Origin of the sequence: Herbidospora solisilvae (assembly GCF_009901565.1) — a bacterium.
GTDB classification, from domain to species: Bacteria; Actinomycetota; Actinomycetes; order Streptosporangiales; family Streptosporangiaceae; genus Herbidospora; species Herbidospora solisilvae.
Map to the genome: position 1 here is coordinate 1 of NZ_WXEW01000001.1, position 115,343 is coordinate 115,343.

At 69.3% G+C, this 115,343-nt stretch carries 91 protein-coding genes, 1 tRNA gene, 5 pseudogenes and 1 riboswitch (1 of these 98 running past the window's edge); of the genes and pseudogenes, 48 read left to right on the plus strand and 49 right to left on the minus strand.

Annotation, left to right across the window (positions count from 1 at the left end):
* Window positions 1–103 precede the first annotated feature (103 nt).
* Window positions 104–2,533 carry a tetratricopeptide repeat protein gene (locus GT755_RS38325; protein WP_202609489.1) on the minus strand — a complete coding sequence of 810 codons (2,430 nt, stop codon included), beginning with the start codon at window positions 2,531–2,533 and terminating at the stop codon, window positions 104–106.
* A 74-nt stretch (window positions 2,534–2,607) separates the two neighbouring features.
* Window positions 2,608–3,180 carry a hypothetical protein gene (locus GT755_RS38330; protein ID WP_202609490.1) on the minus strand — a complete coding sequence of 191 codons (573 nt, stop codon included), beginning with the start codon at window positions 3,178–3,180 and terminating at the stop codon, window positions 2,608–2,610.
* Between the two features lie 522 nt (window positions 3,181–3,702).
* Between GT755_RS38330 and GT755_RS00015 the strand changes: the two genes are divergently transcribed.
* Both GT755_RS00015 and GT755_RS00020 read left to right on the plus strand, forming a co-directional pair.
* Window positions 3,703–4,155 carry a hypothetical protein gene (locus GT755_RS00015; protein WP_161477622.1) on the plus strand — a complete coding sequence of 151 codons (453 nt, stop codon included), beginning with the start codon at window positions 3,703–3,705 and terminating at the stop codon, window positions 4,153–4,155.
* A 423-nt stretch (window positions 4,156–4,578) separates the two neighbouring features.
* Window positions 4,579–6,597, plus strand: a complete 2,019-nt coding sequence (locus GT755_RS00020) for a hypothetical protein (protein ID WP_161477623.1) — start codon at window positions 4,579–4,581, stop codon at window positions 6,595–6,597.
* Window positions 6,598–6,901: 304 nt separating this feature from the next.
* On the opposite strand, the gene GT755_RS00025 is transcribed toward GT755_RS00020, so the two are convergent.
* Complete coding sequence (locus tag GT755_RS00025; RefSeq protein ID WP_161477624.1) at window positions 6,902–8,764, minus strand: hypothetical protein; 1,863 nt, start codon at window positions 8,762–8,764, stop codon at window positions 6,902–6,904.
* A 253-nt stretch (window positions 8,765–9,017) separates the two neighbouring features.
* Between GT755_RS00025 and GT755_RS00030 the strand changes: the two genes are divergently transcribed.
* On the plus strand, window positions 9,018–9,611 hold the full coding sequence (locus GT755_RS00030; RefSeq protein WP_161477625.1) for a recombinase family protein: 594 nt from the start codon (window positions 9,018–9,020) through the stop codon (window positions 9,609–9,611).
* Window positions 9,612–9,953: 342 nt separating this feature from the next.
* Here GT755_RS00030 and GT755_RS38335 read toward each other — a convergent pair whose 3' ends face one another.
* Window positions 9,954–12,248 (minus strand): nSTAND1 domain-containing NTPase, encoded by a 2,295-nt coding sequence (locus GT755_RS38335; protein ID WP_202609491.1) that lies wholly within the window; start codon window positions 12,246–12,248, stop codon window positions 9,954–9,956.
* Window positions 12,236–13,675, minus strand: a complete 1,440-nt coding sequence (locus GT755_RS00040; RefSeq protein ID WP_161477626.1) for an nSTAND1 domain-containing NTPase — start codon at window positions 13,673–13,675, stop codon at window positions 12,236–12,238. Before GT755_RS00040 ends, GT755_RS38335 begins: the two co-directional genes overlap by 13 nt.
* A 596-nt stretch (window positions 13,676–14,271) precedes the next feature.
* On the opposite strand from GT755_RS00040, the gene GT755_RS00045 reads away from it, so the two are divergent.
* From GT755_RS00045 to GT755_RS40855, 8 genes are all read left to right on the plus strand, one after another.
* On the plus strand, window positions 14,272–14,736 hold the full coding sequence (locus GT755_RS00045) for a hypothetical protein (protein WP_161477627.1): 465 nt from the start codon (window positions 14,272–14,274) through the stop codon (window positions 14,734–14,736).
* Window positions 14,737–14,858: 122 nt separating this feature from the next.
* Window positions 14,859–17,156: a tetratricopeptide repeat protein gene (locus GT755_RS00050; protein WP_161477628.1), complete on the plus strand. Its 2,298-nt coding sequence runs from the start codon at window positions 14,859–14,861 to the stop codon at window positions 17,154–17,156.
* Window positions 17,157–17,322: 166 nt separating this feature from the next.
* Window positions 17,323–18,441, plus strand: coding sequence for a TolB-like translocation protein (locus GT755_RS00055; RefSeq protein WP_161477629.1), 1,119 nt, complete (start codon window positions 17,323–17,325; stop codon window positions 18,439–18,441).
* Between the two features lie 244 nt (window positions 18,442–18,685).
* On the plus strand, window positions 18,686–21,487 hold the full coding sequence (locus GT755_RS00060; protein WP_161477630.1) for a tetratricopeptide repeat protein: 2,802 nt from the start codon (window positions 18,686–18,688) through the stop codon (window positions 21,485–21,487).
* Between the two features lie 209 nt (window positions 21,488–21,696).
* Complete coding sequence (locus tag GT755_RS00065) at window positions 21,697–24,513, plus strand: tetratricopeptide repeat protein (RefSeq protein ID WP_161477631.1); 2,817 nt, start codon at window positions 21,697–21,699, stop codon at window positions 24,511–24,513.
* A gap of 288 nt (window positions 24,514–24,801) precedes the next feature.
* On the plus strand, window positions 24,802–25,179 hold the full coding sequence (locus GT755_RS38340; RefSeq protein ID WP_202609492.1) for a hypothetical protein: 378 nt from the start codon (window positions 24,802–24,804) through the stop codon (window positions 25,177–25,179).
* The gene (locus GT755_RS00070; RefSeq protein ID WP_202609493.1) at window positions 25,176–27,800 is read left to right on the plus strand and encodes a tetratricopeptide repeat protein; all 2,625 of its coding nucleotides are present in this window, start codon (window positions 25,176–25,178) and stop codon (window positions 27,798–27,800) included. The genes GT755_RS38340 and GT755_RS00070 overlap by 4 nt, the downstream gene beginning before the upstream one ends.
* A gap of 265 nt (window positions 27,801–28,065) precedes the next feature.
* A complete protein-coding gene (locus GT755_RS40855; RefSeq protein ID WP_161477632.1) occupies window positions 28,066–30,582 on the plus strand; it encodes a tetratricopeptide repeat protein in 2,517 nt (838 codons plus the stop codon).
* A 251-nt stretch (window positions 30,583–30,833) separates the two neighbouring features.
* Here the strand turns inward: GT755_RS40855 and GT755_RS00080 are convergent, their stop codons facing one another.
* Complete coding sequence (locus GT755_RS00080) at window positions 30,834–32,039, minus strand: hypothetical protein (RefSeq protein ID WP_161477633.1); 1,206 nt, start codon at window positions 32,037–32,039, stop codon at window positions 30,834–30,836.
* Window positions 32,040–32,489: 450 nt separating this feature from the next.
* On the opposite strand from GT755_RS00080, the gene GT755_RS00085 reads away from it, so the two are divergent.
* The 3 genes from GT755_RS00085 to GT755_RS00090 all read left to right on the plus strand — a co-directional run bounded on the left by GT755_RS00085 (window position 32,490) and on the right by GT755_RS00090 (window position 36,112).
* Complete coding sequence (locus tag GT755_RS00085) at window positions 32,490–32,627, plus strand: hypothetical protein (RefSeq protein WP_161477634.1); 138 nt, start codon at window positions 32,490–32,492, stop codon at window positions 32,625–32,627.
* A gap of 501 nt (window positions 32,628–33,128) precedes the next feature.
* On the plus strand, window positions 33,129–33,497 hold the full coding sequence (locus GT755_RS38345) for a hypothetical protein (RefSeq protein ID WP_202609494.1): 369 nt from the start codon (window positions 33,129–33,131) through the stop codon (window positions 33,495–33,497).
* Window positions 33,498–33,568: 71 nt separating this feature from the next.
* Window positions 33,569–36,112, plus strand: coding sequence for a tetratricopeptide repeat protein (locus tag GT755_RS00090; protein WP_161477635.1), 2,544 nt, complete (start codon window positions 33,569–33,571; stop codon window positions 36,110–36,112).
* A 986-nt stretch (window positions 36,113–37,098) separates the two neighbouring features.
* Here the strand turns inward: GT755_RS00090 and GT755_RS40355 are convergent.
* Complete coding sequence (locus GT755_RS40355) at window positions 37,099–37,224, minus strand: hypothetical protein (RefSeq protein ID WP_268903062.1); 126 nt, start codon at window positions 37,222–37,224, stop codon at window positions 37,099–37,101.
* A gap of 229 nt (window positions 37,225–37,453) precedes the next feature.
* Between GT755_RS40355 and fxsT the strand changes: the two genes are divergently transcribed.
* On the plus strand, window positions 37,454–40,240 hold the full coding sequence (fxsT, locus tag GT755_RS00095) for an FxSxx-COOH system tetratricopeptide repeat protein (RefSeq protein WP_202609495.1): 2,787 nt from the start codon (window positions 37,454–37,456) through the stop codon (window positions 40,238–40,240).
* A 458-nt stretch (window positions 40,241–40,698) separates the two neighbouring features.
* On the opposite strand, the gene GT755_RS00100 is transcribed toward fxsT, so the two are convergent.
* The 3 genes from GT755_RS00100 to GT755_RS00110 form a co-directional block, all read right to left on the minus strand.
* Window positions 40,699–42,348 carry a hypothetical protein gene (locus GT755_RS00100; protein WP_161477636.1) on the minus strand — a complete coding sequence of 550 codons (1,650 nt, stop codon included), beginning with the start codon at window positions 42,346–42,348 and terminating at the stop codon, window positions 40,699–40,701.
* A gap of 275 nt (window positions 42,349–42,623) precedes the next feature.
* The gene (locus GT755_RS00105) at window positions 42,624–44,435 is read right to left on the minus strand and encodes a hypothetical protein (protein ID WP_161477637.1); all 1,812 of its coding nucleotides are present in this window, start codon (window positions 44,433–44,435) and stop codon (window positions 42,624–42,626) included.
* Between the two features lie 105 nt (window positions 44,436–44,540).
* A complete protein-coding gene (locus GT755_RS00110; RefSeq protein WP_161477638.1) occupies window positions 44,541–44,963 on the minus strand; it encodes a hypothetical protein in 423 nt (140 codons plus the stop codon).
* A 109-nt stretch (window positions 44,964–45,072) separates the two neighbouring features.
* On the opposite strand from GT755_RS00110, the gene GT755_RS40860 reads away from it, so the two are divergent.
* Window positions 45,073–47,694, plus strand: coding sequence for a tetratricopeptide repeat protein (locus GT755_RS40860; RefSeq protein WP_161477639.1), 2,622 nt, complete (start codon window positions 45,073–45,075; stop codon window positions 47,692–47,694).
* Window positions 47,695–47,776: 82 nt separating this feature from the next.
* Here GT755_RS40860 and GT755_RS00120 read toward each other — a convergent pair whose 3' ends face one another.
* The gene (locus tag GT755_RS00120; RefSeq protein ID WP_161477640.1) at window positions 47,777–48,169 is read right to left on the minus strand and encodes a winged helix-turn-helix transcriptional regulator; all 393 of its coding nucleotides are present in this window, start codon (window positions 48,167–48,169) and stop codon (window positions 47,777–47,779) included.
* 101 nt (window positions 48,170–48,270) lie between these two features.
* Here GT755_RS00120 and GT755_RS00125 point away from each other — a divergent pair, with 101 nt between their 5' ends.
* Window positions 48,271–49,026, plus strand: coding sequence for an SDR family oxidoreductase (locus GT755_RS00125; RefSeq protein ID WP_161477641.1), 756 nt, complete (start codon window positions 48,271–48,273; stop codon window positions 49,024–49,026).
* A 62-nt stretch (window positions 49,027–49,088) separates the two neighbouring features.
* On the opposite strand, the gene GT755_RS00130 is transcribed toward GT755_RS00125, so the two are convergent.
* Complete coding sequence (locus GT755_RS00130) at window positions 49,089–49,499, minus strand: HNH endonuclease family protein (RefSeq protein WP_202609496.1); 411 nt, start codon at window positions 49,497–49,499, stop codon at window positions 49,089–49,091.
* 358 nt (window positions 49,500–49,857) lie between these two features.
* On the opposite strand from GT755_RS00130, the gene GT755_RS00135 reads away from it, so the two are divergent.
* Window positions 49,858–50,253, plus strand: coding sequence for a hypothetical protein (locus GT755_RS00135; protein WP_161477642.1), 396 nt, complete (start codon window positions 49,858–49,860; stop codon window positions 50,251–50,253).
* Window positions 50,254–50,402: 149 nt separating this feature from the next.
* Here GT755_RS00135 and GT755_RS00140 read toward each other — a convergent pair whose 3' ends face one another.
* From GT755_RS00140 to GT755_RS00150, 4 genes and pseudogenes are all read right to left on the minus strand, one after another.
* Window positions 50,403–50,789, minus strand: a complete 387-nt coding sequence (locus GT755_RS00140; protein WP_161477643.1) for a VOC family protein — start codon at window positions 50,787–50,789, stop codon at window positions 50,403–50,405.
* Between the two features lie 256 nt (window positions 50,790–51,045).
* Window positions 51,046–51,381, minus strand: a pseudogene (locus GT755_RS41495) (DUF6461 domain-containing protein); the annotation flags it as partial.
* Entirely contained in the window at window positions 51,297–51,587 is a 291-nt protein-coding gene (locus tag GT755_RS41715) for an Lsr2 family DNA-binding protein (RefSeq protein WP_161477644.1), read from the minus strand. The pseudogene GT755_RS41495 and the gene GT755_RS41715, both read right to left, overlap by 85 nt.
* Before the next feature lie 79 nt (window positions 51,588–51,666).
* The gene (locus GT755_RS00150; protein WP_161477645.1) at window positions 51,667–52,227 is read right to left on the minus strand and encodes a TetR/AcrR family transcriptional regulator; all 561 of its coding nucleotides are present in this window, start codon (window positions 52,225–52,227) and stop codon (window positions 51,667–51,669) included.
* A 78-nt stretch (window positions 52,228–52,305) separates the two neighbouring features.
* Here GT755_RS00150 and GT755_RS00155 point away from each other — a divergent pair, with 78 nt between their 5' ends.
* On the plus strand, window positions 52,306–53,187 hold the full coding sequence (locus tag GT755_RS00155; RefSeq protein WP_161477646.1) for an SDR family oxidoreductase: 882 nt from the start codon (window positions 52,306–52,308) through the stop codon (window positions 53,185–53,187).
* On the opposite strand, the gene GT755_RS40865 is transcribed toward GT755_RS00155, so the two are convergent.
* The 3 genes and pseudogenes from GT755_RS40865 to GT755_RS41505 form a co-directional block, all read right to left on the minus strand.
* The gene (locus GT755_RS40865) at window positions 53,175–53,528 is read right to left on the minus strand and encodes a zinc-binding dehydrogenase (RefSeq protein ID WP_202609497.1); all 354 of its coding nucleotides are present in this window, start codon (window positions 53,526–53,528) and stop codon (window positions 53,175–53,177) included. The two genes, GT755_RS00155 and GT755_RS40865, sit on opposite strands and share 13 nt — an antisense overlap.
* Window positions 53,529–53,571: 43 nt before the next feature.
* A pseudogene (locus GT755_RS41500) lies at window positions 53,572–53,676 on the minus strand (diguanylate cyclase); the annotation flags it as partial.
* 736 nt (window positions 53,677–54,412) lie between these two features.
* Window positions 54,413–54,757: pseudogene (locus tag GT755_RS41505) on the minus strand (NAD(P)H-binding protein); the annotation flags it as partial.
* Between the two features lie 101 nt (window positions 54,758–54,858).
* Here GT755_RS41505 and GT755_RS00170 point away from each other — a divergent pair.
* The 3 genes from GT755_RS00170 (at window position 54,859) to GT755_RS00180 (ending at window position 57,217) form a co-directional block, all read left to right on the plus strand.
* Window positions 54,859–55,806 (plus strand): helix-turn-helix domain-containing protein, encoded by a 948-nt coding sequence (locus GT755_RS00170; RefSeq protein WP_161477647.1) that lies wholly within the window; start codon window positions 54,859–54,861, stop codon window positions 55,804–55,806.
* A 24-nt stretch (window positions 55,807–55,830) separates the two neighbouring features.
* Window positions 55,831–56,586, plus strand: coding sequence for a hypothetical protein (locus tag GT755_RS00175; protein WP_161477648.1), 756 nt, complete (start codon window positions 55,831–55,833; stop codon window positions 56,584–56,586).
* Window positions 56,587–57,067: 481 nt separating this feature from the next.
* Window positions 57,068–57,217: a hypothetical protein gene (locus tag GT755_RS00180; protein ID WP_161477649.1), complete on the plus strand. Its 150-nt coding sequence runs from the start codon at window positions 57,068–57,070 to the stop codon at window positions 57,215–57,217.
* Here GT755_RS00180 and GT755_RS00185 read toward each other — a convergent pair.
* From GT755_RS00185 to GT755_RS41515, 4 genes and pseudogenes are all read right to left on the minus strand, one after another.
* Window positions 57,214–57,684 carry a hypothetical protein gene (locus GT755_RS00185; protein WP_161477650.1) on the minus strand — a complete coding sequence of 157 codons (471 nt, stop codon included), beginning with the start codon at window positions 57,682–57,684 and terminating at the stop codon, window positions 57,214–57,216. The two genes, GT755_RS00180 and GT755_RS00185, sit on opposite strands and share 4 nt — an antisense overlap.
* A 591-nt stretch (window positions 57,685–58,275) precedes the next feature.
* Entirely contained in the window at window positions 58,276–58,458 is a 183-nt protein-coding gene (locus tag GT755_RS41510) for an IS3 family transposase (protein WP_407929394.1), read from the minus strand.
* A 34-nt stretch (window positions 58,459–58,492) separates the two neighbouring features.
* Window positions 58,493–58,912 (minus strand): annotated as a pseudogene (locus tag GT755_RS39065) (DDE-type integrase/transposase/recombinase); the annotation flags it as partial.
* Window positions 58,795–59,181, minus strand: coding sequence for an IS3 family transposase (locus GT755_RS41515; RefSeq protein ID WP_407929395.1), 387 nt, complete (start codon window positions 59,179–59,181; stop codon window positions 58,795–58,797). The gene GT755_RS41515 and the pseudogene GT755_RS39065, both read right to left, overlap by 118 nt.
* On the opposite strand from GT755_RS41515, the gene GT755_RS00200 reads away from it, so the two are divergent.
* From GT755_RS00200 to GT755_RS00210, 3 genes are all read left to right on the plus strand, one after another.
* A complete protein-coding gene (locus tag GT755_RS00200) occupies window positions 59,117–60,193 on the plus strand; it encodes a serine hydrolase domain-containing protein (protein WP_161477653.1) in 1,077 nt (358 codons plus the stop codon). The genes GT755_RS41515 and GT755_RS00200 overlap by 65 nt on opposite strands.
* A gap of 141 nt (window positions 60,194–60,334) precedes the next feature.
* Entirely contained in the window at window positions 60,335–61,162 is an 828-nt protein-coding gene (locus tag GT755_RS00205; protein ID WP_161477654.1) for a hypothetical protein, read from the plus strand.
* 4 nt (window positions 61,163–61,166) lie between these two features.
* A complete protein-coding gene (locus GT755_RS00210) occupies window positions 61,167–61,514 on the plus strand; it encodes a hypothetical protein (protein ID WP_161477655.1) in 348 nt (115 codons plus the stop codon).
* A gap of 554 nt (window positions 61,515–62,068) precedes the next feature.
* On the opposite strand, the gene GT755_RS00215 is transcribed toward GT755_RS00210, so the two are convergent.
* On the minus strand, window positions 62,069–62,266 hold the full coding sequence (locus tag GT755_RS00215) for a hypothetical protein (RefSeq protein ID WP_161477656.1): 198 nt from the start codon (window positions 62,264–62,266) through the stop codon (window positions 62,069–62,071).
* Between the two features lie 21 nt (window positions 62,267–62,287).
* Here GT755_RS00215 and GT755_RS40870 point away from each other — a divergent pair, with 21 nt between their 5' ends.
* Genes GT755_RS40870 through GT755_RS00230 form a run of 3 tightly spaced genes read left to right on the plus strand, consistent with a single transcriptional unit; the run spans window position 62,288 to window position 72,177 of the window.
* The gene (locus GT755_RS40870) at window positions 62,288–65,266 is read left to right on the plus strand and encodes a LamG domain-containing protein (RefSeq protein ID WP_161477657.1); all 2,979 of its coding nucleotides are present in this window, start codon (window positions 62,288–62,290) and stop codon (window positions 65,264–65,266) included.
* A gap of 16 nt (window positions 65,267–65,282) precedes the next feature.
* Window positions 65,283–71,855 (plus strand): polymorphic toxin-type HINT domain-containing protein, encoded by a 6,573-nt coding sequence (locus GT755_RS00225; protein WP_161477658.1) that lies wholly within the window; start codon window positions 65,283–65,285, stop codon window positions 71,853–71,855.
* Window positions 71,856–71,862: 7 nt separating this feature from the next.
* The gene (locus GT755_RS00230) at window positions 71,863–72,177 is read left to right on the plus strand and encodes a hypothetical protein (RefSeq protein ID WP_161477659.1); all 315 of its coding nucleotides are present in this window, start codon (window positions 71,863–71,865) and stop codon (window positions 72,175–72,177) included.
* A 127-nt stretch (window positions 72,178–72,304) separates the two neighbouring features.
* Here the strand turns inward: GT755_RS00230 and GT755_RS00235 are convergent, their stop codons facing one another.
* From GT755_RS00235 to GT755_RS00250, 4 genes are all read right to left on the minus strand, one after another.
* Window positions 72,305–72,520 (minus strand): hypothetical protein, encoded by a 216-nt coding sequence (locus tag GT755_RS00235; protein WP_161477660.1) that lies wholly within the window; start codon window positions 72,518–72,520, stop codon window positions 72,305–72,307.
* Window positions 72,521–72,722: 202 nt separating this feature from the next.
* Window positions 72,723–74,189 carry an MFS transporter gene (locus GT755_RS00240; RefSeq protein ID WP_202609499.1) on the minus strand — a complete coding sequence of 489 codons (1,467 nt, stop codon included), beginning with the start codon at window positions 74,187–74,189 and terminating at the stop codon, window positions 72,723–72,725.
* A 112-nt stretch (window positions 74,190–74,301) separates the two neighbouring features.
* A complete protein-coding gene (locus tag GT755_RS00245; RefSeq protein ID WP_161477661.1) occupies window positions 74,302–75,756 on the minus strand; it encodes an aldehyde dehydrogenase in 1,455 nt (484 codons plus the stop codon).
* Between the two features lie 178 nt (window positions 75,757–75,934).
* Window positions 75,935–76,774 carry an oxidoreductase gene (locus GT755_RS00250; protein ID WP_161477662.1) on the minus strand — a complete coding sequence of 280 codons (840 nt, stop codon included), beginning with the start codon at window positions 76,772–76,774 and terminating at the stop codon, window positions 75,935–75,937.
* Window positions 76,775–76,937: 163 nt separating this feature from the next.
* Here GT755_RS00250 and GT755_RS00255 point away from each other — a divergent pair, with 163 nt between their 5' ends.
* Both GT755_RS00255 and GT755_RS00260 read left to right on the plus strand, forming a co-directional pair.
* Window positions 76,938–77,483, plus strand: coding sequence for a TetR/AcrR family transcriptional regulator (locus tag GT755_RS00255; RefSeq protein ID WP_161477663.1), 546 nt, complete (start codon window positions 76,938–76,940; stop codon window positions 77,481–77,483).
* A 668-nt stretch (window positions 77,484–78,151) separates the two neighbouring features.
* Complete coding sequence (locus tag GT755_RS00260) at window positions 78,152–79,327, plus strand: coiled-coil domain-containing protein (protein WP_161477664.1); 1,176 nt, start codon at window positions 78,152–78,154, stop codon at window positions 79,325–79,327.
* 473 nt (window positions 79,328–79,800) lie between these two features.
* Here GT755_RS00260 and GT755_RS00265 read toward each other — a convergent pair whose 3' ends face one another.
* From GT755_RS00265 to GT755_RS00280, 4 genes and pseudogenes are all read right to left on the minus strand, one after another.
* Entirely contained in the window at window positions 79,801–80,295 is a 495-nt protein-coding gene (locus GT755_RS00265; RefSeq protein WP_161477665.1) for an NUDIX hydrolase, read from the minus strand.
* A gap of 251 nt (window positions 80,296–80,546) precedes the next feature.
* Window positions 80,547–80,892: pseudogene (locus GT755_RS39075) on the minus strand (IS5/IS1182 family transposase); the annotation flags it as partial.
* Between the two features lie 261 nt (window positions 80,893–81,153).
* Complete coding sequence (locus tag GT755_RS00275) at window positions 81,154–81,693, minus strand: DUF1062 domain-containing protein (RefSeq protein WP_328794094.1); 540 nt, start codon at window positions 81,691–81,693, stop codon at window positions 81,154–81,156.
* A 246-nt stretch (window positions 81,694–81,939) separates the two neighbouring features.
* Window positions 81,940–82,677 carry a VOC family protein gene (locus GT755_RS00280; RefSeq protein WP_161477668.1) on the minus strand — a complete coding sequence of 246 codons (738 nt, stop codon included), beginning with the start codon at window positions 82,675–82,677 and terminating at the stop codon, window positions 81,940–81,942.
* A 33-nt stretch (window positions 82,678–82,710) separates the two neighbouring features.
* Here GT755_RS00280 and GT755_RS00285 point away from each other — a divergent pair, with 33 nt between their 5' ends.
* A complete protein-coding gene (locus GT755_RS00285; RefSeq protein WP_161477669.1) occupies window positions 82,711–83,352 on the plus strand; it encodes a class I SAM-dependent methyltransferase in 642 nt (213 codons plus the stop codon).
* On the opposite strand, the gene GT755_RS00290 is transcribed toward GT755_RS00285, so the two are convergent.
* The gene (locus tag GT755_RS00290; RefSeq protein WP_328794095.1) at window positions 83,321–84,025 is read right to left on the minus strand and encodes a sulfite exporter TauE/SafE family protein; all 705 of its coding nucleotides are present in this window, start codon (window positions 84,023–84,025) and stop codon (window positions 83,321–83,323) included. The two genes, GT755_RS00285 and GT755_RS00290, sit on opposite strands and share 32 nt — an antisense overlap.
* 86 nt (window positions 84,026–84,111) lie before the next feature.
* Between GT755_RS00290 and tmpA the strand changes: the two genes are divergently transcribed.
* A complete protein-coding gene (tmpA, locus tag GT755_RS00295) occupies window positions 84,112–85,758 on the plus strand; it encodes a 2-trimethylaminoethylphosphonate dioxygenase (RefSeq protein ID WP_202609501.1) in 1,647 nt (548 codons plus the stop codon).
* Here tmpA and GT755_RS00300 read toward each other — a convergent pair.
* Window positions 85,662–86,426: a GntR family transcriptional regulator gene (locus tag GT755_RS00300; protein ID WP_161477670.1), complete on the minus strand. Its 765-nt coding sequence runs from the start codon at window positions 86,424–86,426 to the stop codon at window positions 85,662–85,664. The genes tmpA and GT755_RS00300 overlap by 97 nt on opposite strands.
* An 18-nt stretch (window positions 86,427–86,444) precedes the next feature.
* On the opposite strand from GT755_RS00300, the gene GT755_RS00305 reads away from it, so the two are divergent.
* Window positions 86,445–86,915: a DUF5946 family protein gene (locus GT755_RS00305; RefSeq protein ID WP_161477671.1), complete on the plus strand. Its 471-nt coding sequence runs from the start codon at window positions 86,445–86,447 to the stop codon at window positions 86,913–86,915.
* Here the strand turns inward: GT755_RS00305 and GT755_RS00310 are convergent.
* Both GT755_RS00310 and GT755_RS00315 read right to left on the minus strand, forming a co-directional pair.
* Entirely contained in the window at window positions 86,899–87,429 is a 531-nt protein-coding gene (locus GT755_RS00310) for an ATP-binding protein (RefSeq protein WP_328794096.1), read from the minus strand. The genes GT755_RS00305 and GT755_RS00310 overlap by 17 nt on opposite strands.
* 118 nt (window positions 87,430–87,547) lie before the next feature.
* Window positions 87,548–87,994, minus strand: coding sequence for a MarR family winged helix-turn-helix transcriptional regulator (locus GT755_RS00315; RefSeq protein WP_161477672.1), 447 nt, complete (start codon window positions 87,992–87,994; stop codon window positions 87,548–87,550).
* A 75-nt stretch (window positions 87,995–88,069) separates the two neighbouring features.
* Here GT755_RS00315 and GT755_RS00320 point away from each other — a divergent pair, with 75 nt between their 5' ends.
* From GT755_RS00320 to GT755_RS00330, 3 genes are all read left to right on the plus strand, one after another.
* Window positions 88,070–88,834, plus strand: a complete 765-nt coding sequence (locus GT755_RS00320; RefSeq protein WP_161477673.1) for an SDR family NAD(P)-dependent oxidoreductase — start codon at window positions 88,070–88,072, stop codon at window positions 88,832–88,834.
* Between the two features lie 262 nt (window positions 88,835–89,096).
* Complete coding sequence (locus tag GT755_RS00325) at window positions 89,097–90,068, plus strand: SPFH domain-containing protein (RefSeq protein ID WP_161477674.1); 972 nt, start codon at window positions 89,097–89,099, stop codon at window positions 90,066–90,068.
* A 17-nt stretch (window positions 90,069–90,085) separates the two neighbouring features.
* Complete coding sequence (locus tag GT755_RS00330; RefSeq protein ID WP_161477675.1) at window positions 90,086–90,760, plus strand: GntR family transcriptional regulator; 675 nt, start codon at window positions 90,086–90,088, stop codon at window positions 90,758–90,760.
* A gap of 131 nt (window positions 90,761–90,891) precedes the next feature.
* Here GT755_RS00330 and GT755_RS00335 read toward each other — a convergent pair whose 3' ends face one another.
* From GT755_RS00335 to GT755_RS00345, 3 genes are read right to left on the minus strand one after another with little or no spacing between them, the layout of a single operon-like run.
* Window positions 90,892–91,581, minus strand: coding sequence for an NADPH-dependent F420 reductase (locus GT755_RS00335; protein ID WP_161477676.1), 690 nt, complete (start codon window positions 91,579–91,581; stop codon window positions 90,892–90,894).
* Window positions 91,578–92,615: an LLM class flavin-dependent oxidoreductase gene (locus tag GT755_RS00340; RefSeq protein ID WP_161477677.1), complete on the minus strand. Its 1,038-nt coding sequence runs from the start codon at window positions 92,613–92,615 to the stop codon at window positions 91,578–91,580. The genes GT755_RS00335 and GT755_RS00340 overlap by 4 nt, the downstream gene beginning before the upstream one ends.
* A complete protein-coding gene (locus GT755_RS00345) occupies window positions 92,612–93,652 on the minus strand; it encodes an LLM class flavin-dependent oxidoreductase (protein WP_202609502.1) in 1,041 nt (346 codons plus the stop codon). The genes GT755_RS00340 and GT755_RS00345 overlap by 4 nt, the downstream gene beginning before the upstream one ends.
* A 72-nt stretch (window positions 93,653–93,724) precedes the next feature.
* Between GT755_RS00345 and GT755_RS00350 the strand changes: the two genes are divergently transcribed.
* Together GT755_RS00350 and GT755_RS00355 are read left to right on the plus strand one after the other, a co-directional pair.
* On the plus strand, window positions 93,725–94,210 hold the full coding sequence (locus tag GT755_RS00350) for a MarR family winged helix-turn-helix transcriptional regulator (protein WP_161477679.1): 486 nt from the start codon (window positions 93,725–93,727) through the stop codon (window positions 94,208–94,210).
* 538 nt (window positions 94,211–94,748) lie between these two features.
* Window positions 94,749–95,003 carry a MerR family transcriptional regulator gene (locus GT755_RS00355; RefSeq protein ID WP_161478599.1) on the plus strand — a complete coding sequence of 85 codons (255 nt, stop codon included), beginning with the start codon at window positions 94,749–94,751 and terminating at the stop codon, window positions 95,001–95,003.
* A 290-nt stretch (window positions 95,004–95,293) separates the two neighbouring features.
* Here GT755_RS00355 and GT755_RS00360 read toward each other — a convergent pair.
* Both GT755_RS00360 and GT755_RS00365 read right to left on the minus strand, forming a co-directional pair.
* Window positions 95,294–95,361, minus strand: a tRNA-OTHER gene (locus GT755_RS00360).
* 42 nt (window positions 95,362–95,403) lie between these two features.
* Window positions 95,404–96,135, minus strand: coding sequence for a DUF7873 family protein (locus GT755_RS00365; RefSeq protein WP_030453828.1), 732 nt, complete (start codon window positions 96,133–96,135; stop codon window positions 95,404–95,406).
* 411 nt (window positions 96,136–96,546) lie between these two features.
* On the opposite strand from GT755_RS00365, the gene GT755_RS00370 reads away from it, so the two are divergent.
* Genes GT755_RS00370 through GT755_RS00380 form a run of 3 tightly spaced genes read left to right on the plus strand, consistent with a single transcriptional unit; the run spans window position 96,547 to window position 102,231 of the window.
* Window positions 96,547–97,644, plus strand: coding sequence for a nucleotidyltransferase family protein (locus GT755_RS00370; protein ID WP_161477680.1), 1,098 nt, complete (start codon window positions 96,547–96,549; stop codon window positions 97,642–97,644).
* Window positions 97,641–98,912, plus strand: a complete 1,272-nt coding sequence (locus GT755_RS00375; RefSeq protein ID WP_161477681.1) for a hypothetical protein — start codon at window positions 97,641–97,643, stop codon at window positions 98,910–98,912. The genes GT755_RS00370 and GT755_RS00375 overlap by 4 nt, the downstream gene beginning before the upstream one ends.
* 13 nt (window positions 98,913–98,925) lie before the next feature.
* Window positions 98,926–102,231: a hypothetical protein gene (locus GT755_RS00380; RefSeq protein ID WP_161477682.1), complete on the plus strand. Its 3,306-nt coding sequence runs from the start codon at window positions 98,926–98,928 to the stop codon at window positions 102,229–102,231.
* A gap of 63 nt (window positions 102,232–102,294) precedes the next feature.
* Here GT755_RS00380 and GT755_RS00385 read toward each other — a convergent pair whose 3' ends face one another.
* Window positions 102,295–103,116, minus strand: coding sequence for an alpha/beta fold hydrolase (locus GT755_RS00385; RefSeq protein ID WP_161477683.1), 822 nt, complete (start codon window positions 103,114–103,116; stop codon window positions 102,295–102,297).
* Between the two features lie 32 nt (window positions 103,117–103,148).
* Window positions 103,149–103,586, minus strand: a complete 438-nt coding sequence (locus tag GT755_RS00390) for a MarR family winged helix-turn-helix transcriptional regulator (RefSeq protein WP_161477684.1) — start codon at window positions 103,584–103,586, stop codon at window positions 103,149–103,151.
* 40 nt (window positions 103,587–103,626) lie between these two features.
* Here GT755_RS00390 and GT755_RS00395 point away from each other — a divergent pair, with 40 nt between their 5' ends.
* From GT755_RS00395 to GT755_RS00405, 3 genes are read left to right on the plus strand one after another with little or no spacing between them, the layout of a single operon-like run.
* Window positions 103,627–104,301 carry an NAD(P)-dependent oxidoreductase gene (locus tag GT755_RS00395; protein ID WP_161477685.1) on the plus strand — a complete coding sequence of 225 codons (675 nt, stop codon included), beginning with the start codon at window positions 103,627–103,629 and terminating at the stop codon, window positions 104,299–104,301.
* A gap of 53 nt (window positions 104,302–104,354) precedes the next feature.
* Window positions 104,355–105,653: a PP2C family protein-serine/threonine phosphatase gene (locus GT755_RS00400; protein WP_161477686.1), complete on the plus strand. Its 1,299-nt coding sequence runs from the start codon at window positions 104,355–104,357 to the stop codon at window positions 105,651–105,653.
* Window positions 105,654–105,708: 55 nt separating this feature from the next.
* Window positions 105,709–106,392, plus strand: a complete 684-nt coding sequence (locus tag GT755_RS00405; RefSeq protein ID WP_161477687.1) for a DUF3592 domain-containing protein — start codon at window positions 105,709–105,711, stop codon at window positions 106,390–106,392.
* A gap of 25 nt (window positions 106,393–106,417) precedes the next feature.
* Here GT755_RS00405 and GT755_RS00410 read toward each other — a convergent pair whose 3' ends face one another.
* From GT755_RS00410 to GT755_RS00425, 4 genes are all read right to left on the minus strand, one after another.
* On the minus strand, window positions 106,418–106,972 hold the full coding sequence (locus GT755_RS00410; RefSeq protein WP_161477688.1) for a hypothetical protein: 555 nt from the start codon (window positions 106,970–106,972) through the stop codon (window positions 106,418–106,420).
* A gap of 100 nt (window positions 106,973–107,072) precedes the next feature.
* Window positions 107,073–108,206, minus strand: coding sequence for an NAD(P)/FAD-dependent oxidoreductase (locus tag GT755_RS00415; RefSeq protein ID WP_161477689.1), 1,134 nt, complete (start codon window positions 108,204–108,206; stop codon window positions 107,073–107,075).
* 52 nt (window positions 108,207–108,258) lie between these two features.
* Complete coding sequence (sigJ, locus tag GT755_RS00420) at window positions 108,259–109,128, minus strand: RNA polymerase sigma factor SigJ (protein ID WP_161477690.1); 870 nt, start codon at window positions 109,126–109,128, stop codon at window positions 108,259–108,261.
* A gap of 23 nt (window positions 109,129–109,151) precedes the next feature.
* The gene (locus GT755_RS00425; protein WP_161477691.1) at window positions 109,152–109,922 is read right to left on the minus strand and encodes a TetR/AcrR family transcriptional regulator; all 771 of its coding nucleotides are present in this window, start codon (window positions 109,920–109,922) and stop codon (window positions 109,152–109,154) included.
* Window positions 109,923–109,980: 58 nt separating this feature from the next.
* Here GT755_RS00425 and GT755_RS00430 point away from each other — a divergent pair, with 58 nt between their 5' ends.
* The 3 genes from GT755_RS00430 (at window position 109,981) to GT755_RS00440 (ending at window position 112,544) form a co-directional block, all read left to right on the plus strand.
* A complete protein-coding gene (locus GT755_RS00430) occupies window positions 109,981–110,907 on the plus strand; it encodes an ATP-binding cassette domain-containing protein (RefSeq protein WP_161477692.1) in 927 nt (308 codons plus the stop codon).
* 103 nt (window positions 110,908–111,010) lie between these two features.
* On the plus strand, window positions 111,011–111,799 hold the full coding sequence (locus GT755_RS00435; RefSeq protein ID WP_161477693.1) for an ABC transporter permease: 789 nt from the start codon (window positions 111,011–111,013) through the stop codon (window positions 111,797–111,799).
* Between the two features lie 10 nt (window positions 111,800–111,809).
* The gene (locus GT755_RS00440) at window positions 111,810–112,544 is read left to right on the plus strand and encodes an SRPBCC family protein (protein ID WP_161477694.1); all 735 of its coding nucleotides are present in this window, start codon (window positions 111,810–111,812) and stop codon (window positions 112,542–112,544) included.
* A gap of 9 nt (window positions 112,545–112,553) precedes the next feature.
* On the opposite strand, the gene GT755_RS00445 is transcribed toward GT755_RS00440, so the two are convergent.
* Both GT755_RS00445 and GT755_RS00450 read right to left on the minus strand, forming a co-directional pair.
* Complete coding sequence (locus GT755_RS00445; RefSeq protein ID WP_235965750.1) at window positions 112,554–113,252, minus strand: CHAP domain-containing protein; 699 nt, start codon at window positions 113,250–113,252, stop codon at window positions 112,554–112,556.
* A gap of 12 nt (window positions 113,253–113,264) precedes the next feature.
* Window positions 113,265–113,469: riboswitch (cyclic di-AMP (ydaO/yuaA leader) on the minus strand.
* Between the two features lie 119 nt (window positions 113,470–113,588).
* Window positions 113,589–114,932, minus strand: a complete 1,344-nt coding sequence (locus tag GT755_RS00450) for a serine hydrolase domain-containing protein (protein WP_161477695.1) — start codon at window positions 114,930–114,932, stop codon at window positions 113,589–113,591.
* Window positions 114,933–114,962: 30 nt separating this feature from the next.
* On the opposite strand from GT755_RS00450, the gene recD2 reads away from it, so the two are divergent.
* On the plus strand, window positions 114,963–115,343 hold the beginning of the coding sequence (gene recD2 / locus GT755_RS00455; protein ID WP_161477696.1) for an SF1B family DNA helicase RecD2. It continues 1,809 nt past the right edge of the window; 381 of the gene's 2,190 nt are visible here — the first part of the coding sequence; its start codon is at window positions 114,963–114,965; its stop codon lies beyond the right edge, outside the window.

Genomic DNA, 115,343 nt, shown 5'->3' on the forward strand with positions numbered 1-115,343 from the left:
CGGGATCAACCGGCTCAAACGCCACCGCGCCATCGCCACTCGCTACGACAAACTCGCCGTCCGCTACGAAGCCGCCGTCCAGATCGCCGCCATCAACGACTGGTTAACCCGACTTCGAAACACGACCTAGCCGGCGTCCCCTGCGGATGAACGTGATAGCCAGGTTCTGCTGAACGGCCAGGGTGTCGGGGTGGTCGCCGCCCAGCACCCGCTCCCGATCGGCCAGGGTCTGCTCGTACAGCGGGATGGCCCGGCCCAGATCCCCCGCCGCCCGGTAGGCGTAGGCGAGGTTGTTGCGGGAAGCCAAGGTGTCAGGGTGGTCACCGCCCAGCACCCGCTCCCGATCGGCCAGGGTCTGCTCGTACAGCGGGATGGCCCGGCCCAGATCCCCCGCCGCCCGGTAGGCGCCGGCAAGGTTGTTGCGGGAAGCCAAGGTGTCAGGGTGGTCACCGCCCAGCACCCGTTCGCAGTCGGCCAGGGTCTGCTCGTATAGCGGGATGGCTCGGCCCAGGTCCCCCGCCGCGTAATAGGCTCCGGCGAGGTTGTTGCGGGAGGTCAGGGTGTGAGGGTGGTCGCCGCCCAGCACCCGCACCTGATCGGTCAGGGTCTGCTCGTATAGCGGGATGGCCCGGCCCAGATCCCCTCCCGTCCGGTAGGCGTACGCGAGGTCGTTGCGGGAGGTCAGGGTGTCGGGGTGGTCGCCGCCCAGCACCCGCTCCCGATCGGTCAGGGTCTGCTCGTACAGCGGGATGGCCCTGCCCAGATCCCCCGCCGCCCGGTAGGCGCCGGCAAGGTTGTTGCGGGATGACAGGGTGGAGGGGTGGTCGCCGCCCAGCACCCGCACCTGATCGGCCAGGGTCTGCTCATGCAGCGGGATGGCCCGGCCCAGATCCCCCGCCGCCCGGTAGGCGTAGGCGAGGTTGTTGCGGGATGACAGGGTGGAGGGGTGGTCGCCGCCCAGCACCCGCTCCCGGTCGGCCAGGGTCTGCTCGTACAGCGGGATGGCCCGGCCCAGATCCCCCGCCGCCCGATAGGCACCGGCGAGATTGCTGCGAGCGGCCAGGGTGTGGAGGTGGTCGTCGCCGAGCACCCGCACCTGATCGGCCGCAGTCTGTTCGAGCAGGGGGATGGCGCGGGCCAAGTCGGCCAGGTCCTGAAGGTAGACCCCGCACCAGGCGCGTAAGGACAGCAGACTTTCGGAAGGGTCACCGAGACTCGCGGCCAAGGTGTGCAGGGCGGTGGTCTGTTCAACCAGCATCTCCACGGCCGGGCGGGCGGTCCAGGTGGCCGCGTCGTCGGGGATGTGGTTGTTAAAGCTGTGCAGCAGCTCGACGGCGTTGTCGAGCACCTGGACCAGACGGTTTACCTCCTCGCTTTTGTCGCCGTCCTCGCCGTTATCGCCGCCGGTGGTGTGGTCGTCGCCTGCGGTGTGGTGGTGGGCGCGTTCACGCAGGACCCGGCTGGTCAGGCGGTGCATCAGCACCGTGGTGCCGTCCTCGCTGAAGGTGATCAGTGAGGTGTCGGCCAGGTCGGCCAGCAACTGGTCGATGTCTTCGGTGGCAGCGGGGTCGGGGTCGGTGGTGCCGTGAAGGATCGCCCGGGGGACGCCGGCCTCGGCCAGCACCGCCAGCAGCTCCAGCATGTCCCGCGCGTAGGGGATGGTCTGTTCGGCTTGGTCGATGGACAGCAGGATGGCTTGGGCGGTCCCGTCGGGGTAGCCGTCTGCGGCGTGCGGCAGATACCGGTACAGCGGGTAGCCGCGCAGCAGGGTGAGGTAGGCGGGGTAGGTCAAGCGGCGGCGGTGGATGTAGGCGCCGGCTTGGCCGACGGCCAGCGGCAGATGCCCCAGCTCGTCGGCGACCTGTTCGGCGCCTGCGCTGGTCAGGCCGGTCCGCTGGTGCAGGAAGGTCGTCGCCTGTGATGAGCTGAAGACGCCGACGTCGACCGCCTCGTACAAGGCGTGGAAGGTGCGGTTGCGGGTGGTGATCAGGATGCGGGTGGATCCGGTGGCCGGGCACCACCACCTCACCTGCTCCACATGGGCGGCGTTGTCGAACACCAGCAGCGCCGACTTGCGGGTAGCCGCCAGCCAGTCCCGCGCCTTCACCGCCCCGGTGTACGCGTCATCCTCCGCGGTGAACAGGCCCAGGCGGCGGGCCAGACCGGCCAGACCGGTGATGACCTGGTCTTCGCTCTCGGCGGTGACCCAGGCGATGACCGGCCACCCGGCCCGCTGGCATGCCCACGCGTAGGAGGCGGCCAGCAGGCTCTTTCCCACCCCCGGCGTCCCGGTGACCGCGTCGACCACCGCCGCACCCTGACCATCCACCCGCTCATGCAACCGCACCAGCAGGTCGGCCCGTTCCTGGAAAGCACGCGGCTGCTGAGGGATGTCACCCTCGACGATCTGTCTAGGCGGTGGGGGCAGCGGCGGCAGTTGGAAGGTCAGCGCCGTCTGTTGGTTGATCTCGTTGATGGTCTGGCCGCCCCCAGATTGGTAGATGCGGGCGCGCCCGGAGGCGGTAGCGTCCATCCGAGTCGACTCATCGGAACCTTCGCCAACAGGACCTTGATCTGGTTCTTCCGGCCCGGCCGGGGTCGGATAGTTCATCGTTCGTTGATGGTTTGGTCGCGGCCGGCTTGGTACACCTGCCCCGAGCCTGACGCTTCCGCGTTCATCTGCACGTTCCGCGCCCCGTCACCGGTGGAGACGATGCCGCGGTTGCCGCCGTGGACGGTGGTCGAGCGATCCTCGCCGATCCGCACGTCCCAGGCCGACCCGATCTGGTTGACGTTCCCGCCGATGTGGCTATTGGAGATGACCTGGCTGCCCGCCCCCGCCGTGATCGGCGCGTCCTTGACCAGGGCGGCGATGTCGGCGGCCAGCTGCCCATCGGCGCTCAGCGCCTTCTTCACCTGCAACCGTAACGCCGCCACCGCGTCGTCGCTGGCGTCCTCGATGACATCGGCCACCGCCTCCCGCAGCGCTGGCCGCGACAGCTCACTGCGGACCAGCAGGTCCAGCATCCGCAGCCCGAAAAGCGCCATGGCCTGCTCGGCCCGGACAACCGGCGCCGTCTCTGCAGGCGTGTCCCACACCTGGGCGCCGTATTCATCAGCCGCGGCCGTGATGTACGGAACCACCCGGCCGGTCAGCTCAGCGACCTCACCCATCGCCATTCCCCTCCCCTTCGCCATTTTTCATCCCCCGAAGGTGGATGCGATCGTAACGCGCCCGCCACCCACAACCACGCGCCAATGACGCGAACAGTCCCCGACCGGACACCATTCACCAATTCGCACCCCTCCCACCCCGGGGACAAAGATCCATACCCCGGAGTTCAGTTGCGGCTATTTCTGATCACCAAGGCGTGCGGAACGCGACGCGCCCGGCGCATCGGAGTGTCTGACCTGCCAGAAGAGAGCAGGGTCCCGGCTGGGGAGGGTGGCGCGACACCGGAGGCCAGCCCGTCGGCGACGCCTGTACCTTGAGCCGCGAATAATCGAAAGCCGACATATGCGGCATTCCAGGAATGTGGTCGAAACAGTGGGGGCGGGAGTTTCTCTCGTTCCGTTCCTGTGACGGTTTCGGGCCGGGACGGGGTGTATCGCGTCAGAGATTCCGGTGTCGGCGATGGGGCGGGATACGATCGCGCGAACCTGTACACAAAAGACGGACAAAAAGGGGATGAGGGGGCGGGGATGGATGTCGCGGAAGTGGCCGCGCAGGTGGTCCCGTACGTGACCGCGGCGATCGGCGCTCTAGGCGGCGCGGTGTGGACCAAGACCCAGGACGCCGTGGTCGACGCGGCCGCCGGCTCGGTGGCTGATGGGGTAGTCGGCTGGGGGCGGCGTCTGCTGGGCCGGGTAGCTGAGCGGGAGGAGGGGCGGCCGGCGTTGGAGAGCGCGGTCGCCGACGTGGCCGCCGACCCCGCCGATCAGGACGCGGTGGCGGTGCTACGGGTGCGGATCCGCAAAGCGCTGGCCGCCGACCCGGCCCTGGCCGCCGACATCCAGCAGATGCTGGCCGCGGCCGCGCCCATCACCGCTGGGCCGGGCAGTCAGGTGATCTCCGGCAGCTACATCGGCGGGGACGCCTTCCAGATCGGCTCGGCGGGCAGCGTGTCGATCGACCGCCGTCCACCCTCTCGGTGACCACCTCCCGGGCGGGACTGGGCGGACAGGTCCGTGAGCGCCTCCCGAGCCGCCTGAAGCGCCGAAGGCGCCGCCGGCGGGTGAGACCGCCTCATCACGTCCCTTTCATCCAGGCCGGTCAGCTCCGGCAGCCATCAGCGCAGACTTCCTCCAGATCGGCCGCACGTCATGTCACCCGACACCCCTGAACCCGACCCCGCACTCACCCCCGCCTCTGATCTCGCCGATCCCCCGGCCTCCGCGCAGGAGCCCAGGCCGGGTGCGGCTGCTCATGGTGGGGTGTCGATGGCGGGGTCCCACATCGGCGGGGACGCCGTCCAGATCGGGTCGGCACGGGATGTGTACATCGGCACGCCACCGGCTGAGGGACCAGCGGGGGCGGGTGGGCCGGCGCGCCCGGTGCCGGGCCGGTTGCTGGCCGAGGTGACCGATCCGTTCGAGCACCAGCTGGAGATTCACCGCGCCATCGACACCAGCACCGGTGCCGCAGGCCCAGCCGCGCCGACGGACCTAGCGGCGCTTCCGGCGTATGTGCCGCGAGCGCATGACCAGGCGCTGGCGCAGGTGGTCGCCCAGGCCGCTGACGGGCACAGCCGGATCGCGGTGCTGGTGGGCGGGTCCTCCACCGGTAAGACCCGCGCCTGCTGGGAAGCCCTCCACCCCCTGCGTGCTCGAGCAGAGGAATGGCGGTTGTGGCATCCCATCGACCCCACCCGCCCGGACGCGGCGCTGGCGGATCTGGAACGGATCGGGCCGTACACGGTGGTGTGGCTGAACGAGGCCCAGTTCTACCTGGCCGACCCCGCCCTGGGTGAACGCGTCGCCGCCGGGCTGAGGGAACTGCTGCGCGACCCCGCCCGGGCTCCGGTGCTGGTGCTGGCCACTTTATGGCCGGCCTACTGGGACGCCCTGACCACCCGTTCAGGCTTTGACGCCCACGCGCAAGCCCGTGAACTGCTGGACGGGCACGCCATCACCGTCCCCGGAGCCTTCACCGACGCCGACCTGAACGCACTGGCCGGGCTGGCCGATGCTGACCCGCGCTTGGAAGAGGCCGCCGGGCAGGCCGGTGACGGGCAGGTCACACAGTACCTTGCCGGGGTTCCGGTCCTGATGGATCGCTACCGGCAAGCCTTACCGGCTACCCGGGCGTTCATCCACGCGGCGATGGACGCCCGGCGTCTGGGGTGCGGACCGCATCTGCCGCTGGCGCTGCTGGCCGCGGCCGCTCCTGGTTATCTCACCGACGCCGAGTGGGAACAGAGCGGCCAGGACTGGCTTCAAGACGCCCTCGAGTATGTCACTGCTCCGTGCAATGGCATTCCTGGCATTCTGACGGCGGCCAGATCCGGAATCGCCCGAAATCAGCGGGGCAGCCGCACTGTCGCCCCCAACCCTCAGCCAGGTTCGGGGCTGCTCTACCGGCTGGCCGACTACCTCGATCAGCACGGCCGCCGTTACCGCACCGAACAGATCCCGCCCATCGACTTCTGGACCGCCATCGCAGCCCATGCGGACCCTGGCGACCTCAACGCGCTGGGGAACGCCGCGTGGGCTCGGGGCTTGTACCGCGACGCTGTCCAACTCCACAAACATGCCACCGCCCACGGCAATCCGCAGGCCGCTTTTCCCCTGGTCGCTCACCTGCATACCCTGCACCCCGGCGACCAACGCCCAGCCCACTGGGCCGCCGCCCACGCCGCTCTCGATGACCCGTCCGCAGTGACCGGGTTGTTGAGCGGGTTGGCGGAGGTGGGGGCGCTTGAGCAGGTCGCGGTTTTGGCCGAGCGGGCCGCCGCTCACGTTGTTCTTGATGATCCGTCTGCGGTGGCCGTGCTGTTGCACGGGTTGGGGGAGGTGGGGGCGTTTGAGCAGGTCGCGGTTTTGGCCGAGCGGGCCGCCGCTCACATTGTTCTTGATGATCCGTCTGCGGTGGCTTGGCTGCTGAGCGGGTTGCAGGAGGTGGGGGCATACGACCGGGTTGCCATGCTGCTGGCTCGTGAGCCTGCCGTCTGCGTCAACCTCGATGACCTTTTTGCCGTGGAAAGGCTGCTGCGTGTGTTGGGGGAGGTGGGGGCGTTTGAGCAGGTCGCGGTTTTGGCCGAGCGGGCCGCCGCTCACGTTGTTCTCGACGACCCGAACGATGTGGCCATGCTCCTGAGCGTGTTGGGAGAGATAGGAGCGTTTGAGCCGGTCGCGGTTTTGGCCGGGCGGGCTGCCGCTCACATCGTCCTCGATGAGCCTTATGGCGTGGCCGTGCTGCTGCGCGGATTGCAGGAGGTTGGGGCGCACAGGCAGGTGGACGTCCTGACTGCGCGGCTTCCCGCTGCAGAACAGTTCTGGCTGTTCCTGGAAATCAGCGGGAACGCGGAGCGGTTCAGATTCGGGCGGGAACCGAACGGCGACGCGGTCGCTTACTGGACATGGGATGACCTTGAGTGACTAGAGCGCTGGCCATCAAACAGAGCGCAGGATGATCTTGCGTATATCGAATTTATCGTCCTGGCCCAAGAAGGGTTTCATGTGTCCGTTCAAACCGCCTGACTGTTTGCAACAACACATGAAACACGGTTCGCCCTGGTGGGACGTCTCGGCTAGCTCTGCTTCATAGGTGGACGCTGTCGATGTCCGAAGTCGACTGGGCGGATCCGAACTCCCCGCACTTTGCACCGTTGGCTGGTTCACCAGCCGTGCGGCCTCAAACCCCCCGGGTTTTGCCCGGGGGGTTGATGTCGTCGGGGTGGGTTCAGGTGGTGGTGTGGTTCTTGTCGGCGCGTGCCCAGAGTTTGAGCTGGGGCCAGGACAAGCGCAGGGGGCCTTTGGTTGTGGAGATCGCGGTCCACAGTTGGCTGGCGGGGGTGTCGTCCGAGCCGCGGCGGCCGTGCAGGATGACGGACCAGGGCAGTTCGGTGGTGTCGCCGAGGGCGCAGCGCAGCAGGGCCCGGTAGGTGGTCGAGGGAGTGCCGCCGCCGTAGCCGTAGGCGAAGGCGTCACTGCCCATGTGCGGCAGCATCGGCACGGGGTCGATCCGCATCCGGCCCTCGCTGGTCGGTGTGAGCGCGAGCAATGTCGTGGTCGACCCGAGTTCGTCGTCGCCGGCGATCACGGTCTTGTCGGTCCAGTGCGCGGTCACCTGCAGGCCGGCCGGCCATTCGGCGAGACTGTGATCCTGGCCGGAGCTGAGGCGGGTCACCAGGATGTAGCGGCCTTCGCTGTCGCGGTAGATGTTCTGGAGGCCGTCGGCGGGGTAGTCGGCGATCAGGCGCTGGACGCGCCGTAGCCGCAGCGCCGCGGCCGGGTCCGGTACCGGGGTCAGGGTTTTGCGCCAGGCCTCGACCACGGGGCCCTGCCAGGGGCCGGTGAAGCGCAGCAGCCCGTCATCGGCGACCGGAACGTAGGCATGCGAATCACGGATCCGGCCGGCTTGCTTGGCCATCGTGCGCAGTTGCCAGGCCAGCAGGGTGATGGCTTCTTCGTAGACCTCACCGCGGGGATCATCGAGGTCCAGTTCGCCCTCGATCGCGCGTAGCCGGGTCAGCTCTGCGCTGACCTGGTCGGGGTCGGTCACGGGCTGCGCTGCGGTGATGAGCTGCTCTACCTCGAACGACGGTGCGGGCCGGGCGGGGCGGCACACCAGGTACCAGCCGGGGCCGGTGTCGGCGAGGTGTTCGTGGGCCGCGCGGATCTCCCTCAGGCCTTCGGCGGCGTCGGCGGCCAGCGCGGCGAAGGCGGCCGGGAACTCCTCGGCCATGCCCACCTGGAGCGCGCGGGCGAGCCGCTCTTGTGCGGCGGGCCATTGGGTCACGGTGTCGGGGGTGATGAAGGTGCGGTCATAGGAGAGGGTCTGCTGGGCGTTGTCGGTGGTGGCGGTGTCGTTGACCCATAGCGGGATCGGGCGGCCGACCACGGCGGCGATCGCGGTCAGGTCCATCTGTCCCTTCCACTTCGTGTCCGCGTCGGCGGGGCTGATGGGGCGGGGGCCGGCCAGGCTGGGGCCGGTGCGGGAGATCCAGCGGCGCAGCCCGCCGAAGACGCCGGGCGCCTCGTCGGGGTCGGGGTCGGTCTGGTGGTAGCGGTCGAACAGCCGGTAGACGGAGGCGGTCTCAGGCAGGTCGTGGATGCTGGAGAGGTAGCTGAGGGACTTCTCCTGCGGCATGACGACCACAGCGTCGGCCCACCAGCGGGGGTGGATGAGCTCTGCGGCGGCTTTGGCCAGCCAGTCCTTGTGCGCGCCGCCGGTGTCGTCCAGGGGCTGCAGGTAGATGAGGTGCCCGTGCTCGGTGTCCCACACGATCACGTAGAAGGCCTGGTCGCGGTAGGAGCCGGGCAGCGTGACGATTCTTCGCTGCAGTTCCGGCGCCGGGCCGGCGGCGGGAGGGGCCCGGAACAGCCACAGGGAATCCTCGCTGACTTTCCGGCCGGTACGGGCGCACCAGGCGTCGATGGTCGCCGCGGACCACAGCGGCCGGCCATCGGCGTCGGCGCCGTCCGGGCGCGGAAGCCCGGAGGGTGTCGCGGTGGCCAGCGCCCGGGCGCGGCCCTCGGAGATGCCGGCACGACGAGCCAGTTGGGCCAGGGTATGCGGCGAGCGGTCAAGTGACTGTTCCATACGTTTCCCTTCGCCATGCCGAGCACTTCCGCTCGTGCAAGGGAAATGGTATCCCATGCCGAGCGGTTCCGCTCGGTATGGGATTTGGTCTCGCTTGGTCGTCGCACTGATGGCGCGCCCGCGATGGGCGTCTCGTAAACGTAGGTTTTCGTTACACCCGCGCCGTGTCGGCGTCGCCGCAGCTCACATCTGTAACGAAACCCGTGTACGCGCCTATGTAACGCTGTCGGATGTTCGCGTTACAGTGGCGGGTGTGAGGATCGGTTATGGACGGGTCTCGACCCGGGATCAGAACCCCGACGCCCAGCGCGACGCCCTGATCGCGGCCGGCTGCCAGCAGGTGTTCGTTGACAAGGCCTCGGGCAAGCTGGCCCGCCGGCCCGAGCTGGACAAGGCGCTGCTGTCGGCCAGCCGGCCCGGCGACCAGCTGGTGGTGACGAAGCTGGACCGGCTCGGCCGGTCGCTGGAACACCTGATCGCCTTGTCCAAGGACCTGCAGGAGCATCAGGTCGATCTGGTCGTGCTCGACCAGGGCATCGACACCTCCACCGCGCTGGGGCGGATGTTCTTCCAGATCCTCGGCTCGATCGCCGAGTTCGAGCACGCGTTGATGTCGGAACGGACGATGGACGGCCTGGCCGCGGCCCGCGCCCGCGGCCGCACCGGCGGGCAGAAGCCCAAGCTCGGGCCCCGGCAGGTGAGCCTGGCCCGGGCGATGTATGAGGAGACCGGGGACGACGGGCGGCGCCGGTACACCGTCGCGCAGATCGCGGCCGAGTTCGGCGTCACCCGCCCGACGATCTACCGCCACCTCAGCAAACCCACCCCCGGACCACCGGCCGCATAACCGCGGTCCATCCCAGACGCGGCGGTGGCGGCCCCGTTCATGTACTACGACGGCAATCGCATCCGTCGCTTGTGTTTCATAGGTGTTTGCCTATGAACACAGCCCCCATGCCACTGCGTTAAGGGGTCGCCGTAGAACTCGCCGAAAGACAGCCAATAAGCTCCTGAGCTGAGGATCTTCGTGCTCTGGCAGGAAGTGGCCGGGTGGCGACCGGACGGATCATCTTCGGCTGGTGGTACGGAGTCTGGGCTGGCGTGCGCCGACCACGCTGGAGCTGACGGAACTGGACGAGTTCCTGCTGGTCATAGCTCAGGTGCGAGGGCGGGCGAGGACAGTCCGGCTTTACCGGGAGGCCGGGCAAGTGGGCTGGTACGGCGCTTCGCGGATGTACTGCCGCCATTCCTCCGGTGTGAATCCACGGCCTGCGATAGCGCACACAGCACCAAGAAGATCACGCGGAAGCGCGACATCCCAGATCCGCACCGTCCCGTCGTAGCTGCCGCTGGCCAGGCGCGTCCCGTCCGGGGAGAACGCCACCGAGGAAACCCAGCCGGTGTGGCCGGTCAGGGGCTTGCCGATCGGGGCACCGGTGCGCGCATCCCAGATCCGCACCGTCCCGTCGTAGCTGCCGCTGGCCAGCCGCGTCCCGTCCGGGGAGAACGCCACCGAGGAAACCCAGCCGGTGTGGCCGGTCAGGGGCTTGCCGATCGGGGCACCGGTGCGCGCATCCCAGATCCGCACCGTCCCGTCGCCGCCGCCGCTGGCCAGCCGCGTCCCGTCCGGGGAGAACGCCACCGAGGAAACCCAGCCGGTGTGGCCGGTCAGAGGCTTGCCGATCGGGGCACCGGTGCGCGCATCCCAGATCCGCACCGTCCCGTCGCCGCCGCCGCTGGCCAGCCGCGTCCCGTCCGGGGAGAACGCCACCGAGGACACCCTGCCGGTGTGGCCGGTCAGAATGGCGCGTTGGGGTCGGCTGAGCAAGGAGATCATGCTCGCCGAGGCTTCGTCGGTGTTGTAGATCGCCCAGGCGGCGGCGGCCAGTCGTGCCGAGACCGCAGGGTCATCGGCGACGGATTGGCTGTCGCTGTAGGCGGCGGCCTGCCGGGACAGGAACTGGGCGTTCTGGCCGAGTACCAACGTGCGTTGCTGGTCGGCGTCGCGGCCGAAGCGGACCGCGGTGACCGCGGTGATGACCGCGATCAGCAGCAGCACGGCCAGCACCCCGGCCGCTGCTTGCCAGCGGCGCCGGGTCCGGGTCGCGGCGCGGCCGCTGACGGTCAGGAAGGCTTGGACAGCATCGGATGCACTCAGAGCGGGGTAGCGGCTGGGATCGGCTCGCCAGCGTGCGGTCGCGCTCCGCGCGTCCTCCAGGCGAGACCCCCGGTACAGGAAGGAGGGATCGTGGCCGCGCCGATCCCACTCGGCGGCGTCCTGGTGGATCTGGCCGTGCATGATCCGGTCCGCCTGATCCTCGGCAAGCCAGGTCCGCAGCCGCGGCCAGGCGGTCAGGAGCACGTCATGGGCGAGTTCGACCGTCCCCACCGTCCCGGCCGGACCGGCCGCCGGGAAACCGTCCGCTGGCCTCGGCGACCTTGCCGTCGGGCCGGGCGAGCTGGTCCCCGGGTGAGAGTCCGGCTCGTCCGCTCCCGACCGCGCCCCCGATGCCGATTCCACTGCTGGTCCTGGTGCTGGTCTCGGTGCTGATCCCGGTGCTGATCCCGGTGCGGGGTCTGACGCCGGTTCCGATGACGGATCGGTGGCGCCGGCCGATGACATGACGGTCATGAGACGGGCGCGGGTGAAGGCCTCCACAACCTGGCGGACCTGACGGACCTCAACGTCCTGACGGTCCCGGGGGTTGTGGTCGCCGTTGGCCGATGGGCCCAGCCCAGTCAGTTCGGTCAGTGAGGCGCGCCGCCGGCTGATCTGCCCGCCGGTCCCGGTGATCGTCAAGGACAGCAGGACCCGCTGGGCGATCTGCCGCTGCGGGGGATCCAGGCGGGTGTAGGTGTCCTCGGCGGTGTCGGTAACGGCCGAGGCGACCCCGCCCGCGAGATCGTAGGCGGCGTGGGTCAGCCGGTTGCCTTCGCGTTTGTCCCAGGTGCGGGCCATGGCCATCGACAGCAGCGGCAACGCGCCCACCGCCGCCGATCCGCCGGGCCGGCCTGGTTCGATGGCCGCGGCGTGCAGGTGGCTGACCAGGTCATCGACGATGTGCTCGGCCAGGCCGTCCTCCACCCGCAGCCCGGCGGCGGCGGCCGGTCCGGTGATGGCACGGCGCAACTCCTGCTCACTCATCGGGCCCAGCACGAACGCCCGCTCCTCCAGCGCGCGAGCCAGGACCGGGTAGGCGGCACAGCGGTCGACGAAATCGCCGCGGACCGCCAGCACCACAGTCGCCGCCGCAGGCCCGTCCACGCCTGCGCGCCATCCTCGCCCGCCCTGGCCGTCACCACCTTCATCTTGTGATCCCTCACCCGAGTCGGTGGGGGGTTGGGGGCGGGCGGTCAGCGCCTGCAGCGCGACCAGGAACCTCTCAGTCTCGGCGAGCTCCCCGGGCCGGTCGCTGGGGGGCGTGGCGGAGGCCAGGGTGAACAGTTCCTCGAACTGGTCGACGACCACGATCAGCCGCTGCACGCCCTCCCAAGCACTCCCGCCGCCCGAGGACTCCCGCCCGCCCGAGGACTCCCGCCGGCCCGAGGACTCCCGCCCGCCCGAGGACTCACGCCCGCCCCGTTGCCGGGGGTGCGCCGGATCCGCTCGGCGGCCAGGACCTGCTGGGCCCGCCGGACCACGGCCTGGGCGGGGTCGGTGCGCAGCTCGGCCAGCACCTGGTCGGGGTCGGCGCCGCACCGCACCGCCAGCTGCACCGCCAGCTCCTGCAACGGCCGGACGCCCGGGGTGAAAGTGATGTGCAGCCAGCCGGCTGTGCCGAAGGCCGCGGCCGGCGAACCGGGCGCCGTCGCGTGCAGCTGGGGCAGCAGCCCGGCATGCAGCAGGGAGGACTTCCCCGCGCCGGAAGCGCCGGTGAGGATGATCGGACCGCCGCCGGTGTGGGCGGCCACCATGCTCACCAGCCGGGCGGTGGCCTGGCCCCGGCCGTAGAAGACCGTCGCCTGGGCGGGCCCGAATGGGGCCAGCCCCTGATACGGGCAACGCCCCGCCCAGACAGCCGACGGCTTCGCCGGGTCCATCCCGCCGGGGCCCGCCGTCGTGGCCGCGTCGGGCAGGCGGACGGCCAGCTCGGCCATCTGCTCGTGGAACTCCAGGAGCAGCGCGATCATCCACTGCTGCTGGGAGCGGTCGAACCGGTGCTCGGCCTCCTGCCGCGACAGGCTCCGCTGAATCTGCACCACCGCGCCGTCCAGGCCCCTCAGCAACGGACCGAACCCGGCTACCTGCCCGCCCAGACCGGCGAAGCCGTCCATCAGCTCCCGCAACAGTTGTTCCTGGCCGCTGGCGACCGCCTCGCCGACCACGACAGCGGTCGCGTCGACCCGCTCCAGCACCAGCGCCAGCGTCCCGGCCAGCGCCTCAGCCTGCTGGTCCTGGGCCGCCAGTACCTGCTCGATCCGGGCGGCGATCTCCTCCCGTACCAGCTCCGCGAACACCGCCGCATCATCGGCCTCCGCCACGCCGACCGCATCGGCGCCATCCTCAGCGCCGTCCCCAGCGCCGTCCTCAGTGTCCGGATCGGGCGTCCGCCTGGCGGATCTCGCGCGGGTGCGGGCGCGGGCGGAGTCCAGGGACTCGCTGATGAGGGTGGCCAGCACGTTGGCCCCGACCGAGCCCACCACATTCAACCCGGCCGCCACCGCCAGCAGGCCCGGCTCGGCCAGCGCGATCGGGACCAGCGCGCTGGCACACAGACCGGCCAGCATCGCCCGCGGGCTGGCCCAGGCGACACCCCGCACGGAAAAGGCAGCGGCCTGCCGATAGGTCCAGCGCCGCGCGCCGTCCTGGGCGGCGCTGATCGACCCGTCCGCGCCCACACCGGGTTCCCCGCCGGATTCCCCACCGTCATGTGGCGGCGGCGACGGCTGGACCTCCTCCGGTCCGCTCACCTGCGACTCCCCGACCATCTGGCTACCACGGCATCCACAATCCCGCGCCCAACCCGCGCGATCGGCTGAAGTGCCAGGAGCACATCTACGGGCTTATCGGTCTCAGAACGGCGATCGCTACGACCTGTACCCGGGTGGTCTCGCAGGAGTCACTCATCACGCCCGCTGGGAACGCGGAAAAGAGGGTGGGTGGTCGCCTGCCGCAAGGGGAGTGTGAGGTCAGCCCTATGGCCAGCCACTGCTCACGCGACCGGACTGCATGAGGAGTCTGCCCTGGTCGGACGTGGAGAGATTCCGCTGATGGTCCCGTAGATCATCGGTAACGCCGGATGCGCCCAGCTGGAAAGCGCTCAGCGGGGCGATCCGGACGACCTCGCCGGTGTGCGGGGCGGGGACCACCTGCTCGCACCCGATGTAGACGATGCGTGGCTGATGCCCCTGGGTGTCGTGGTGGTCGACATCGATGACGGTGTTTCATAGGTGAACGCCTATGAAACACTGGAGTTCGAGGCGCCACTTCCCGACGCCTAACTCCGCTAGATGATAATCATCTAATCGAAATAGACGAATAGTGGGCGACGGCCTAAGGTCACGACATGACCTCCTTCGAAGCGATCTTCGACGAACCGGCAGCCCAAGACTCCGACGAGTCCGCTCACATCACGTGCACCACCTATAGGGCCACCGCAACTCGCGCGGGAAAGCAGTGGATCGTCAACGTCCACGGACTTCCTGATGGGTATGTCGTCCGCGTCCAAGGCGCGACCTGGCGCGAAGCCGAAAGCAACACGATCACGGGCATCACCGACGCCCTGCACGTCGAACCTCCCGCCGCCGTCATCGTCCACATGCGTCCTGACGACGATGAGATCGTGGAAGCGCTGGAGGCCGTCACCGACGCCCGCGCAGCCCGGCTCCACGCCGAACTGGCCGAGAAAGAAGCAGTCCGCGCTGCCGCCCAGACCCTCGTGGACAAAGGATGGACCACCCGCGACGCCGGCGGTGTGCTGCGCCTGTCCGCCCAGCGCATCTCCCAGCTCGCCCCCCGCACCACCGCCTGACACGCCAGGCGGGAGCGGGCCAACCATCAGCCCAGCCGGGCCTGGTGATCGGTGCGGGATCGAGATCGTCGGGTTGGCGCGTTCGGCTGGGCCGGGTGCGGGTTTGTGGTGATGATGACGCTATGGAAGGAATCGGTTCCGGTGAGCCGAAGGCCGGGCAGTCGGCCGTCTCCAGCCGGATCCACGGCGATCTCACCCAGATCGGGAACGTGACCGGTGACGTCGTCATCAACAACCATCCGCCTGCCTCGGTGGCGGAGCAGATCGTCGAGGGGGACATCCCGCAACAGCCGCGTGCTTTCCAGGAACGCGCCGATCTGCTGGCGCGGTTGCATGAACGGGTCCGGGGGCGGGGCGCCGCGGTGATCGATGCGGTCACCGGCACTCCGGGGGTGGGCAAGAGCCTGCTGGCCGCTTCCTACGCGTGGGCGTGTCAGCAGGCCGGGTGGCCGGTCATCGCCTGGATCGCCGCCGAGAGCGAAGAGCAGATCATCACCGGCTTGGCGGGACTGACTCGGCGGCTGGGCCTGTTCGCCGCTGATGATGAGGCGTATGCCGCTGCGGCGAAAGCGCGGGATTGGCTGGCGGCCACCCGGCAGGCGGCGTTGGTGGTGTTCGACAACGCCGCCGATGTGGAGCAGGTGCGGCGGTGGTGCCCGGCCACCGGATCGGCCCGGATTCTGATCACCACCCGCAACCGTGCCTTCCACGCCCTGTATGAGGGCGTTGACGTCGGCGTTTTCACTCCCGGCCAGGCCACGACGTTCCTGCACCACCGCACCGGCCATACCGGCCCAGGCGCCGAGGAGGTCGCCGCCGAGTTGGGGTGGCTGCCGCTGGCGGTCGGGCAAGCCGGCGCCTACATCGCCCGCCGCCGCCTGACCTACCCCGCCTACCTGGCCCTGCTGCGCGGCTTCCCGCTGGCTGAGTACCTGCCGCAATCCGTCGGCGGCTACCCCCATGGGGGCGCGCAGGCGATCCTGCTGTCCATTACCCAGGCCGAACAGAGCATCCCCGGCGCGCGGGACATGCTCGAGCTGCTGGCGGTGCTGGCCGAGGCGGGCGTTCCCCGGGCGGTTCTGTACGGCAGCACCAACCCTGACGACCTCGACCAAGCCGCTGTCGCAGAGGTCGACCGGGTGCTGGCCGATCTGGCCGACACCTCGCTGGTCAGCTTCAGCGAGGACGGGACCACGGTGCTGATGCACCGGTTGACCAGCCGGGTGCTGCGCGAACGCGCCCACCACACCACCGCAGCCGACGACGGCGACGGCAGTGAAGGCGGCAGGGGTGGCCAAAGCCGTTTGACCCAGGCGCTCGACAACGCCATCGACCTGTTGCACCGCTTCAACACGCATATCCCCGGCGGTGCCGCCACGTGGGCCGCGCGTGCCGCGGTCGAGATGCTCCTCGAGCAGACCGCCGCCCTCTACGCCCTGACCGCAACTCTTGGCGAATTGCCTGAACGCCTGCTTTTCTTACGCGCCCGGTGCGCGGACTACCTCGAGGACCTGGCCGATCTGGCACGCGCCATCCCGTTGTACGAGCAGACCCTGGCCGACCAGCAGCGGGTGCTGGGCGGCGACCATCCCGACACCCTGACCTCCCGCAACAACCTCGCCTACACCTACCAGGAGGCGGGGGATCTGGGCCGGGCCATCCCGCTGTTCGAGCAGACCCTGGCCGACCGGGTGCGAGGGCTGGGTGGCGACCATCCCGACACCTTGACCTCCCGCAACAACCTCGCCCGCGCCTATCAGGAGGCGGGGGATCTGGGCCGGGCCATCCCGCTGTTCGAGCAGAACCTGGCCGACAGTGAGCGGGTGATGGGCGGCGACCACCCCACCACCCTGTCCTCCCGCAACAACCTCGCCAGCGCCTATCAGGCGGCGCGGGATCTGGGCCGGGCCCTCCCACTGCACGAACAGAACCTGGCCGACCGGGTGAGAGTGCTGGGCGGCGACCACCCCGACACCTTGCAATCCCGCAACAACCTCGCCTACGCCTACCACGATGCGGGGGATCTGGGCCGGGCACTCCCGCTGTTTGAACAAAATCTGGCCGACAGTGAGCGGGTGCTGGGCGGCGACCATCCCCACACCCTGACCTCGCGTCACAACCTCGCCCACGCCCACCAGGTTGCGGGGGATCTGGGCCGGGCCATCCCGCTGTTCGAGCAGACGCTGGCCGATCGGGTGCGGGTGCTGGGCGTCGACCACCCCGACACCCTGACCTACCGCAACAACCTCGCCCGCGCCTATCAGGAGGCGGGGGATCTGGGCCGTGCCCTCCCGCTGTACGAGCAGACCGTGGCCGACTGCGAACGCGTCCTAGGAGCCGAGCATCCTACGACAAGGGCAGTGCGCGGCAACGTATTGGCCGCCCGCCAACAGGCCAATGCCGAACCCGCGAGCGATTGAACACGGCGCGGCCAATCGCCGTGTTGCATAGGCGACCGTCTATGTAACACGACGGTAGGGATAGGGCGGCAGCGATGTGTTCCGGCAGTGATTACCCGCCGGTACGGTCATTTCGCAATCTAGTCCCGGTGGTCTGCGACGACGGCGAAGATCCAAAATACGTGACATGTTCACGGCGCCCAAGCGCAGATTCCTCTCGCCGGCAGTGGTCACCGCCGGCATCGCACTGGTGGTGCTGGTGGCGGTCGGCGGCGTGGGGACGCCCGAACAATCGGCGACTCCGGATCCGGCGCCGGATCCGGGTCCGGGTCCGTCGACGTTCACGCTCGTGGGCACCGACGTCGTGGTGCACGAACGGGCTGCGGACCCGATGTCCTTGGCGACCTTCTCCTTTTACAGCGACCGCTGGGACCTTCATTACCGCCCTCCCGGTATGGCCACCTTTCTCAGCGTCGCCTACTTCCGCGTCGCGCCCAACCCCGCCCACGACCAGGTTGCCAAGATCCCGTTCGTGTACGAGGGCGACAAGGTCCACTCTGTGGAGATCACCCGGCTCTCCGACGGCGTCACCGTGACCGTGCCGACGATTCCCGCCACGCTCACTCCGATCTTTCTGGATTGGTCGCCCAGCGGCGGGAAACTCCTGTTCACGTCCATGAAGATTTCCGAAAGTGGTAAGAGGCAGGCCCAGGGCTTCGTGGTCGTCGATGTGGCGACCCGGACCGCCCAGACGGTCGAGGTGCCCGATCTGAACAGCGAGGACGCGTTCGGCTGGGCCGGCACCGACGACCAGATCGCCTTCGTCATCGGCGAAGACAAGGGCCCGACCCCCTACATCTACGACCTGCGGGGCAAGGTCCTGCGCACCCTGCCCCACACCGGCACCGGGCTGGACGACCCTCGTGACCTCTTCTCCGCCGGAGGCCGCGCCTTCGTGGCCCGGTGTCCGGCCCACCAACTGGCCCACTGCGTCTGGGACACCGCGACGGGCACGGTGCTGCACGAGTTCGAGTCCGCCTGCGACAAGATGCTGGGCTGGTGGGACGCCACCCACCTCTACTGCACGGCCATGCCTGTCGACGGGAAGAGCGGCGTGGTCGTCATCGACCTCACCGGCGCCACGACCCAGACGCTGATCACGGCCTCCTACGAGGAGACAGAGGATCTCTACCTGAAAGGCGCCTACCAGCCCCGGGCCGCTACGGGTCCCCGTCCGTCGCAGGGGGACGATCACCGCGATTCGCCAGACAGGCACCAGGCGAATGCCAACCTGCCCAGCGGCTGAGGGTGGCGCCACAGTTGCTGCGTTTCATAGATGGCACTTTTGAAACACGGTAACCGGGATGAGACGCGGGTGAGCGATCACCCTGTTTCTTGAGCGAACGCCTATGAAACGGCAGCATCGAAGTCGGGCCTGTCGGCCTTCTTGTTCGCGGCATCGAGACCGCCGGGTGATCGATGTGGGATCGAGATCGGCGGCTTGGCGTGTTCGTGTGGGCTGGTTGCGGGTTTGTGGTGATGATGACGCTATGGAAGGAATCGGTTCTAATGAGCCGAAGGGCGGGCAGTCGGCCGTCTCCAGCCGGATCCACGGCGATCTCACGCAGATCGGGCACGTGGCCGGTGACGTCGTCATCAACAACCCCGTGCCCCACTCAGTCCCGGAACAGATCGTCGAGGGTGACATCCCGCAGCAGCCGCGGGCCTTCCAGGAACGCGCCGACCTGCTAGCCCGCTTGCATGAACGGGTTCTGGGGCAGGGCGCAGCCATAGTCGACGCGGTCACAGGAACGCCGGGAGTGGGCAAGAGCCTGCTGGCCGCCTCCTACGCGTGGGCCTGTCACCGGGCCGGGTGGCTGGTCATCGCCTGGATCACTGCCGAGACCGAAGAGCAGATCGTCACCGGTCTGGCGGGCCTGGCTCGCCGGCTAGACCTGGTCGCTCCAGGAGATGAGGCGCATGCCGCTGCGGTGAAGGCGCGGAATTGGCTGGCGGGTACCCGGCAGGCGGCGTTGCTGGTGTTCGACAATGCCGCCCAGGTGGAGCAGGTGCGGCGCTGGTGCCCGGCCACCGGGTCCGCACGGATCCTGATCACCACCCGCAACCGCGCCTTCCACGCCCTCTACGAGGCGGTCGATGTCGGCGTCTTCACTCCCCGCCAGGCCACGGCGTTCCTGCATCAGCGCACCGGTCGCACGGGCCCGGGCGCAGAGGAGGTGGCTGCAGAGCTGGGGTGTCTGCCGCTGGCGGTCGGGCAGGCTGGCGCGCTGATCGCTCGCCGTCGCCTGACCTACCCCGCCTACCTGGCCCTGCTACGCGGCTTCCCCCTGGCCGAATATCTGCCGCAGGCAGCTGGCGGGTATCCGCACGGGGCCGCTCAGGCGATTTTGCTGTCCATCACCCAAGCCGAACAGAGCATCCCCGGGGCGCGGGACATGCTGGAACTGCTGGCGGTGCTGTCGGAGGCCGGCGTTCCCCGGGCGATCCTGTACGGCAGTACCAACCCCGACGACCTCGACCAAGCCGCTGTCGAAAACGTCGACCGGGTGCTGGCCGATCTGGTCGACACCTCGCTGATCAGCTTCAGCGAGGACGGGACCACGGTGCTGATGCACCGGCTGACCAGCCGGGTGCTACGTGAGGGCGCCCACCACACGACAACCAGCAACGACAGCGAAACCAGCGGCAACGAGCTCAAGGGTGGCGGTGACGGCGCGGTGAGCCGAGTTGCCCATGGGCTCGACAACGCCATCAGCCTGCTGCATCGCTTCAACGACCACATCCCTGACGACGTGGCGACCTGGACCGCCGTCGAAGCGCTGGTTGAACAGACCAACGCCCTGTACAGCTTGGCCGCCACTTTCGGTGACCCTCCTGAACCCCTGCTCGTCTTACGCGCCTGGTGTGGGCGGTACCTCATGGACCTGGCCGACCTGGCGCGCGCCACTTCCCTGCTCCAGCAGACCCTGACCGATCGGGTGCGGGTGCTGGGCGGTGACCACCCCCACACGCTGGCCTCCCGCAACGACCTCGCCTATGCCTACCGGGAGGCTGGGGATCTGGGTCAGGCCATCTCGGTGTTCGAGCAGACGTTGGCCGTTCGGGTGCGGGTGCTGGGCGGTGATCACCCCCACACGCTGGCCTCCCGCAACGACCTCGCCGGCGCATATCAGGCGGCGGGGGACCTGGGCCGGGCCATCGCGCTGTATGAGCAGACCCTGGCCGATTATGAGCGGGTGCTGGGCAGCGACCACCGCTACACCTTGATGTCCCGCAACAATCTCGCTGGCGCCTACCAGGCGGTGGGGGACCTGGGCCGGGCTATCCCGGTGTTCGAGCAGACGTTGGCCGTTCGGGTGCGGGTGCTAGGCGGTGATCACCCCCACACGCTGGCCTCCCGCAACAATCTCGCTGGCGCCTACCAGGCGGTGGGGGACCTGGGCCGGGCTATCCCGGTGTTCGAGCAGACGTTGGCCGTTCGGGTGCGGGTGCTGGGCGGTGATCACCCCCACACGCTGGCCTCCCGCAACGACCTCGCCTATGCCTACCGGGAGGCGGGGGACCTGGGCCGGGCCATTCCGCTGCATGAGCGGACCCTGGCCGACTATGAGCGGGTGCTGGGCGGCGACCATCCAGATACCCTGACCTGTCGCAATAGCCTCGCTGGCGCCTATCGGGCGGCGGGGGACCTGGGCCGGGCCGTCCCGCTGCACGAGCAGACGTTGGCTGATCGGGTGCGGGTGCTGGGCGGTGATCACCCCCACACGCTGGCCTCCCGCAACGACCTCGCCTATGCCTACCGGGAGGCGGGGGACCTGGGCCGGGCCATTCCGCTGCACGAGCGGACCCTGGCCGACTGTGAGCGGGTGCTGGGCGGCGACCACCCTCACACTGTGACCGCCCGCAACAGTCTGGCCTACGCCTACCGGGCGGCCGGGGACCTGGGCCGGGCCATCCCGCTGCATGAACAAGCCCTAGCCGACTGTGAGCGAGTGCTGGGCGGCGACCACCCCCACACGCTGGCCTCCCGCAACAACCTCGCTCTCGCCTACTACGCGGCGGAGGATCTGGGCCGGGCCATTCCGCTGCACGAGCAGACGCTGACTGATCGGATGCGGGTGCTGGGCGCCGACCACCCCGCCACCTTGGCCTCCCGCAACGACCTCGCCAGCGCCTACCGGGCGGCAGGGGACCTGGGTCGGGCTCTCCCGCTGTATGAGCAGGCCTTAGCCGACTGTCAACGTGTCTTGGGAGCCGATCACCCCACAACAAGGGCGGTACGTGGCAACATGCTGGCCGTCCGTCAACAGGCCGATGCCGACCCCACCTAGCGATTGCAACAAGGCCAGTGAATAGTCGTGTTTCAAAGGCGACCGCTTATGAAACAGCGACCTCGCAGCGCAAGAGAGGAACTGGGCACCACTTGCTCCCATGGACTCTTCTCACGGGGCCGGGGCGGTCGATGGTCAGTGCGGGATTGAGATCGTCGGGTTGGCGCGTTTGGCTGGGTCGACTGCGGGTTTGTGGCGATGATGACGCTATGGAGGGGATCGGTTCCGATCAGGACCCAGGCCGAGATCTTGGCGAGGGTTCCAGTGCGTCGATTCAGATGGAGGCCACCGCCTCCGGCCATGGCGAGGTCAATCAGGCTGGCCACAATCTGACCGTCAACAAGACGGTGAACACGGTGAACACGGTGAACGTCCACCTTCCGCCACCGGCTCCGCCGGTCGGCCAGATCGTGGAGGGGGACATCCCGCGGCGTCCGCCGGCCTTCCAACCGCGGTCCGGCCTGCTGGATGCGTTGAAAGCGCAGGTCCGCCAGGAGGGGGCGGCGGTCATCGACGCGGTGACCGGCACCCCGGGCGTCGGCAAAAGCATGCTGGCCGCCTCCTACGCCTGGACGTGCCAGCAGGTCGGCTGGCCGCTGATCGTCTGGATCAACGCCCAGCACCCCGACCAGATCCTGACCGGACTGGCCGGCCTGGCCCGCCGCCTGAACCTGCACGACCCCGACGACGACGCACAGGCTGCGGCGCTCAAGGCACGTAACTGGCTGGCCGCCGCCGACCGGCCAGGCTTGCTGGTGTTCGACAACGCCACCGCCGTGGATGATGTCCGGCCGTGGTGTCCGGCCACCGGCGAGGTGCAGATTCTCATCACCACCCGCAACCGGGCCTTCCACACCCTGTTCACCGCCATCGACGTGGGCGTCTTCCCGCCCGAGCAGTCAGTGGCACTGCTGCACCAGCGCACCGGCGACACCACACCGGGCGCCGAGCAGGTCGCCGCCGAGCTGGGGCACCTGCCGCTGGCGCTGGGCCAGGCCGGCGCCTACATCCACCGCCGCCGCATGACCTACTCCACTTACCTCACCCTGCTGCGCGACTACCCCTTGCATAGGCAGCTGCCGCCCCAGGCCCACGACGACTACCCCGATGGGACCGCGGCGGCGATCCTGCTGTCCATCGACCAGGCCGAACAGACCATCCCTCATGCACAAGACATGCTGGAGCTGCTGGCAGTGCTGTCGGAAGCCGGTGTTCCCCGGGCGGTCCTGTACGGCACCATCGACCCTGACCCCGCCGGCACCGAGGGCATCGACCAGTTGCTGGCCGATCTGGCCGACACTTCACTGGTCACCTTCAGCGAGGATGGCGCCACGGTGCTGATGCACCGGCTGACCAGCCGGATCCTGCGTGAACGCGCCCACCACACCACCGCCGATGCCGTTGGAAGCCGCCTGGCGGAGATGCTCGACAGGGGTGTCTACCTGTTGCACCGCTTCAACGCCCACATCCCGACAAGCTCCGCCGCCTGGGCCGCTCGCACCGCAGTCGACATGCTGATGGAACAGACCGCCACGCTCTACGCCCTTGCCGCCGACCTCGACGAACCCTTCGAATCCATCCTTTTCTTACGCGCCAGGTGCGGGCAATACCTCCACGACATAGCCGACCTGACACGCGCCATCCCGCTGCTGGAGCAGACGCTGGCCGACTTCGAGCGAGTACTGGGCGCCGACCACCCGTCCACCCTGGCCTCCCGCAACAACCTCGCCAGCGCTTACCGCGAGGCAGGAGATCTTGGCAGGGCCATCTCGCTGCAGGAGCAGACCTTGGCTGACTGTGAGCGGGTGCTGGGCGGCGACCACCCCGACACCCTGGCCTCCCGCAACAATCTTGCGGGTTCCTGCCGGGCGGCGGGAGATCTGACAAGGGCCATTGCGTTGTTGGAGCGGACCCTGGCCGACAGGGAGCGGGTGCTAGGCGGCGATCACCCCGACACCCTGGTCTCCCGCAACAACCTCGCCGGCGCCTATGAGGCGACAGGAGATCTAGGGCGGAGCATCCCGCTGCACAAGCAGACCCTGGCCGACTTCGAACGAGTCCTGGGCGGCGATCACCCCTCCACTCTGAGCTCTCGCAACAACCTCGCCACCGCCTACCAGACAGCGGGGAACCTCAGCCAGGCCATCCCACTACTCGAGCAGACCCTGGCCGATCGGGAGCGGGTGCTGGGCGTCGACCACCCCGACACCCTGACCTCTCGCAACAACCTCGCCTTCGCCTACCAGGAGGCGGGAGACCTGGGCCGGGCCATCCCCCTGCACCGGCAGACCCTGGCCGATCGGGAGCGGGTGCTGAGCGGCGACCATCCTGACATCCTGCAATCCCGCAACAACCTGGCACTCGCCTACGTGTCGGCGGGAGACATCAGCAGGGCCATTCCTCTGTATGAGCAGGTCCTGACTGAACGGGAGCGGGTGCTGGGCGTCGACCACCCCGACACCCTGAACTCACGCAACAACCTTGGCGGCGCCTACCAGGTCGCGGGAGACCTGAGCAGGGCTATTCCGCTGCTGGAGCAAGCCCTGGCCCACAGGGAGCGGATATTGGGAGACGACCACCCTGACACGCTGTTCGCCCGCAACAACCTTGGCGGCGCCTACCAGGCTGCGGGAGACCTGAGCAGGGCTATTCCGTTGCTGCAGCAGACCCTGGCCGACAGGGAGCGAGTGCTGGGCGGCGACCATCCCCATACCTTGCAGTCCCGTACCAATTTCGCCCATGCCCACTACATGGTCGGCAACTTAAGCCAGGCCCTCACCCTGTTCGCGCAGACGCTGGCCGACTGCGAGCGCGTGCTGGGACCCGATCATCCCCACACCGTGATCTCCCGCGCCAACCTTGCTGGCGTTTACCAGGCAGCGGGAGACTTGGGCCGGGCTGTCCCGCTGTTCGAGCAGAGCCTGGCCCAAGCGGAGCGAGTGCTGGGAGCTGACCACCCGACAACGAGGGTTGTGCGGGGCCACATGCGGACCGCCCTTCGACAGTCCGATTCCGACCTTGATTAGTAGTTGAACGTAGGACGGCACATGCGGCGTTTCACAGGCGACCGTCTGTGCAGCACAGCGGCTGGAACGGGAAGCAGGAGAGCTATCACCTGTTTCTTAAGCGGACGCCTATGAAACAGCCGCGCCGACAGATCGCCACTCGGGGTCCCCAAGAGAAACCGAACTCCGCTCGCTTCCGATGGGCCGGCTTGCGGCGTGAGGTCGGTGGAAGCGGCCGGGTGGGGAGCGGATCGGCGGCGTTCGCGGGTTCGGTGAAACGGCGCGTTGGTTTGTGGCGATGATGACGCTATGGCGGGAAACGGTTCCGGCGCGCTCCGGATGTGGCTGCTGGCGGGGTGCGCGGTGTTGCCGGTCGGGGTCGGTGTGGCGGTCAACCAGATCCTCAACGACGGGAAGTGGAACTGGTGGTGGATTCTTGCCGCGGTGGCGTTGTCGGTCGTGCTGACGTGGGTGACACATCTGCTCACCCGCACCGCGCCGCTCGCGCCGGCCGCTGACCGCAGCGGCGGCGAAGACGCCGGTGAACGGTCGGTCACCGTTAGCGGGGACAACAGCGGGATCGTCTCCACCAGTGATGGTGCCCGCAATGTGCAGATGAACGCGAAGACGTCTGGGTCGGGCCGGGTGTATCAGGCTGGCGGCGACCAGACCATCAACGAGCGATGAACATCCCCCCAGCCGATCAGGGCGGCCAGGGCCCGGACGGCGGCCGGCCGCTGTGGATGCGGGCCATCGCTTCTTCGGGTGGCCGGGTGTATCAGGCCGGCGGCGACCAGACCATCAACGAGAACCAGACGGTGTTGCCGGGTGAGACGTTGCGGCTGGTCGATCAGGTGGCGGCGCCGTCGCATCTGGTGAACATCCCCGCGGGGCATGCTCAGGTGTTCGTGGGCCGGGGTGAGGAACTGGCCGTGCTGGGGGAGGCACTGCCGTCTCCGCGGCCAGGGGCGGAACCGACGGGGGCGGTGGTGGTGGCCGCGCTGCATGGGCTGGGCGGGATCGGCAAGTCCACCCTGGCCGCCCGGTACGCGGCCGCTCATGCGGGGGTGTTCAACCCGGTGTGGTGGATCACCGCCGACACCCCGGCATCGATCGAGGCGGGGCTAGCTGGGTTGGCGACGGCGTTGCAGCCGGAGTTGGCGCGGGTGGTGCCCTCGCCGGTGCTGGCGGCGCGGGCGGCCGGCTGGCTGGCCTGCCACACCGGCTGGCTGTTGATTTTGGACAACGTCACCGACCCCGCGCACATTGCCGCGCTGCTGGACCGGACGCTGACCGGGCGGGTGCTGGTGACCAGCCGGCTGGGCCAGGGCTGGCATCGGTTCGGGGCCAAGGTGCTGCGCCTGGAGGTCCTCGATCCCGATGCTGCGATCAGGCTGTTGTCCACGATCGCCACTGGCGAGGGGCTCAACCCTGTGACCGATACAGCCGGCACCACTGGCGATCCCGATATCGCTGTCGATACCGGTGCTGGTGCCGGTCTGGCGGTACTTGACGGCGCGGCCGAGCTGGTGGAGGCGCTGGGGTTCCTGCCGCTGGCGATCGAACAAGCCGCCGCCTACCTGCACCAAAACCAGCTCACCCCCCGCGCCTACCTGGACCTTCTGGCCACCCACCCCGCGGTCATGTTCGGCCAGGCCGCCGAAGGCGGCGACGCCGGGCGGACCATCGCCCGCATCTGGCGCATCACCCTGGACCAGCTGACCGCGGCCACGCCGCTGGCCGGGGAGCTGCTGCGCATCCTGGCCTGGTACGCCCCCGAACGCATCCCCCGCACCCTGCTGGACGGACTGGCGGAAGCGCCGGTGCTGCAGCAGGCGTTAGGACGGCTGGCCGCCTACAACATGATCACCCTCTACCAGGAGGGGATCACCGTGCACCGCCTGGTCCAGGCTGTCGCCCGCACCCCCCACCCCGACGACCCCCACCGCCGGCCCGCCGATGTCACCACCGCCCGCCAAAACACCACCACCTTGCTGAACCAGGCCCTGCCCGATGTGGACGACCCGGCCCGATGGCCTGACTGGCGCCGGCTGCTGCCCCACATCGACGCCCTCACCGGCCACGCTCCCGCCGCCCTGGACAACGACGACATCAGCTACCTGATGGACCGCGCCGGTACCTTCCTGCGCGGTCAGGGCGCTCTGGCCCGGGCGATCGGCTACCTGCAGCGTGCGCATCAGGCAGACCAGCGCCTTCATGGCCCCGATCACCTCGACACGATGACCTCTCGCAACAACCTCGCCTACGCCTACCTGGCGGCCGGGGATCTGGGCCGGGCCATCCCACTGTTCGAGCAGACGCTGGCTGATCGGGTGAGGGTGCTGGGCGGCGACCACCCTGACACCCTGATCTCCCGAAGCAACCTCGCCAACGCCTACCGGGAGGCAGGGGATCTGGGCCGGGCCATCCCGCTGTTCGAGCAGACACTGGCCGACAGCGTGCGGGTGCTGGGCGGTGACCACCCACACACCCTGGCCTTCCGTATCAGCCTCGCCTACGCCTATCGGGCGGCGGGGCAGCTGAGCCGGGCCATCCTGCTGTTTGAGCAGAACCTGGCCGATCAGGTGCGGGTGCTGGGCGGCGACCACCCCCACACCCTGATCTCCCGAAGCAACCTCGCCGGCGCCTATCGGGCGGCGGGGGAGCTGAGCCGGGCCATCCTGCTGTTTGAGCAGACACTGGCCGATCAGGTGCGGGTGCTGGGCGGCGACCACCCACACACTCTGGCCTCCCGAAGCAACCTCGCCGGCGCCTACCGGGCGGCGGGGGAGCTGAGCCGGGCCATCCCACTGTACGAGCAGACCCTGGCCGACTGTGTGCGGGTGCTGGGCGGCGACCACCCCCACACCCTCACCACCCGTAACAACCTCGCCTCCGCCTACCAGGAGGCGGGGGAGCTGAGCCGGGCCATCCCGCTGCACGAGCAGGCCCTGGCCGACTGTGTGCGGGTGCTGGGCGGCGACCACCCCGACACCCTGCAATCCCGCAACAACCTCGCCGGCGCCTACCAGGCGGCGGGGGACCTGGGCCGGGCCATCCCGCTGCACGAGCAGACACTGGCCGACCGGGGGCGAGTGCTGGGCGGCGACCACCCCGACACCCTGCAATCCCGCAACAACCTCGCCGGCGCCTACCAGGCGGCGGGGGAGCTGAGCCGGGCCATCCCGCTGTTCGAGCAGACGCTGGCTAGATGTGAGCGCGTCCTGGGAACCGACCACCCGACAACGAAGATCGTGCGCGACAACGTGCTGGCCGCTCGCCGACAGGCCAATGCCGACCCCATATAGCGATCGGACACGGTATGGCGATCAGCTGTTTCATAGGCGGACATCTATGAAACACGGCGGTCGTAGCGATGGAACGAAAGCCGCGAGGGTCGAGATTGACCAGCAGCCATCGGACAAGGTGATCCGGTTCACCTGAGAGATCATGGGGCGATATTTAGTCTTGATTTCGGGTGTTTTGCGCGCCTGTGGCAGGCGGGGTTTGCGCCTTTGTGAGTTAGCTTCAGGTGTGGTGATGCGGCGGGCGTGGCGCTGGTGTCTTGCCGGAGTGAGTGCGGTGCTGCCGGTCGCGGTGGGGGTCGCGATCAATCGGGTGGAAGGCGCATGGTGGGTTCAGGCCATCGCATTCGGATCTGCGGTGGTCTTGTTCGGCATCAGTCAGTGGGTGCTGCGCGTTCTTGGCCCGCAGGAGGTGGCGGAGGTTCGGTCTGACTCGGTGGTGGTGGGAGAGGTTCCGCGCGAGCCGCATGCCTTCCAGCCACGAGCCGCGCTGATGACGGCGCTGGAGCAGGGTGCGCGGGCGGAGCGGGTGGTGGTATGCGCGGTCACTGGTACTCGGGGGGTCGGTAAGACTCAGCTCGCCGCGGCGTACGCCCGGCGGCGGGCGAGCGAAGGCTGGCCGCTCGTGGCCTGGGTGAATGCGGAGAACAAGGACCTATTTCTGGCTGGGCTCGACGCGGTCGCGCAAGCTGTGGATGTCGCGGTGGCCGGGGAGGACGCTGAGCAGGGGGCTCGCCGTTTACGCCAATGGCTGGCCGGTCATCCAGGTCCGTGCCTGCTGGTGGTGGACAATCTGACGGACGCCGACGCGGCCGACACTTGGCTGCCGGCGGTTGGCCGTACCCAGATCGTGATCACCAGCAACCGGCGCGAGGTGCACGCGCTCGGACGGGCGGTCCAGGTGGATGTCTTCACCCCGGCCGAAGCGGTGTCCTTTCTTCAGCAGAGGTCTGGCCTGGCCGATGAGAAGGGCGCGCTATCCCTGGCTGAGCAGGTCGGGCGGCTGCCACTGGCGCTGGCTCAGGCCGCTTGGGTGATCCGGCGTCAGCGACTCGACTACGCCACCTATAGGGAGCGGTTGAGTTCGGTTAATCTGGATGAGGTGTTGCCAGCTGTGCCCGGTGAGTCATACCGGCAGGGTGCCGCGCAAGCCGTCGGCGTATCGCTGGCTCAGCTGGAAACCAGTCCGTCCGTCGCCCTGGAACGCGGATTGTTGCAGTTGCTGGCGGTGTTGTCTCCGGCGGGAGTCCCCCGCTCCTGGCTTTATCGCGCTGGCGCTCTGCGGCTGGTGCCCGGTGTGTCGGCGAAGCACTCCATGGTGCGGATCGATGAGGCGATTGGGGCGCTGTCTGACGCGTCATTGGTTGTTATGAGCGTGGATGACCAGGCCGTGCTGATGCACCGCTTCATCCAGCAGGTGATCCGCCACAACACCCGCGGCAAAGGCAAAGCCCGGTGGTCGGGGCTGATACGGAACGCCAGCGAGCTGGTCTGGGAGTGTGGCCCTCAGCTGGCGCGGGTGGTGCTCGACCGCGAAGAACGGGAGACCTTCATCGAGCAGGCCGCCGTCTTGCGGGAACACGCGGCCGGCGATCTCCCGATGGATGTCATCAACCGGATCCTGCTGCTCAGCACCTGGGCGGGCCGATACCTGGAGGGGTGCGGGGACCTGAAACGGGCAATCCCGCTGTTGGAACAGAATCTTGATGACCGCATCCAAGCGCTCGGAGCCGACCACCCCGACACCTTGAACAGCCGCAACAACCTCGCCAGCGCCTGCCAGACGTCGGGAAACCTGGGCCGGGCCATCCCCTTGTATGAGCAAAATTTCGATGACCGTCTCCGGGTCCTCGGTCCGGATCATCCCGACACTTTGAACAGCCGCAACAACCTCGCCAGCGCCTGCCAGATGGCGGGAGACCTGACCCGGACAGTCTCTCTTTTCGAGTTCAACCTCAGCGAGCGGACGCGGCTTCTGGGCCCCGACCATCCAGATACCCTGAGCAGCCGCAACAACCTGGCGACGGCTTACCAGTCAGCCCGTGACCTCGGCAGGCCCATACCTCTGCACGAGAAAACTCTCAGCGACCGTATCCGGGTTCTTGGCCCGGACCATCCGTCGGTCCTGGCCAGCCGCAACAACCTCGCCAGCGCCTACCAGGCGGCAGGAGATCTCGTCCGGGCCGTGCCGATGTTCGAGCAAACCTTTCGCGACTACGTCCGCGTCGTGGGCGCTGAACACCCCGGCACGCTCTCCTGCCGCAATAACCTCGCCAGCGCGTACCAGGCGGCAGGGGATCTGGCGAAGGCCGTGGCTATGTTCGAGCAGAACCTCGACGATCGAGTACGCCTCCTGCGGGCCGAACACCCCGACACGCTCCAGAGCCGCAACAACCTCGCGGTCGCCTACCGCGCGGCCGGTGACCTGAAGAAGGCCATTCTCCTGTTCGAGCGCAACCTCGCCGATCGGCTCCGTGTCCTCGGCGGTGAACACCCCGAGACCCTCCAGAGCTGCAACAACCTCGCCGTCGCCTACCGCGTGGCTGGCGACCTTAAGCGGGCGATTCCTGCCTTCGAGCAGGCCATCGCAAACTACGCTCGGGCGCTCGGCCCCCTGCACCCCGACAGCCTGCAATGCCGCAATAACCTTGCCGTTGCCTACCGTGCAGCGGGCCAGCGGGACAGAGCAAAGGAAATGTTCGAGCAGATCCTGGCCGACTGTGCGGAGACCTTGGGCGCGCAGCATCCGATCACGCTGGCCGTACAGAAGAACCAAGAGGCTTAGAACGGCATTCGGGCGTGGTTCCGAACACCCTGTTTCATAAGTGACCGCTTATGAAACACCCAGTCGCATCTAGCGGCGGCTTCCCCCTTCATCTTGATGGATCACGGGGGACGTCGCAGAGACGTCTTGGTTCTGCAGGACGTCTTGGCAACGTCCTGGGACGTCCCGCAGACACGGCCGTTGGGGGGTGCCGCTCAGCTCTCAAAACCTGCCGGGCTTACCCCTGTTCTGGCACATGTCGGCTTGGCGCGTCACGCGCCGGTGATCCGGTAAAGACCGTCGTCGATGGGGACCGACCGGCTGTGGATGGTGTTCTCCAGGGATGAGGGCCAGCGGGTTGTCGGCGACCACAGCAGGTTGATCAGTAGATCGAGGTCAGCGGGCTGGACCCACGTCATCTTGATGCCGCTGACGTCCACGGCGATGTTCAGCAGGTCGCCCGCGACCGCATGAGCGCTGCGTTCTGCCGACTCCAGTGCCTTGATGAGGGCCTTCAGATTGCGTCTCATGTCGGGCACGTCCCTGCCCAGAGAGTTGTCGATGGAGACGCTGCGGCCCTTGCGGTTGAACAGTTCGCCATCGTTGACCAGGTCGTCCAAATCGCAGAAGTCATCGATGGCCTCCTCCAGCTTCTTGTGTCTGCGCTTGAGCGTGCGGAGCGTGTTCTTGTCGTAGGGCAGACCGAGTTTGCCCCGCTTGCCCAGCTGATCGAAGAGGACTTGCAGCCGCACCTCGGCCAGCTTCAGCGCCGAGCCGATTCCGCGTAGCCGCATTTCGCCATCGTCGTCGTCATTGTCGAAGTCACTGTCCAGCAGCTCGCGGGCGAGACTGAGCGCGTAGTGGAATGTCAGATGAGCGTTGACCGCCTCACGGCGAAGCCGGATGATCTTCCGCTGCCAGCCCGAGTTCAGCCGCTGCCGCGCGGCTCGCCGAACCGGGCCATCCTGCCGGGCCCGCTCATCACCCAGACCATCACCCAGCTCATCGCCCCGCTCATCGCCCGGGTCTTCGCCCGGGTCTTCGTCCGGCCCGGCGGAGGCGGCGTCGGGGGCGGCAGCTTCGATCCGGCCTTCGGCCAGCGCCACCCGGCTCCAGGCCGCTTGCCAGGCCATGATCCGCGCTTTATCGCGTACCCCGCACTCACGCACGAACGCCAGCAGCAGCGACCGCGGCGGCACGCGCTTGCCCTCCAGCATCTGCCCGGTCACGGTACGGGAGAGCCGGATCTGGCTGTGCTTGGTCTTGTCATCCAGCGTGCGCAAGGACACATCAGCCAGCCGGTAGATCTCTTTGAGCTTGACCGCCAGATCGTGAAGAGTGGCCACTCCACTGGGATCCACGCGCGAGGCCAATTCAGGGTCGGGGCCTGAAAACGGCACGGCCTTCTCGGCCGGCGCGGTATCGGCGCCGTCCTCGCCTAAGCCGTCTACGAGCTCATCGGACGGGTCTTGCTCCATGGGGGCCCTTCCTGTCGTCGCACCGCTCGCCCGACTATCGGTGCGCAGCCCCTCATCGCAACATCGCCCGACGCGACCTGCTCACCCACTCCCCCTCGCCCTTCGGCGAAAGGCCATCCGCCGGCGCCGGCCCCGGCGGGCGGCCCCGGACGGCTCCTCAATGGCGCCGGCTGGAGCTGTGCCGACCCATCAGATGGCCGGCACTGGCTGCGGATGACCGCCGGTGGGCGCCGGGTGGGCGCCGGGTGGGCGCCGGGTGGGCGCCGGGTGGTCATCGGGTGGTCATCGGGTGGAGGTGAGTGGCCAGCCGATGGCCGCTGATGGACCGGCATGGCCGTTGAGGTGGGCGGACACCGCCCCGGCCGCTTACCTGAAGCCACCACCCCGTGCGGCGGGACTCAGCCGATCACGACGTGCGGGGCCGCTGGATCTTCCAGGAAGGAACAGCCGATGATGCCCCACCTGGCCCTCGCAGCCATAACCATGATGATCTCCCTGGCCTTGCCGATCTGGCTCTACCTGTATTCCGCCGACCCTGGCAAGCGATCTCGGGCCCTGCGCCTGTTGCGCCTGCTGCTGCGCCGCTGAGGAAGCAACGCCACTCCCGACAGCACGCCGCGGCGGCCACCGGCCGGTTGGCTGGCCAGCGGCCGCCGCGGTGGCGAGACATCCCGGTAGTCAGAAAACGCGATCCTCTGAGAATCACGGAACCTGTTATGGAGGAACTCCCGGGGTGATTGGTCGAGCTCGATCCGTCCCGCCCGGCGCGTAACGTCACCGCGCGGTTCCCGAACACTGGAAGGACGACCCTGGCCGAAGACCGTTCTGTTTCATGGGTGGATCCCGCTGAAACACGACGTCGGATTGCGGCTCGGACGAGCAATCACCTGTTTCTTGAGCGAACGCCTATGAAACGCGGCGAATCGACAGCGACGGCAGCGAGTTCACGGCAAAAGCCCGAACTTAGCGCACTTTCGGAGGGCGCCCGCTTACCTCTGGGCGAGGCCGACTGCCCAGGTGTGGGATCGAGTTCAGACTGTTGCTGGGCTCCGGTGAAACGGGGCGCCGGTTTGTGGCGATGATGACGCTATGGCGGGAAACGGTTCCGGTGCGTTCCGGATGGTGTTGCTGGCGGGTACGGCGGTATTGCCGATCGGGGTCGGCGTGGCCGTCAACCAGATCCTCAACGACGGGAAGTGGAACTGGTGGTGGATCCTAGTCGCGGTGGCGATCTCGGCCGTGCTGACGTGGGTGACCCATCTGCTCACCCGCCCCACGCCGGCCGCTGACGGGAACGGCGGCAAAGACGCGGGTGAGCGATCGGCCACCATCGGCGGTGCCAACAGCGGGATCGTCTCCACCGGCGATGACGCGCGCAATGTGCAGATGAACGCGGAGGCGTCGGGGTCGGGGCGGGTGTATCAGGCCGGCGGCGACCAGACCATCAACGAGCGATGAGCAGTTCAAGGTCGGCCGGCCAGGAAGAACCTGGCCAGGGACCTGACGCGGGTGCCGGTGATTCAATCTGGATGAAGGCCGAAGCCTCCGGGCACGGCAAGACGTATCAGGCCGCTCGCGACCAGAACTTTATCGAGATGAACTTCCACCTGCCGCCGTTGCCTCCACCGGCCCGGCAGATCGTCGAGGGCGACATCCCCCAGCAGCCGCGCGCATTTCAGGAGCGTGGCGATCTGCTGGAGCGGCTGCACCGGCGGGTGGTACAGCGGGGTGGTGCGGTGGTCGATGCGGTCACCGGCACGCCGGGGGTGGGTAAGAGTCTGCTGGCCGCCTCCTACGCCTGGGCGTGCCAGCGCGCTCAGTGGCCGGTCATCGCCTGGATCAGCGCCGAGACCGAGGAGCAGGTTGTCACCGGGCTGGCGGGCTTGGCCCGCCGTCTGGAGCTGTGGTCGGCCGATGATGACGCGCACACCGCGGCGGTCAAGGCGCGTGACTGGCTGGCCGCCGCTGATGAGCCGGCACTGCTGGTGTTCGACAACGCCGCCGACGTGCGGCAGGTGAAGAGGTGGTGCCCGGCCACCGGGACGACCCGGATCCTGATCACCACCCGCAACCGCGCCTTCCACGCCTTGTACGAGGCGGTCGACGTCGGTGTCTTCACCCCCGGCCAGGCGACGGCCTTCCTGCACCAGCGCACCGGCTCCACCGGCTCGGGCGCTGAGGAGGTGGCGGCGGAGTTGGGGTTGCTGCCGCTGGCGGTCGGGCAGGCCGGCGCCTACATCCACCGCCGCCGCCTGACCTACCCCGCCTACCTGACCCTGCTACGCGGCTATCGGCTGGACCGGTATCTGCCGAACACCGCTGAGGGGTATCCGCACGGGACCGCGGCGGCGATCCTGCTGTCGGTCGACCAGGCCGAACAGACCATCCCCGGCGCGCGGGACATGCTAGAGCTGCTGGCGGTGCTGGCCGAGGCCGGCGTCCCCAGAGCGGTCCTGTACGGGACCCCCGACCCGCACCTCGACCCCGCCGACACCGAAGACGTCGATCAGGTGCTGGCTGATCTGGTCGACACCTCGCTGATCAGTTTCAGCGAGGACGGGACGACGGTGCTGATGCACCGGCTGACCAGCCGGGTGCTGCGTGAACGCGCTCACCACACCACGACAACGACAACGACAACGACAACGACCAGCAATAACAACGACAGCGAAACCAGCGGCACCGCCAGCGATGGCAAAAGCGGGCAGAGCGGGGAGAGCCGCCTTGCCCGAGCGCTTGCCAACGCCATCGCTCTGCTGCACCGCTTCAACACCGACATCCCCGACGACGCGGCGACATGGAGCGCCCGATCGGCCGTCGAAGCGCTGGTCGAGCAGACCACCGCCCTCTACAGCCTGGCCACCGCCTTCGGGGACCCTTTTGAACACCTGCTCGTCTTACGCGCTTGGTGCGGCATGTACCTCAAGAACCTGGCCGACTTGGCTCGTGCCACTCCCCTGCTCCAGCAGACCCTGGCCGACCAGGTGCGGGTGCTGGGCGGCGATCACCCCGACACCCTGGCCTCACGCAAGAACCTCGCCGGCACTTATTACGCGGCGGGGGATTTGGGCCGGGCCGTCGCGCTGTTCGAGCAGACCTTGGCTGGTCGGGTGCGGGTGCTGGGCGGCGATCACCCCGACACCCTGGCCTCCCGTAACAACCTCGCCAGCGCCTATGAGTCGGCGGGGGATCTGGCCCAAGCCATTGCGCTGTACGAGCAGACCCTGGCCGACTTCGAGCGGGTGCTGGGCGGCGACCACTCCAACACCCTGACCTCCCGCAACAACCTCGCCAGCGCTTATTACGCGGCGGGGGATTTGGGCCGGGCCATCCCGCTGTTCGAGCAGACCTTGGCCGATCAGGTGCGGCTGCTGGGCGGCGATCACCCCGACACCCTGGCCTCCCGCAACAACCTCGCCAGCGCCTATGAGTCGGCGGGGGATCTGGCCCAAGCCATCGCGCTGCATGAGCAGACCCTGGCCGATCGGGTGCGGGTGCTGGGCAGCGACCACCCCTCCACCTTGAACTCCCGTAATAACCTCGCTCACACTTACCAGTCAGCGGGGGACTTAGGCCAGGCCATCCCGTTGCACGAGCAGACCCTGGCCGATCAGGAGCGAGTGCTGGGCAGCGACCACCCCAACACCCTGATCTCCCGCAACAACCTCGCCTACGCCTTCAGGGAGGCGGGGGACCTGGGCCGGGCCATCCCGCTGTACGAGCAGACCCTGGCCGATCAGGAGCGAGTGCTAGGCGGCGATCACCCCGACACCCTGCTCTCCCGCAACAACCTCGCCGGCACTTATTACGCGGCGGGGGATTCGGGCCGGGCCATCCCGCTGTACGAGCAGACCCTGGCCGACTGCGAACGCATCCTGGGAACCACTCATCCCACAACCAAAACCGTGCGCAGCAACCTGTCCGCCGCCCGCCGGACAGGACAACCAGCAAGTACGGGTACGGCTGCCGGGCAACGGACACAGGGATACGGGAACTTGGACCGCAACGCACCCTGCGCGTGCGGATCAGGCAAGAAGTACAAACGCTGCCACGGCGCGCCACCGACCAAGTGAATCGGCTAAGACATCCCCATCGCACGGCAAGCCCGACATCATTTCTCTCGCACAGATACGCGGATTGAGCCGAGCGGTGTTCAAAAGCGACCGTTTTTGAAACAGCTACGCGGGACACATTGGGACGTCTGGGGCGATGTCATTGGACTCTCAGGACGTCTCACGGACGTCTCAGGGACGTCCTGGTAAGCGGTGCCGGATCCTCATCACGACCAGGCCTTCTGTCACATTGGGTGATCGTCTCAGGGTTTGTCTACGTCTTCGTGTCACCGCCTATGTGCAGGCGCGCGCGAGGACGTAGACGAAGACAACCGCTGAGACAATCACGAAGCGTTACCCGAAGGGATACGACCCCCTCTGCCCACCGTCCGCGCGGACCTCCCGGCCGGTCAACAGGCCAGCCTCGGCACCGACTCGGGCCGAGCCGAAGGGAGGCCCGTGGCGGACCACCACGGACCAGTGCTGATCCGCGGGCTCGCCCTGGGCGAGGCCGGTGAGAAACGAGGCGGGCGAGGAACACGGCATCGACCTCACCACCGGCCGACTGGAAGCGCCACGGCTGCGACTCCGGCGCCACCGCGCCGGATGGACGGCCCCCTGGCCATGCCGGCGTGCGACAGCCGCGGGTGCCTGGCGGTGAGCATCGGCGCACCGGCTCCAGCGGTCCCGCCCATCTTCACGATGGTCCTGGCCGGTGAACGGTCCTGGCCGGTGAACGCGAACGGCCCCGACACCATAAAGGTGGCGAGGCCGCTGCGAGACGTAGCCCCCACGATACGCGATCACCGGACCGACCAGCACGAGAACACGAGAACGAGATGCCCGCCACGAGATCGACGCGATCGACAAGGTCAGCCAGATCGGCGAGGCGCTCGATCCCGTCCACCGTCCGGCAGCGCTGAGGCGATCACCGCACGCGACCGGTGGTGGGTCGAAGCGGATCAAGGCCTGGCCGGCCCCCGCGCGGGAGCCGGGCTCAGGCTGGGTCAGCGGTGGGTGATCCACCAGATGGCCAGATGAACCGGGGCGGCGGCCAGAGCCGCGGCCAGGCCGCGGACGGCGGCGATCAGCGCGATACGGGCCAGGCGGCGGGCGTGCTGCCGGTTAGTCATGATGGTCTCCTCACGGTGACCCCCGGGGCCTTGGAACGGCCCGGGGTGTTGGCCGTGATTGAGCCGGTACGGACGGTTTTCCGGTTGGCGCGTCCTTGTCGCCTGTGAGCGGGCAAGGTGGTGGCCTCGGGAAAGCGCGAGGTGCCGGGTTTTCCGGTGGGCGGGGATCCGGAATCGGATCCGGAACGATGACGTACAGGTCAGCGGCGATGACGTGCAGGGGTGTGGTGTGAGTCAGGCGGAGGATGCCACGGCCGTCTACGCCCGCGCGTTACAGGCCCTGTATGAGGCCGCGGGCGAGCCGATCGGCGCGGAGATCACGCGTCAGGCCGCCGCGCAGCGGCCGCCGTTGAAGGTGAGCGCCTCCTCCTGGAGCGACTGGCTCAACGGGCGCAACGTTCCCTCTGATGAACGGCTGGCGCTCTGGCTGGTCACCTACCTGACGGCACGAGCCCGGAACAAGACGCCGGGCTACTCCCCTCGCCCCAAGGCGTGGTGGGAGAGCACGCGCAAGCGGGCGCTGGCCGAACGCCGCCAGGGGGCCCGCGCCGGCGGCCGCCCGCGCCTGCCGCGTTCTCCCGCAGCCCTGGATGGGCCGTCCCCGGATGCGCCGCCGCTGGTGCAGGCGGGGCAGATCCCCGCGGCGGCGGACTGTTTCCAGGACCGGGAGATCGCCGAGCGGTTGCGGCGAGCAGCCGCCGCCGAGGGGACGGTGGTGCTGTGCCAGGTTTTGGCGGGGATGGGCGGGGTCGGTAAGACACAGCTGGCCGCCGCCTACGCCCGTGATGCTCGCGAGCGGGGGGTGCGGGTGCTGGTGTGGGCCGGCGCCTCCTCCCGCGCCGAGATCATCGCCGCCTACGCTGAGGCGGCGGTCAAACTCGGGGTGGGCGAGCGGGAGGATCCCGAGCGGGCGGCGCGGGAGTTTTTGATCTGGGCCGACACCACCACCATCCCGTGGCTGATCGTTCTGGACGACCTGCACGATCCGGCTGACCTGCGCGGGCTGTGGCCGCCGGCTTCGGTGTCGGGGACGGCGGTGGTGACCACCCGCCGCCGCGACGCCGCCTTGGCCGGCCCCCACCGACATCTGGTCCACGTCGGCATCTACAACCTTGAAGAGGCCCGCGCTTATCTGCGCGCCAAACTCGGCGCCCTGGCCGGTGACCAGACGGGAGACCAGGCCGACCAACCGGCAGCGGAGGAGGTCAGGGAGCTGGACGCGCTGGCCGAGGAGCTGGGCCGGCTGCCGCTGGCGCTGGCCCAGGCCGCCGCCTTCATGATCGACCAAGAGATCGGCTGCGCCCGCTACCGGCACCTGCTGGCCGGAAAACTCCTGGCCCACACCGTCCCCGAGACCGGCGGGCTGCCCGATGACCACCAGAGGATCATCGCAGCTACTTGGGATCTGTCGATCGAGCAGGCCGACCGGGCCCGGCCGGCCGGGCTGGCCCGGCCGCTGCTGAACCTGGTCAGCGTGCTGGACCCCAACGGCATCCCCGCCACCGTCCTGACCAGCCCACCCGCCCGCCACTATCTGGCCGCCTACCTCTCCGCCCCTCCACTGGACACAACTGAAACGGGCCCTGAGGCCGACCTCGATGTCGAGGTGGAGAGGGTGGATCAGGCGTTGCGGGTGCTGCACCGGTTCAGCCTCATCGACCACGACCGCGGCGCCCTCCACCGTGAAGTGCGTGTCCACCAGCTCATCCAGCGCGCCACCCGCGAGAACATCGCCACCCAACCCGATCTCGGCCCTGAGCTGTTCGCCGAACTCGCCCACACCGCTGCCGACGCCCTCCTGGCGGCGTGGCCGGACGCCGAACGCGATCAGATCGGCACGGTCCTACGCGCCAACACCACCACATTGGAGACATCCACCGGCACCGCCCTATGGGAAGGGGGCGGCGAGAAGACCAGCCACGAAGCACACCCGGTGCTGTCTCGCGCCGCCACAAGCCTGGGCGAAAGCGGGCAGGTGAGCGCCGCCATCGCCGAATACACCCGCCTGCACGCCACTGCCACTCGCCTTCTCAGACCTGACCATCCCGACACGCTGACCACCCGGCACCACCTGGCACGCTGGCTGGGGGAGGCCGGGGACGTGGCCGGCGCGGCCACCGCCTACCAGGAGCTGCACACCGATCGGCTGCGGGTGCTGGGACCCGACCACCCCGACACGCTGACCACCCGGGGCAACCTGGCTCGCTGGCTGGGGCAGGCGGGAGACGTGGCCGGCGCGGCCACCGCCTTTCAGGACCTGCTCACTGACTTCTTGCGGGTGCTGGGACCCGACCACCCCGACACGCTGACCACCCGGGGCAACCTGGCGTACTGGCTGGGGCAGGCCGGGGACGTGGCCGGCGCGTCCACCGCCTACCAGGACCTGCTCACCGACTACCTGCGGGTGCTGGGACCCGACCACCCCGACACGCTGACCACCCGGGGCAACCTGGCGTACTGGCTGGGGGAGGCCGGGGACGTGGCCGGCGCGGCCACCGCCTTTCAGGACCTGCTCACCGACGTCTTGCGGGTGCTGGGACCCGACCACCCCGACACGCTGACCACCCGGGGCAACCTGGCTCGCTGGCTGGGGCAGGCGGGAGACGTGGCCGGCGCGGCCACCGCCTTTCAGGACCTGCTCACCGACGTCTTGCGGGTGCTGGGACCCGACCATCCCCACACGCTGACCACCCGGGGCAACCTGGCGAACTGGCTGGGGCAGGCCGGGGACGTGGCCGGCGCGTCCACCGCCTACCAGGACCTGCTCACCGACTACCTGCGGGTGCTGGGACCCGACCACCCCCACACGCTGACCACCCGGCACAACCTGGCGTACTGGCTGGGGCAGGCCGGGGACGTGGCCGGCGCGGCCACCGCCTTTCAGGACCTGCTCACCGACGTCTTGCGGGTGCTGGGACCCGACCATCCCGACACACTGACCACCCGGCACAACCTGGCCTACTGGGCCCGGCGCCGCCAGGAGGAGGTCGATGATCTGTCGGGTGAAGGCAGTTAAGGTGGCTCGCCATTCCGTCATTCGGGCCTGATTCGGGCCATCATAATCAGGTTTCAGCTCGCATTACAGAGGACGGTTCGGTGACGACGGGCTCACGTGTTCGGGCGGGCCGTCACGGTCTACTCGATCACCTGGGCGGGCTGACCGCTTCGCCCTGGTCCTGGCCGGGCCTGGCCGGCGAGACATGAACGTTCCCTGACCTACACGAAGCCAGCACCCACCGGCTCAACAACGTGACGATCGGTAGACGTTGGTACGGGTCGGTTTTCGGGGCCACCGTGCCTGGGCCCAGTTAGAAGGCCACGATGCTGGAGGCGCTGGACGGGTCCGGCGACCCCAGGACCAGCGATCCGGGGCGAACGACCGGGGCATGCCGGCCGACCGCGACGCCCAGGACGTGAACCCGTGGACGGACGGGCAACCGGGGTGAAACAACTGACGATCCGGCCAGGCGGGCCTCAGGGCTCCAGATGTCGGGTGATGTCCTTGATCTTCACCATCGCCCTCAACCTCGGCTCCAGGCGGCTGCGGATGCGCTTGGCAATGCGGACTTTTCTCGCGCCCTCGACCCGCCATTCCACCCGCATGTCGTTCGCCTTCGCAATCTCGGCCTGACGGCGCATCTGGTCCGACCAGCTCTCCTCCTTGAGCCGCTGGAATTCGTCGCGGCGTCGCTCGATGACGTCCTCTACGGCGCGCCGGGCCCCGCTGATCTCGTCGAGGACGTCGAAGTCACGAGGGCTCCGTGGATCGCGGCCGAGCGTGCGGTGGCCCTGGTCGGACTTGACCTCCACCATCGTCTGACGGGTCCACGGGTCGCGTGGGCCGAATTCGCCGGTGAAACCGTCGATCTCGGCGGTGATGCCGGTTCGCCGGTCGGTGACCCGGTAGGACCAGTCGCCGCGATCGGTCGCCAGCCATTCGGCATAGGTTCCCAGCCGGGAGAAGCCCCGTTTCAGGGCGCGGATCCGGAGATTCGCGAAGCCCGGCTGCGCCTTGGAGAGCAGCCGCCAACGGGACCGCTGGGCGGGATCCAGACGCGGATCCCCCCACGGCGGTTCCTGGCCGGCGCCCTGACTCTGAGGCCCGGCGGAGGAAGGAGGCGTTTTCGCCGAGGACCCTCCGCCGCCCTTCGTCGCGTTGGCCGCCATCGCGACGACGAGCGCGGAACGTCCGAAGGAGGAGGCGGCCACGACAGGCAGGGTCGCCGTGGCGCGGGCTGCGGTGACGGCAGCGGGCGGAGGGCCGAACAGTCCGGGCCCGGGGGGTGAGCCAACGGTCCAGAGGAATTCGCCGATGCTCGCGACCATCATGGTGAGTTCCAGCGCCTGCTTGATGTCACGCAGTCGTTGCCACTGCGCGTTCCACTCGGTGAGCTGGGGCATGATCGCGCCGAGCTGGTGGTCGAACTGCCGCCACGCGTTCAGGGCCGTTTCGTGGTCGTGGCGGTCGATCGCGTCGATGATCGGCCGACTCTCATCTCTGATGGACTCCCACATCTTCCTGTAGTCGTCGCCGAGTGTTCCGTTGTCATGCCAGGAGGCGGCCATCAGAGCGGCGGGCATGAGTCTGATGGTGGCCACCGTGTGCAGCATGACAGCTTCGTTGGCGGCCACGGCGGCCTCCTCGAGCGCACGGGTCCTGTCGGCACCCGTGGCCCGCCGTCCCTTCTCGAGAGTCTCGCGTGCCCGCTCGACGGCCTTCCTCTGCACGCGGCCGAAGGCTCCGTACGACTGGAAGACGATCTCGGTGAGGGCGAGACGTGCCTCCTTCCGTTCGCCGTAGCTGGCGCCGAGGTCGCTGTTGAGATAGGCCAGCAGGCTCCAGTAGAAATCGAACATCCGGCCCGCGGCGGCCATCGTCGCGGCCGGGCTCTGATACCAGGGCGTGTGCTCCGGGGTCCGGTCCAGGTCGTAGGCGAGGAAGCCCAGCGTGCCGGTGTCGACGTTGCTCAGGACCTCCTCGACGGCGGCGCCGAGGTTCGGTTCGTCCGCTGGTTCCGTCTCCTGGACGGCTCTTGCCATGGGGCCGGCGATCCAGTCGTCCAGCGGTCGTTCGATCAGCTCACGCGCCGCGTCGCGGACGACAGTCTCGGCGGGGGCCGTCACGACTTGGTCGGCCTGCTCGACGGTGATCGCCTGCGAGGCCTGGTCATGGCCAGAGTCGTCGGCGGGGGTGGCGAGCCCGGCCCGGACGGCGGTGATCCAGACGGGCTCGAACTCTATCTCGGCGGCGCCCGCCGACGGCGGCCGCCCGGGCTCGGGCGCCGAGCCCGTGTAACCGGACGCCGTCGTGCCGTGTAGGACGCCGGTGTATCCGTCGGCCGAGCTGTAGCCGACCGAATGGTCGGATTGGACGACTCCGGTGTAGCCAGCCATGCCGGTCACCGGTTACCGTTGCCGGCCACCGCCGCAGGCACGATCTCGATGTCGGGTTTGTCGCCGAGAATCTTCTCGAACGCCTCGACTCGCTCCCCTTCCGGCCGCTGGTGGACGAGGTCGAGTGCGTCGGTCGTGCGGCGGGTGTCGGCGCGGCGCCATTCGATCTCGGCCTCACGGGAGCGCAGGTCGAGCGACTGCAGCGCGGAAGCGTAGGTGTCTAGGGCGTCGGCCTGGCCGAGCAGCGCCTCGGCGACGATGTTGTCGGTGCGCAGCACGACGGAGGTCCGCGCGGTCACGACGCCAGGCACTTTGCGAGTCTGGTCGTCCTGACCGACAGGATCGGAGGCGATGCGCCAGCTGTAGCGGGCGTCCAGTGGCGAATCGGCCAGCTTCAGTCGGCCCTCGTCGTCGAGTTCGGCGGGCGTCCACTTGTAGACGCCGCCGTCTCTGACGCCGTGCTCCAGCATCGTCTGCGGCGTTCCGGTGTGGTCGATGCACTCAGTCACCATGCCGAGGACGAGCCGGGCGACCTCTTCCCGCCTGTCCGGCGCGACGTACCGGTCGAGCAGTTGCCGCAGTCGTGCCAGAGGTACGACCTCGGCGGATCCTGGGTTGCCGTTGTAGAACGCGACCTGCACGCTCTTCAAGCTCGTCACAGTCTCGTGGGTCTGGTTGAGCTCGCGGAACACGAAGTTGAGCACCCGCCGCAGATTGGTGTTGGCTATCTCGCGCACGGTGGTTTGCGAGGAGCCGCTTTCCGACTGCGACTTCGTCTGCGATTGGACGGCCTGGTTCCTGCTCGTGTTGACCTGAGCGGCGTGCTCCTGGCTGCTGTCGCGGACGCTGGTCGAGAACTCCTGCCGCGCCTCCTGGTGGTTGGCCGAGAAGTTCGCCTCGACGGACGCGGACGCGCTCACGAGACCGATGCTCCCCGAGGCCGAGGCCTTGGTGCCCACGGAGACCGCCCAGCCGCCCTGGTCCTGGAACGCCGATCCCGACTGCGCCATGAGGGAGGAGGTGAAGCGGGTTTGGGCGGCCGTGTCGGAGGAGTCGAAGATCGAGGAGGAGTCCTCCCGGGAGGTGGAGTCTGATCGCCACGTCTCGACGGTGATGGTGGTGCGCTCGCCGGGGAGCAAGGTGAAGGTCTGAAGCGTCCGACCGAGCCCGTAGTCGCCCAGGAACATCGACAGCTGCCAGGTCTCGACGAGGGCGATGCGGGGTGTGCCCGCCTTGGTGACGTCGTAGTCGACCGTTCGCGCGCTCAGGCCAATTCCCGGCGTGGGGACCTGGATGGTGGTCTCGGGTGTGCCGGCGCTAATGGCTTGCGTCTGCCGCGTGGCCAGGCCTTCGAGATAGGTGTCCCGAAGCCGGCGCTGGGCGTCGACGCCATCGATCTGAATGAGGAGGGGCGCGGTCACCTGCGCTTTCTCCTCGCCTCCGGCGACCCGGGGAACACCCGGCAGGGACACGAGCTCGGGTCTGCCGAAGACCTCGCTCGCCAGCCGCAACGATGGCCGCGTGGCCGGAGGCAACATGCGTTCGTACAGGTCACGAAGGCGGGCGTTGTCGACGCGGCGGACCTTGCCGTCCACCTCTTCCACGACTCCGAGGGAGGACAGAGAGGTTCCCGCCGACCTCCCCGGGCCGAGGAAATGACCCTCGGGAATGTCCAGGGGAATGATCCGCTGGAATGAATAGGAACCCGGCAGTGGCACGTCATACCTGATGGACGCGGCCCGGCTGCCTTCGTCTCCGAATTGCGCGATGCTTTTGGCGATAATGGGGTCTTCCGATACGGGCATCAGCGGCCTCATCGTTTCCGCTCGTGGTGGACGCGGCACCGTGCGCTTCCAGATGGTATTTGGCCGTCCCGGCGGCATCAATAGTTGAATTTCAGAATTTTGCCGACTGTCAGGTCTTCAGTATCGCGACAAATGAATGTCAATCAATTGGCGTGATGCCATTTCTGAGGTTGAATGCCGCGCCGCATCAGCGCTGGTGTCAGGAGGCCACGCGAGAAGCCCAGCCAGGCGCTGGACAACGTGAGGCGACAGGTCGGTGGTGTAGAGCTGGCCGGTCTCCGAGCCGGTGATGGCGATCGGAGTCCCCGGACCGGAGGGTGAAGGGGCATCGTCGCCGAGCTCGATCACGAGCAGTCGGGCGAAGGTGTACGGGGCGATCATCAGTTCCATCTCCCGGTTTCGATTCGAGCGCATCACGTCCTTCACCAGCTCGCCGAGCCGGTGAGGGACGACGGCCCGATGGCGCTTTTGCGGGGTTGGTGGTTTCTGATCACGATTTGTGTTGCGGTTCTGTCGTTGGGCGCGGGCGGGCGGCAGCATGGACGGGGTGAGCCAGGGCGTTCAAGGGCCGGCCGGGGCATCGGCGGGCGGGCAGAGCGTGAGTGGGTCAACGGTGGGTGGACACCTCAACCAGGTGAACGCTCGCGAGGTGACCATCAATCAGAATCACCAGGTGATGTCGCGGCCGCCGTTGCCGGCCGCGGCCATGGTGAGTGGTCCGCCTCCTGGGGTTGGCGGGTTGGTTGGTTTGCCGCGGTTGCCGGCTGTGGTGTTCGCCGGGCGTCAGGACGCCCTGGAGCGGGTTCACGCCGCCCTGGCCGACCAGGGGTCGGATGCCGCCGGTGCGGTGATCACGCAGACGGCGGTGCACGGGCTGGGCGGGATCGGCAAGAGCGAGCTGGCGTTGCAATACGCGGCTGCCCATCGCGCTGCTTACAGGCTGGTGTGGTGGATCGATGCCGACTCTCGGGCGCAGATTCAGACGGGTTTGGCCGCGTTGACGCGGGCGTTGTGCGCGGGCACGCACTCGGTGGCGGCTTTTCAGGCCACTACCGAGGAGGCGGCTGCGTGGGCGATGAGTTGGCTGAGCCTCCGGACCGGGTGGCTGCTTATATTCGACAACGTCGAACAGGTCGATGACCTGCAACCGTATCTGAGTCGGTTGAACGGCGGGAGTGTGTTGATCACCTCCCGCCGTGACATCGGTTGGTCCACCTTCGGGTGCATCCCCATCGACCTCGACGTCTTGGACTCTACGGCGGCCACCGCTGTGCTGGTCGCCCTGATCGGCCTCGCTTCGCCCTCACCATCAGAGATGGCCGAACTGGCTGCCCTGGCAGAGGAGGTGGGATTCTTGCCTCTTGCGTTAGGCCAGTCGGCGGCTTACATCGCCCGCACCCCCGGTATGACCGTGCCCGCTTATCGGCACCTGCTGCACACCGCCCCCGCTCGCGCTCACGCCGCGTCGCCAGCTGGCCAACAGGGGCAGGCGGTAGTGGCTCAGGTGTGGACGTTGACCCGCCGCCGCATCGCCGATCTTGACCCACTCGCGCCCCACCTGCTGGCGCTATTGGCCTGCTACGCCCCGGACCAGTTGCCCATCACCGTCCTGCACCGCCTGCCCGACACTGATGAACTGCAGATCGGGCAGGCGTTGGGGCTGCTGGCCTCCTACAGCATGATCACTATCAGCAAAGAACGGGACGCCCTCAGCGTTCACCGCCTGGTCCAAGCTGTCACTTTGGCCGAGCTCCCCGAAGAGGAACGCCAGGCCGTCCTGGGGCAGGCCGCCGATCTGCTGACCGCCGCACTGCCCCAGGACCAGGAGGCAATCGGCAGTTGGCCGATCTACCGGCGATTGCTAGCTCATGCCCGGGCTGCGCTGCCGCCGAGGTCTGAAGCTATGGACCAGATGATCGCCTATCTGAATGCAAGCGGCGACTACACCACCGTCAAGATCCTCCAACATCAGCGCTACCAGGCCCAACTTGACCACCACGGGCCCGAGCATCCTGACACTCTGCTGGCCCAGGCCAGCCTGGCCTACTACACCCGCCAAGCGGGAGATGCGGCGGCGGCACGGGATCAGCTCGCCGCGCTTCTGCCGATCCACGAACGCGTCCTAGGTGCCGAGCACCCCGAAACACTGACCAACCGCGCCAATCTCGCCTATTTGCTGGGATCGGAGGGGGACGCAGCGGGGGCGCGTGACCAGTACGCCGCGCTGCTGCCCATCCGCGAACGCGTCCAGGGAGCTGAGCATCCCGCCACGTTGACTACGCGAGCCAATCTGGCCCGCTGGACCGGCCAGGCGGGAGATCCGGCCGGGGCGCGTGACCAGTACGCCGCGCTGCTGCCCATCCGCGAACGAGTCTCAGGCGCCGAGCATCCCGCCACGTTGATCAGTTTGCACAATCTCGCCTCCTGGTCCGGTGAGGCGGGGGATCCAGCTGGGGCACGCGACCAGTACGCCGCGCTGCTGCCTATCCGCGAACGAGTCTCAGGCGCCGAGCACCCCACGACACTGGACACCCAGCACAACCTGGCCCATTGGTCGGGTGTAGCAGGGGATGCGGCCGGGGCGCGCGACCAATTGGCCGTGCTGCTGCCCATCCGTGTACGTGTCCAAGGCGTTGAACATCCCTCCACACTGGACACCCTGCACGAACTCGCGCGCTGGTCGGGTGAGGCGGGGGATCCGGCTGGGGCACGTGACCAATTGGCCGTGCTGCTGCCCATCCGCGAACGCGTCCAAGGCGCCGAACACTCCCGCACTCTTGCCGCGCGGCACGAACTTGCCCGCTGGTCCGGGCGGGCGGGGGATCCCGCCGGGGCGCGCGACCAGTACGCCGCGCTAGTTCCCATCCGCGAACGTGTCCTAGGTGCCGAGCACCCCGACACGCTGAGCGCCCGGCACGAACTCGCCTACTGGACTCAGGGTTGCCAAGAGGACCCGCTCACAGGTGCTGATGTCGTGGCCTTCGTGACCTACGGCAAGGTCAAGCTCGCCAACCTCCGGACACGTCCGCGGCTTGCTGTGTCCGTGCGCTCTGGATGGCGATGGGTGACGCTGGAGGGAACGGCCGAGATCATCGGCCCCGACGATCCCCATCCAGTGTTCGACGCCGACGGCAGGCGCCTACTGCTTCGCGAGATCTACGTTGCGGCGGGCGGCACCCACGACGACTGGGACGAATACGACACCGTCATGGCCGCCGAGCGCCGTGCGGCCGTCCTGGTCCGGCCCGAACGGATCTACGGCAACACCTGAGCGCGGCGGGCGTCGTGGCCGCAAGCGTCACCAGCGGCCGGGTCTTCGGCTGTCACCTGCCGGGCGAGAAGCGCTGCCCGCGCTAGAGCGTGACGCCGGCGGAGGGTGCCTGGATGCCGGCCTGACCGTGTGCTTGGCAGGCAGGGGTCGCATGGCGCTCGCCCCACTCGCGCAGCGCGGCGAGAACGGGGAACAGCTCACGGCCGGCGGCGGTGAGCACGTACTCGTCCCGTGGCGGGCGGTCGCAGTACTGCCGGCGTTCGATGATCCCGGCCTCTTCGAGCGTGCGCAGCCGCAGGGCGAGCGTCTCTCGTGGAGCGCCCGTGTTGACCCGGATGTCCTTGAACCGGTGGACCCCGAACCCCAGCTCCCGGATGACGAGCAGACTCCAGCGCTCTCCGAGGATTTCCAGCGCGTCGGCGATCGAGCAGACCCGGGGAGCGCCGAGATTGGTTGGTTCGTTTTCCTGACTCACGGTGCTAGTGTAACGCTCATCGGTAGGTTCGAAAATCGAACCGACTATGCGTGGCCAGTGCGCCGCGTACGAACCCACAGCCGCAAGGAGCAGTAACAGCCATGCCTTCCATCCTGATCACCGGCGCTTCCAAGGGCCTCGGCCGCGCCACCGCCGTCGAACTCGCCAAGCGCGGCCACCGCGTCGTCGCCACCGCGCGGGACCCGCGCGCCCTGGACGACCTGGACGTCGACCAGCGGCTGCGCCTGGACGTGACCGACCAGGCCAGCGTCGATGCCGCCGTCGAGCAGGCCGGTGAGATCGACATCCTCATCTCCAACGCCGGCGTCATCTTCGCCGCGGCGGTCGAGGCCAGCCCGGCCGCCGAAATCGAACGCCTCTACGCCCAGAACACCGTCGGGGCGATCCGCGTCACCCAGGCCCTGCTGCCCCAGATGCGCCGGCGCGGGAAGGGCCGCCTGCTGTTCGTCTCCAGCGCCGCCGGACGGACCGTCCTGCCGGGCAACGCCGCCTACGCGGCCACGAAATGGGCCCTTGAGTGCTTCGCCGAAACCCTGGCCGTCGAACTCAGCGACTTCGGCATCGACGTCACCATCTCCGAGCCGGGCCCGATCAGCTCCGGCGCCCTGGACAACATGCTCACCTACACCCTTCCCGGCGACCCCTACGCGGCCCTGTTCGCAGGAGGCGGCATCCCCGCCGAGATGATGATCAGCCCCGAACAGGCCGCCACGCACCTCGCCGACCTCGCCGAGCGGCCCACCGTTCCGCTGCGTGTACCGCTCGGACCCGTCGCCGAGCACGTCATCGCCGCCCGCGACAGCGCCCCCTACGACCGGCCCTTCCTCCCCGCCTGAAGCTGCCGGAAGCGGCGGGCGGGGGAAGTGCCCATGCCGAGTTCGCCTGGCTTCCCGGCCGGTTACCGCTGGTCGGTTTGCGCGGGGAGCGGGTGGACGGGGATCGGTGCGTTGGGGCAGGTGGCCGGGATGGAGGTCAGGGTGTCCTTCTCCTGCGGGTCGGCCGCCAGGCCCCAGCGGCGTTTCACGGCGGTCCATTCGGCGATGTAACGGCAGCGCACCTGTTCGATCGGCAGCCATTCGGCGGGGTCGCGGTTGGCCTTTTGCCGGTTGGAGCGGGCGGTGATCGGGACCAGGTGTTCAGCGGCGTCCAGGTCGTTGGCGTAGGCCTGGCGCCGGGCGGCATCCCAGCCGGAGGCGCCCGAATCCCACGCCTCGGCCAGGGGACCAGGTGGTCGACGTCGAGTTTGGAAGCCGCCTGGACCACGACGTCGTCGTAGTAGCTGTACCAGGCGCCGCCGGTGAGCACGCATCCGGCAGCGAACCCGAGACTAGGTCAGGAAGATCAAGGACCCGGAGCCGGGAAACCGGCGAAGCGCCTCGTCGAGCTCGTCGACGCTTACGTTGCTTCGATCTCCGTCTATTTGATAGTGCCCAGGTCAGCGAGGGGTGCCGCTATCAAGTACCGCTGCGCCAGACAGGGTGTCTGGGAGCGGTCTACCTGATAGCGCGCAACTGCACTTGATAACCAGTTGATACCAGCGCTGAGGTAGTTGATAACGTAGCCCGCTCGCGATGACGGACGCTCTCCGCGCGGCCGATTCCTGATCGCTGGTGTCGGCCCCAGCCGGGTGCTCGCTCGCTGTGAGCTCGCGGTATGAGGACGGTTCGGTGACGACGACCTCACGCGGCCGGGCGGACGGCTGGAATGGAGTCATGCCGTTACCGCGCCCCTTCCGCCGTCGCGCTGCCCGTACCGCCGCCGTGCCCGTGGCCTTGCCGCCGGTGCTGCGGACTCCCCGAGCGGCGGCTTGGTGGATCTCGCTCGCGGTGCTTTTGGTCGGCGGCGCGGTCGGCGGCACCCTGTGGTGGCTGCTGACCGACCTGGCCGTCCAAGCGCCGACGGCTCCGGCCGGGCAGCCCGCAGGTGTTTCGGGCAGCGCTCTGGAGGCGGTGCTGCGCACCGGGCTGGCCGCCGGCGCGGGAGTCGGCGCGGGCATCACCCTGGCCTTGCGCTATCACCTTGAATGTCGTTCGGCCGCACTGGTTCGATGCCGGTCTATTTGATAGCGTCCAGGTCAGAGCTGGTTGCCGCGATCAAATAGCGTGGCGCCAGACACTTGTGCGCCGCGTCTTCGCCGGCGACATGTCCCTGAAGATCCTCCGGGCCGCCCCCTGCCCGGTGGTCCTCCTCACCCGCTCGGCCACCCGGTAGCTCAGCCGAGCAGGTCCCAGCGGTTGCCCGCGACATCCAGGAAGACCGCCACCCGGCCGAAGGGCTCGGTGCGGGGCACGGTCACGAACTCGACACCCGCGGCGGCCATCCTCCGGTACGCGCCCGCGAAGTCGTCGACCCGCAGGAAGAACCCGACCCGTCCGGCGGCCTGGCCGCCGACGACGGCCCTCTGGCGGTCGCCGTCGGCTCGGGCCAGCAGGATGCCCGTCCGGCCGCCGGGCGGGCGCACGACGACCCACCGCTTGGGGCGGCCGTCGTTGGTGAGCGAGGGCGAATCCTCGACGAGGTCGAAGCCCAGGGCGTCGACGAAGAACGTGATGGCCGTGTCGTAGTCGTCGACGACGATCGTGACCAGGTCGATGTGCATGGTCGGTGATCGTAGGGGGCGGGGCCTCAGGCGGCCCGGCGCAGCGGCGCCTGGGAATGGATAGAGCGGGTGCCCGCCGGCGTCCCCCGCTACGTAACGAGGTCACCCTCGTCTCCCTGTGGAACCTCGCCGGGCACGCCGGTGATGCGGGTGGCGAGGGCCAAGGCCATCGGGATGGGGTTGTCGATGGAGTCGTCGGCGGCGGCTCGATGCCCAGGTCACGAAGGTGGCGGTTGAGTCCGTCGGGGTCTGTGCCCTGCCTGTCGATGGGATAACCCGGGTTGATGTCGGTGCTGACGTGGCCGTCGACGGCATGGGCGAGGTGGTCCTGGGCGTAGTCGTGTCGCAGCACCGCCACGGCTTCTCCTCCGTCGCGTGACAAGGCCTCCAGCACCTCCCGGCGCGCGCCGCGCCAGCCGTGGTCTTCGATCGCGACGGTCCAGTCTCCGAGGCGCCGTACGGTGATGATCTGGGGCCCTTCCTGGTAGGTCCAGTCTTCGTCTTCGATCAGCCGGATGTGCTCGTCGGCGACGCCGAGCAGGTGCAGCACCTCGTGTTCGCCGAGCCCTCGGACGAAGACGATCGTGTAGATCTCGCCGAGCCGGCAGTCGTCCTTGTTCTGCCATTCGTAGTCGTCGGGGGGCGCGCCGGGGTCCGTGCGGTGGCGTGGACCAGCTCGAACGTGTCGGCCCGCTCGTAGACCTCGGGATGGGCGGCGAAGAAGGCGTCGATGATCTCCCGGGCGACCCGGCCTCGGTCACTGACGGGGTAGCCCGTCGCCTTCACCCAGGTGCGCATGTGGGAGAAGGTTTTGCGGCTGTGCGTGCGGTAGGTGACCCGAAGGGGGTGAAGTCGGCGTCAGACATGATCGGAAAACCTACCTGGCGAGGGTGCGGAGGGTGGCGAAGGCCGAGTGGAGGCATTCCGCCAGGTCGGCGGTGTCGTCCGCGGCCAGCCATGACGCGTACGCCGCCCGGAACAGGGCGATCCCCGTCTCGGCGGCCACCGCGGCCTCGGCGGCGCTGGCGCCCCGGGAGCGCAGGGCGGTGGCCAGGCCTTCGGCCAGGACGGCGAGTTTGACGAGTTCGCGTTCGAGGAGTTCCTCGTTGGCGGTGATGACGGCCTGGCGGCGGCGGGCGTAGGAACGGCGTTCCTGGAGGACAGCGGCGGCGCTGTCGAGGGCGGCGGCCACGGCGTCGAGCGGTGGGGTGTCGGTGGGGGCTGCGGCGACGGCGTCGGTGAGGACGCCGAGCAGGGGGTTGGAGGCGCCGAAGAGGACTTCACGTTTGTCGGCGAAGTGGCGGAAAAAGGTGCGTTCGGTGAGGCCGGCGCGTTGGGCGATCTCGGCGATGGTGGTCTTGTCGTAGCCGCGTTCGGTGAAGAGGTCGAGGGCCGCGTCTTCGAGTCTGCCGCGGGCGTTCGGCTCCCATCTCGCCATGGTTGCAGTCTAGGTGATGTCAGTGTCTGACATCGCTTAATCTGATGTCAGTTCATGACATCGAAAGAGGTGCGGATCATGCGCGTGTTCGTCACGGGAGCGCCGGGATGGATCGGGTCGGCCCTGGTGCCGCAACTACAGGCCGCGGGCCATGAGGTCGCCGGGCTCGCCCGGTCTGAGGCCTCCGCCGAGGCGCTGGTCACCGCGGGGGTTCGGGTGATTCGGGGGACTATCGACGATCTCGACACGCTCAAGGGGGCGGCGGCGGGGGCCGATGGGGTCGTACACCTGGCCTTCAAGCATGACATCGCCTTCGCCGGCGGGTTCGCCGAGGCCGCCGAGGCCGACCTGGTCGCCGTCGAGGCGATGCTCGGCGCCCTCGCGGGGACGGGGCGGCCCTTCGTCCTGGCGTCGGGGTTGCTGGGGCTCGCTCCCGGGCGGGTCGCCACCGAGCGGGACTTCCCCGAGCAGGACGCCGGACGGGCGAAGACGGCCCGGCGGGTGCTCGCCGCCGATGGGGTGCGCGGGTCGGTCGTGCGACTGGCGCCCACCGTGCACGGCGCCGGGGATCCCGGGTTCATCGCCGCGTACGTCGCCGCGTCGCGGGCGGCGGGGGTCGCCGGGTTCGTCGAGGGCGGGCGGTGGCCCGCGGTGCATCGGGATGACGCGGCGCGGCTGTTCTTGCTGGCGCTGGAGAACGCGCCCGCGGGGACCGTGCTGCATGCCGCCCAGGACGAGGGCGTGCCGCTCCGCGAGGTCGCCGAGGCCGTCGGGAAGGGCCTGGGGGTTCCGGTCGAGCGGATGACACCGGAGGAGGCCGCCGCGTCCTACGCCTGGCTGGGGCCGATGCTGGCGATGGACGCGGCCGCGTCCAGTGACGTCACCCGGGAGCTGCTCTCGTGGGAGCCCACCGGTCCCACGCTCCTCGACGACCTGGCGGCTGGGCACTACTTCGGCTGAGACGGGACCACCTGGATGACCGTCTTGCCGGGGGTCCGCCTGGCTGGGGCGAACGTGGTGGCCGTCTCCGACAGCGGGAACACCGCGCCGACGACGGGGGTGAGCCGGCCGGTTCTGACCCGTTCGGCGAGTTCGGCCAGTTGGGCACGGTTCGGTTCGACGACGAAGAAGACGGCCCGCCCGTCCAGCGGCTGGGCGGACCAGTTCGGCCGACCGTTCGAGGACCTCGCCGCCGATGACGTCGAACACCACGTCGACCTCGCCGACCTGCCCGAGATCGCCCGTATCCACGAAGGCGCGGGCGTGGTCGGCGCCGTCGAGTTCGAAGCGCTGCACCTCACCGGAGACCGGCGTGGCCAGGCCGGTGTCGTGGAACATGGCCGCCAGGTAGAGCAGCTCCGGGTCGGGTTCCAGGGCGAGCCGTCGGGCGTGCATCAGGGCGAAGAAGTAGACCCGCCGCGAATGGTGGTAGATGAGCGGACTCGTCATCTCCTGAACGAGCCGCGTCGCCTCCGCCACCGCGGCGGTGTCCGGAATGTGTGTCGAGCGGCGCGTCCAGGAAGTCCAGGGACAGGTGTGCCGACAGGGCGCGCAGGAAGTCGGGGGCGTCGAAGGCCGCGCCGGCGGAGGCGACGCCGGTGGCGCTCGTCCGGCCGGTGAGCACACGGTCGACGGCCTCGACCACAAGGGGCGCGGTGATGGCGTAGATGTCCTGGCCGGTGGCGGCGATCCGGCGCTCGACGCCCCCGGAGCGGACCAGGACGTCGACGACGAAGGTCTGCGCGGAGCGGCCGCGCTCGTCGACGGCGGCCGGGGCCTGGGCGTTCGGAGCGGACAGGTCGGCGGCCGCCTTGACGGTCATGTACGTGCACACCTCCGGGATCGCCAGGTGACTGGGCACCGTGACGGCGTCGGCCATGGTGAACTCGCCCAAGACGTTCTGAGGACCGAGCGGAGCGGGGAAGGGCCACTCCAGAGTCGGCCGGGCGTCATCGTGATACTCCAGGCGTCCGCCGGTGAAGCGGACGCGGCGGCCACCCCGCCGCCGGTCGGAGACCACCCCGGAGGCGAGCGTTCCGGCAGTGGGGTGCCAGCTGCTCAGGCCGTAGGCGATGTGCGCCTCGTCGGCCGCCGTCCAGTCGCCCATCGCGGTGGTCACCAGCAGGTCGCCGAGGCCGCCGTAGAAGGCCATCGCCGGGACCACCAGCGTGTCCGCGGCGCGGGCGCGTTCGGCGAAATGCGCGAACGTGTCGACGTTCGCCTCGAGTTCGGCCGCTACGTCGAGATACGGGATGCCGGCGCGCAGCGCCGCCTCGATGACCGGAGCGGCGGTCGCGGCGAACGGCCCGGCGCAGTTGATCACCGCGGCCGCGCCGTCGAGAGCACGGTCGAGCGAGGCGGGGTCGTCGGCCGACGCCCGCCGCGCCTGCGACCCCGGCTCCGCCCGCAGCTTGGCGGGATCGCGGCCGAGCAGCAGCGGGACGTACCCGCGTTCGCGCAACTCCGCGACCACGAACCGGCCGGTGTGCCCGGAGGCGCCGAACACCGCCACGTGCTGCTTCTCTTCCATCTTCTCCTCCTGGGTGATCGATGTGGGAGCACGGGAATCCTGTCGCCGGCCCGCCTGATGCGGCCAGTGTCTGAAACGACATGACCCATACAATTTCCGACATGAGGTCTGTTTCGCGTTCCGTCGCGGTCGCCGCCACCGACGGGATGCTGCACTTCGAGCTGGCCCTGGCCACCGAGGTGTTCGGCTCCGCGCCCGACGCGCTGCCCGGCCCCTGGTACGACGTCAAGGTGTGCGGCACCCATCCCGTCCGCGTCGGCCGGTTCCTGCTGGAGCCCGACCGGGGGCTCGACTGGCTGGCGAGGGCCGGGACCGTGATCGTCCCGGCGCTGGCGGACGTCGAGCGGAAGCCGCCGGCCGACCTGGTGGAGGCGGTGCGGGCGGCCCACGCGTCAGGGGCGCGCGTGGTCTCCTTGTGTACGGGTGTCTTCGTGCTCGCCGCGGCCGGTCTGCTCGACGGCTTGCGGGCGACTACGCACTGGGCTCACACGGAGGAACTGGCCGCACGTTTTCCCCGGGTGGAGGTCGATCCCGACGTGCTGTACGTCGACAACGGCAGTGTGCTCACCTCCGCGGGCAAGGCCGCGGCGATGGACCTGTGCCTGCACCTGGTCCGCCGCGACCACGGCTCGGCGGTCGCCAACCTCGTCGCCCGCCGCCTGGTCGTGCCACCCCACCGTGCCGGCGGCCAGGCCCAGTTCGTCAGCACGCCGGTGCCCGCCCAGGACGGCCATCCCTTGGCCGAACTGCTCACCTGGGTGATGCGACGGCTGGACCAGCCGCTCACCGTGGAGGATCTGGCCCGCCAGGCCAACATGAGCTCGCGCCACCTGGCCCGGCACTTCCGCCTGATCACCGGCACCACTCCGCTGCAGTGGCTGCTCACGCAGCGGATCCGCCGCGCCCAGGAACTGCTGGAGACCACCGACGACAGCGTCGACACCATCGCCTCGGCCGCGGGCATGGGCACGGCGACGACCCTGCGCCGCCACTTCCACCGCACGGTCGGCGTACCGCCGGACCTCTACCGCCGCACGTTCCGCGCATGAGCACTCATCCGCCGAGATCGACCCATGGACGGGACGTGGCAGACCCTCGACTTCACCTCCGGCCAACCGGCCCGCGACGCGGCCCGGACTTTGGAGACGGTACTCGGTGTCGCGATCGTCGAGCAGCATTACCCTCAGGGCGGAGTCGTCTTTATCTCCGCCGATCCGAGCGTGGAGAACTTCTCCGTTTCGGGCGACGCCGTCCAGGTCTTCACCCATCGGGCCGACGCCGTCATCGACACGCTGACCTCGGCGGGCTTCACTCTCACTCGGCGTGGCCCGCACGCCCCGGCCCATGTTCAAGAAGCCCGTGGGGCCGTCATGTACGCCGTCGACGGCGTGGTCCAGACCGAGTTCGACCTCGCCGAGGTGGACGAGCGGACCGGCGCCGACCCCTCGGCGCCCGACCCGCTCCTGGCGGAGCTGGGCGTGCGCGACGAGCTGAGCCTGCCCGAGCTCCAGGCCCGCTGCCTGGCCCTGGGGGAGAGGCTCAGCGGATCCCTCGTCCCACCCGGATGGCTGCGCTCTCCCCGCTACGTCTTCAAGATCGTCGACCCGCTGCCCGACGCGATCGTCCCGCCCGCCTACCTCAACCCCCGGGCGCCCTTCCTGGACGAACCGGAGATCGCCCGCATCCTCGCCGATCCCTCACCCGCGATGGCACCGGTCGTCAACCGGCAGATCGCGACCGCCGTCATCGCGGGCGAACGCGAAAAGACCGCCCCGGGCGGGACACTCGGCCCGACCTCAAGGGACAGGCGCCTCTCGTGCTGCGCCTGATCACCGCGACGACGCTCGGGAGCGCCACCGGCGCGCCGCTGCTGTTCACCCCGCCGCGCCCGTGCTGGTCGCGGGCCCGTCGCTGCTCCTCTGCTGGCGGGCGCCTTGAACGTGGGACTAGACAGGCGCGCCCCTCCCGCGCGTTTTTTCCACGGCCGCAACACCCGCGATGGAAGCCCTGTCCTGGGGGACCTTCTCTGAGTTGCGGGATTAGCGAGACAGGTATCGCGCGGACTGCGCTCGTCGACGGCCAGGCGTCGCTGGAGATCGACGCCAACTACCCGGCCGACTGGGCCCGAAGATCCGGGTGTCGCTGGCCCAGCACCCCGATCTGGAGACCCTGGTCTGGAACGACGACGCGGCCGTCTACGCGCTGAAGGAACAGCCGACCGGCCGGATCGCCCAGTAGCTGCGCGGGACGCCGTTCCGGATCGGCGAGACGCCGTGGACGCCATACGGGCTGATCGCGCTGGCGGTGTTCGTGCTGCTGTTGATTATCCGGGAGATCATCCGGGTCAGGGGCCCGGTCGGGACCTGGTACTGGAGCCGCCACCTGGCCTGGCTGTCGATCCCGTTCCTGCTCCTGGCGGGCTGGTCGTCCCTGGAGCGGTTCATGCTGCTGAGCGTCTAGCCGAGCGAGTCGAGCGACACCACGACGTGGTTCTCCGGATCGGCGATGCTCCCGGCGAATCGGTCTGCCGCCTGCCCATGCCCGAGAAAGTCTTCCCTGTGCGCCTCGATGAAGACCGTCAGGGGCTCGACCGAAGCACGGGTATTAAGTCGGCCGGACACCAGGTTCCCGTAGGAGTGCCCCCGGGTCCAGCCGGCCTTCATCATCGTGTCGAGCTGCCGGCCCACTGTGGTCCTGAGCACGATGAACTCGCCCTCGAAGGTGATTCTTCCCGCTCCGTTGGTGCCGCCCTCGTACATGTCGACGATGCCGAGGCCGGCCGCGATCTCGCCCCGCACCGCGTCGTCCACCTCGACGACGCGGTCGGAGAAGAAGGGCGCGACCGCCACGGTCCCGATCCAGGCGGCGGGCACGCCCACAGCGACGATGCTCCAGAACCAGATGCCGATCTTGCTCACTTCGCTCACGTGCCGCTCCCCGGGCCTGAACCCTCGCGATGACCCACTCACCCGAAACCAGCCGTGACGTGATCGCCAGGGCCGCGTACGTGCGGGGTTCCATCGGAGACGCGAGGAATGCCCGGCGTGCCCATATTAGTGATCTTCCCCAGTCGCGCGCCACGGAGCTCTCGAAGGCCACCTGGCCCGCCAGCCGGGCGTGGAACGCCGAATTAATGACACTACGAACGCCGAATTTCTGTCACTCGCGCTGAGCGCAGGCCCTGCCCCGGCGTCCGTATGTCATTCTTCGTGACATTTGTGATGCGCGCCTGACCGAGATACAGCTCTCCACAGGGCCATAAGTAGGCATCAAAGGTCACTCGTTGCACCCGCGATCTTTTTGACGGACTTCTGCGGAGGCCGGCGCCGGCTCAAGCCCAGTCCTTGGTCCTGACGCCGAATTGTTGACCCTGCGGCGCAAAGTTTCTGTCACCGCAGCGCAGAGTTGATGTCACTGCCATGCGATCGCCCGGCGCGGGTCGGCTGCGCGAATGCATGGGCGCTACTGGTCTCACCAGTGAGCTTGCTTCGCTTTGACGGACACGACACTTGTGGTGATCAGGCCGTGGCTGTGGCCTCGAACTCGGCGGGACTGCGGTAATCAAGACTGCTGTGCAGTCGGTGCAGGTTGTACCAGCTCTCGATGTATTCGAAGATCGCGGTGCGGGCGGCGGCCCGGGTGGGCCAGCGATGGCTGTCCAGCAGGTCGCCTTTGATCGTGGCGAAGAAGGACTCGGCCACCGCGTTGTCCCAGCATTTGGTCCCGGCGGCCGACCGATAGCCGGATACCGAGCTGGTCGGCGAGCCGGGCGTAGGCGGCGCTGGTGTATTGGCAGTCGCGATCGGAGTGGAAGATCACCGGCCCGTTGGGGCGGCGCTCATCCCACGCGTGCTGCAAGGCGTCGGCGACCAGCGACGTGCGCAGATGGTCGGCGGTGGCCCAGCCGATCACCCGGCGGGAGGCGATGTCGATGACGGTGGCCAGATACAGCCAGCCCTCATCGGTGGCGATGTAGGTGATGTCGCCGCACCAGCGGGTGTCGATCCCGTCCGGGTCGGGCTGGAAGTGGCGGCCGATCAGGTCCGGCCGCGGGCCCGCGTCGAGGGCGGGATCGTGGTGATCTGCCGGCGCCTGCGGTGCCTGCCCTGTAATCCCAGCGTGCGCATCAGCCGGGCCACCCGGCGGCGGCCACACGGCTCACCTTCTCGTCGCAGGGCCGCGTGGATACGCGGCGCGCCCACGGGCAGGTGGTGTTGCGTTCGCCTTGTTCTCAACGTTGGGGCAGGTGCTTGCCGAAGAAGCGCGGCCTTCACCATCACGAGTCGGAAATGCTCACCTAAGGGTGTGTTCAGGTCAATCCCGGATGTGTGTCCTCCGCGATCACCTCGACACTGAAGCATGCGCCTACTGCTCATACTCGCGCTCACCCTGGCCACGGGCTGCTCCGCCGCGACGACCCCCATGTCCTTCCAGGCTTACCGATCTCTCCTCCAGGAACGCCTGGACGCGATCGTCGAAGCCGGAGCGGTCGGCGTGCTCGCCGAAGTCCGCCATGAGGGCCGGACCTACCGGCTGTCCAGCGGAAAGGCAGAACTTGGCGGCCAGACTCCTCCGGTCGCGGACGGGCGGTTCCGTGCCTGGTCGATCACGAAGACCGTCACCGCGACCGGGGTGCTCAAGCTGGTCGCCGACGGGCGCCTCTCGCTGGAGGACACGGTGGAGACCCACCTGCCGGGACTCCTGCCGGACGGCGGCAAGGTCAAGGTGCGGCACCTGCTCAATCACACCAGCGGCATAGCCGACTACGTGGGCGACCTGCCCTCCACACCGCAGGAGCTGCGCGCGACGGATCCCGAGCCGCGCGATCTGGTGGCGAGCGTCGCACCCCGGGGGTTGGCATTCACGCCGGGCAGCGAGCACGCCTACTCCAACACCAATTACGCCATCCTCGGCTTGATCATCGAGAAGGTGACCGGCCAACCATGGCGCACGTACCTGACGCAGCGAGTGATCACCCCGGCCGGGCTGGAACAGACCATTCTCCCGGGGCAGAACATCGCCATCCCCGGCCCGCACGCTCACCACTACGCGCCCCTCTCCGGCCGGCGGGAGCCGCAGGACGTCACAGAGCTGAACCCGGCCGAGGCGGGACCGGCAGGGGAGATGATCTCCACTGCGGCCGACATCAACACCTTCTACGCCGCACTGCTGACCGGCCGCCTGCTCCCCGCCGAGCTGCTGAAACAGATGCTGGAGGTCACTGATGACCGGCCCTACGGGCTGGGCGTCATCGGGACGAAGACCCCCTGCGCGGGGCTGAGGTACGGGCATACCGGCTCGTTCCCCGGCTACCGGACGCAGGCGTGGTCCTCGCGCCAGGCCACCACGCAGGTGAGTATGTCGCTGAACCTCGCCGACACCAATCAACTGGACGAACCGGTGGAGGAGTTCATCGAAGCCGCCTTCTGCCCCTGACATGAAAGCTACAGGCGCCGTCCCAGGTCGGCGATGAAGCGGGCCGGCCGGTCACCGGCGGCGGAACGCCACCGCCTGTCTGGACGGCGAGCCCCAGCGCCAAACAGTCCTCCCGCGCCAGCGACTGATGGGAGGACGCAGATGCAGACCCCGGGCGAGCACGCGGAAACCGGCATCCGGCCCAGCGACCTGAGAGTGATCAGCGACGCCCTGAACATCTATGCGGAAGCGGCCAACATGGTCCTGGAGCAGGCCCCCGTGATCAGCCGAGACGACTCGGTATGGATCGTCGACGGAGATCGGGCGCACCGCGGCCTGGTGGCCGACCCCGATGTCGGCACCCCAGGCGGGCAGGGCCTCGTGGAGGTGCGTTTCGTCCACCACGCCGATCTCATCCAGGAGCACGCCTGGACCGGGCTCGACCTTCCCGCTCTGACCACCGCAGCCCGCGAGGGCCGCGTCACGATCGCGATCCGTTCCGTCATCGTTCCTCGCGACCAGGTCCTGAAGACCACCGCCCATGCCGACAACGATCGCGTCCACCTGGAGGAACAACGGCGTGCCGAGCGGCGTCGTCAGGCCCGGGAGCGGCGTCTGAACAAGGCCGCCGCCGGACCGCTGACGATCGGCCGGATCTTCCCCGACGGCGAGATCGCCGGCCGCGCGCTGGCCCGCTATCTGGGTCTGGAGCGCGGCCTGGCCGACTGGCTGTGGCGCGGGACAGACCCCATCAGCCCCGGCTATGGCCAGCTGGCCGCCCATCTCTCGGTGACCCACCAGTTGCTGACGCACCCCAAGCCGGACGACTACCGCTACCAGCTCGCCTGCTTGCCCGACGCCGACGAACTGGCCGCCACCCTGATCTCCAGCACGGCTTGGGCCCGCGGGGGCGCGGCACGTCCGCAAGCTCGCCGAGTGCGGCGCGCCCGGAACCGAGCTGCTCATCGACTTCCACGACGGGATCACTGAGACCGTGGTCAGCAAAGGCGTCGCGCTCAACCCCATCGAGCTGTGGGCCAGCGTGCCGGACAACGACATGCTCTACGGTCTGCGCGTGCGCCGCGCCAACGGCGAAACCGTCATGCTCAACCCCGCCCTCCTGACCAGCACCCTGCTGCCGCTCGCCACAGCTGAGCAGGTGTGGTGGGTCTTGAAGGCCGATCACATCGTCGTTCCTCGTCGTAGAGGACGGCGTCCTCTTTGGCGGCGAAGTAGTTGGAGAACGAGCCGCTCCGGACGCACTTTCAATTTGCCGTCAGAGCTTTATTCCGGCCCCAAATGGCCCACCGGTTTCCAGTGGCCGGTTTTCATCGACCGGTAGAAGGTGTCGATGATCCGGTTGGCGATCACCACCGTCCTCGAGGGTCTCAGGCCAGGCCCCCCGCCGCGAAGCAGTAGATGAAGTGGTGCATCTGCTTGGGAGAAGCCGCAGGCCCTGTTCTTCCTTGGAGTGCCGAGGGCGGGGCATGTTCGTCGATTCTGTAAGCTTCACTCCGTTATTGTGGGCGCATCATAATCACTGCTGCAGCCTGGTGGAATCAGGCAGACTTCCGAAGGTTGACTTACCTAGCCGCGGTGAATTGACCCGCATCGCGTCACGAAACCAAGGCCCTGCGAGCGCCGCCGGAGTCCGTCGAAACCCCTATCGCTCAAGTGACGCTTACCTTACCTCGCCTCTCACCAAGAAATAATGATCGCGCAGCTCATGGCAGATATGGCACTTATGTCTGCTTTAGGTGATGTTTGACATCGGGTGCGGTGGTTTTGTTAGCTGTGCGCGGCCATCTTGCCGCCGGCCCTGTTCTGGGACCTGGTTCATTCCCCTCCCTCTGGAGTCCTTCTTTGAGGCTTGGCCTTGCCATGCTCGCAATCGGGCTACTTCTCGCTGCCTTCATAGCGCCGCAGGCTGCGCACGCCGACCCGGCTGGCGATGTCGGCGTCGCATCGGCGCTCGCGCAGCGTACCGGCGAGCGCGTCGAGGTGATCGACGCCAGATCTGAGACCCAGACTCTCTACGCCAACACCGATGGCACCTTCACCATGCAGGTCAGCGCCCTGCCTGTCCGAATCCACAAAGATGGCGACTGGGTTGCTGTGGACACCACGCTGGAGCGGCGCGCGGACAACAGCGTCGCCCCCATCGCCACTGCGGTGGAGCTTGCCTTCTCCGGGGGAGGCACGGGCCCGCTGGCCACGATCGCTGCCGCCGATGGACGGTCGTTGAGCATGTCGTGGCCTGGAACGCTCCCGACGCCGAGCTTGGACGGGCCAGTGGCGACCTACGCCGAGGTGCTGCCCGGAGTCGACCTTCAGATCACAGCCACCGTCACCGGATTCTCCGAACTGCTGGTCGTCAAAAACGCCGAGGCCGCGGCCGATACGGCGCTGACTCAGCTGCGATTCGATCTCAATACCGAAGGGGTGAGCCTGCGTAAGGCCGCCGACGGCGTCACCGAGGCGGTCGCCGACGGGGCGGTGCTGTTCAGTTCCCCGGCGCCGCGCATGTGGGATGCCAGCGGGCGCAAGCAGGCCACGATGGCCACTTCGGTGAGCACCGCGTCGATCGCGCTGACGCCGGACAAGGCGCTCCTGGACGATCCCGGCGTGCGGTATCCGATCTACATCGACCCCGAGTGGAATGGCTCCCGGCTGGCGTGGGCGATGGTGTCCTCCGACGGGTCCTATACCGGGTGGAACCTGTCGCACCGATCGGAGGCGGGAACCTACGACGGGTCGGTCAAGCGACGCTCGTTCTACCGGATGAACACCGACCGGGTGGTCGGCAAGCATGTCATCAAGGCGACGTTCCGCATCGATGAGACGTGGTCGTGGTCGTGCTCGGCCCGGCCGATCGAGTTCTGGCACACCGGCGCGATCTCGCAGTCGACCACCTGGTCCAAGCAGCCGACGATGAAGCGCAAGCTCGACGAGCTCAACGTCGCCAAGGGGTTCAGCTCCTCGTGCCCGTCGGGGCCGCTCGCGTTCGAGGCGACGGCGGCGGTGGTCGACTCGGCCGCCAAGGGGCAGCAGGACACCACCTTCGGGCTGATCGCCGGGAACGAGAGTGACACCTTCGGATGGAAGGGGTTCGACCAGACCTCCGCCTCGCTGGAGATCGACTACAACAGTGTGCCGAGTCGCCCGGCGGCCATGGCCACGGTCCCGGGCACGCCCTGCGTCACCGGGACCTCGCGTCCGGCGGTCAGCACGCTGACCCCGACGTTGCGGGCCAAGATCTACGATCCGGACAAGACCGGTGACGGCGTGCGTGCCGAGTTCGACGTGAACGTCTACTCCGGCGGCGCCTGGACCGACCTCTACGTCAAGAACACCAGCTATGTTGCCTCGGCGGACCCGGTCGCCCATCAGGTCGGGCTCACGGGCTTGACGCAGGGAGGCGTGTACGCCTGGCGTATCCGCGCCTACGACGGCCTGGACGGCGGCGCATGGAGCCCGTGGTGTGAGTTCCGGGTCGACACCGTCGTCCCCGCCGACACCCCCACCGTGACCTCGGCCGCCTACCCGTCCGACCAGCCGCAGCTGAGCGGGGTCGGCCGTCCGGGCAGCTTCACCTTTACCCGCGCGTCCGGCGACACCGACGTCGTGGCCTTCGACTACGCGGTCAACGACCTGTCGGCCCGCCGCCGGGTGCAGGCCCCCTCGGGCACTGTCAGCGTGCTGATCGCCCCGCCGCGCGACTTCGTCAACGCGGTGTACGTGTGGCCGATCGACGCGGCCGGGAACGCCGGCCCGTACGCGACCTACACCTTCGATGTGTCCTTCGTCGTCGACGGCCCGGTGTCGTCGTGGTCGATGGACGAGGCGAACACCTCGCCGACCGCGGCCGACGCGATCGGCGGGCGTACCCTCAACGCCACCGGGGTCACCTTCACCGGCGGCCGGTCGGTCAAGGCCGCGCAGCTCAACGGCACCTCCAGCTACCTGTCCAGCAGTGGGACGGTGCTGGACACCGGCAAAGCCTTCACGGTCGCCGCCTGGGCGCAGGTCACCAACGACACGCACGTCAACACGATCGCCTCCCAGAACGGCAACCGGGCCTCGGGCTTCCAGCTCTACTACAACCACGGCGACCAGAAGTGGACCTTCGGCCGCCGCCCCTCCGACGCCGACGGCGTCCAGCCGGTCAAGGCGGTCTCGGACGCACCGGCCCGGCAGAACGCCTGGGAGCACGTCGTCGGCGTCTACGACCCGGACGCCAAACAGTTACGCCTGTACGTCAACGGCCGCCTTCAGGCCACCCAGCCGAGCTTCACCACACCGTGGAACGCCACCGGCGACTTCCAGGTCGGCCGGATGAAGATCGACGGGGTTCTGGGCAACTACTTCACCGGAATGATCGACGAGGTGCGCGTCTGGGACCGGATCGTCTACCCCCACGAGGTCGCCGACCTGGTCAACCGCCCCGTACAACATCAGGTGTTCTGGCGTTTCAACGAAGGCGCCGGCACCAGCGCGGCCACCTCCACCAGCCAGAGCGGCCGCACCGCCACCCTGTACGGCGGCGCCGGCTGGACCACTGACGGTCACGAGGGCAACGCCCTGTCGATTCCCTCCTCCGGCCAGTACGCGGCGGCGTCGAGCTTCATGACCCGTACCGACGGCAGCTTCTCCGCCGCGGTGTGGGTGCGCCGGTCGGCTTTCGGCACCACGAACACCGCGCTCAGCCAGGACGGCTCCCGCCGCAGCGGGTTCACCCTCGGCTTCCGGGGCGGCAAGTGGTCCTTCGACGTCCCGGCCTCCGACACCGACGGAGCGGCCTTCGTGAGCGCCGCGATCGACCCCGCCCAGTGGCCCACCGATGCCGACGAGTGGACGCTGCTCGTCGGCGTCTACGACCACCCGCGCGCCCAGCTCCGCCTCTACCTGAACAACCAGAAGGTGGCCGAGGTCTCGGGCACCAGCACGTGGAACGCCACCGGTGCCACCCAGATCGGCCGGGCCAAACTGACCGGCGCGTCCGCCTCCCCGTGGCTGGGCGAACTGGACGACGCGCATGTGTACACCGGCGCCCTCTCCGACGAGGACGTCATCAACCTCTTCTTCGGCTTCTGACATGGAGAAACGAGCAGTGAACCTTCGTTGGACGGCCCGCGTGGCCGCCCCGCTGGCCGCCGTCCTGGTGGCCGGGCTGTTACAGGCACCTCCAGCCACCGCCACGTCGGCGGCACCGGAACCGATCAAGACGAAGGACACCCCGTCGGTCGACGGCGCCGAGTTCAAGGCGCGCCCCGCCGCGCCCGACCCGGAGAAGGGCGCCGCGTGGCAGCCCAAGCCGATCGCCGGCACGGTGAAGGTGGAGGGCGCGGCCCAGCCGATCAGTTTGGCCGACACGGCCCGCGCCCTGGTCAGGGCGTCCGGTGCGGGAGAGGTCAGCCTGGGCTACGAAGCGGTCGAAGACGCCTATGGGGCCGACTGGGCCTCACGGTTGCGCCTGGTGAAGCTGCCCGACTGCGCGGCCACCACCCCGCAAGCCGCGCAATGCCAGGTCGAGACGCCCGTCCCCGCCGAGAACGACACCGAGGCCAAGGCGGTGAGCGCGGAGAATCTGACCGCGGGCGTCTACGCGCTGACCGCGGGACCCAGCGGCGCCTCCGGCGACTACTCGGCCACCTCGTTGTCGCCGTCGGCGACGTGGACGGCGGGTGGGTCGACCGGCGACTTCACCTGGACGTACCCGATGCGCACCCCGCCGGGGCTGGGCGGCCCGATGCCCCAGGTCGCGCTCACCTACAGCTCCTCCAAGGTCGACGGGCTGACGGCGTCCACGAACAACCAGCCCAGCGTGGTCGGTGAGGGGTGGGATCTGCAGTCGGGCGGTTTCATTGAGCGCCGCTACCGCTCCTGCGCCGACGACGGCGTCACCCCCAGGAACGGCGACCTGTGCTGGGCCTACGACAATGCGACCGTGACGCTGGCCGGCAAGGCGAGCGAGCTCATCCGCGACGACGCCTCCGGCGAGTGGCGGATGAAGAGCGACGACGGCACCAAGGTCGAGAAGCTCACCAGCACCACCAACGGCAACGGCGACAACGACGGTGAGCACTGGAAGCTCACCACCATCGACGGCACCCAGTACTTCTTCGGTCTGAACCGGCTGCCCGGCTGGACCAGCGGCAAGCCCGAAACGGCCTCGGCGTGGACGGTGCCCGTCTACGGCGACGACTCCGGTGAGCCGTGCAACGCCCAGGACTGGTGCCGGCAGGCGTGGCGGTGGAACCTCGACTACGTCGTGGACCCCAACGGCAACGCCGCCACGTACTGGTATTCCAAGGAAACCAACAACTACAACCGCAACCTGTCGACGGTGACGGCCTACGACCGCGGCGGCTGGCTCGACCGCGTCGACTATGCGCAGCGCTCCGGCACCCTGTTCACCGCCCAGGCCCCCGCCCGGGTCGTCTTCGGCATGGCAGAACGCTGCCTGCCCGACGGCAACTTCGACTGCGCCGAGTCGAAGTTCACCACCGCCAACGCCACCAAGTGGCCCGACACCCCGGCCGACCTCAACTGCCCCTCCACCTGTACGGGCAAGACGTCGCCGAGCTTCTGGACGCGCAAGCGGCTCACCAGCGTGACGACCCAGATGTACTCAGGTTCGGGCACCGACTACGTCGACGTCGACACCTGGAAACTCACCCACCTGTTCCCCGCCGCCGGTGACGGCACCACCCCGTCGCTGTGGCTGGACTCCGTCCAGCAGACCGGCAAGGCCCCCGGCGCCACCGCGGTCACCCTGCCGGCCGTCACCTTCGGCGGCGCGCAGATGCACAACCGCGTCGACGACCAGGGCGGTGTGCGCCCGTTCACCAAGCGGCGTCTCACCTCGATCGTGAACGAGACCGGCGGCCAGACGTCCGTCACCTATTCCGGCGAGGACTGCACCCCGGGATCCCTGCCCGCGCCCGACAGCAACACCCGACGGTGCTTCCCCCAGTACTGGACCCCCGAGGGCGAGACCGACCCGATCCGCGACTGGTTCCACAAGTACGTCGTCACCGGGGTGAGCGAGGTCGACAACACCGGCGGCGCTCCCTTCGTCACCACGAAGTACGAGTACGTCGGCGGCGCGGCCTGGCACTACGACGATGACGACGGCCTGACCAAGGACAAGTACAAGACGTGGTCGCAGTGGCGCGGCTATGAGAAGGTCCGCGTGTACGGGGGCGAGTCGACCGAGACCCGCTCGATGAGCGAGACCCTGTACTTCCGCGGCATGGACGGCGACAAGACCTCCTCCGGTACGCGGAACGCGTCGGTCACCGACTCCGAGGGCGTCGCCGTCGAGGACAAGCCCTGGCTGCAGGGCACGGTCCGCGAGTCGATCACCTACAGCGGCCCCGGCGGCGACGTCGTGGAAGGCGTCATCACCGACCCGTGGTCCAGAGGCCCGACCGCGACCCGCGCGCGATCGTTCGGAACCGTCCACGCCTACGTCACGGGCACGGCCAAGACCCGCACCCGCACGGCCCTGAGCGCGGGCGGCTGGCGGCGCACCGAGTCGCGGACGGCGTTCACCGACGAGGGCCTGCCGAGCGAGGTCAGTGACCTGGGCGACACGTCCACGGCCGCCGACGACCGCTGCACCCGCACGACCTACGTCCGGGACGAGACCAAGTGGATCATCGACACGCCGTCGCGCGTCGAGACGGTCTCCGTCGCGTGCGCCACCACCCCGTCGCGCCCCGGCCAGCTCATCTCCGACGCGAAGACGACGTACGACACCTGGGGGAACGTCACCAAGACCGAGCGGCTGTCGGGCTGGAGTGGCGGACCGCAGTACACCACGGTCGCCACTACGGTGTACGACGCCTACGGTCGCGCCACCGAGGTCGCCGACTCGGCCTCGAACAAGACGACCACCGCCTACACGCACGCCACGGGTGGCCTGGTGAGCCGCACGACCGTGACCAATCCCGCAGGTCATGTGACCACGACCGACCTGAATCCCGCGTGGGGAACCGTCACGGCGACGGTGGACGCCAACGACAAGCGCACCGACGTCGCCTATGACGGCCTCGGCCGCACCACGCAAGTCTGGCCGCCCATCCGGCCCAAGTCGACGAATCCGAACTCGCCCAGCGTCAAGTACACCTACCTGGTCCGCACCGACGGCCCCGTCGCGGTGACCACCCAGACCATCCGCAACGACGCCACCTACACCACCAGCCACGCTCTGTACGACGGCCTGCTGCGCCCGCGCCAGACCCAGGCCCCCGCACCGGGCGGCGGCCGGGTCATCACCGACACCTTCTACAACTCGCGCGGCTTGGCCGTGAAGGCCAACGCCTCCTACTTCAACGACCAGGCGTCCGCCACCACGCTGTGGAACGTCGCCAACGACACCGACATCCCCTCCCAGACCCGCACCACCTACGACGGCCTCGGACGGGTCACCAAGTCGGCGTTCCACGTGCGCAACGTGGAGAAGTGGAAGACCACCACGACCTACGGCGGCGACCACGTCACCGTGACCCCACCGGCGGGCGGCACGCCGACCACCACCTACACCGACGCGCGGGGCCTGACCACCGAACTGCGCCAGCACAAGAGCGTCGGCTACGACCGCACCCGTTACGGCTACACCCCGGCGGGCCAGCTCGCCGCCGTGACCGACGCCGCCGGCAACGAATGGAAGTACACCTACGATCTGCGCGGCCGGAAGACCAAGGACGAGGACCCCGACAAGGGGACCACGACCTCGACGTACAACGACCTCGACCAGCTCACCTCCACGACCGACGCCCGCGGCACCACGCTCACCTACACCTATGACGCGCTTGGCCGCAAGACCGGCCTGTTCAACGGATCGACCAAACTGGCCGACTGGACCTACGACACCCTGCTCAAGGGCGCCCAGACGGCCGCCACCCGTTACGTCGGCGGCCAGCCGTATGTGACGAAGGTCGATTCCTACGACGACGCCTACCGCCCGATCACCCAGTCGGTGGTGATCCCGTCGGCCGAGGGCACCAAGCTGGCCGGCACCTACCAGTACGCCTTCGGCTACAACCTCGACGGGACGACGGCGCAGTACACCGTCCCCGCCGCCGGCGGCCTGCCGCGTGAACTGCTGCTGACCGGCTACGACGAACTCGGCAACCCGCTCACCACCGGCGGCATGACCAGCTACGTCACCGAGACCCGCTACGACAAGCTCAGCCAGCCGCAGTTCATCCGGATGCGGACCAGCACGACCGCCAAGCAGACCGTCCGGCAGTGGTTCTACGAGGAGGGCACCAACCGCGTCCAGCGCCTGACCACCCAGCGGGAAGTCGCCCCCGCCATGGTCAGCGACCTCAACTACGGCTACGACACCGCCGGCAACATCACCTCGATCACCGACAAGGCGAACACGACCGACGCCCAGTGCTTCCAGTACGACTACCTGCGCCGCCTCACCGAAGCGTGGGCCCAGGGGACCGAGAACTGCGCGGCCACCCCGGCGCAGTCGGTGGTCGGCGGCCCGGCCCCGTACTGGACGGGCTTCGGCTACGACGTCACCGGCAACCGCACCACCGAGGTCAAGCACGCCGCCTCGGGTGACACCACCCGCACCTATTCCTACCCGTCGGCCGGCTCGCCCCGCCCGCACGGCGTGACCGCGATCAGCGGCGGCGACGCCTACACCTACGACGCCGCCGGAAACACCATCACCCGCAAGGTCGGCGCCGACCCGCAGCAGACCCTCGACTGGGACGCCGAAGGCCACCTGTCCAAGGTCACCACAACGGCCGGAGTCACCAGCTACCTGTACGACGCCGACGGCAACCGGCTCATCCGCCGCGACCCGACCGGCACCACCCTCTACCTCCCCGACCAGGAGATCCGCCTCACTACGGCGACCAACACCACCACCTGCACCCGCTTCTACATCCACGGCGGGCAGACCGTGGCCCAGCGCGTGCTCGGCACGGTGACCTGGCTGGCCGGTGACATGCAGGGCACCGCCACCGCATCGGTCACCGCCACCGACGCCCAGACCACGGCGGTCCGCCGCCAGACCCCGTTCGGCACCAGCCGCGACGCCACCACCGTCGTGTGGGCCAACGAGAAGGGTTTCGTCGGCGGCACCGCAGACCCCTCCACCTCCCTCACCCACCTGGGCGCGCGCGAATACGACCCACGCGCCGGCCGCTTCCTGTCGGTCGACCCGCTGCTGGACACCAGCGACCCGCAGCAGATGAACGGCTACAGCTACGCCGCCAACTCGCCGGTCACCTTCTCCGACCCCACGGGCCTGATCCCCGACGACTACGCCAACGGCCGCAACGGCGGCTACCGAGGCTGGCAGCAGGACACGGCGGATCGCAAGGCCGGCCGCCCGGTCACCTCGCGCCCCGACTACAAACCGATCGGCAACTACACCGCCCGCCCGGCGGCGAAGGCGGGCTGCGGCACATGGGACTTCGGCTGCAGGGCCCGCTCGGTCATCAGCAGCGCCGGCCAGTGGATCGCCGAACACAAAACCGTGATCATCTCCACGGCGGTGTCGATCGGCGTCGGCGCCCTGTGCACCACGGTCACCGCAGGTGCGGGCGCGGTGGGCTGCGCGGTGCTGGGCGGCATGGCCGGACGCCTGGTCTCCGACGGCATGAGCGGGCAGATCGACAGCCTGGGTGACGCGCTCACCTCGGCCGCGTGGGGAGCGGGCGAAGGCCTGCTCGGCCTGGGAATCGGCAAGTTGATCGGCGCTGGTGCGGGCAAGATCGGAGCGGCCTTCCGCCAATCTCCGGTCCGGGCCGCGCCGGCCGCACCGACACCCCGGGCGGCGACCTCCTGCACCACCAACAGCTTCACCCCCGCCACCCTGGTGCTGCTGACTGGTGGCGCCACCAAGTCGATCAGCGACATCCAACTTGGCGACGAGGTCCTGGCAGGTGACACGGCGACCGGAAAGGTGGAGGGCAAGCCGGTCACAGCGCTGGTCACGGGCACCGGCAGCAAGGACTTGGTCGACATCACCGTCGACGGCGGACAGACCATCACCGCGACAGCCGGTCACCCTTTCTGGGCACCCGCTCTCAAGAAGTGGGTGCCCGCGGAGAACCTGACCGTGGGCACGTTGCTCCACACGGCCGCGGGCACACATGTTCAGGTCGCCAAGGTGGCTGAACGGGCGGCCGTTCAGCGGGTCCACAACCTGACGGTCGCCGACTTCCACACGTATTTCGTGCTCGCCGGCTCGTCGCCAGTTCTCGTGCACAACTGCGGGGACGCGATCGACCTCTACCACGGAACCAGCAGAGAGGGCGCAGCCGCCATTCGCGCAAATGGCGTAGACCCGGCCTACGCACCCCGCCCGAGGGACTTCGGAGACGGCTTCTACACCACCCGTCTCCGCAGCCAGGCACAGGGCTGGGTGGACAAAAGGTATCCCGGCGGAGAAGTGCTCCACTTCCGTGTACCGACCTCTGAGCTCGAAGGTTTGACCACACTCACCTTCTCCGGCCCGAGTCCCCTTCTCGCGGAATTCGTCAGGCACTATCGTGGAGGTGGCACCAACCTGCCTTACGATATGGTCGAAGGCCCCATGCTTGCGAATCCCAAAGCCTTCATGGGCGGCGCCGCACCCATATGGATCGGCAATCAGGTGACCTTCTTCAGGAACACTGGACCGATGCTCGACAGAGCCCTTCAGTAAGGTAGCGATGAGCAGGTATCTGATGGCCACGTCATCGACGATGGAAGCCTACATCGACGATATAGCGGCCGAGATGACCGAGCTGGCAGGAATATCCATTAGCGAAGCCATCGCCCGGATCAACCATTTCTGGGACGGTCAGGACATGTCAAATGACGATGATCTCGGTAACGGTCTCGTCTATCACGAGCTACCCCATTACTGGGCCATGGCGATTCTCTACACAGAGGTGAAATCCTGGAGTCCGGACGCAGACCGATCCGACTGGGCTTTACGGCCCGCCCCTGAGGCAGGCTCGCGATACTGGACATCCGAGGGATAGTAAAGTGTGGCCGGCAGGATTCTGCCGGCCACACTTCTTGGCGGATCCAAAAATGCGGGAAAGAAAGCGGCGGCGTGCAGGGTACCGACATTCTGGTACGGGCGCCGATCGCCGACCGCTCGGACTTCTATATGCCACATTGCACTGACCCTCCGTGCGCCTGGTAGCGGTGGCGGTAGGCGTACGCGCCGAGCAGCACGGCGATGGCCAGGCTGAGCGCCCCCGCCGCCAGCAGGGCGTCATTGCGCCCGACGGTCAGTATCACCAGGCCGGCCACCAGCGCGGTGGCGGCCCGCCAGGCACCGGTTCTGGGTCGCCTGACGTGCCCGGTTCTGAGCGTCATCGACCGGCAACCATGGTGTTGTCATTCTCAGCCGCCCTGATTTGGGGCGGAGCATCCGCGAGCGAGTCAATGGCATAGGTCAGCGCGTCCAGCGCGGGTATCGCCTCGGCCAGCACGCGCTGGTGGTGCGCTTCCAGCCCGGTCAGTGCGGTGTGGACGAGGACGGCATTGGTACTCCTCCAGCGCGCAGCACGCTCCCTGTTTACTCTGCGGCGGCGGGAGTCAGCTGGAGCTGGGGCGTACGGACGGCTTTGCGGGCCGGGGCGAGGGCGGCGGCGAGGGCGGCTCCGAGCAGGAGGAGGGTCAGCGCGGAGAAGCTGTGGATGTAGCTGGAGTCGTACGGCAGGCCGGAGGGCTGGAGGTGGCTGGTGATCGCGGTTCCGATGGCGCCGCCGACGGAGCGGAGGTTGGCGTTCATGCCGGTCGCGGCGCCGGTCTGCTCGGCAGGTACGCCGCCGACGATGAGGTTGGCCATGGATGAGAAGGCGAGACCGACGCCGAGGCCGAAAACGCCCGCCGCGACGGCGATCTGCCACTGCTGGGTGTGCCACAGGGCGAGGATGGCGCAGGCGACTGCGGCGGAGACGGCCCCCGAGATCAGCAGGCGTCTGGCGTCGACCTTGGGTTCCAGGCGTCCGCTGACCACACCGGCGACGAACATCGCGATCAGCATGGGCAACATGAGCAGTCCGGACGTGGTGACGCTGGCGCCGAATCCGTAGCCGGCGGAGCGGGGTGTCTGTACGAAGCCGGGCAGGAACGACCAGACCGAAGACATGCCTGCGCCGAACAGCAGAGCGGCGGCGTTCGTGGTCCACACGGACCGCACGCGCATGATGCGCAGGTCGATCAGCGGGCTGCGGGATTGGGACTCCGCGAACAGCCACAGGGCGAAGAGCACGACGGCCGCGGCGAACAGCGCGATCACAGCAGCGGAGCTCCAGCCCCACCGGCTGCCGGAGCTGACCGGCAGGAGCAGCGCGACCAGCCATCCGGACAGCAGCACCGCGCCGGACCAGCTGACCCGTCCCTTCGCCCGTCGGGGCGACTCGGGGACATAGCGCAGGGCTAGCAGGGCGGTGACGGCGACGATGACGACGGGAAACCAGAACAGCCAGCGGTAGTCGAGCCCGGCCACGATGGGACCGGCAGCGACTATGCCGACGCCGCCGCCGGCGGCGATCACGGCGGACAGGTTGCTGATGCTGCCGCTGACCCTGCCGGGTTCGAACTGGTCGCGGATGATGCCGAAGGACAGTGGGAACACCGCGCCTCCGGCGCCCTGGATGATGCGGGCGATGATCAAGACGCCGACGTCCGGAGCGAGAGCGGCGAGCAGACAGCCGGCGAGGACGGTCAGCAGGACTGCGACGAGGGTGCGCTTCTTGCCGGCCAGGTCGCCGACCCGGCCGATGATCGGGGTGCACACCGAGGCGGACAGCAGGTAGGCCGTCATCACCCAGGTGGCGGTGGATTGGGAGGTGTGCATTGCGTGTTGGATAGTCGGCAGAGCCGGCGCGATCAGTGACTGCAGCATGGAGAACACGCCCGCCCCGCTCGCGAGGACCGCGAAGATGAGGCGGGTGAACTTGCTGGGCATGGGGTTGTCTCTCCGGGGAAACGGGGGCGGCTTGACGACGGCGCGGGACAGGTCGCGGGTCTCGCGCATGCGGGTGGCACGCCGGTACAGCGATTGCGGGGAGCGGTCACGGCCAGGAAGTGGGCCTGCCGACCGCACTGCGGGTGGTTCCGGCCCGGTAGGTCTGCGCCTCTCCGGTCGGCTACGGCTGCCGGAGCCGGGTGATGGACTTGTGCTCGATGTAGCCGGTGAGTCCGACCTTGCCGTACTCGCGGCCGAGGCCGCTGGCCTTGTAGCCGCCGAAGGGGCCGTCGAAGCTGATGGGCGAGCCGTTGAGGGTGATGGTTCCGGTGCGCAGCTTGCGGGCGACGGCCAAGGCGCGCTCGGGGTCGGCGCTCCAGATGCCGCCTGAGAGGCCATATTCGGAGTCGTTGGCGATGCGGACGGCATCGTCCTCGTCGTCGTAGGCGATGACGGCCAGGACCGGGCCGAAGATCTCCTCCTGGGCGATGCGCATGGAGTTGTCGACGTCGGCGAAAAGGGTCGGGGTGACGTAGTTGCCCTTTTCCAGGCCCTGGGGGACGTGCGGGCCGCCGGTGACCAGGCGGGCGCCCTCCGCTATGCCGATGTTGATGTAGTCGATGACGCGCTGCTGCTGGTCGGGGCGGATCATCGGGCCCATGAAGGTGTCGGGGGCGGAAGGGTCGCCGACCTTCAGCGATTCGACCATGTCCTTGAGCGCGGCGACGACCTCTTCGTAACGCTCGCGGGGGACCAGGATGCGGGTCTGCAGGATGCAGGCCTCGCCGTTGTTGCCGAGGGAGCCGAAGCGCAGGCCCTGTACGGCGGCGTCCAGGTCCGCGTCCTCCAGGATCAGAGCCGCGGACTTGCCGCCCAACTCCAGGCTGACCCGCTTGAGGTGCTCTCCGGCGATGGAGGCGATGCGCCGGCCGGCACGCGTGGAGCCGGTGAAGGCAATCTTGTCGACGTCCGGGTGGGAGACGAGGTACTCGCTGGTCTCGCGGTCGGCGGGAAGGATGCTGAGCACGCCCGCGGGAAGCCCGGCCTCGTGCCACAGGTCCGCCAGCAGCATCATGCTGAGGGAGTTCTCCGGGGAGACCTTCAAAACAACCGTGTTGCCGGCCAGCAGGGCCGGGATCAGCTTGGCGGTGGCGGCGGAGAACGGCGAGTTCCACGGGATGACCGCGGCGACCACGCCGATCGCCTCCCGCCGCACGATGGTGTCGAAGGCCACCGACGGGTCGGAGGGTTCGATGACCTCCTCCCAGCCGAACTCCTCGGCCGCCTTGAGGTAAGCGTTGACCTGGCGCGTCAGGAAGGACTGGCCGACCTTGGTGAACCAGCCGGCCGAGCCGTTCTCGACGGAGATTGCCGCGGCGACCTCGTCGGCGCGGGCGGTGCGCAGGGCGTCGTAGCGCCGGATGATCTCCTGCCGCTCCTCGGGCGTGGTGCGCGGCCAGAGGCCGTGGTCGAAGGCCTCGCGGGCCGCGGCAACGGCCGCGTCCACGTCGGCGGGTGCGGCCTGGGCCACGCGGCCCAGCACCGACTGGTCGTGGGGGGAAAGGATGTCGAGCAGCTCCGGGTTGCTGGGGGTGACCCAGGAGCCGCCGATGTAGAGCTTGTCGCGAACAGTCATGTCTGTCGATTTCTTCGTGTGAAACGTGGTGGGTGCGGGGCCCGGGCGGGAGTGCGTCCCAGGCGATGCCGCAGGGGTGGAGGAGACCACCAGAGAGAGCGGGTATCCGCGCTGTCGCCGGGCCCGTGGCCGCGTGCCGTCGGGCAGGCGACCGACGGCACGCGAAGCTTCAGGGTCGTTACGCGGCCTGGTGGTCGGTGGAGCGGCTCGCTTCGGCCCATGCGTCGGCCTCGGCCAGGCGAGCCTTTTCCGCGCTGACAGCGATTTCCAGGGCGTCGCTGCCGAGCAGGAGCCGGCGCGGGGGCTCGGGCGCGTCCACGGCCGCGATGACGGCCCGGGCCATTCGGGCGGGGTCGCCGGGCTCGTTGCCGCTGTAGGCCGCGAACTGCTCCAGCCATGCGCCGACCGTCTGCTGATAGTCAGGAGCGATGGGTCCGGACGGCTTCGCGGCGCCGGCGGCCCAGCCGGTGCGGATACCGCCCGGCTCCACGATGATCACCTTGATGCCGAACGGGGCCACCTCGTTCGCCAGCACCTCGGAGAAGCCTTCGACTCCGAACTTCGCTGTCTGGTACGCGCTGAGCCCGGGCGTGCCGCCGACCCGGCCGCCGATGGACGAGATCTGCACGATGTGCCCGGACCGCTGGCCACGCAGTACGGGCAGGGCAGCCCGGGTCACGTTGATCACGCCGAACAGGTTCGCCTCGACCTGCGCCCGGAACTCCTCCTCCGGGAAGTCCTCGATCGAACCGCTGGTGGCGTAACCCGCGTTGTTCACAACGACGTCGACGGTGCCGAATCGCTCCACTGCGGCCGCCACCACGCCCCGAGCCTCGGACGGCGACGTGACATCCAGCGCCACGGTCTCCAGCCGCTCCGGATACTTCGCCTTCAGATCAGCCAGAGCCTCCGGCCTGCGGGACGTCACGACGACTCGATCCCCGTCCTCAAGAGCCTGAAGAACCAGGGCCCTGCCCAGCCCTTGGGAACCACCGGTGATCAGCCAAGTCCGTGACATGGCGTGCTCCTCTCATCTCGCTTCTTGCCGCCCTCCAGGACGCAACCTCAATGTAGTTGTTTCTTCGTCAACTGCAACATTGATGTAGCAATAAATAGATGAGATGCATCTCACATGGGATGATGGCGCCGTAATCACCACTGCTGGTTAGGATCGCCGGACCATGAGAGCCGATGCCGCACGCAACCTGTCCTCCGTCCTCCGCACCGGGGCCCGCCTCCTGGCGGAGGATCCGAGCACGTCGATGGCGGCCATCGCCGCTGCGGCGGGTGTCGACCGCACCACCGTTCATCGCCGCTTCGCGAATCGGGAGGCGCTGCTGCGCGCCGTCTTCCAGGCCAAACTCGACTCGGCCGAGCGGGTGTTGGACGAGGCGCGGCTGACCGAGGCCCCGGTGCCGGTCGCTCTCCACCGCTATCTGGAGGGGATCATCCCGGTCGCCCGTGAGTGGCCTGTCGACACGCGCCGCATGATGCAGAAGGACCCCGAAGCCAGCGCTCGCCGTGAAGCGCAGAGTGCGCGCCTGAGCACCTTCATCCAGCGCGCTTGCGATGAGGGCCACCTGCGCGCCGATATCGATGCGGCCTGGGCACGTGCGGTCCTCGACGCACTCGTCGACAGCATCGCCCACCAGTTCCCCGCAGTGGATGCCCCGCAGGCCGCCGACCTCGTCGCGGACGCCTTCCTGCGCGGCCTCGGCGTGACCTGACCCTGCGGGTGAGCCAGTCGCCGGCGCCCTAGCCTTCTTCCGCGCCGTCGCCGTCGGTACCCTGGCCGGCGAGACCATCGCCCTGTCCTGCAGTGCGGACCAGACGCTGCGGGTGTGGATCTTGGGATCGCCGTAGCCGGTCCCCGGGCCGATGCTCGGTGAAGTTCTTTGGTTGGTCGGGTCACGATAGGGCCCATGGCCGGCGGCCGGAACGGCATAAAGGCGTGGCGACGCTACGCCCCAGGCGACGACCACGCATCAGTTCAGACTCATTGAATAGGCGACACCTGAATAGGCGAGGTCGCCAGCGTGACAACCCTCCTGGCCCGGCACGGCGACGGAGCGGGCGCCCTCGCCCTGTCCACCACATCTGCGGCCACGCCCGACTCGACACCCACCGACGAGTAGGGCACCGCCGACCTGGGTGGACTCAGTCGCGTGCACCTGGTTGCACGAGTCTTACCGACGCCCAAGTGGGAGCCCTCGTGCGGAGGCACCTCGACCAGGATCTCCGGCACATAGGGGATCGGGGCGTGCCGGGCGCAGCGCAGACAGCAACTCCGAGTGACCCAACATAACGAGGATTATGTTGAAAGATCATCTACACCTCCGACACAACGGATCTCCTTTTCTGATTTTCTGTTTCCAGAAAATCAGAAAATGCTAGGGTGATCTTCGTGACGTGCAAGCACTGCGGCAGGCCCCTGGAACTACGGCAAGGACGAGGCCGCCCCAAGGAGTACTGTCCCGAGACCGACTGCCAGGCCGCCGCCAAGAAATCCCGCGAACTACGCCGCGCCACCCCCGGCCTCGACGGATCCCTGGCCCGCGCCGAGGAACTCTACGAACGCATGGAAAAGGGCCTGGCCGCCGCGATAGCCCCCTTGGCCCAGGTCCTCGCCGACGAACTCTCGCCGGCCGGAGTCGAGGCAAGGCTCAGTGCGGTCCAGGCTGAGGCGCACACCCGGGTCGCCGTCGCCCGGGCCGAACGGGAGCAGGCCTTCGAGCAGGTACGGCTAGCCCGCGCCGCCACCGAAGACGCCCGCAGAACCGCCCAGCAGGCCGAGCAACGCGCCGAGGAGGCCGCCGCCGAGCGTGACAACGCGTTCACCGACGCCGAGAACGCACGGGAGCAGGCGCTGGCCGCGCTCCGCGAGGCGGCGGCGACCGAACGCGTAGCCAAGCAGGCCGCCGACGAAGCGCGAAGGCGAGCCGAACAGGCCGAGGCACGGCGGGATCACGCGGAGGCCGAGACCCAGGAGGCCCGCACGGCCGCCACCGAGGCCGAGAAGAAGGCTCGGCGGGCGGAGGCCAAGGCGGCCGCGGCGCAGAGAGACGTCGTGGAAGCGCGCAAAGACGTGGCCACCGCCGAGAAGGCGGCCGCCGCCGCGACGGCGCGTGCCGACGCGGCCGAGTCCGAACGTGATCGAGCCATCACACGGGCGGAGGCCGCCGACCAGGCGCGAGCCGAAGCCGCCGCGAGCGCGGCCGAGGCGAAGGCGGAGGTGTCCCGGGTCACCAGGCTGCTGGCCGAATCCGAGAAGGCGATGGCCCAGGCCCGCAAGGATCGGGACGTGTTGGCCGCCGATCTGAGCACCAGCCAGGCCGAGGTGGCCGCCCTCAGAGCTTCCGGAGAGGCCGCGCACGCGGAGGTGACCCGTCTTCGCGCCGAACACGCGGCCGCGCAGGAGAGCGTCGCCACCTTGCGCGCCGAGCTCGCGCTGGAGCGGGCGCGGCTGGGTGACCTGCGGTCGGAGCTGGAGTCGGCTCGTACGGAAGCGGCTGTGCTGCGGGAGCGGGCGGTCGCGGCCGAACTCAGATCCGCCCCCACCATCGACGGCTGAGGTCCCCGTTCTGCGAACATCCCTGGGCATGCCGGCCATCCGGCATCACGGAACTCCGGTAACGCTCCGAACTGCGGCACCATGACCGGCTTCCTGCTGATAGCCGAGCTGCCCCCTACGCCTGAGCACGCCGGCCATCTGTCATCACGGGTTTCCGGCGATGATTCCGAGCTGCGGCACCATGACCGGTTTCCTGCTGATGACTGAGGTGCCCCCTATGCCCAAACATGCTGGCCATCTGTCATCGCTGGCTTCCGGTAACGATCCCCAGCCGCGGCGCCGGGAGCGGCTTCATCCTGATGGCCGAGCTGTTCCCTATGCGCGCCTGCACGTCCTGGCCTGCGTATAGGCCGAGGACGCCAACGGCACACTTCCAGCTGGCGAGCGGGATGAAGGCGGTGTCCCGTGGCGGAACTGGTCACGAATGTGCTGGACCCGCCCTGAGGAGACATCAGCCAGCGAGCGGCTGTTCGTCACTGAGCTGAGCGGCCAAGATAGCGGCGCACGGCTTCTCGCCCAGCCGGAACGAAGGGCCCTCGATCGACCGCCTTCCGCAGTTGGAGTTCCGTGAGCCAGGCATGCCAAGCGATCTCGGACGGATCTGGAGCCAATGGCTCGGCGATCAAGGCCTCGTGCACCCCGAACCAGACAGGCCCGATCCCCTCCTGACACAGGAACTTGAACAGGAAGCCGACCGAGACACCGATGCCCAGTTCTTCGAGCAGCTCGCGGGCCGCCGCGTCTTCATACGATTCACCCACGCCCACACCGCCGCCGACCATCACGTCATAGTGGCCGGGGAAGGGAACATGCCCGTCGGCTCGGCGCAATACGAGGATCCGTCCCGTCGGGTCGCGGCAGATCGTCGTCGCGATCCGATGCATCCACCGCAAACGCACCGCCTCTGAGCGCTCCACGACTTCAAGCACACGGTCGTGTTCATCCACCCGCTCGATCAGCTCACGCATACTGCACACAGTCACAGAGGCCTCTGACAACCTGGCTTGTTTCCCACTACCTCGAGAGCCTGCGATGGGGCTCACCACTCAAGGCTCCCATTTCGTGCTGGCACCACCTGGGGAAGACCCGCTCTGCGTCGCTGGAGGGGAGTCCGTTTCTTCACAGAAATGACCGTTTCTGCGAAGGCTACAATCCCGGGTTTTGTGGATGACAGGCGCCCATGTTGAGCTTAACCTCGCCCCAGGCCCTGTTTCTTGGATCAGGTGCGGAGCCAGATGATCAGGGTTGCGACGGTTACCGTGCCGAGGGGTGTAGCCGCGTTTGTCGTAGCGGGTGGCCACGGCCCGGAACTGTTTGAGCCGGTTGATCGCCCGCTCAACCACGTTGCGGCGCGCGTATCGTGCGGGGTCGTAGCCGGTCGGGCGGCCGCCGAGAGGGCCGCGCCGGCGGCGGTTGGCCTTCTGGTCGGCTGGTTCGGGGATGGTGTGCCGGATCTTGCGGGATCGCAGGTAGGCGCGGTTGGCGCGGAAGCTGCAGGCCTGGTCGGCGGCGGTTGGCCTTCTGATCGGCTGGTTCGGGAGTGATGAGCCGGATCTTGCGAGATCGAAGGTAGGCGCAGTTGGCGCGGGAGTTGTAGGCATGTTCGGCGGCGGTTGGCCTTCTGATCGGCTGATTCGTGGATGGTGTGCCGGATCTTGCGGGATCGAAGGTAGGCGCAGTTGGCGCGGGAGCTGTAGGCCTTGTCGGCGGCCAGACTCGCCGGCCGCCGCCGATGCGGGGACGCGGATGCGTTGCCGCACTGCGGCCAATCCGCATGAACAGCATCCTGGGGGCGGCCCCATCCACGAACCGCCCCCGGATCACCACTAACCGGCGGCCAGCACCGTAAAGGAGAACCCGCTGCTCACCGAACGCCGCAGCGACACCTCACACTTCACCCGGCGCCCCACCTCCCTCCGGCTGACACCAAGCCCAGCGGCGATGAGCCGATCCGCCCGCACCGGCACCGGATCGTCGAAGCCCACCTCCACCCGAACCGGCCAAACCCCGTCGAGAGGTATCGGAGGGCCGTAGAGCCGCCAGGCCCCGGCCCAGTCGAGCCCGAGCCGGTTCCGGTGGGCGAACAGTGGATCGAGCAACGTCGCGGCCACCAGGCCGGGATCGTTGTCGCGGTAGCCCCGAAGCGCGTCCGCTTCCAGGCACCTGACCGGCACCCGCTCGTGAAGGGTCAGCTTGCTCGTCCGGTCGCAGGACACGCACCGCGCCAGCAGCCACACGTCCAGCAACTTCCCGTTGGCATTGACCCGGAATCGTCCCTCCCCAGTGGTGAAGGACCGCGTCCCGCAGTCGACGCAGCGTAGTGACAGCAGCGGCAGCCTGGTCCGGCGGACGGTCCAGGGCAGCACGATATGAGGTTGTGAAGACATGGTCTCTCTGGATCTGACACGAGGCCGATTGCGCGCGGCCTCAGACGCCGTGTGACCGGGCGCTCAAAACGGGCAGCCCGGCGGAGCCGACCGCGGAGTCGGCTGACGGTGCGCGGAAGTACGTGTCAGATCTGGAAAGCAGGCGGGGTCACGCGGGTGTCCTCATGTCTTCACGGCTGGGGTCGCAGGCAACCTACGGCCACGCCGATCCGGAGCACAAACGGTTTACATCGGGGTCAGCACGCAGAACTCGTTGCCCTCGGGGTCGGCGAAGACCGTCCACGGCACGTCGACCTGGCCGATGTTGATGTCGACGGCGCCGAGCGCGCGGATGCGGGCCGCTTCGGCGGCCTGTTCGTCGCCAGGGTAGGGGCGCAGGTCGAGGTGGACGCGGTTCTTCACGGTCTTCACGTCGGGGGTGCGGATGAACTCCAGGTAGGGGCCGACGCCCTTGGCCGAGCGCAGGCGCGCGTGGTCGTCGGTGACCTCGTGGAGGGTCCAGTCGATCGCCGCGTCCCAGAACCGTGCCATGGCGCGCGGGTCGATGCAGTCGACGACGACGGCGGCGACCGGGCCGGTGTCGCGGTAGAGCTCCCGGGGTTCAAGCACGCAGAACTCGTTGCCCTCGGGGTCGGCGAGGACCGTCCACGGCACGTCGCCCTGGCCCACGTCGATCGGGGTCGCACCGAGGGAGCGGAGGAGGGCGACCAGGTCGGCCTGGTGGGCGGCCGAAGTGGTGGCGAGGTCGAGGTGGACGCGGTTCTTGACCGTCTTGGGGTTGGGGTCGTGGACGACGTCGATGCAGACGGCCGTCGGGTCGGGGTAGACGAAGCCCTCGGGTTCGAGGTTGGTGACGCCCGGTCCTTCACTGGACATGCCCCAGCCGAGGGCCTGCGCCCAGAAGCGGCCGACCGCTTCGTCGTCCGCGGCTTTCATGTGAATCTGCACCAGCCTCGTCGCCATGCGGACGATCTTATGCGTGGGTCTAATGGAGTCATGCCCAAGCTCTTCGCCCGGATGTGGCCGCGTCTGCGGCAGACCATGGACCGTCGCGGCATGGCCGAGCACCGCCGTGCCCTGCTCGCGGGGTTGTCTGGGCAGGTGGTGGAGGTCGGGGCGGGGGACGGCGCGAACTTCGCCCACTATCCGCCGGCCGTCACGCGGGTTCTGGCGGTGGAGCCGGAGGCGCTGCTGCGGCGGCACGCCGCCGCCTCGGCCGCGGCGGCGCCGGTGCCGGTGGAGGTGAGCGCGGGGACGGCGGGCCGGTTGCCGGCGCTCGACGCGAGCGTCGACGCCGTGGTGTTCTGCCTGGTGTTGTGCTCGATCCCGGACGTCGGCCAGGCGCTGGCCGAGGCGCGGCGGGTGCTCAGGCCCGGTGGTGAGCTGCGGTTCCTGGAGCACGGAAGGGCCGACACCCCTGGTCTTGTACGCGTGCAGCGCGCCCTCGACGCCACGATCTGGCCCCCGCTCGCGGGTGGTTGCCACACCGGCCGCGACACCGTCGCGCTGCTGGAGCGCGGCGGGTTCACCGTCACCGGCGTGCACCGCTACAACTTCCCGCCGGTCCGCACCCCGTGGTCGTTCCACACGCGGGGGAGCGCCGCCGTCAGCCCTGCAGGCCCTTCGCCAGCGTCGTGAGGCCGCCGGCCAGCGCGAGCGACAGGACGACCCACCGGGCGGGGCGTTCGGGCACGTGCCGGGCCAGCAGCGAGCCGACCGCCAGCCCGGCCGCGATCCCGGCGCCGACCAGGGCCCACGTGGGGCCGCTGAGCTGGGGGAGTCCCTTGGCGGCGATCGAGAAGACGTTCACGACGACGCCGTAGAACTGGGCGTTGGGGACGAACTCGCGTACCGTCCAGCCGGCGTTGACGGCGTACAGGGAGACGGCGGGGCCGCCCACCCCGGCCGAGGCGTTGAGGAAGCCGCTCGCGGCGCCGGCCGCGAGCGCGCCCCCGCGCCCGCGGAGCGATCGCACCCGGACCCCGCTCATCACCAGCAGCGCGGCGGCGCTGACCAGCGCTCCGGTGACGGCCAGCAGCGCGGGTTCGGGCAGGCCGCGGGCGATCCAGGCGCCGGCCGGTACGGTCGCCGCCGCCGCGACGACCAGGGGGATCATCGCGCCCGGCCGGACCGACCGCCAGGTGCCGACGAGCCCGGCGGCGCTGATGACCAGCGCGCCGCAGTTGGCCAGCCGCACCCCGTCGGCGGGGCCCAGCATGAGCACCATCGCGGGCACGCCGACCAGCGCGAACCCGATTCCGGCGAGCCGCTGCACGGACGCCCCCACCACGACGATCCCGAACAGCACCACGCACCCCAGCCTCACGAACCGGGCCGGTCCCGCTCAACGGGATTTCACCTTCCGGACATCTCGCCCCGGGAAGTTGGCTATACAACTTGGCGAACACGAGGACGATCATGCTGGACAACCCGATGTGGTTGCGGGACAACTGCCCGTGCCCCGGCTGCCGCGACCCGCACAGCGGCCAGAAGCTCTTCCAGATCACCGACCTGCCCGACGACCTGGCCGTCGGCGAGGTGACCGAGCGCGCAGGCGAGGTGGAGGTGACCTGGTCGCCGGACGGCCACCGTTCGGTCTACCGCCGCGACTGGCTGACCGCCCCCGCCCCGGTGGACCACCGCAGTGAGGCGGGAAAACGTCTGTGGGCCGCCGCCGACCTGGCCGAAGCGCCGCACGCCGATTGGCACACCTATCTCTCTTCGGCCGCCGAACGTGTCCGGATCCTCGAGGCCGTGCGACGGCTCGGATTCGTCCTCCTCAGGGCGGTGCCCGCCGAGGAGGGCCGGGTTCTGGAGGTCGCGCGGTCCTTCGGGTACGTCCGGGAGACCAACTACGGCACGTTGTTCGACGTGCGGGTGGAACCCACGCCCGGCAACCTGGCCTTCACCTCGCGGGCGATCGCCCCGCACACCGACAACCCCTACCGCGACCCGGTGCCGACCATCCAGCTGCTGCACTGTCTCACCAACGCGGCCGAGGGCGGCGACTCGGGGCTCGTCGACGGGTTCCACGCCGCCGCGCTGCTGCGCGCCGAGGACCCCGAGGCGTTCGCGGTGCTGACCCGGACCCCGGTGCCCTTCGTCTACCGCGACGCGCGCACCGAGCTGACGGCCGTCCGGCCGCTCATCGACGTCGACCCCCTCGGGAACATCCGGGAGGTCCGGTTCAACAATCGGTCGTTCGGCACGCTCCGCTCACCCGGCACGTTCTACGACGCCTACCGCGCCTTCGCGAAGGTGCTGGCCCGGCCCGAGCTGATGGTGACGTTCCGGCTGGCCCCGGGCGACTGCCTGATCTTCGACAACACCCGGCTCCTGCACGCCCGGACCGCCTTCGAGCAGAGCGGCGCGCGGCACCTGCAGGGTGCGTACGCCGACCTCGACGGCCTGGCGAGCACGCTGGCGGTGCTGCGCCGGACGGCGGCGCTCGACGAGCTGGAAGCGCTCTTCACCGGCCCCGGCACCGGCGACTACCTGGGCGAGGCCGTCACGATGGCCGAGCACATGCGTCAAGCCGCCGCGCTCGCCGAGGCGTCCGGCGCGCCCGCGCACCTGGTCGCGGCGGCGCTGCTGCACGACATCGGCCACCTCGACGGGGGCGCGGAGCTCATGTCGGGCGTCGACAACCGGCACGGCCACACCGGCGCGCAGGTGCTGGCCCGCTGGTTCGGGCCGGAGGTGACCGAGCCGGTCCGCCTGCACGTCGCCGCCAAGCGTTACCTGTGCGCGGTCGAACCCGGTTACCGGGCCCGGTTGTCGGAGGCCTCGGAGTTCACCCTCCAGGTGCAGGGCGGCCCGATGAGCGAGGAGGAGGCCGCCGCGTTCGCGGCGCTGCCGGGCGCGGCCGACGCGGTGGCGATCCGGCGCTGGGACGACGAGGCAAGGTCGCGGGCGCGGCGACCCCCGGTTTCGGCCACTTCCGGCCGCTACTGGCCCCGCTGCTGCGCCGCTGACCGCAGCCGCGACAACGTCGAGGTCGCGATCGAGTTGTGCACGGTGAACGCCACCGTCCCCGGCAGGTAGCGGTCTTCGGACCACTCCACCGGCCGCCCGGCCGGGTCGGTGGTGCGGCGGCGTTCGCGCAGCAGCGCGGCCCCCTCGGGGCAGCCGAGCAGCCGGGCGTCGTCGGCGTCGGCGAAGGCCAGGTCGATGGTGTGCTCGGCGTCGGCGAAGACGATGCCGTGGTCGAGCAGCCGTTCGGTGTACGACACCGTGTCGGCCGGCAGCCGGGCCACGATCTCGCCGACCCGGGCCGGGTAGCAGGTGCGTTCGATCATCACGGGACGCCCCGACAGGGTCCGCACCCGGAGGGCGGCGTACACCTGAGCACCAGCGCGCAGCCGCAGCCGGGTCAGCTCCTCTTCCTCGCCGGGCCGGACGGTCAGCGATTCGAGCATCCCGCCGGGCTCCTCGCCGATCGAGCGGGCCCAGGTGGTGAAGCTCAGCAGTTCGGCGAAGCTCTGCGCCGGGGCCGCGCCGAGGACCACCCGGCGGGTGCCGCGCCGCGAGGTGACCACGCCGCCGGCCCGCAGCAGCGCCAGGGCCTGCCGGATCGTGCCGCGGGAGACGCCGTAGTGCTCGGCCAGCGTCGACTCGGCCGGGAGCCGGCCGTCGGAGCCGTAGACCCCGCCCGCGACGGCCTCGCGCAGGTCGGCGGCCACCCGGCGGTAGAGCACGTCACGGTCGTCCACCCACCTATGATCCAGGCCATGACGGATCACTGTGACTGCGGGGCGCCCGCCGGGCCGCTGGGCCGGTGCGCCGACTACTACTACGCGATCCTGGCCGAGGAGCAGGCCGACCCGGACATGTACCGCTGGCACAACCCCGTCGTCTGCTCCTACCTGCTGCAACACCCGGCCGAGGGCCACGCCAAGCACTTCGACGTGCAGTTCCGGTGGCTGCAACTGCTGCTCGACCAGGGGGTCGACGCGGTGGTCCGGGTCGCGGCCCACCAGGTCGCGCGCAACCGGCACACCTCACGCCAGGGCTATGACATGACGCCCTTCGAGAACTACGCGCCGCTGCCGCTGGGCGCGGCGGCGACGGGCTTCCGGGCCTCGTTCAGCGCGCTGCCCGTCGTCGGCGGCAGCTTCGTGTTCGACGGCGCCGAGGCCTACGGCCGCCGTGTCGAGGCCATCGCCGCGGCGACGGTCGAGCGGCTCAGCGGTCGAACCTGACCTCTTTGAGCCGGTCGGCCTCGTCCCGGGTCAGCACGTGGGCCGTGAGGGCGGGCGCGGGGTCGCCCTCCTGTACGCGGCCAAGCAGCCGCCCCCACCTGCGCAGATGCCGGCCGAAGGCGGCCTCGGGCACCACCCGTCCCCGCGACCGCTGCCCGGCCTTCGCCAGGTGGGGCGGGGTGTCGAGCATCAGCAGGTGCAGCCGGGTGCCGCGCCGGACGGCCAGCCAGGCCAGCACGTAGAGGGGGAAGACGCCGCAGCCCCGGTTGTGGGCGATCACCGGGCCGGTGCGCATGGCCCGGGAGATGCGGGACATGTGGGTGACCCAGGTGATCGCGGTGCGCGCCGGTTTGGGCGCCCACGGGATGCGGCCCCGCCAGTGGAGCCGCGACTGGTAGCTGTCGATGACGGTCAGGCCGCCCCGGTCGACGGGCCGGGTCTCCTCGCCGCTGAGAGCGTAGAGGCGGCGCAGCAGTGTGGTCTTCCCGGCGCCCGGCAGGCCGGTCAGGATCACCAAGGATCCCGGCGGATAACGCAGTGTGTCGGCCGTCCTGCCGGCGGCCGGTACCCCCAGGGTCAACCTGTCCCCTCCCGTTGTCCTTCATGATGGCGAACAAATCGGGAAGATGGGCTCAGTCGGTGAGGGCGACGTTCCCGATGGCGCGGGCCAGGCGGGCGACGTCGATGCCGTCGAGGTGGTCGAGCAGGTGCCGCCGCACGCTGGCCAGGTTGGTGGGCCAGGCCTGTTCGAGGCGGGCCAGCCCGGCGTCGGTGATGACGGCGTTCCAGCCGCGGGCGTCCTCGTCGCTCCTGACACGTTCGATCAGGCCCTGTCTCTCCAGCACGTTCGCGATGCGGGTCATGCCGCTCAGCGACAACTCGCACGCGGTGGCGAGCTCGCCCATCCGCATCCGCCGCCGGGGGGCCTCCGACAGCCGCATCAGGGCGGTCCACTCGATCAGCGGGAGCTGCTGTTCGCGCACCATGTCGGCGTCGATCGCCCGGGGGAGGGCGTACATGAGCCGGGGCAGCGCGCGGACCAGGGCGTCCTCGTCGGGGGAGAGCGGTCGTGTGGTCATCCCCACATGGTAGTTGCTTCACGAAAGAAGTAATGTACTTTTTTGACGAAGCAACTATTACTCGGGGAGGACTCGATGGGATCACTGGACGGGAAGGTCGTGCTGATCACCGGCACCGCCGGAGGGCAGGGACGCGTCGCCGCGCTGGCCTTCGCCCGCGAGGGCGCGAAGGTGGTCGGGTGTGACATCCAGACCGCCGCCAACGACGAGACGGTCGCGCTGGTGCGCCGGGCGGGCGGGGAGATGACGGGCGTCGCGCCGATCGACCTGACCGACCCCGAGCAGGCGCGCCAGGTCGTCGAGGAGGCCGTCGCGGCCTACGGCGGGCTCGACGTCGTCTACAACAACGCGGCCCTGCCGCGCTTCGGGCCGCTGCCCGGCTTCTCGGTCGACGACTGGCACACCACCATCGCGGGCGAGCTCGACATCCCCTTCTTCGTGTCGAAGTTCGCCTGGCCACACCTGGTCGCGCGCGGCGGCGGCGTCATCGTCAACGTGGCGTCCATGGCCGGCCTGATCGCCGGCGAGGTGCCGCCGATGGTCGCGCACGCCGCCGCGAACGCCGGGGTCATCGGCATGACCCGCCAGCTCGCGCTCGAAGGGGCTCCGCACGGGATCCGGGCGGTGGCCGTCAGCCCGGGGCCGGTGCTGACCCCGGCCAGCGAGCGGGACCTGGGCGACGACCAGGCGGCCCGCGAGGCGATCACGCGCAAGACGCTGCTCAAGCGGTTCGCCCGGCCGGAGGAGATCGTCGAGCTGGTGGTCTTCCTCGCCTCCGACCGGGCGGCCTACATCACGGGCGCCAACTACATGGTCGACGGCGGCGCGACCGCCTGGTGACGGGCGCGGCCGAGCCGTTCGGCGCCAATGTCGAGGCTGCCGAACTGCGCGCGATGCCGGCCCTGCTCCCGGAGTCGGAGCGCGGCCGGCCCGCTCGCCGAGGGCGGGCGGATGAAGACGACGAACTGTTCGCCGAGCCACGTGGAGACTCGGCCCGCCCGCCGTCGTCTGACGGCACGGGCGACTCACCCGTCGGGATCCTCAGCCAAGGATATTGAAAATTCCTCTTATCAAATTGTTCAACAATCCTTACATTGAAAGTATGGCCAAAACCTTGATCGGTGTCTTAGCCGTCGCCCTGACCGGGCTCACGCTGATCACGTACGCGACCGGATTCACCCATACGGACGCGGGAGTCGTCACCGTCATTCGCGACGGTGGCCCCTTTGACGACAGCGGCATTCGTCAGATCCTCAACCCGGCCACCGGACCCACCTGGACCGGGTTCATGTCCACCGCCCACGCCTATCCGGCGCAGCAGCGCATCTACACGATCACCTCCGACCCCAAACGGGCCACCACGCTCGGCGTCGACGAGGTGGTGGTGCCGAGCGGCGACGGCGTCAACGTGGGCGTGGAGGGCACGTTCTACTTCTCGCTCAACCTCGACCACGAGACCATCAAGGCCTTCGACGACCGCTACGGAACCCGCACCTACGTCGGCGACGGCGACGACATGCTCTACGCCTGGGACGGCGACGAGGGCTGGAGTGCCTTCTTCAGCCAGGCGGTCAGGCCGGTCATCTACAACACCCTGCGGGTGCAGATCGGGGCCATGCGCTGCGAGGAACTGGTGCCCACCTGCGCCTTCCTCAACGGCGCCGACCTGCCCGAGCCGAACGCGGGGCTGGCCAACCTGGCCAAAGTGCAGTCGGGGGTCAACGCCAGCCTGGAGCGCGAGATCCAGGCCATGCTGGGCGGGCCCTACCTGACCGGGTTCAGGTTCAACCTGGTCCGGATCACCCTGCCGGATGAGGTCCAGCAGAGCATCACCAGCGCGCAGGGCGCGCAGGCCGACATCCGTCAGGCCGAGGCCAGAGCCGAGAAGGCCAAGATCGACGGCCGCGCCCTGGTGACCGGCGCCGAGGCCGAGGCCGAGGCCAACCGCGCCCGCCAGAAGGGTTACGAGGCCTGCCCGGCCTGCGTGGAGATCGACAAGATCGGGGCGCTGCCCGACGGCATCACCGTCTACGCCCCGGGCAATCCCCAGGGCGTGGACGCCGGCGGCAAGTAGATGATTGTCTGCCGACCGTGAGTGAACCAGACCCCTCCGACGCCTACGGGGAGACCCGCCCGTTCCGGGTCCGCAGCAGCACGGCCGAATGGGCGGCGGCGATCCTGCGGCAGCGCGTCACCGAGGGCGGCCTGGCCCCCGGCAGCCGCCTTGCCGAAGACGAACTGACCGCCGAGCTGGAGGTCTCCCGCAATACCCTGCGGGAGGCCTTCAGCCTCCTCGGCCACGAGCGGCTCCTGGAACACCGGCTCAACCGGGGCGTCTACGTGCGGGTCCTGTCACCGGCCGACGTCGCCGACATCTACCGGGTCAGGCGGATGATCGAAGGCGCCGCCGTCCGCCGCGGGGAGCGGGATCCGGCGGCCCTGGCCGCGCTGAGGGAGGTGGTCGCCGAGGCCGACAAGGCCGCCGCCGAGGACCGGTGGCCCGACGTCGGCACCGCCGACCTGCGCTTCCACCTGGTCATCGCCTCCCTCAACGGCAGCGAGCGGGTGAACACGATGATGGCCCAACTCCTGGCCGAACTCCGGCTGGTATTCCACACCATGGACCCGCACGCCCTGCACGCGCCCTTCCTGCCGCTCAACCGCGAACTGCTGACGCTCCTCGACGCGGGTCGCGGCCCCGACGCCGAGGCCCTGCTCGCGGCCTATCTCGACCAGGCCGAACGCGTGCTGCTGGCCACCTACTGACCGTGGCGGCGCGCGCCGGGCCGGCGCCGGAAACCGGGGAGCGCCGGAGACGGCGGGCGGGGCCGAGGTGGGGGGAGCCGTAACGGAGAAAACAGCACAGGCGCGTGAGCGGATCACGCGCAAGACGCTGCTCACGTCGGGGGCGCGACCGCCTGGTGACGGGCGCGTCCGCGCTCCGATTCGGGGAACCGGGCCAGCATCGCGCGCAGTTCGGCGGCCTCGACGTTGGCGCCGAACGGCTCGGTTCCCGGCTCCATCCGCACGCCCTCGGCCAGCGGCCCGGCGATGACCGGGTCGAAGCCGAGGGCGTCGACGATCCCGGCGACGACCGCCACGTCGCCGGGATCGTCCCCGGCGACGGCGATGGCTCGGCGGCCGGGCGCGCCTGCGGGCAGCGCGCCGTCCTCCAGGTCGTGGTAGCCCATGTGGTTGAACGCCTTGACCACCCGCGCGCCCGGCAGGAACTCCTGGACGATCTCGCTGGTGGTGGTGCGGGGGTCGGTCAGGTCGTCGCGGACGCCGTCGACCTCCCACCAGTAGTTCATCGCGTCGACGACGAGCTTGCCGTCGAGCTCCCGCGCCGGGATGTCGCGGTGCTTGCCGAGCGGCAGGGCCAGCACGACCACGTCGGCCCCGGCCGCCGCCTCCTGCGCCGTGACCACGGTCGCGCCGGGGGTGAGCACCTCGACGATGAGGGCGATCTTGGCGGGGTCGCCGGAGCCCGCGATCAGCACGCGGTATCCGGCCGCCAGCGCCAGCCGGGCCAGGACGGTGCCGACCTTGCCCGCCCCGAGGATGCCGATCGTCTCTACGGGGCTCATGACCGGTCGCCCAGGAGGTCGCGGACCATCGGGATGACCTTGCCGCCGAACAGCTCCACGGCCTTGGTGCGGGCGCCGACCGGCTGCGGGCCGACGCTGTAGATGAGGTCGAACCGGGCCACGCCCAGCGTGCCGACCGCCTTGGCGATCTTGCGGGCGACCGTCTCGGGCGAGCCGATGTAGAGGGAGCCGTGGGCGATCTCGGCGTCGTACTCCGACCGGCTGATCGGCGGCCAGCCGCGGGTGGCCCCGATCCGGTCGCGCATCACCTTGTAGCCCGGCCAGAACCCCTCGCGCGCCTCCTCGTCGGTGTCGGCGACGAACCCCGGCGAGTGCATGCCGACCGGGTGGGCGGTGGTGCCGAACTGCTCGGCGGCCCGCTTGTAGAGGTCGATGTAAGGGGCGAAGCGGTCGGGGGCGCCGCCGATGATGGCGAGCATCAGCGGCAGGTCGTAGTGGGCGGTGCGGACGACCGACTGGGGCGAGCCGCCGACGCCGACCCACGTCGACAGGCGGCCCGACTCGGTCTTGGGGTAGACGTCGGCCTGGTCGAGCGGGGCGCGGACGGTGCCGCTCCAGGTGACGGGCCGTTCGTCGAGGAGCTTGACGAACAGCTCGATCTTCTCCTCGAACAGCTTGTCGTAGTCGGCCAGGTCGTAGCCGAACAGCGGGAACGACTCGGTGAAGGAGCCGCGTCCGAGGATCACCTCGGCCCGGCCGTTCGACAGCGCGTCGACGGTGGCGAAGCGCTGGAACACCCGGACGGGGTCGTCGGAGCTCAGCACGGTCACGCCGGAGGCCAGGCGGATGCGCGAGGTGCGGGTGGCGATGCCGGCCAGCACGGTCTCGGGCGTGGAGATCGAGTATTCGGGGCGGTGGTGCTCGCCCAGCGCGATCACGTCGACGCCGAGCTCGTCGGCGATCACGGCCTCGTCGAGGACCTGGCGGATGGCCGCGGCGTGGGACAGCGGGGCGCCGGAGTCGTCCGACGGCACGTCGCCGAAGGTGTCCAGGCCGAAGGTGATGTCGGTCATGCGCTTCTTTTCTGCGAGGAGGAGAGGAGTTCGCGGACACGGGGGGCGACGTCGCGGCCGAGCAGCTCGATCGTGCGGGCCCGGGCGTCGCGGGGGAGGTGCATGATGTCGTACTTGAGGTCGAAGCGGCTGAGCCGCAGGTCGCGGGCGGTTCTGGCGATCTTTCTCGCGACGGTCTCGGGGGAGCCGACGTACAGGGCGCCGTGGTCGAGTTCGGCTTCGAAGCGGTCGCGGGTGGGGGCGTAGAAGCCGCGTTCGGCCGCCAGCGCCGCGACGACCGGCTGCCAGTAGGTCCACCAGGTCTCCCTGGCCTCCTCGTCGGTGTCGGCGACCAGGCCCAGGGAGTGCTGCCCGATCGGCAGTTCCGGCCGGCCCGCACGGCGCAGCGCGGTCAGGTAGAGGTCGACGTTGCCGGCGAACCGCTGGGGCCGCCCGCCGATGACCGCCATCATGAGCGGCAGGCCGTGGCGGGCGGCGCGGAGCACTGAGCCGGGGCTGCCGCCGACGCCGATCCAGGTGGGGATGCCTCCCGGGCGCATGCGGGGGCGGGCGGCGTACCGGACGAGGGGGGTTCTGACCGTGCCCGACCAGGTCACCTCCTCCTCGCGTTCCAGCCGGACGAACAGGTCGAGCTTCTCCTCGAACAGCCGCTCGTAGTCGGCCAGGTCGTAGCCGAACAGCGGGAACGACTCGGTGGCCGAGGCGCGGCCGAGCACGATGCGGGCCCGGCCGCCCGACACCGCGTCGAGGGTGGCGAACTCGTGGTAGAGCCGCACCGGGTCGTTGGTGCTGAGCACGGTCACCGAGGTGCCGAGCGCGATGCGGCCGGTGGCGGTGGCGATGGCGGCCAGCAGCACCGGCGTGGCCGAGTCGGTGTGGCCCTCGCGATAGTGCTCGCCCAGGCTGAACACGTCGAGCCCGGACGCCTCGGCGAGCCGGGCCTCCTCGACGATCAGCCGCACGGTCTCGGCGTCGGACAGGGTCCGCCCGCCGTCCGTGGCGACCTCCCCGAAGGAGTTCAGCCCTAGTTCGAACATGTCGTGCCTCAACGTCATATGATCGGAAATGATTGACGTGTCAATTATATTCCCGGCGGGGAGGAGACGACGTTGACGCAGCGCAGAGGCCGCTTCCCCACCCGGGAGGAGCTGCGGATCTGGCGGGACTTCATCGAGACGACGGAGGCGCTGCGGGCCGCGACGGCCGCCCGGCTGCTGAGCGAGTCGGGTCTGTCGACGGGCGACTACAGCGTCCTGCTGGCGCTGAGCGAGGCCGAGAACGGCCGCCTGCGCTCCTCGGAGCTGGCGGCGACGATCGGCTGGGAACGCAGCCGCCTGTCCCACCACCTCGGGCGCATGGACCGGCGCGGCCTGATCAGGCGGGAGAACTGCACCGAGGACAACCGGGGCGCGGAGGCCGTGCTCACCGAGGAGGGCGCCGCCGCCTTCCACCGGGCGACCGTCCCGCACCTGCGCGCCATCCGCGAACTGTTCGTCGACGGGCTCACCCCGGCGCAGATCCGGGCGGCCGGCGACCTGGCCGCCGCACTCCGGGACCACCTGATCCTTGACCGGGAGAAGGAAGAAAATCTGTAGTCGCGACGATAGACATTCGGCCGCGTGGGGGATAACGTTTGTGTCAGCGTAAGAGAAGGATCCACGAGGGCAGCGCAGTACGAGCATCACGACGACCTGCCTGGACGAGCGTGGAAGCAGTAACGATGCGGAGGAGGCGGAAGGTCGGACCGTCGCGGCCGGCGAAGTCAGACAGGGCCGGGACGGTGGACGCGCCGCCGTTGCACGAAATCAGGCGCCGACGGTTGAGGTGCCGAAGCAGAGATAACCGGAAAGGAGTGTTGAACGCCATCAGGGATCGCCCGTCGCCGGCCTTGTGCCGCCGCACGGGTACCGGAGCTCCATGAACAGGATGGTGGTCTACGGTCACGCATATGCGATCCACGCACATAGGTGAACCGGCCGACACGGCCGGTGGATGGTGTTAAACCCTCTGGGCCCCGGCGCGTCACCGCGCCGGGGCCCCTGTTCGCGTTTTCAGGAAGGTTGAGTGGATCAAGCACATCAGGCGTCAGCCTCAGAACAACGCTTCGACGATGACGACTACCCCGCCTACACCATGGGCCGGGCCGCCGAGATCCTGGGTGTCACCCCGGCCTTCCTGCGCAGTCTCGGCGCCGCCAAGCTGATCGAGCCGCTGCGCAGCGAGGGGGGTCACCGCCGTTTCTCCCGCTACCAGCTCCGGCTGGCCGCCCGCGCCCGCGAACTCGTCGACGCCGGCACCCCGGTGGACGCGGCGTGCCGCATCATCATCCTGGAAGACCAGCTCGCCGAGGCGCTGGCCATGAACGAGGAACTGCGCCGGCGCGACTGACACCGGCCGGCGAAAAAGCGGTGGCCCCCAGGAAATACCCTGAATCCCGGGGGCCGTTACGCCGCCACATCGCGGCGCCGGAACCTTTGAAGGCCACGGATCACGATCATGTCGTCCGCTCTTCCGTTGAGCTACGGGCGCAGGGAGAGCACCCGGTGGGATTCGAACCCGCAACCTGACGACTTCCGTCCGTGACCGGTCGCTCCGGCGACCGGCGGCAATGCTGAGTCTGGAGCGAGAGCCTGAGTTTGAACGGCTGCCTCTACCGGTTGGGCCACCCCCGCGAGAGATGCAGGGGGCAGGATTCGAACCTGCGCTGTCACCGTCGTTCAGTCGTGATGCTTCAGTTTCAGCTTGCGCTCATCGCGCACCCCGCCCTTCCGGGCGGGGGTCTATGGGGTCACCCGAGCAGGTAACCGAACAGTGCCTCACCGACCCGCTGGTCGGTGATCTGGGTGCCGTTGGCCTCCTCGCGGGCGAACTTCACCGCCTCCTGCAACTTGGTCAGCCGGGTCAGCAGCTCGTTGACGCGCCGCTGGGGCAGCGCACCGGAGAAGGCGACGCGCGTCCAGTAGCCGACGACGACGTCCTCGGTGAAGACCTGGACCTGGGCCGGGTGCTTGTCGGTCGCCTCGGCGAGCACGTGGTTGCGCGGCACCTTCTTGGTCCGGGTGGTGCGGACCGGCTCGGTGCGCCAGGTGTCGGTGTTGCCGTCGAGCGACCAGGTCTCCGACGGGTCGAGCGTGGGCAGCCGGGAGATGAGGCCGTGCAGGTCGGCGAGCTGCTTCTCGAGGAACAGCAGGTAGGTCACCGGCACGTCGCGGACCAGGGTGGCGCCGTCGACGACGATGTCGGCCTTGGCCGAGCAGTTGGCGACGTCCTTGGTCGCGGTCACGTCGAACAGCCGGGTCAGGGTGACCGTGACGTCCCGCAGCACCTGCTCGGCCTGCACCTGCACGCGCGTCGACTCGGGCGGCAGCTGCTCGCCCTCGTCGTCGATCGGCTGGTAGGTGCGCGAGATGCCCGACAGCAGCGGCGCCTTCTGGATGAGGGTGTTGGCGTCCGTCACCTTGCGCTGGACGTCGGCCTTGACGCCCTTCTCGACGGCCAGGATCTGGTTGAGCTTGGTCACGATCATGACGGTAGCGGCTGCCTCGATGGGACTTCACCTGATTTGTTCCACTCGGAACCCTTCTTTCTTTCGGCGCGGTAGAGGAGACATGAGTCCGGACGGCGCAGGACTGATCTACGTCGCCTCGGCCGTTCTGCGCATGCTCCGCGATCACGAGGAAGACCGCCGCGTCGACAACAGGCCCGACCGGACAGTAGGGCGTTGACCTCGCCAGTAGGCGCCCTGTCCCGGTGCATAGATGGAGTTTCTAAACAAAAGAACAAAATGTCTGAGCTGCCCTGTTATTCTGGCCGACTCACTCCTAGGGCAGTGAGAGCAGGTGAACCAACCTGCCCATTCTTCCGAATCGTGTGAATTTGCGCTGGTCCGAGGACCAATGCCACGTTCGGAATGGATGTATCCGGAGAGAAAATGACCCAGAAATCAGGCGATGGCAACATTTCTCCTGTTCGTCCCCTGCTCGTGGGCGATGTCATCGCAGAGCGTCGAGTGGCCGGTTTCGGCTGGCTTATGCAGAATGGTGATGTCGCATCAACCCACCTCGACGACCGGCTGCTGGTCGACGGCGACGAGCACCTTCCCGGACCTCCGAACCGGCCGGTGCCGCAGACCGCGGACGGCGCCCATTCCTTGGCCGCCATGCCTCCGGCGGACCTCCCGGCCCATCGCGTACACGCGGCCGAATCGCTCAACCCGGCGACTCCCGTGCGGGCAGGCGCACTGCTGGATCTGCGAGGCGCGCCATGGCGTCCGCTGATCCGGCCGCTGCTGGCGGCCGTGCACGCCACCGGTCATCGGCTGTGGCTGGCGGGCGGGGCAGCACGCGATCTGGTCGCGGACGTGCCATTGTCTGAGGTCAACGACCTCGATCTGTCCGGCACCGTACCGGCGGGCCGCTTCACCGACATCACCCGTCAAACATTGCGCGCTTTGGGCATGTCGGAATGCCAGGTGACGGTCAACCCGTCCTCCCTGGTGTGCTCGGTGCTCCCGCCGAAAAGGAAAACCCGGCTCATCGAGTATCGCGGATTGTCGAAAGGAGGCTTCAAATTCCCCGCCGTCGGCAGCCGGCTCTCGGAGGACGCCCAATATCGGGACTTCGCCTTCAACGCCCTCCTGTACGACGCACTTGATCACCAGATCATGGACCCGAGCGGTACTGGCCTCGACGATTTGCTGGGAAAAGAGCGTCGTTTCACCCCGCTGAATGTCAGCGACGATCCCCTCACCCAGGCGATGGTCATAGTGCGGGCGGCCAAGTTCGCCCTCCGCTGGCGCGAGGATGATCCGTCGGGCGTTGTCACATTCGACCTGGAACCTCTGAAGGCCCGCATCGCCGCGTTACCGCCGATGTTGGGCCGCATGCTCAGCAGCTCCGAGTGGAGAGGCCTGCGGAACGCCTACCGGCGGAGTGTCCGGGCGACAACGCAGCAGCAGCGTGAGTTCGCGGCGATGCTGCCGCAACCCGGCCGCGACCTGCTCAACACCCTGATCGGAGACGCCCGATGAGCTCTCGCCACCGCCCGCTCAGCGCCTGGACCGCCACCCTGTCACCACGCACCGGGCAGTTGGGCCCGGTCAACGACGGGGATCATCGCTCTGACGCCAGAGAGCTGGATCACTTCGCCGACGGATGGCGCCGCATCGCGGTGCCGTGGGGCCCGGACGTATATGTGCTGGGACTGGCCCACGACGACGGGACGACCGTGGTGGAATTAGACGACTTCGGCCGACCGATCATCGCGAGCCGTCAGACGGTCGAGGTGATAAACCGCATCGAGCAGCGGTGGCCGGTGATAGACGGCGGCACAGCCGACATGTTCCGGGAGCTGAGCAGCGAGTCACTGCCCTTGCGCTACTGGCTGCTGGAACGGCTCGACGCCGAGGCCCATCCGCCCGACGAGGTGTTCGCCATCCTGCCCTGGGAACTGCTCGATCGCGCAGTCGAGGCGGTCGAGGCGGGCCTGCGGCCGGACGGGACTCTCGGTGAGCTGGTGGAGGTGCAGCACTGGCTGACACCGGCCGTGCTCGGACTCACTGGCCCTGTCGAGCAACTCGACCACGGGTTGCGCACCGGCAATCGACTGATCGCCAGGTTCGGCGCGAACGCGCTGCTGGCAGCCCTCTGCGAAATTCCGCTGTCCCGTGTCCCCGCTCGTTCCCGCGCCTGCCTGAGTCGGCTGGTGTCCCTCCTGGAGGGCCTCGATCCCTTGTACCGTCACGCCTGCCGCGTGGCCGCCGCACGCCTGAGCGACCGATCGGAGGATCGGCGGATACATACCGAACTGCACTCCAGCCTCGAGGCCGCGGCAGGCACCGACAACGTGCGCGAGCACATCGAAATCCTTGGCGATGACCTCCAGCGCGTCCACCTCGTCGAGACACCGGCGGGTCGGGTGCGCGTGACGGCTCAGCTCTTGCGGGCTTACGCGGCGGAGGACGGCCCGCTGGCCGAGCGGGTGGGGTGTCTCCTCCCGGTCCGGATCACGCCGCGCGACGGCGGCCCGGTCCGGCGACTGTGGATCGCGCTGTCCGATGAAGACGACCATCTCGAGGGAACGATCACAGTCGCGCTCCCGCAGGGGCGATCCGCGTTCGAAGCCGATGCGGTGCCGGTCGGCGCACAGGATCTGAACGACGCCGACCCGGCCGACGTGCTGGCCTCCCTGGACGCAGGTACGGCGACGACGGCGCTGGCCTGGCTGGATGTCGCGGAGAAGTTGATGGATACCCATCCCGTCCGCGTTGCCGCGCGGGCGTTCGAAGAACGCTCCTGAGCGGGACGGCCACATGGATAAGGACCTGCTGGATGTTTCCAGCCTGCTTGGGGACCAGTTCAACCGCGAGGAGGCTCGTCGGGTCGGCCATCAACTGATCGACAGCCGTCAGCGGTATCTTGCGATCGTCCGGCGCTGTGTCGCCACGAGTGACGTCCGCGCTCTCAAGGCGCTCTCCGCCGGTCGATGCGTAGGTCACAAGATCCTGCACGAGATCGCGACGCCGCTGACCCGGTTCCGCGAACTGACCGAGGAGCCGTTCAAACCCAACGAGGTCGCCCCGGTTCCCGCGGCCCGGGCATTGGCGGCCCTCGGGCTGGCCTTGGTCTCCCCGCCGGAGCAGTCTTTGATCCAGCACCGGATCTTCCGCCGCTGGATCGAGCACTGCGGGCTGGAGGTGCCCAGAGAGCCGGTTCAGGAGGTGCCGGCCGTCATCGAAACGCCACATGTGCCGGCGATTCGGCGTCTGGCGGACGCGGGAAGGCTTGATCTGCTTTCGCTCGTCTGGATGGCGGCTCTCGACGGATGGCCCTACCCCAACCTTCCCAAGGCAGTGCGGCGCGGCCCTAGCGTCCAGGTGCTGCTCGATCGCGGCTCACAGGGGCAGCTCGCCGTGCTCAGCCTGTCGTGGGCGCCCGGGTTGCCCGGAGGATTGGTGCCTGATCCGGTGACGATGATGCTGACCTCGGCGGATGCCTCGTTCCAGGCTTCGCTGGCCGTCGGGTGGAAGGTCGCCGGAGATTTTTCGAGCGGTGCCGTTCTGTGGTCGTTGGAGGACAGGACCGGACCGGTTATGAGAGTGGTGAACGAGTCGTTGAGTCTCGGGTTCACGGTCCTGCTCGATGAGCGGCGCAGGCTGTCGAGACCCGTGCTGGGCCCGATGACCGTGCGCAGATTGCGCCCGCGCACCGCGATCGTCGGCCGGATAGATCCCGCCGCGCCCCACGAGGCGTCCTCGGTGTCCGGATACGCCGCCAAGTTGAGCGTCGTCCACCAGGACATGCGGGTCGTCCTGCCCTGGGCCGACCGACGTGCGGCAGTCGAGGCGAACCACAAGTACGGCGACAACGCAGATCTGATTCCGGTCAGAACCTGGAAGCGAGCCGCAAAGAAGGCACGGGCCGTTGACCGCAGGCGGCTGCTGACCATCACGGTGATCGCGCTGTTCTTCCTCGCTGGCGGAGGTCTCACCCTGTACGGCGAATCCGTGTCCCGGAACACCGCAGCGGTCAGGGCGGCCACGGCCGACGCCGCAGCACGCACTCTCCTGGAGCGTTTGCCGAACGGCCACTGGGAACGGCTGCATCTTGACGTTCGCGCCTATCGCACCAGCGACGGGCTCGAAGCCCGGACGAGGTTACGCGCGTGGGCCCGTCAGTTGCGGTTCGCGCAGATCATGGTGCCGACGGGCCAGGGCGTGGTCAACAGCGACGGCTCCGCCGCGGTCACGCCGGAGCCCGACGACACCGGACGCATGTTCGCCTGGGACTTCACGGCCAACGCGCGGGCGCCGTTCACCATCGCGGTTGAGGGCACGGGCCCGGCGACGGCGGCCTGGCTCGGCCGGGACGTGGTCGCCATCTCTCGCGCATCGGGAAAGACGGCGCTGTGGAATGTGCGGACCCGGCGGCTCCTGCGTCAGTTCGACGTCGGCGGAGACGAGCTCGTGAGCGATCCGACGGGGCGCTGGCTGGGCTACAGGACAGCGGACGCGCCCGAGTTCCACGTCGTCGACCTCTCGACCGGCAGAGTACGGGCCGTCGGCCTGCCCGGCTCAGCCGTGATCCGAGGAATGCTCACCACCGGTGAACTGGTCGTCGCTCAGCAGGGCAAGGCGATGGCTCTGTCGAGCACCGGTTCGCGTCCGCTGGACAAGAGAGCCAGCCTGAGACAGGTGATCGACGTGGGCCGCGGTCAGGCCGTCGTCGAGAGTTGTGAGGAAGGCAGGTACGAGCTGTTCGGCTTGGAGAGCGCGACCGTACTCGCCACCCGCGTATCGCCCGACAAGGTGTGTTCCCCCACGGTGATCACCCCGGGCGACCGGCACACCGTCACCATGAAGAATCCCCTCATGCCGAGAGGACGAGACGAAGCGGAATCGTACGTCGTCCTGGCGGCCGGTTCAGCACGGGAGCGGCGCGTCGAAGTCCCGGCCGGGCTGAAGTTGATCCGCGCCACCGTCGAGGGATCCGCGTACCGGCTGATTTTGAGAGCCGCCGACATGCTCCTGGTCCTGCGCGTTCCACCGCCGGACGCGATGGAGAACGCCCTGATCCAGGCCCAGTACGCGATCGTGACCCCCGACGGGCGCCATCTGGTGCTCAAGTATGCCGACGACCGCCTCGAGAGCTGGGATATCGCCGCCCGCAAAGTACTGGGTACGGCGCCGCAGGGCTCGGCGCAGCTCAGCCAAGCAGGCGCCGAGGGCAGTCTGGTGCCCTCCCCGGACGGCCGCCTGCTGGTCACGGTCTTCTACAGGGGGCCGGCGAAACTATGGCGGCTGCCGGATCTGCGTCCTCTGGGTCGGCTTCCGCTCCCTGCCGCGTCCGAAGCCTTCCTGCGAGCCAACGACCCTGAGGAGTTCAGCGCGCAGGTGGGCTTCGTGACGGACGAACTGGTGCGGGTGAGTTACGGCGATGGAATCAGCACGTGGAACCTCAGCACGATGAGTAAAGTCACCGAGGCAAAGATCTCCATCCCCGACGCCGACGCACCCACGTACTGGCAGATCGTCCTGCCCGAACTCGACCAGGTCGTCGGCGTCCGCGGGGACAAGGTACAGCGCAACCGGCTCTCGGACGGGACGCTCGTCCCAGGCTCGGCGTTCACCATGGGAGACACACCCAGCCGTGACTTCCAGGACTTCGCCCCAGTGATCGACCCCGGCGGTTCCCTCATCGCGACATACCACGAAGACGCGATCGAGATCTGGGACCTCTTCGAGCACAAGCGGGTCGGCCGGCTGTGGATGGCCGACTACACCGTGGTCGTGAACATCCGGTTCGGGGATCGCGCGGGCGATGTCGAGTTCGAGGTCAAGGACTATCGGAGCAAGAACTCGGTCGGCATCCTTACGCAACGCTGGCACAGTGATCCGGATCTCATCGACCGGATACTCGGGAGAACGGGTGTAGGACAGACCGCGGACAGAACCGTCCCCGGCGTCTTCGCCTGGCCGGGCACTGACGGCGCGTTCGAACCGGCAACGTCCCGGGCGTGGCTCGAACGGATCTGTCAGGCCCTGCCCGACCTGGAATACCGGGATGAACTGGGCTTACCCGACGCCTCCTGGCACGGCCCCGTATGTGCCAAGAGGTGACCGCCGACGCGCCCGCGGGGTCCTTCTGTGGATCTGTGAACTGCCCGCATCGGCGAGGCGGGGTCATCCCAGGAACGCGGTGACGGTCGCGGTCTGGCCAGTGATCAGGTGGCCGACGCCGGGCAGCAGCCGGACATCCGCCTTGGGCACGTTGGCGCGCACCCGCCGCGCCGTCTCCGGCCCGTTGATGAGGGCGTCGCGGTCGCCCGCGATGACCAGCACCGGCATCGTCAGGCCGGCGAGCTCGGCGTCGGTGTAGATCCTCAGGTCGGTGCGGCGGGGCTTGAAGTCGCGGTTGATCCGGTCGTGGAACTCGCCGAACCATCCGGTGCCGCTCAGGTCGGCGCCCAGGATGAGCTTCTGCGACCGCTTGCGCTGCCCGAGCGCCAGGAGCAGCAGCGCCACCAGCAGGAGGCCGCGCCGGACCTTGCCGATGCCGCCGGGGCAGATCAGCGCGAGCCGCTCGACGCGGCGGGGGTCGCGGACCGCGAGGCCGGTCGCGATCCAGCCGCCCAGCGACAGGCCGACGACGGTGGCCGACTCGACGCCCAGGCCGGTCATGACCTCGCCGAGCCAGCCCGGGTAGTCGCCGATCGGCGGCCGGTTGGGGGCCGACAGGCCGGGCTCGCCGGGGATGTCGACCGCGTAGACGCGGTGGTGCTCCGACCAGGCGGCGATGTCGCCGTACCAGGTGAGGGAGTTGGCCATCGCGCCGTGGACCAGGATCACGGGCGGCGCGCCGGGTGGGCCGGAGGCCAGGACGAAGGTGTCGCCGAGCGTGGTGGGGACGGTCAGCCGCTCGGCCGGGACGGGCCAGGTGTCCAGCAGGTCGCGGTAGCGGTCGAGGAGGGCGCGCCCGGCGTCGGGGGAAGTGAAGATGTCCATGGACACACCGTATCACTCCCTTTGATAGGGAGTCATAGGGAATCTTTCGCCGTGGTAGCGGCATCGGTGACCTTGGCGATGAAGTCGAGGAGGAGGGCGCGCTCCTCGGGGGAGTAGCCGGCGCAGATCTCGTCGAGGGCGCGGGTCATGCCGGCGTACAGAGAGACGATCTCGGGGACCCGGTCGGGGAGCGGGCGGATGAGCACCGCGCGCCGGTCGTGCGGGTCGCGTTCGCGGGCGATCCAGCCGCCCTTCTCCAGCCGGTCGAGCACGCCGGTCATGGTCGCCGGGTGCAGACCGGTCAGCTTGGCCAGCGCCGAGGGCGTCATGGGGGCGTGCCGGGAGATCAGGTAGAGGCAGTCGCGGTCGACCGGGCGCAGGTCGAGCCGCCCGCCGACCTGCTGGTTGAGCAGCGAGACCTGGGCGGTCAACGCGCGCAGCGCATCCTGGATGGAAGGTACTGAAACCATATAATACGACTCTCATACTATTCGCGTTTCGGAGGAATCCGTGAAGATCACGATATTCGGCGCCACCGGCGGAGTCGGCAGCGAATGCCTCAGACTGGCCATGGAGGCGGGCCACGAGGTCACCGTGGTCGTCCGCGACGCCGCCCGCCTGTCGCTCGACCCCCACCACGTCATGGTCGCCGACCTGCGCGTCGCCCCCGACAAGAAGGAGCTGATCCTGGCCTGCGAGGGCGCCGACGGGGTGTTGTCGTGCGTGGGCCCGCGCTCGCCCAAGCACGACCGCGGCGTCGTGACGGCGGCGACGCGCGTCATCGTGGCCGCGATGCACGCCGCGCATGCCCGCCGGATCCTCATCGTCAGCGCCGCCCCCGTCTCGACCGTCCCCACCCCGGGCAACCCCGACGCCCCCCGGCACGACCCGGGCGAGGGCCCGTTCGCCCGCTACGTGCTGACCCCGATCATCAAACGGGCCATGCCCACCGTGTACGCCGACCTGTCGGCCGCCGAGGACGTGCTGCGCGAGAGCGGCCTGGACTGGACGGCCGTCCGCCCGCCCCGCCTGACCGACAAACCGGGCACCGGCCGCTACCGCACCGCCCCCGACCGCAACCTGCGCGGCGGGCTGTCGATCCCGCGCGCCGACGTGGCCGCCGCCATGCTCGCGATGGTGAACCAGCCCTCGACCGTCGGCCACGCCATGGGCGTGGCAACCTGATCGGCTTTTCGGGTAGGGGACCGTGAGGAGGGAGCACACCCGGGAGGCCGGCCATGACACGCGACGGACACGACCGCCTCGTCCAGGCCCAGGCCGCGTTGTCGCGGTCGGAGCTGCTGCTGCGTCTGGCCGACGACCTGGCCGGCACCACCAGCCTGCTCGACGTCCGGCGGCGGGTCCGGCGCCTGATGGGCAGCGACCTGGAGCCGGTCTACGTCGGCCTGGTGCTGGCCGAGGACGACCGGCTGCGCCGCGTCATCGACGACGAGATCCCCCGCACGGTCGAGACCCTGGCCCGGCAGTACGACGTCGACCCCCACGGGCCGACCTCCGAGGCCTTCCGGCGGGAGCGCATGGTCGAGCTCACCGACCCGGCCGCCCTGCGCGACGGCTACGGCGACGCGGCGCTGGCCGCGTTCACCGACCTGGGGCTGAAGTCGGCGGTGTGCGTGCCGCTGCCGGGGGTGGCGGGCCCGGTCGGGGTGCTGGTGCTGGGCTGGGACCGGCCGCACCCGCTCGACGTCGAGGAACGCGCCGTCCTGCTGGCGGTCGCCGGCTACACCGCCCGCGCGGTCGAGCGCGCCCACGTGCTCCACCAGCGGGTGACGGTCGCCCACCAGCTCCAGCGGGCGATGCTGACCGACCTGCCGCCGGTGCCCGGCCTGGAGGTCGCCGCGCTCTACCGTCCGGCGATGACCGCCGACCTGGTCGGCGGCGACTGGTACGACGCCTACTTCCTGGACCTGCCCGAAGGGGCGGGACGCCGGCCGCTGGCGGTCACCGTGGGCGACATCACCGGCCACGACATGCAGGCCGCGACCCTGATGGGCCAGGTGCGCAGCATGCTGCGCCAGGCCGACGTCGACCACCCCGGGCACGGGCCGGCCATCTCGGTGACGGCGCTGGAGCACGCCTGCCGGCTCGTGCTCCCGCAGGCGACCGGCAGCCTCGTGCACGGCCACCTGGTCCCGCGCCCGGACGGCTGGGAGCTGACCTGGACCAACGCCGGGCACCCGCCGCCGATCCTGGTCCACCCGGGCGGCCGGGCCGAGGAGCTGACCGCCCACGACCTGATGTTGTTCCCGACCCTGGACCCGCCCGAGGGGAGCAGGCGCACCGAGTCGACCCGGCTGCTGCCGCCCGGCACGCTGCTGGTGATGTTCACCGACGGCCTGGTCGAGTCGCCCCGCGTCGACCTCGACACCGCGACCGCCCACCTGCTCGCCGCCCTGTCGCGCCGCGCCGGCCGTCCGCTGCCCGGCCTGCTGGAGGAACTGGCCGACGAGATGGCGGTCGGCGAGGGCAACGTCGACGACATCGTCGTGCTGGCGTTGCGGGTTCCGGCGGGCTGAGACGCACGGCACAAATCAGCGTAGACGATCACGTGAAGGTGCCGCATAGTCGAGAGTGATCGGCGAATTCATCCGCTGGCAGGTGCTCACGTGGCTGGGCGTCTCCGCGCTCGCCTTCGGGGTCGCGGCCTTCGTGTACGCCGGGGAGACCGCCTTCGCCCGCCGGTCGATCGTCACCTCGGGCACGGTGGAGGAGGTTCGCCGCAGCGGCGTGCTCTACACCGATGACGGCAGCTCACGGGTGGAGTACCACGGCCGGGTGCGTTACACCGTGCGGGGCGCCGAGGTCGTCAGCAACCGGATGCGGCTGGCCGGCTGCGACGTCCCGGTGTGCCCGGCGCCGAAGGAGGGGCAGATCGTCCATGTCGCCTACGACCCGGAGAACTTCAACCGGGCCGTCCGCACCTCGGCGGCCGGGCTCCCTCACTGGCCGGTGCCCGGCCCGGTCGTCTGGATTCTCGGGCTGATGGGCCTGGTCCCGCTGATCGGCGCCGTGGTCAACCTGGTGTGGATCTGGCCCGTGCTCCGGACCAGGTCCTGGTTCACGCTTGCGGTGTCGCTGAGGCAACCCGCCGCTGAGGGCCGCGAGGCCGTTGACGAGGTGTTCGGCGACGTCGCCGGGAGTGCCGATGCGGTTCGCGATGCGGCCGTTGGCCTGCTGCTCGCAGAAGGGGGGTCGTCGGCTGGCGGCTCGGGCGTGAGAGCGCCGAATGACCCGTGCCGGTCGCGGCGCCGCTGACTCGCGTCCAGGCGGTGTGTGCCGGTCACGGGCAGTCGTCGTTGCCATCCCGGTCGAAGTCGGACTGGGGGATGAACGTGTCCACCACCTCATTCGCCCGTTCGTCCCAGCTCTGGACCAGCACGGTTCCCGGTCTGCGCTTCAGCTCTTCCACGTCGCCCAGTTCGAAGCTGACCGTCACCGTCGAGAAGCTGTTGTCGTCGGTGCCGCCGTATACGGAGTAGGAGATGGCCGGGTCGAAGTCCTGGAGCTTGCGCTCGAGCCGCCAGCCGTTGTCGGGTGCGTCCAGACGGAACGAGGTGACCTCTGCCTGGAGGTCCGGGGCCGTGTAGACGGCGTCCACGATCGACGGGCCCACGGTAGAGGGGTCCTCGGGGGGTGCGGGACTGGCCGAACCGATGGAGGTGCGGTCGTGGTGGACGATCGCGCCGTCGGGAGCGCGGCCGCACCAGGCGAAGGCGACGACGAGGTTGCCCTCGGCGTCGAGGGTGATGCCCGTGATGCCGTTCGTGGGGACGGTGCATCCGGACGTGCCCAGCAAGAGCGCCGCAGTGACGAGCAGGACAAAGATCCTCCGCATTCGCCCACGATAGGTCCCTACCGGGAGGAAGCGGACTCCGCTCCCAGCGGATGCGGCGCTGCTCGGCCACGGCTCGTGCGATGGAGGCGGTGTCGCCAGGTCAGCCCTGGCGGGCGGCCAGCACGCTGATGCCCGGGTGGCGCGGGTTGTAGCGGCCCGTGGTGCGCAAGACGGCCTTCTTGATGAGCGCCACCCGGCGGCCGGTCAGCGGTCTGCCGTGCGGGACGCCGTCGAGGCCGGTGTGCTGGAGGACGCCGTCCCACGCGCCGAGGCCGATGCACAGGGTGTCGGCTTCGACGCGCAGGGGCCTGGGGTCGCGTCCGGCCATGCGGGCGGTGATGGCGTGGAAGGCGCAGGCGCCGGCCAGGCCGCCGGGTCCGCAGCCCATGCGCAGCACGTGGCCGTCCCGGGTGCGGGCGGCGGCGGCGTCGCCGATGCCGTACACCTCGGGGTGGGAGCGGGAGCGCAGGGTGGCGTCGACGAGCATGCGGCCGCGCTCGTCGACGGCGAGGCCGGCCTGCCCGGCCAGGTCGGGGACGGTGAACCCGGCGGTCCAGGCGACCGCGCCGGCGGCGAGGTGGCGGCCGTCCTCCAGCAGCACGCCGTCCGCGTCGACCTTGGCGACGGCGGTGTTCTCCCAGACCTGGACGCCGAGGCGGTCCAGGACGCGGCGCAGGTGGTCGCGGCCGGGTTCGGCCAGTTCGCGGCCCAGGGTCCCGGCGGTGATCAGGCGCACGGTGTGGCCGGGGTGGGTCTCGGCCAGTTCGGCGGCCGTCTCCAGGCCGGTCGGCCCGGCGCCGACCACGGCGACCGTGCCCGCGGTGCGCAGCCGTTCGCGCAGCCGCTCGGCCTGGTCGACGCCGGCCACCGCGTAGGCGTGTTCGGCGGCGCCGGGGACGGCGTCGAGGTCGGCGTGGCTGCCCAGGGCGTACACCAGCAGGTCGTAGCCGAGGGGGTCCGCGCCGCCCGCGAGTTCGACGTGCCGGGCGGCCGCGTCCAGGCGGGTGACCCGGTCGACGACCAGCCGGACGCCGGTCCCCCTGAGCAGGTCGCGCAGCGGCAGGCGGCGCGCCTCGCGGCCGGCGGCGATCTGGTGGTTGCGCATGCGTTCCACGAAGTGGGCGCGGTCGTTGACGAGCGTGACCTCGGCGGCGGTGCGCCGGGCGAGCAGGTGGGCGATCGTCAGTCCGGTGTATCCGGCTCCCAGGACCGCGATGCGGGGTGTTTTCGTCATGCGCGATGAACGGGGAACGGGCGCGATTCGTGACAGTGCGGCGGAGAAAAACTCAGATTTTCTGTCTGGCGACGTAGGCGAGCTTGGCCGGGTTGGCGACGGCGCGGATGGTCACGACGCGGTCGTGGTCGAACTCGACGACGGTGATCCCGGACAGACGGCCGTCGAGGTAGAACGCCAGGGCCGGCTGTCCGTTGACCGTCTCGGGTTCCAGGCGGATCCGACCGGCGTAGCGGGTGAGGGCGAGCAGGTGGCGCACGACCTGGTCGCGGCCGGTCACCGGGCCGCGTGTGGCCGGCGCCTTGCCGCCGCCGTCGGCCCAGGCGACGACGTCGTCGGCCAGCATCCGCTCCAGCGCGGCCACGTCGCCGGCCAGGGTGGCGGCCATGAAGCGCTCCAGGAGCCGGCCGCCCTGCTCCGGGGAGGGGGTGAACCGTTTGCGCTCCTCGGCGAGGTGCCGCTGCGCCCGGCGGTAGAGCTGGCGCACGTGCGGCTCGGTGGCCTCCAGGATGTCGGCGATTTCGCGGTGGCTGTGGCCGAAGGCCTCGCGCAGCACGAACACCGCGCGCTCGGGCGGGGTGAGCCGCTCCAGCAGCACCAGCAGGCCCAGGGACAGCAGTTCGCGCTGCGCCACCACCTCCAGCGGGTCGGGCGGGCCGCCGGTGAGGATCGGCTCGGGCAGCCAGGTCCCGACGTAGCGCTCGCGCCGGGCGCGAGCGGAGGTGAGCCGGTCGAGGCACAGATTAGTGACGATCTTGGTCAGCCAGGCCTCCGGGGAGACCGCCGTGTCGCAGCGTTCCCAGCGCAGGTAGGCGTCCTGCACCACGTCTTCGGCGGCGGACGCCTCGCCGAGCAGCCGGTAGGCGACCCCGAACAGGCGGCGCCGGTTGGCCTCGAACCGTGCCAGCCGCTCGGGGGTCATGGGAGCCAGGGTAACGGCGGCCCCTACCGCCCCTCGATGAGGGCGGCGATGCCGTCGAGGAGCCGGGCGAGCCCGAACTCGAAGGCGCCCTCGGGGTCGGCCGGGGCGTTGTAGGCCTCGCCGCTGGCGCTGCCGACCCGGCCCGCCAGCGGGTAGGCGGACATGTCGCCGGCGGTGGCCAGGAACGGCTCGTGCGCGCGCCACCACTCCTCGTCGGTCATGCCGGTCTCCTGGGCGGCGCGGGCGGCCTCGACCACGCCGCGGGCGGCGCCGTGGACGTAGGCGCCGATGAGGGTCAGGACGTTGTCCATCTCCAGGTCGGTCAGGCCGATGCCGTCGAGGGCCGACAGTTCGTGCTCGTACTTGCCCAGGGTGCCGGGGCCGAGCGGGGGGCGGCTGACGGCGAGCTGGAGGATCCACGGGTGGCGGCGGTAGAGGGCCAGGTTGTCGCGGGCGACGCGCTCGACCCGGGCCCGCCAGCCCTGCGGGATCGGCGCGCCGGTGAAGGTCTCCTTGAAGACGGTGTCGAGCATGACGTCCAGGAGCTCGGCCTTGCCCGGGACGTGGGTGTAGAGCGACATCGTGCCCACGCCCAGGTGGTCGGCGACCTTGCGCATGGACAGCGCGGCCAGGCCCTCGGCGTCGGCGACCTCGATCGCGGCGGCGATGACCCGGTCGGCGGTCAGTTCGGGGCGGCCCTTGCGGGGGGCGCGCTCGCGGGCGCGGGACGGGTCGCGCCACAGCAGCGCGAGGGTGCGCGCGGGGTCGCCTCGTCCGATGTATTCGGTCGTCATGATGCCGCTCAGCGTACTCGGGGCGCTTAACCGTAGACTGTACGGTACGCTGTACGGCATGACGTACACGATAGAGGCGCACGGGCTCGTCAAGCGCTACGGCGCGCGGGCCGCCCTCGACGGGTTCGACCTGGCCGTCCCGGAGGAGACGGTCCACGGCCTGCTCGGCCCCAACGGGGCGGGCAAGACCACCGCGGTGCGGGTGCTCACCACGCTGCTGCGCCCCGACGCCGGCACCGCGCGGGTGGCCGGGTTCGACGTGACCCGCGACGGCGGCCAGGTGCGCCGCCGCATCGGCCTGGTCGGGCAGCACGCCGCCCTGGACGAGGCCCTGTCGGGCCGGGCCAACCTGGAGATGTTCGGCCGCCTGTCCCACCTGCGCCCCAAGGCCGCCCGGCTCCGGGCCGGGGAGCTGCTCGACCGGTTCGGGCTGGGCGACACCGGCCGCAAGGCGGTCAAGGACTATTCGGGCGGCATGCGCCGCCGCCTGGACCTGGCCGCCGGGCTGATCCTGTCGCCGCCGGTGCTCTTCCTCGACGAGCCGACCACGGGCCTGGACCCGCGTGGCCGCGCGGAGGTGTGGGCGGCCGTCCGCGCCCTGGTCGCCGACGGCACCACCGTGCTGCTGACCACGCAGTACCTGGAGGAGGCCGACCAGCTCGCCCACCGCATCACCGTCGTCAACGAGGGCCGCCAGGTCGCCGAGGGCAGCCCGGAGGAGCTGAAGAAGACCGTCGGCGGCGACCGGGTGGAGGTCGTCGTGCACGACCCGGCGGACCTCCCGGCCGCCGCGGCCCTGCTCGGCCCCGCCGCCGAGACCGACCCCGACACCCGGCGCGTCAGCGCGCCCGCCCCCGACCGCATGGCGACCCTGAGCGCGGTCGTCCACGACCTGGCGGCGAGCGGCATCGCCGCCGACGACGTCGCGATCCGCCGGCCCACCCTCGACGAGGTGTTCCTGCACCTCACCCGGGGTGCGGCGTGACAATCCCCATCCGTTACGGCTCCGCCCACCCTGCCCCGACCGCCGCCGCCGGCGCCCGCCGTATCCGGCGCCGACCGGCCGCGCCCGCCCCGAGGAGTCACGCGTGAACCGACTGACCTGGGCCCTCGCCGACGGCTGGACCGTCACCCGGCGTGAGGTCACCCACTGGACCGCCAACCCCGGCCAGCTCGTCGCGGGGCTGCTGTTCCCCGTCATGGTGCTGCTGCTGTTCGCCTACCTGCTGGGCGGCGGCATCGCGGTGCCCGGCGGCGACTACCGCGAGTTCCTCATGCCCGGCATGTTCGCGATGACGATGGTCTTCGGCCTGGAGGGCACCTTCACCGCGATCGCCAACGACGTCACCAAGGGCGTGACCGACCGGTTCCGGTCGCTGCCGATGGCCTCCTCGGCGGTGGTGTCAGGCCGGGCGGCGGCCGACATGCTCACCACGGTGTTGTCGCTGACGGTGCTGATCGTCAGCGGCCTGGCCGTCGGCTGGAGCGCCCGCAACGGGTTCGGCGACGCGCTCGCGGCCGTCGGGCTGCTGTTGTGGTTGCGCTTCGCGCTGTTGTGGGCGGGGATCTGGCTCGGGCTGAAGATCCGCAACCCGGAGGCGGTGATGGCCCTGCAGATCCTGGTGTGGCCGATCGGCTTCCTGTCCAACGCCATCACCTCCCCGGCGACGATGCCGGGCTGGCTGGGCGTGATCGCCGACTGGAACCCGCTGTCGTCGACGGCGGCGGCGGCCCGGGAGCTGTTCGGCAACCCCGGCTGGGCCAACGACACCTGGGCGGCGGCGCACGCGCTCGAACTGGCGCTGGCCTGGCCGCTGGTCATCACGGCGATCTTCGCGCCGCTCTCGGTGAGGGCCTACCGGAACCTGTCTCGCTAGGCTGAGCCGCATGGCACACGAGTTCGAGGTCCGTGAGGAAATCGTCCTGCCCGCCACGACCGAGGAGGTGTGGGAGGCGATCGCGACCGGGCCGGGCGTCGACTCGTGGTTCATGGGAGCCAACGACTTCGAACCCGGGGTCGGGGGCGCGGGCCGTCAGACGGTCGCCGGGTTCACCACCCACGCCACCGTGACCGGCTGGGAGCCGGGCGAGCGGCTGGCGTTCACGACCGACACGGCGGCCGACGGGTCGTTCATGGCGTTCGAATACCTGCTGGAGGGCCGGTCGGGCGGCAGCACGGTGTTGCGGTTCGTGCATTCGGGGCTGCTGACCGGCGACTGGGAGGACCAGTACGACGCGGTGTCGGTGGGCGACGGTCTCTACCTGCGCAAGCTGGAGGCCTACCTGCGGCACTTCCCGGGCGTGACCGCCGACTACGCGCTGTTCGAGATCGGCCGCCCCACCCCCGATGCCGCGAGGGTGTGGGCGGCCTTTCTCGACGCCTTCTCTCTGGGGCAGCCACCGGAGAAGGGCCGCGTCGCGGTGCCCGGCCTGAACCCCGACGACGCGCAGGTCGTGTTCGCCGAGTCGGGGTTTTTGTGCGTGGTGACCGCGACGTCGCTGATCACGCTCGTCCACGGCTACCGCGACGCCGTCGTCGCCGAGCACCACGCCTTTCCGGGGGAGATCGCCAGGCCGCTGGCCGAGAGCGCCTGGCGGGCCTGGCTGGGGGAGAACTTCTAGGCCATGGGGTCAGGCCGTGTAGACGGGGTAGCCGTATCCGACGACGTCGGCGGTCTGCCGCTCGCGGACCTCGACCACGCCGTTGCCGGTGTTGCCCTCCACGGTCTCGATGGTGCCGTCGCCGTTGTCCTTGATGACGAAGCCGACGTGCTGGATGTCGTGGATGTCCTTTCCGCCGTTCCAGTCGAAGAACACGACCGCGCCAGGGGCCGGGACGGTGCCCCAGCGGTTGTTCTGGGCGAACCACTCGGCGTGGCGGACGGTGTAGGCGTCCTCGCCGAGCACCGGGCTGATGCCGAGCTGGTTGCCGACCCAGCTGACGAACATGTCGCACCAGGGGGCGTTGGCGTAGCCGTAGCGGGTTCCGCCGTCGCGGGCGATGGTCTCGGCCGCGCGGTCGGAGTTCATGTACCAGTGGTGGAACTTGGTGCCGCCGCCGTACGGGTTCTCGCTGGTGCCGACCTGGCTGGTGGCGAGGTTGAGCACCTGCTGGGCGCTGACCTTGGGCAGTCCCTTGGCGACCTCCAGCAGAGGGCTGTAGGCCAGGGTGACTCCCTCGGGTGCCGTCCCCGCGGGGGCGGCGGCCTCGGCGTTGGCGACGGCGTTGGGCGTCAGGTCGACGGCGGCGACGGTGCCGCCGGTGACCAGGGCCGCCGTCATCAGACCGGTTGCCAGGACAGCGCGGATTCCAGGTTTGGGAGCTCGCATGGGTGGGGTTGACTCCTTGCTTCCATGCGCCTACCGGGTTAGCTGACGGACTCGGGCGTGGAAGCCGCCCTACGGCCTGTCGTTGAGGGGCAGACAGGCCGATTCACCCCAGAGGACCCGGTGGGTGTGCGTGGTGATCGGGAGAGTCAGGTGATCACCGGGTCCTCGCTGGTTCCCCGGTTCCGCGCGGGGCGCGCGGATTCGGCGATCTCTAGTTGTCTTCCTTCGGCGGCTGACCTGCGGTTACGTAGGTCACACCGCCTCGAGTTCCCCAGAAGGTAGTACAACTCCCAGAATCGGTCAAACTTGGACAATCAACACATTGTGGGGGTAACGTCAGCGCCAGCCCTGCGGGTCGACCCCGCCGGGCACCGGTCCGGGCGGCCCATAGGGCTCGCGGGTGAACACGAAGGTGTTGAGATCGAGGTGTACGCCCTCGCCGGTGCGGACCACCCGAAGCGTCTCGCCGGCGTAGTAACCGTCCAGGCCCAGCCAGGTTCCGTCGGCGAGCGCGGCGAACCGGGAGGCGCGCCCGGTCTCGCCGACCGGCGTCAGGGCCAGGCCCCGGCCGGGCAGGGCCCGCAGGACGTAGGCGGCCGGCCCCCAGTACCAGGGGCCGGTCAGGGCCAGCAGGTCGTCGTCGACCGGGGCGGGCCGCCATTCGGCCGGCAGCGCGGGTTCGTGCTCGTCGAGGATGTCGAGCAGGTCGCCGGTCAGGGCGTTGCCCTTGACGCCGCTGGTGGTGTTGGCCAGGAACAGCACGCCCACGCCGTCGGACGGGTCGGCCCACACGGTGGCCAGGAAGCCGGGCATCGAGCCGGTGTGCCCGGCCAGGCGGCGGCCGTTGTGACGGCGCAGCTGCAGGCCCAGGCCGTAGCCGGAGGTCCACGACGGGCCGTCTTCGACGGTGGCCGGTTCGCGCATCTCGGCCATCGTGGCCGGGCGCAGGACGCCGGCGCCGTCGCCGCCGACGAAGATCGCCCACCGGGCCAGGTCGGCCGGGGTGCACCACATCTGCCCGGCGGGGGCCAGCGCGACCGCGTCGTGCTCGGGCTCGGGCAGCAGCACGTCGGCCCACGGGTGCACGGCGTATCCGGTGGCGTGCGGGGCCCGGGGCCGCTCGGTCGTGTCGCGCATGCCCAGCGGGATCAGCACCTCGTCGTGGACGGCCTGCGCCCACCCCCGGCCCCGGATGCGCGCCACCACCTCGCCGAGGAACCCGAACCCGAGGTTGGAGTAGTGGAAGCGGCGGCCGGGCCGGTGACGGCCGGTCATCGCGTCGAGCATGCCGATCAGCTCGGGCATCGGCACCCCGGGCGTGCGCTCCCACCACGGGCCGGGCGGCTCGGCGGTCAGCCCGCCGGTGTGGGACAGCAGCTGGGCGATCGTCACCTCGCCGGCGGGCGTGCCGGGCAGGTGCTTGCCGAGCGGGTCGAGCAGGTCCAGCAGCCCCTCGTCGCGCAGCCGCATGATCATGACGGCGACCATGCTCTTGGTGATCGACCCGACCCGGAACTGCGTGGAGGCCGTCGGCGGGCCCTCGCCCACGCGTCCCCGGTAGCCCGACCAGACCAGCTCGCCGCCGCGGATCACCGCGACCGCCAGAGCGGGGATGCGGGAGGCGGCCTGCTCGGTGGCCACCCGTAGCGCGAGGGCCCGCGCCGTACTCTCCAAGACCATGGGGCCAGGCTATGGTCTACGCTCTGGCGCGTGGAATCGGGCTCGGTGATCGAATGCGTTCTCGAACGGATCACTTTCGCCAGTGAGGAGACCGGCTACACCATCGCGCGCGTGGCCACCGAACGGTCCGGCCCCGACCTGCTGACGGTGGTGGGCCCGCTGCTGGGCGCGCAGCCGGGCGAGTCGCTGCGGCTGACCGGCCGCTGGACCTCCCATCCCCGCTACGGGCGGCAGTTCGAGGTCTGGTCGTACACCACCGTCCTGCCGGCGACGATCCAGGGCATCCAGCGTTACCTGGGGTCGGGGCTGATCAAGGGCATCGGGCCGAAGATGGCCGAGCGCATCACGCTCCATTTCGGCGTCGACACCCTGCGCGTCATCGAGGAGGAGCCGGCCCGGCTGGTGGAGGTG

Excerpts from the sequence above, each read along its gene's own strand:
- GT755_RS00065 (WP_161477631.1), top strand. The coding sequence starts at position 21,697 with ATGGAGGGGATCGGTTCCGATCAGGACCCAGGCCGAGATCTTGGCGAG.
- GT755_RS00055 (WP_161477629.1), top strand. The coding sequence starts at position 17,323 with ATGTTCACGGCGCCCAAGCGCAGATTCCTCTCGCCGGCAGTGGTCACC.
- GT755_RS00105 (WP_161477637.1), bottom strand. The coding sequence starts at position 44,435 with ATGAGGCCGCTGATGCCCGTATCGGAAGACCCCATTATCGCCAAAAGC.
- GT755_RS41515 (WP_407929395.1), bottom strand. The coding sequence starts at position 59,181 with ATGGGGGTCGTCGCGGCGGAGCAGCCCGTGGCCAGGGTGAGCGCGAGT.
- GT755_RS00140 (WP_161477643.1), bottom strand. The coding sequence starts at position 50,789 with ATGCACATCGACCTGGTCACGATCGTCGTCGACGACTACGACACGGCC.
- GT755_RS38325 (WP_202609489.1), bottom strand. The coding sequence starts at position 2,533 with ATGGACGCTACCGCCTCCGGGCGCGCCCGCATCTACCAATCTGGGGGC.
- GT755_RS00170 (WP_161477647.1), top strand. The coding sequence starts at position 54,859 with ATGAGGTCTGTTTCGCGTTCCGTCGCGGTCGCCGCCACCGACGGGATG.
- GT755_RS00110 (WP_161477638.1), bottom strand. The coding sequence starts at position 44,963 with ATGCTGCCGCCCGCCCGCGCCCAACGACAGAACCGCAACACAAATCGT.
- GT755_RS00355 (WP_161478599.1), top strand. The coding sequence starts at position 94,749 with ATGGGCCGGGCCGCCGAGATCCTGGGTGTCACCCCGGCCTTCCTGCGC.
- GT755_RS00045 (WP_161477627.1), top strand. The coding sequence starts at position 14,272 with ATGACCTCCTTCGAAGCGATCTTCGACGAACCGGCAGCCCAAGACTCC.
- GT755_RS00385 (WP_161477683.1), bottom strand. The coding sequence starts at position 103,116 with ATGGACATCTTCACTTCCCCCGACGCCGGGCGCGCCCTCCTCGACCGC.
- GT755_RS00235 (WP_161477660.1), bottom strand. The coding sequence starts at position 72,520 with ATGACGCTCAGAACCGGGCACGTCAGGCGACCCAGAACCGGTGCCTGG.
- GT755_RS00200 (WP_161477653.1), top strand. The coding sequence starts at position 59,117 with ATGCGCCTACTGCTCATACTCGCGCTCACCCTGGCCACGGGCTGCTCC.
- GT755_RS38345 (WP_202609494.1), top strand. The coding sequence starts at position 33,129 with ATGGCGGGAAACGGTTCCGGTGCGTTCCGGATGGTGTTGCTGGCGGGT.
- GT755_RS00025 (WP_161477624.1), bottom strand. The coding sequence starts at position 8,764 with ATGGAACAGTCACTTGACCGCTCGCCGCATACCCTGGCCCAACTGGCT.
- GT755_RS00245 (WP_161477661.1), bottom strand. The coding sequence starts at position 75,756 with ATGACTGTTCGCGACAAGCTCTACATCGGCGGCTCCTGGGTCACCCCC.
- GT755_RS41715 (WP_161477644.1), bottom strand. The coding sequence starts at position 51,587 with ATGCGCACCTGGGTGAAGGCGACGGGCTACCCCGTCAGTGACCGAGGC.
- GT755_RS00445 (WP_235965750.1), bottom strand. The coding sequence starts at position 113,252 with ATGCGAGCTCCCAAACCTGGAATCCGCGCTGTCCTGGCAACCGGTCTG.
- GT755_RS00305 (WP_161477671.1), top strand. The coding sequence starts at position 86,445 with ATGACGGATCACTGTGACTGCGGGGCGCCCGCCGGGCCGCTGGGCCGG.
- GT755_RS00125 (WP_161477641.1), top strand. The coding sequence starts at position 48,271 with ATGCCTTCCATCCTGATCACCGGCGCTTCCAAGGGCCTCGGCCGCGCC.
- GT755_RS00375 (WP_161477681.1), top strand. The coding sequence starts at position 97,641 with ATGAGCTCTCGCCACCGCCCGCTCAGCGCCTGGACCGCCACCCTGTCA.
- GT755_RS00370 (WP_161477680.1), top strand. The coding sequence starts at position 96,547 with ATGACCCAGAAATCAGGCGATGGCAACATTTCTCCTGTTCGTCCCCTG.
- GT755_RS00390 (WP_161477684.1), bottom strand. The coding sequence starts at position 103,586 with ATGGTTTCAGTACCTTCCATCCAGGATGCGCTGCGCGCGTTGACCGCC.
- GT755_RS00320 (WP_161477673.1), top strand. The coding sequence starts at position 88,070 with ATGGGATCACTGGACGGGAAGGTCGTGCTGATCACCGGCACCGCCGGA.
- GT755_RS00280 (WP_161477668.1), bottom strand. The coding sequence starts at position 82,677 with ATGGCGACGAGGCTGGTGCAGATTCACATGAAAGCCGCGGACGACGAA.
- GT755_RS00440 (WP_161477694.1), top strand. The coding sequence starts at position 111,810 with ATGGCACACGAGTTCGAGGTCCGTGAGGAAATCGTCCTGCCCGCCACG.
- GT755_RS00050 (WP_161477628.1), top strand. The coding sequence starts at position 14,859 with ATGGAAGGAATCGGTTCCGGTGAGCCGAAGGCCGGGCAGTCGGCCGTC.
- GT755_RS00335 (WP_161477676.1), bottom strand. The coding sequence starts at position 91,581 with ATGAGCCCCGTAGAGACGATCGGCATCCTCGGGGCGGGCAAGGTCGGC.
- GT755_RS00345 (WP_202609502.1), bottom strand. The coding sequence starts at position 93,652 with ATGTTCGAACTAGGGCTGAACTCCTTCGGGGAGGTCGCCACGGACGGC.
- GT755_RS00015 (WP_161477622.1), top strand. The coding sequence starts at position 3,703 with ATGGATGTCGCGGAAGTGGCCGCGCAGGTGGTCCCGTACGTGACCGCG.
- GT755_RS00175 (WP_161477648.1), top strand. The coding sequence starts at position 55,831 with ATGGACGGGACGTGGCAGACCCTCGACTTCACCTCCGGCCAACCGGCC.
- GT755_RS00060 (WP_161477630.1), top strand. The coding sequence starts at position 18,686 with ATGGAAGGAATCGGTTCTAATGAGCCGAAGGGCGGGCAGTCGGCCGTC.
- sigJ (WP_161477690.1), bottom strand. The coding sequence starts at position 109,128 with ATGACCCCCGAGCGGCTGGCACGGTTCGAGGCCAACCGGCGCCGCCTG.
- GT755_RS00085 (WP_161477634.1), top strand. The coding sequence starts at position 32,490 with ATGATGCCCCACCTGGCCCTCGCAGCCATAACCATGATGATCTCCCTG.
- GT755_RS00255 (WP_161477663.1), top strand. The coding sequence starts at position 76,938 with ATGAGAGCCGATGCCGCACGCAACCTGTCCTCCGTCCTCCGCACCGGG.
- GT755_RS00080 (WP_161477633.1), bottom strand. The coding sequence starts at position 32,039 with ATGGAGCAAGACCCGTCCGATGAGCTCGTAGACGGCTTAGGCGAGGAC.
- GT755_RS00070 (WP_202609493.1), top strand. The coding sequence starts at position 25,176 with ATGAACATCCCCCCAGCCGATCAGGGCGGCCAGGGCCCGGACGGCGGC.
- GT755_RS00265 (WP_161477665.1), bottom strand. The coding sequence starts at position 80,295 with ATGCGTGAGCTGATCGAGCGGGTGGATGAACACGACCGTGTGCTTGAA.
- GT755_RS00325 (WP_161477674.1), top strand. The coding sequence starts at position 89,097 with ATGGCCAAAACCTTGATCGGTGTCTTAGCCGTCGCCCTGACCGGGCTC.
- GT755_RS00315 (WP_161477672.1), bottom strand. The coding sequence starts at position 87,994 with ATGACCACACGACCGCTCTCCCCCGACGAGGACGCCCTGGTCCGCGCG.
- GT755_RS00155 (WP_161477646.1), top strand. The coding sequence starts at position 52,306 with ATGCGCGTGTTCGTCACGGGAGCGCCGGGATGGATCGGGTCGGCCCTG.
- GT755_RS00250 (WP_161477662.1), bottom strand. The coding sequence starts at position 76,774 with ATGTCACGGACTTGGCTGATCACCGGTGGTTCCCAAGGGCTGGGCAGG.
- GT755_RS00340 (WP_161477677.1), bottom strand. The coding sequence starts at position 92,615 with ATGACCGACATCACCTTCGGCCTGGACACCTTCGGCGACGTGCCGTCG.
- GT755_RS38330 (WP_202609490.1), bottom strand. The coding sequence starts at position 3,180 with ATGGCGATGGGTGAGGTCGCTGAGCTGACCGGCCGGGTGGTTCCGTAC.
- GT755_RS00410 (WP_161477688.1), bottom strand. The coding sequence starts at position 106,972 with ATGCGGAGGATCTTTGTCCTGCTCGTCACTGCGGCGCTCTTGCTGGGC.
- GT755_RS00450 (WP_161477695.1), bottom strand. The coding sequence starts at position 114,932 with ATGGTCTTGGAGAGTACGGCGCGGGCCCTCGCGCTACGGGTGGCCACC.
- GT755_RS40355 (WP_268903062.1), bottom strand. The coding sequence starts at position 37,224 with ATGACTAACCGGCAGCACGCCCGCCGCCTGGCCCGTATCGCGCTGATC.
- GT755_RS00240 (WP_202609499.1), bottom strand. The coding sequence starts at position 74,189 with ATGCGCGAGACCCGCGACCTGTCCCGCGCCGTCGTCAAGCCGCCCCCG.
- GT755_RS00090 (WP_161477635.1), top strand. The coding sequence starts at position 33,569 with ATGAAGGCCGAAGCCTCCGGGCACGGCAAGACGTATCAGGCCGCTCGC.
- GT755_RS00425 (WP_161477691.1), bottom strand. The coding sequence starts at position 109,922 with ATGACGACCGAATACATCGGACGAGGCGACCCCGCGCGCACCCTCGCG.
- GT755_RS00230 (WP_161477659.1), top strand. The coding sequence starts at position 71,863 with ATGAGCAGGTATCTGATGGCCACGTCATCGACGATGGAAGCCTACATC.
- GT755_RS00415 (WP_161477689.1), bottom strand. The coding sequence starts at position 108,206 with ATGACGAAAACACCCCGCATCGCGGTCCTGGGAGCCGGATACACCGGA.
- GT755_RS00150 (WP_161477645.1), bottom strand. The coding sequence starts at position 52,227 with ATGGCGAGATGGGAGCCGAACGCCCGCGGCAGACTCGAAGACGCGGCC.
- GT755_RS00380 (WP_161477682.1), top strand. The coding sequence starts at position 98,926 with ATGGATAAGGACCTGCTGGATGTTTCCAGCCTGCTTGGGGACCAGTTC.
- GT755_RS00285 (WP_161477669.1), top strand. The coding sequence starts at position 82,711 with ATGCCCAAGCTCTTCGCCCGGATGTGGCCGCGTCTGCGGCAGACCATG.
- GT755_RS38340 (WP_202609492.1), top strand. The coding sequence starts at position 24,802 with ATGGCGGGAAACGGTTCCGGCGCGCTCCGGATGTGGCTGCTGGCGGGG.
- GT755_RS00130 (WP_202609496.1), bottom strand. The coding sequence starts at position 49,499 with ATGCGTGCTCACCGGCGGCGCCTGGTACAGCTACTACGACGACGTCGT.
- GT755_RS00205 (WP_161477654.1), top strand. The coding sequence starts at position 60,335 with ATGCAGACCCCGGGCGAGCACGCGGAAACCGGCATCCGGCCCAGCGAC.
- GT755_RS00430 (WP_161477692.1), top strand. The coding sequence starts at position 109,981 with ATGACGTACACGATAGAGGCGCACGGGCTCGTCAAGCGCTACGGCGCG.
- GT755_RS00400 (WP_161477686.1), top strand. The coding sequence starts at position 104,355 with ATGACACGCGACGGACACGACCGCCTCGTCCAGGCCCAGGCCGCGTTG.